The 115343-nt window shown below is 62.1% G+C and carries 101 protein-coding genes and 1 pseudogene (2 of these 102 running past the window's edge); 39 read left to right on the top strand and 63 right to left on the bottom strand.

The features are described from left to right. Positions 1–819 carry the 5' portion of a LutB/LldF family L-lactate oxidation iron-sulfur protein gene (locus GK109_RS00760; RefSeq protein WP_157238332.1) on the bottom strand. It extends 708 nt beyond the left edge of the window, so the window shows 819 of its 1527 coding nt (coding positions 1–819); the start codon lies at positions 817–819; its stop codon lies off the left edge, out of view. After that, positions 816–1619, bottom strand: coding sequence for a (Fe-S)-binding protein (locus tag GK109_RS00765; RefSeq protein ID WP_157238333.1), 804 nt, complete (start codon positions 1617–1619; stop codon positions 816–818). The genes GK109_RS00760 and GK109_RS00765 overlap by 4 nt, the downstream gene beginning before the upstream one ends. Positions 1620–1804: 185 nt before the next feature. Between GK109_RS00765 and GK109_RS00770 the strand changes: the two genes are divergently transcribed. Continuing rightward, positions 1805–3544 (top strand): L-lactate permease, encoded by a 1740-nt coding sequence (locus tag GK109_RS00770; RefSeq protein ID WP_254753039.1) that lies wholly within the window; start codon positions 1805–1807, stop codon positions 3542–3544. 74 nt (positions 3545–3618) lie between these two features. Then, complete coding sequence (locus tag GK109_RS00775) at positions 3619–4365, top strand: FadR/GntR family transcriptional regulator (protein WP_237429435.1); 747 nt, start codon at positions 3619–3621, stop codon at positions 4363–4365. 446 nt (positions 4366–4811) lie between these two features. Here the strand turns inward: GK109_RS00775 and GK109_RS00780 are convergent, their stop codons facing one another. The 5 genes from GK109_RS00780 to GK109_RS00800 form a co-directional block, all read right to left on the bottom strand. Further along, complete coding sequence (locus GK109_RS00780; protein WP_157238335.1) at positions 4812–4961, bottom strand: hypothetical protein; 150 nt, start codon at positions 4959–4961, stop codon at positions 4812–4814. A gap of 265 nt (positions 4962–5226) precedes the next feature. Further along, positions 5227–6426: a cytochrome P450 gene (locus tag GK109_RS00785; protein ID WP_157238336.1), complete on the bottom strand. Its 1200-nt coding sequence runs from the start codon at positions 6424–6426 to the stop codon at positions 5227–5229. 89 nt (positions 6427–6515) lie between these two features. After that, entirely contained in the window at positions 6516–7481 is a 966-nt protein-coding gene (locus GK109_RS00790; RefSeq protein WP_157238337.1) for a PDR/VanB family oxidoreductase, read from the bottom strand. Between the two features lie 164 nt (positions 7482–7645). Beyond that, positions 7646–8485, bottom strand: coding sequence for an IclR family transcriptional regulator (locus GK109_RS00795; RefSeq protein WP_157238338.1), 840 nt, complete (start codon positions 8483–8485; stop codon positions 7646–7648). A gap of 146 nt (positions 8486–8631) precedes the next feature. Then, positions 8632–9432 carry an SDR family oxidoreductase gene (locus GK109_RS00800; protein WP_157238339.1) on the bottom strand — a complete coding sequence of 267 codons (801 nt, stop codon included), beginning with the start codon at positions 9430–9432 and terminating at the stop codon, positions 8632–8634. A 158-nt stretch (positions 9433–9590) separates the two neighbouring features. Here GK109_RS00800 and GK109_RS00805 point away from each other — a divergent pair, with 158 nt between their 5' ends. From GK109_RS00805 to GK109_RS00830, 6 genes are all read left to right on the top strand, one after another. Further along, entirely contained in the window at positions 9591–10970 is a 1380-nt protein-coding gene (locus tag GK109_RS00805) for an aldehyde dehydrogenase family protein (RefSeq protein ID WP_157238340.1), read from the top strand. 27 nt (positions 10971–10997) lie between these two features. Continuing rightward, positions 10998–11924, top strand: coding sequence for an MBL fold metallo-hydrolase (locus tag GK109_RS00810; protein WP_323057335.1), 927 nt, complete (start codon positions 10998–11000; stop codon positions 11922–11924). Positions 11925–11994: 70 nt separating this feature from the next. After that, the gene (locus GK109_RS00815) at positions 11995–13260 is read left to right on the top strand and encodes a CynX/NimT family MFS transporter (protein ID WP_157238341.1); all 1266 of its coding nucleotides are present in this window, start codon (positions 11995–11997) and stop codon (positions 13258–13260) included. A gap of 76 nt (positions 13261–13336) precedes the next feature. Continuing rightward, the gene (locus GK109_RS00820; protein WP_323057337.1) at positions 13337–14776 is read left to right on the top strand and encodes an MFS transporter; all 1440 of its coding nucleotides are present in this window, start codon (positions 13337–13339) and stop codon (positions 14774–14776) included. 187 nt (positions 14777–14963) lie between these two features. Then, positions 14964–15356 carry a YidH family protein gene (locus tag GK109_RS00825; protein WP_157238342.1) on the top strand — a complete coding sequence of 131 codons (393 nt, stop codon included), beginning with the start codon at positions 14964–14966 and terminating at the stop codon, positions 15354–15356. Positions 15357–15422: 66 nt separating this feature from the next. Next, the gene (locus GK109_RS00830; protein ID WP_231754775.1) at positions 15423–15707 is read left to right on the top strand and encodes a DUF202 domain-containing protein; all 285 of its coding nucleotides are present in this window, start codon (positions 15423–15425) and stop codon (positions 15705–15707) included. Between the two features lie 362 nt (positions 15708–16069). On the opposite strand, the gene GK109_RS00835 is transcribed toward GK109_RS00830, so the two are convergent. The 4 genes and pseudogenes from GK109_RS00835 to GK109_RS00845 form a co-directional block, all read right to left on the bottom strand. Next, positions 16070–17509: an amylo-alpha-1,6-glucosidase gene (locus GK109_RS00835; protein ID WP_231755144.1), complete on the bottom strand. Its 1440-nt coding sequence runs from the start codon at positions 17507–17509 to the stop codon at positions 16070–16072. 174 nt (positions 17510–17683) lie between these two features. Continuing rightward, positions 17684–18220: pseudogene (locus GK109_RS21995) on the bottom strand (glycogen debranching N-terminal domain-containing protein); the annotation flags it as partial. A gap of 802 nt (positions 18221–19022) precedes the next feature. Then, on the bottom strand, positions 19023–19391 hold the full coding sequence (locus GK109_RS00840) for a type II toxin-antitoxin system death-on-curing family toxin (RefSeq protein ID WP_370460298.1): 369 nt from the start codon (positions 19389–19391) through the stop codon (positions 19023–19025). Then, positions 19388–19594 carry a ribbon-helix-helix protein, CopG family gene (locus tag GK109_RS00845; protein ID WP_224084428.1) on the bottom strand — a complete coding sequence of 69 codons (207 nt, stop codon included), beginning with the start codon at positions 19592–19594 and terminating at the stop codon, positions 19388–19390. The genes GK109_RS00840 and GK109_RS00845 overlap by 4 nt, the downstream gene beginning before the upstream one ends. A gap of 611 nt (positions 19595–20205) precedes the next feature. Here GK109_RS00845 and GK109_RS00850 point away from each other — a divergent pair. Further along, entirely contained in the window at positions 20206–21147 is a 942-nt protein-coding gene (locus GK109_RS00850) for a PLP-dependent cysteine synthase family protein (RefSeq protein ID WP_197432375.1), read from the top strand. 717 nt (positions 21148–21864) lie between these two features. Here GK109_RS00850 and GK109_RS00855 read toward each other — a convergent pair. After that, positions 21865–22806, bottom strand: a complete 942-nt coding sequence (locus GK109_RS00855) for a LysR family transcriptional regulator (RefSeq protein ID WP_157238344.1) — start codon at positions 22804–22806, stop codon at positions 21865–21867. A gap of 120 nt (positions 22807–22926) precedes the next feature. Here GK109_RS00855 and GK109_RS00860 point away from each other — a divergent pair, with 120 nt between their 5' ends. The 5 genes from GK109_RS00860 to GK109_RS00880 all read left to right on the top strand — a co-directional run bounded on the left by GK109_RS00860 (position 22927) and on the right by GK109_RS00880 (position 27056). Then, positions 22927–23919: a DUF1852 domain-containing protein gene (locus tag GK109_RS00860; protein ID WP_157238345.1), complete on the top strand. Its 993-nt coding sequence runs from the start codon at positions 22927–22929 to the stop codon at positions 23917–23919. A 20-nt stretch (positions 23920–23939) separates the two neighbouring features. Next, entirely contained in the window at positions 23940–24986 is a 1047-nt protein-coding gene (locus GK109_RS00865) for a methionine synthase (RefSeq protein WP_157238346.1), read from the top strand. Positions 24987–24988: 2 nt separating this feature from the next. After that, complete coding sequence (locus GK109_RS00870; protein ID WP_157238347.1) at positions 24989–25561, top strand: flavin reductase family protein; 573 nt, start codon at positions 24989–24991, stop codon at positions 25559–25561. Between the two features lie 215 nt (positions 25562–25776). Further along, positions 25777–26409 carry a YoaK family protein gene (locus tag GK109_RS00875; RefSeq protein WP_141000444.1) on the top strand — a complete coding sequence of 211 codons (633 nt, stop codon included), beginning with the start codon at positions 25777–25779 and terminating at the stop codon, positions 26407–26409. A gap of 299 nt (positions 26410–26708) precedes the next feature. Continuing rightward, the gene (locus tag GK109_RS00880; protein WP_141000445.1) at positions 26709–27056 is read left to right on the top strand and encodes a hypothetical protein; all 348 of its coding nucleotides are present in this window, start codon (positions 26709–26711) and stop codon (positions 27054–27056) included. Positions 27057–28099: 1043 nt separating this feature from the next. Here GK109_RS00880 and GK109_RS00885 read toward each other — a convergent pair. The 4 genes from GK109_RS00885 to GK109_RS00900 form a co-directional block, all read right to left on the bottom strand. Then, positions 28100–28330 carry a hypothetical protein gene (locus GK109_RS00885; protein WP_157238348.1) on the bottom strand — a complete coding sequence of 77 codons (231 nt, stop codon included), beginning with the start codon at positions 28328–28330 and terminating at the stop codon, positions 28100–28102. Positions 28331–28525: 195 nt separating this feature from the next. Continuing rightward, positions 28526–30175, bottom strand: a complete 1650-nt coding sequence (locus tag GK109_RS00890; RefSeq protein WP_157238349.1) for an amidohydrolase — start codon at positions 30173–30175, stop codon at positions 28526–28528. Between the two features lie 49 nt (positions 30176–30224). Continuing rightward, positions 30225–30866 carry a TetR/AcrR family transcriptional regulator gene (locus tag GK109_RS00895; RefSeq protein WP_157238350.1) on the bottom strand — a complete coding sequence of 214 codons (642 nt, stop codon included), beginning with the start codon at positions 30864–30866 and terminating at the stop codon, positions 30225–30227. Positions 30867–30889: 23 nt separating this feature from the next. Further along, the gene (locus tag GK109_RS00900) at positions 30890–32362 is read right to left on the bottom strand and encodes an APC family permease (protein WP_179015010.1); all 1473 of its coding nucleotides are present in this window, start codon (positions 32360–32362) and stop codon (positions 30890–30892) included. A gap of 195 nt (positions 32363–32557) precedes the next feature. On the opposite strand from GK109_RS00900, the gene GK109_RS00905 reads away from it, so the two are divergent. The 6 genes from GK109_RS00905 to GK109_RS00935 all read left to right on the top strand — a co-directional run bounded on the left by GK109_RS00905 (position 32558) and on the right by GK109_RS00935 (position 38541). Beyond that, entirely contained in the window at positions 32558–33922 is a 1365-nt protein-coding gene (locus GK109_RS00905; RefSeq protein WP_104997792.1) for an MFS transporter, read from the top strand. 78 nt (positions 33923–34000) lie between these two features. Continuing rightward, complete coding sequence (locus GK109_RS00910) at positions 34001–34660, top strand: GntR family transcriptional regulator (protein WP_157238352.1); 660 nt, start codon at positions 34001–34003, stop codon at positions 34658–34660. A gap of 40 nt (positions 34661–34700) precedes the next feature. Continuing rightward, a complete protein-coding gene (locus GK109_RS00915) occupies positions 34701–35495 on the top strand; it encodes a carbon-nitrogen family hydrolase (protein ID WP_157238353.1) in 795 nt (264 codons plus the stop codon). Positions 35496–35512: 17 nt separating this feature from the next. Further along, positions 35513–36196, top strand: a complete 684-nt coding sequence (locus GK109_RS00920) for a DUF2848 family protein (protein WP_104997789.1) — start codon at positions 35513–35515, stop codon at positions 36194–36196. Then, positions 36193–37659, top strand: a complete 1467-nt coding sequence (locus GK109_RS00925) for a 4-hydroxyphenylacetate 3-hydroxylase family protein (protein ID WP_157238354.1) — start codon at positions 36193–36195, stop codon at positions 37657–37659. Before GK109_RS00920 ends, GK109_RS00925 begins: the two co-directional genes overlap by 4 nt. Before the next feature lie 357 nt (positions 37660–38016). Next, positions 38017–38541, top strand: coding sequence for a flavin reductase family protein (locus GK109_RS00935; RefSeq protein ID WP_197432376.1), 525 nt, complete (start codon positions 38017–38019; stop codon positions 38539–38541). A 195-nt stretch (positions 38542–38736) separates the two neighbouring features. Here GK109_RS00935 and GK109_RS22000 read toward each other — a convergent pair whose 3' ends face one another. Then, the gene (locus GK109_RS22000; RefSeq protein ID WP_370460299.1) at positions 38737–39108 is read right to left on the bottom strand and encodes a GntR family transcriptional regulator; all 372 of its coding nucleotides are present in this window, start codon (positions 39106–39108) and stop codon (positions 38737–38739) included. After that, positions 39039–39437, bottom strand: a complete 399-nt coding sequence (locus tag GK109_RS22005) for a GntR family transcriptional regulator (RefSeq protein ID WP_370460760.1) — start codon at positions 39435–39437, stop codon at positions 39039–39041. Before GK109_RS22005 ends, GK109_RS22000 begins: the two co-directional genes overlap by 70 nt. 1399 nt (positions 39438–40836) lie before the next feature. Here GK109_RS22005 and GK109_RS00945 point away from each other — a divergent pair. Next, positions 40837–41865: a DUF4192 domain-containing protein gene (locus tag GK109_RS00945; RefSeq protein WP_231754778.1), complete on the top strand. Its 1029-nt coding sequence runs from the start codon at positions 40837–40839 to the stop codon at positions 41863–41865. Positions 41866–42285: 420 nt separating this feature from the next. Here GK109_RS00945 and GK109_RS00950 read toward each other — a convergent pair whose 3' ends face one another. The 14 genes from GK109_RS00950 to GK109_RS01015 form a co-directional block, all read right to left on the bottom strand. Continuing rightward, positions 42286–43779, bottom strand: coding sequence for a CoA-acylating methylmalonate-semialdehyde dehydrogenase (locus GK109_RS00950; protein ID WP_157238355.1), 1494 nt, complete (start codon positions 43777–43779; stop codon positions 42286–42288). Between the two features lie 2 nt (positions 43780–43781). Next, positions 43782–44807, bottom strand: coding sequence for a Gfo/Idh/MocA family protein (locus GK109_RS22280; RefSeq protein ID WP_197432604.1), 1026 nt, complete (start codon positions 44805–44807; stop codon positions 43782–43784). After that, complete coding sequence (locus tag GK109_RS00960; RefSeq protein ID WP_157238357.1) at positions 44804–45691, bottom strand: sugar phosphate isomerase/epimerase; 888 nt, start codon at positions 45689–45691, stop codon at positions 44804–44806. Before GK109_RS00960 ends, GK109_RS22280 begins: the two co-directional genes overlap by 4 nt. Further along, positions 45688–46473 carry an SDR family oxidoreductase gene (locus GK109_RS00965; RefSeq protein WP_157238358.1) on the bottom strand — a complete coding sequence of 262 codons (786 nt, stop codon included), beginning with the start codon at positions 46471–46473 and terminating at the stop codon, positions 45688–45690. Before GK109_RS00965 ends, GK109_RS00960 begins: the two co-directional genes overlap by 4 nt. 3 nt (positions 46474–46476) lie before the next feature. Then, positions 46477–47490 (bottom strand): inositol 2-dehydrogenase, encoded by a 1014-nt coding sequence (gene iolG / locus GK109_RS00970; RefSeq protein ID WP_157238359.1) that lies wholly within the window; start codon positions 47488–47490, stop codon positions 46477–46479. Between the two features lie 84 nt (positions 47491–47574). Then, positions 47575–48507, bottom strand: a complete 933-nt coding sequence (locus tag GK109_RS00975) for an NAD(P)-dependent oxidoreductase (protein ID WP_157238360.1) — start codon at positions 48505–48507, stop codon at positions 47575–47577. 76 nt (positions 48508–48583) lie between these two features. After that, on the bottom strand, positions 48584–49609 hold the full coding sequence (locus GK109_RS00980; RefSeq protein ID WP_157238361.1) for a LacI family DNA-binding transcriptional regulator: 1026 nt from the start codon (positions 49607–49609) through the stop codon (positions 48584–48586). A gap of 2 nt (positions 49610–49611) precedes the next feature. After that, positions 49612–50823 carry a Gfo/Idh/MocA family protein gene (locus tag GK109_RS00985; protein ID WP_370460300.1) on the bottom strand — a complete coding sequence of 404 codons (1212 nt, stop codon included), beginning with the start codon at positions 50821–50823 and terminating at the stop codon, positions 49612–49614. A 26-nt stretch (positions 50824–50849) separates the two neighbouring features. After that, the gene (locus tag GK109_RS00990) at positions 50850–51638 is read right to left on the bottom strand and encodes an HpcH/HpaI aldolase/citrate lyase family protein (protein ID WP_197432377.1); all 789 of its coding nucleotides are present in this window, start codon (positions 51636–51638) and stop codon (positions 50850–50852) included. Continuing rightward, positions 51635–53584 carry a 3D-(3,5/4)-trihydroxycyclohexane-1,2-dione acylhydrolase (decyclizing) gene (gene iolD / locus GK109_RS00995; RefSeq protein WP_157238362.1) on the bottom strand — a complete coding sequence of 650 codons (1950 nt, stop codon included), beginning with the start codon at positions 53582–53584 and terminating at the stop codon, positions 51635–51637. The genes GK109_RS00990 and iolD overlap by 4 nt, the downstream gene beginning before the upstream one ends. A 24-nt stretch (positions 53585–53608) precedes the next feature. After that, on the bottom strand, positions 53609–55039 hold the full coding sequence (locus GK109_RS01000; RefSeq protein ID WP_157238363.1) for an aldehyde dehydrogenase family protein: 1431 nt from the start codon (positions 55037–55039) through the stop codon (positions 53609–53611). Between the two features lie 31 nt (positions 55040–55070). Further along, positions 55071–55997, bottom strand: coding sequence for an ATP-binding cassette domain-containing protein (locus tag GK109_RS01005; protein ID WP_157238364.1), 927 nt, complete (start codon positions 55995–55997; stop codon positions 55071–55073). 14 nt (positions 55998–56011) lie between these two features. Further along, positions 56012–57061, bottom strand: coding sequence for an ABC transporter permease (locus tag GK109_RS01010; protein WP_157238365.1), 1050 nt, complete (start codon positions 57059–57061; stop codon positions 56012–56014). A 73-nt stretch (positions 57062–57134) separates the two neighbouring features. Next, positions 57135–58124, bottom strand: a complete 990-nt coding sequence (locus GK109_RS01015; protein WP_370460761.1) for a substrate-binding domain-containing protein — start codon at positions 58122–58124, stop codon at positions 57135–57137. A 258-nt stretch (positions 58125–58382) separates the two neighbouring features. Here GK109_RS01015 and GK109_RS01020 point away from each other — a divergent pair, with 258 nt between their 5' ends. Together GK109_RS01020 and GK109_RS01025 are read left to right on the top strand one after the other, a co-directional pair. Next, complete coding sequence (locus GK109_RS01020; RefSeq protein ID WP_157238366.1) at positions 58383–59246, top strand: sugar phosphate isomerase/epimerase; 864 nt, start codon at positions 58383–58385, stop codon at positions 59244–59246. 2111 nt (positions 59247–61357) lie between these two features. Further along, positions 61358–62392, top strand: coding sequence for a DUF4192 domain-containing protein (locus GK109_RS01025; protein WP_231754779.1), 1035 nt, complete (start codon positions 61358–61360; stop codon positions 62390–62392). 89 nt (positions 62393–62481) lie between these two features. On the opposite strand, the gene GK109_RS01030 is transcribed toward GK109_RS01025, so the two are convergent. The 3 genes from GK109_RS01030 to GK109_RS01040 form a co-directional block, all read right to left on the bottom strand. Further along, positions 62482–63945 (bottom strand): MFS transporter, encoded by a 1464-nt coding sequence (locus GK109_RS01030; RefSeq protein WP_354147579.1) that lies wholly within the window; start codon positions 63943–63945, stop codon positions 62482–62484. Continuing rightward, positions 63945–64157, bottom strand: a complete 213-nt coding sequence (locus tag GK109_RS01035) for a hypothetical protein (protein ID WP_104997716.1) — start codon at positions 64155–64157, stop codon at positions 63945–63947. Before GK109_RS01035 ends, GK109_RS01030 begins: the two co-directional genes overlap by 1 nt. A gap of 315 nt (positions 64158–64472) precedes the next feature. After that, a complete protein-coding gene (locus tag GK109_RS01040; protein ID WP_157238368.1) occupies positions 64473–65843 on the bottom strand; it encodes an MFS transporter in 1371 nt (456 codons plus the stop codon). A 247-nt stretch (positions 65844–66090) separates the two neighbouring features. Here GK109_RS01040 and GK109_RS22285 point away from each other — a divergent pair, with 247 nt between their 5' ends. Continuing rightward, complete coding sequence (locus GK109_RS22285) at positions 66091–66171, top strand: MerR family DNA-binding transcriptional regulator (protein ID WP_104999707.1); 81 nt, start codon at positions 66091–66093, stop codon at positions 66169–66171. A 173-nt stretch (positions 66172–66344) separates the two neighbouring features. On the opposite strand, the gene GK109_RS01050 is transcribed toward GK109_RS22285, so the two are convergent. Both GK109_RS01050 and GK109_RS01055 read right to left on the bottom strand, forming a co-directional pair. Continuing rightward, the gene (locus tag GK109_RS01050) at positions 66345–66899 is read right to left on the bottom strand and encodes a VOC family protein (RefSeq protein ID WP_157238369.1); all 555 of its coding nucleotides are present in this window, start codon (positions 66897–66899) and stop codon (positions 66345–66347) included. A 21-nt stretch (positions 66900–66920) separates the two neighbouring features. After that, positions 66921–67592, bottom strand: a complete 672-nt coding sequence (locus tag GK109_RS01055) for a GntR family transcriptional regulator (RefSeq protein ID WP_104187981.1) — start codon at positions 67590–67592, stop codon at positions 66921–66923. Between the two features lie 149 nt (positions 67593–67741). Between GK109_RS01055 and GK109_RS01060 the strand changes: the two genes are divergently transcribed. The 4 genes from GK109_RS01060 to GK109_RS01075 all read left to right on the top strand — a co-directional run bounded on the left by GK109_RS01060 (position 67742) and on the right by GK109_RS01075 (position 74627). Beyond that, complete coding sequence (locus tag GK109_RS01060; RefSeq protein ID WP_157238370.1) at positions 67742–69952, top strand: thiamine pyrophosphate-dependent enzyme; 2211 nt, start codon at positions 67742–67744, stop codon at positions 69950–69952. A gap of 26 nt (positions 69953–69978) precedes the next feature. Then, complete coding sequence (locus GK109_RS01065) at positions 69979–71292, top strand: dihydrolipoamide acetyltransferase family protein (protein ID WP_157238371.1); 1314 nt, start codon at positions 69979–69981, stop codon at positions 71290–71292. Between the two features lie 61 nt (positions 71293–71353). Further along, positions 71354–73039: a thiamine pyrophosphate-dependent enzyme gene (locus GK109_RS01070; RefSeq protein WP_157238372.1), complete on the top strand. Its 1686-nt coding sequence runs from the start codon at positions 71354–71356 to the stop codon at positions 73037–73039. An 85-nt stretch (positions 73040–73124) separates the two neighbouring features. After that, positions 73125–74627 (top strand): NAD-dependent succinate-semialdehyde dehydrogenase, encoded by a 1503-nt coding sequence (locus GK109_RS01075; protein ID WP_157238373.1) that lies wholly within the window; start codon positions 73125–73127, stop codon positions 74625–74627. A 123-nt stretch (positions 74628–74750) separates the two neighbouring features. Here GK109_RS01075 and GK109_RS01080 read toward each other — a convergent pair whose 3' ends face one another. The 3 genes from GK109_RS01080 to GK109_RS01090 all read right to left on the bottom strand — a co-directional run bounded on the left by GK109_RS01080 (position 74751) and on the right by GK109_RS01090 (position 77625). Next, a complete protein-coding gene (locus tag GK109_RS01080; protein WP_157238374.1) occupies positions 74751–76043 on the bottom strand; it encodes an IS256 family transposase in 1293 nt (430 codons plus the stop codon). Between the two features lie 83 nt (positions 76044–76126). Then, positions 76127–76666, bottom strand: coding sequence for a nuclear transport factor 2 family protein (locus tag GK109_RS01085; RefSeq protein ID WP_104997708.1), 540 nt, complete (start codon positions 76664–76666; stop codon positions 76127–76129). Positions 76667–76908: 242 nt separating this feature from the next. Then, positions 76909–77625: an NADPH-dependent F420 reductase gene (locus tag GK109_RS01090; protein ID WP_157238375.1), complete on the bottom strand. Its 717-nt coding sequence runs from the start codon at positions 77623–77625 to the stop codon at positions 76909–76911. 152 nt (positions 77626–77777) lie between these two features. Here GK109_RS01090 and GK109_RS01095 point away from each other — a divergent pair, with 152 nt between their 5' ends. Next, positions 77778–78128 carry a helix-turn-helix transcriptional regulator gene (locus tag GK109_RS01095; protein WP_104997706.1) on the top strand — a complete coding sequence of 117 codons (351 nt, stop codon included), beginning with the start codon at positions 77778–77780 and terminating at the stop codon, positions 78126–78128. Here GK109_RS01095 and GK109_RS01100 read toward each other — a convergent pair. The 7 genes from GK109_RS01100 to GK109_RS01130 all read right to left on the bottom strand — a co-directional run bounded on the left by GK109_RS01100 (position 78116) and on the right by GK109_RS01130 (position 86080). Beyond that, positions 78116–78583, bottom strand: a complete 468-nt coding sequence (locus GK109_RS01100) for an NUDIX domain-containing protein (RefSeq protein ID WP_158677221.1) — start codon at positions 78581–78583, stop codon at positions 78116–78118. The genes GK109_RS01095 and GK109_RS01100 overlap by 13 nt on opposite strands. A gap of 110 nt (positions 78584–78693) precedes the next feature. Further along, complete coding sequence (locus GK109_RS01105; RefSeq protein ID WP_104997704.1) at positions 78694–79233, bottom strand: flavin reductase family protein; 540 nt, start codon at positions 79231–79233, stop codon at positions 78694–78696. A gap of 75 nt (positions 79234–79308) precedes the next feature. After that, complete coding sequence (locus GK109_RS01110; RefSeq protein ID WP_104997703.1) at positions 79309–80058, bottom strand: SDR family NAD(P)-dependent oxidoreductase; 750 nt, start codon at positions 80056–80058, stop codon at positions 79309–79311. Between the two features lie 286 nt (positions 80059–80344). Then, the gene (locus tag GK109_RS01115; RefSeq protein WP_157238376.1) at positions 80345–82045 is read right to left on the bottom strand and encodes an NAD(P)/FAD-dependent oxidoreductase; all 1701 of its coding nucleotides are present in this window, start codon (positions 82043–82045) and stop codon (positions 80345–80347) included. Positions 82046–82292: 247 nt separating this feature from the next. Beyond that, complete coding sequence (locus GK109_RS01120) at positions 82293–83441, bottom strand: MaoC family dehydratase N-terminal domain-containing protein (RefSeq protein WP_104997701.1); 1149 nt, start codon at positions 83439–83441, stop codon at positions 82293–82295. After that, positions 83438–85564, bottom strand: coding sequence for an acetate--CoA ligase family protein (locus tag GK109_RS01125; RefSeq protein WP_157238377.1), 2127 nt, complete (start codon positions 85562–85564; stop codon positions 83438–83440). The genes GK109_RS01120 and GK109_RS01125 overlap by 4 nt, the downstream gene beginning before the upstream one ends. Next, on the bottom strand, positions 85565–86080 hold the full coding sequence (locus GK109_RS01130) for a VOC family protein (RefSeq protein ID WP_197432378.1): 516 nt from the start codon (positions 86078–86080) through the stop codon (positions 85565–85567). It lies immediately after the preceding gene. Between the two features lie 200 nt (positions 86081–86280). On the opposite strand from GK109_RS01130, the gene GK109_RS01135 reads away from it, so the two are divergent. After that, positions 86281–87102, top strand: a complete 822-nt coding sequence (locus tag GK109_RS01135) for an IclR family transcriptional regulator (RefSeq protein ID WP_157238379.1) — start codon at positions 86281–86283, stop codon at positions 87100–87102. Here GK109_RS01135 and GK109_RS01140 read toward each other — a convergent pair. The 3 genes from GK109_RS01140 to GK109_RS01150 all read right to left on the bottom strand — a co-directional run bounded on the left by GK109_RS01140 (position 87088) and on the right by GK109_RS01150 (position 91026). After that, the gene (locus tag GK109_RS01140; protein WP_157238380.1) at positions 87088–88692 is read right to left on the bottom strand and encodes a CocE/NonD family hydrolase; all 1605 of its coding nucleotides are present in this window, start codon (positions 88690–88692) and stop codon (positions 87088–87090) included. The genes GK109_RS01135 and GK109_RS01140 overlap by 15 nt on opposite strands. Continuing rightward, positions 88689–89945 (bottom strand): Xaa-Pro peptidase family protein, encoded by a 1257-nt coding sequence (locus GK109_RS01145; RefSeq protein ID WP_157238381.1) that lies wholly within the window; start codon positions 89943–89945, stop codon positions 88689–88691. Before GK109_RS01145 ends, GK109_RS01140 begins: the two co-directional genes overlap by 4 nt. Positions 89946–90189: 244 nt before the next feature. Continuing rightward, a complete protein-coding gene (locus tag GK109_RS01150) occupies positions 90190–91026 on the bottom strand; it encodes a crotonase/enoyl-CoA hydratase family protein (RefSeq protein WP_157238382.1) in 837 nt (278 codons plus the stop codon). Positions 91027–91199: 173 nt separating this feature from the next. On the opposite strand from GK109_RS01150, the gene GK109_RS01155 reads away from it, so the two are divergent. After that, positions 91200–92075, top strand: a complete 876-nt coding sequence (locus GK109_RS01155; protein ID WP_104187860.1) for an oxaloacetate decarboxylase — start codon at positions 91200–91202, stop codon at positions 92073–92075. Between the two features lie 168 nt (positions 92076–92243). Here GK109_RS01155 and GK109_RS01160 read toward each other — a convergent pair whose 3' ends face one another. The 12 genes from GK109_RS01160 to GK109_RS01215 all read right to left on the bottom strand — a co-directional run bounded on the left by GK109_RS01160 (position 92244) and on the right by GK109_RS01215 (position 103546). Next, complete coding sequence (locus GK109_RS01160; protein ID WP_104997694.1) at positions 92244–93059, bottom strand: enoyl-CoA hydratase/isomerase family protein; 816 nt, start codon at positions 93057–93059, stop codon at positions 92244–92246. Between the two features lie 208 nt (positions 93060–93267). Beyond that, the gene (locus GK109_RS01165) at positions 93268–94890 is read right to left on the bottom strand and encodes an FAD-dependent monooxygenase (RefSeq protein WP_157238383.1); all 1623 of its coding nucleotides are present in this window, start codon (positions 94888–94890) and stop codon (positions 93268–93270) included. Further along, positions 94887–95807: an SDR family NAD(P)-dependent oxidoreductase gene (locus tag GK109_RS01170; RefSeq protein ID WP_158677219.1), complete on the bottom strand. Its 921-nt coding sequence runs from the start codon at positions 95805–95807 to the stop codon at positions 94887–94889. The genes GK109_RS01165 and GK109_RS01170 overlap by 4 nt, the downstream gene beginning before the upstream one ends. Then, complete coding sequence (locus GK109_RS01175) at positions 95800–96429, bottom strand: nuclear transport factor 2 family protein (RefSeq protein ID WP_157238385.1); 630 nt, start codon at positions 96427–96429, stop codon at positions 95800–95802. Before GK109_RS01175 ends, GK109_RS01170 begins: the two co-directional genes overlap by 8 nt. Before the next feature lie 3 nt (positions 96430–96432). Further along, entirely contained in the window at positions 96433–97623 is a 1191-nt protein-coding gene (locus GK109_RS01180) for an acetyl-CoA C-acetyltransferase (protein ID WP_370460303.1), read from the bottom strand. Positions 97624–97665: 42 nt separating this feature from the next. After that, positions 97666–98409 carry an NADPH-dependent F420 reductase gene (locus tag GK109_RS01185; RefSeq protein ID WP_157238386.1) on the bottom strand — a complete coding sequence of 248 codons (744 nt, stop codon included), beginning with the start codon at positions 98407–98409 and terminating at the stop codon, positions 97666–97668. A 76-nt stretch (positions 98410–98485) separates the two neighbouring features. Then, positions 98486–99409: an SDR family NAD(P)-dependent oxidoreductase gene (locus tag GK109_RS01190; RefSeq protein ID WP_158677217.1), complete on the bottom strand. Its 924-nt coding sequence runs from the start codon at positions 99407–99409 to the stop codon at positions 98486–98488. Between the two features lie 42 nt (positions 99410–99451). Continuing rightward, positions 99452–100210 carry an SDR family NAD(P)-dependent oxidoreductase gene (locus GK109_RS01195; RefSeq protein ID WP_197432379.1) on the bottom strand — a complete coding sequence of 253 codons (759 nt, stop codon included), beginning with the start codon at positions 100208–100210 and terminating at the stop codon, positions 99452–99454. A gap of 17 nt (positions 100211–100227) precedes the next feature. Then, positions 100228–101178 carry an oxaloacetate decarboxylase gene (locus GK109_RS01200; protein ID WP_157238387.1) on the bottom strand — a complete coding sequence of 317 codons (951 nt, stop codon included), beginning with the start codon at positions 101176–101178 and terminating at the stop codon, positions 100228–100230. Further along, complete coding sequence (locus tag GK109_RS01205; protein ID WP_157238388.1) at positions 101175–101696, bottom strand: cupin domain-containing protein; 522 nt, start codon at positions 101694–101696, stop codon at positions 101175–101177. The genes GK109_RS01200 and GK109_RS01205 overlap by 4 nt, the downstream gene beginning before the upstream one ends. Positions 101697–101732: 36 nt before the next feature. Further along, positions 101733–102935, bottom strand: a complete 1203-nt coding sequence (locus GK109_RS01210) for an LLM class flavin-dependent oxidoreductase (protein WP_104997684.1) — start codon at positions 102933–102935, stop codon at positions 101733–101735. Between the two features lie 74 nt (positions 102936–103009). Next, positions 103010–103546 (bottom strand): flavin reductase family protein, encoded by a 537-nt coding sequence (locus tag GK109_RS01215; RefSeq protein WP_234005555.1) that lies wholly within the window; start codon positions 103544–103546, stop codon positions 103010–103012. Between the two features lie 261 nt (positions 103547–103807). On the opposite strand from GK109_RS01215, the gene GK109_RS01220 reads away from it, so the two are divergent. Continuing rightward, a complete protein-coding gene (locus GK109_RS01220; protein WP_157238389.1) occupies positions 103808–104854 on the top strand; it encodes an AraC family transcriptional regulator in 1047 nt (348 codons plus the stop codon). Here the strand turns inward: GK109_RS01220 and GK109_RS01225 are convergent. Beyond that, positions 104851–106644 (bottom strand): glycoside hydrolase family 15 protein, encoded by a 1794-nt coding sequence (locus GK109_RS01225; protein ID WP_104997682.1) that lies wholly within the window; start codon positions 106642–106644, stop codon positions 104851–104853. The two genes, GK109_RS01220 and GK109_RS01225, sit on opposite strands and share 4 nt — an antisense overlap. A gap of 546 nt (positions 106645–107190) precedes the next feature. Between GK109_RS01225 and GK109_RS01230 the strand changes: the two genes are divergently transcribed. From GK109_RS01230 to GK109_RS01260, 7 genes are all read left to right on the top strand, one after another. Next, a complete protein-coding gene (locus tag GK109_RS01230; RefSeq protein WP_157238390.1) occupies positions 107191–108237 on the top strand; it encodes an AraC family transcriptional regulator in 1047 nt (348 codons plus the stop codon). A gap of 267 nt (positions 108238–108504) precedes the next feature. Beyond that, positions 108505–109956 (top strand): MFS transporter, encoded by a 1452-nt coding sequence (locus GK109_RS01235; protein WP_158677216.1) that lies wholly within the window; start codon positions 108505–108507, stop codon positions 109954–109956. A 228-nt stretch (positions 109957–110184) separates the two neighbouring features. Then, a complete protein-coding gene (locus GK109_RS22010) occupies positions 110185–110325 on the top strand; it encodes a hypothetical protein (RefSeq protein WP_231754780.1) in 141 nt (46 codons plus the stop codon). Between the two features lie 316 nt (positions 110326–110641). Beyond that, positions 110642–111727: a sugar ABC transporter substrate-binding protein gene (locus tag GK109_RS01245; protein ID WP_104997678.1), complete on the top strand. Its 1086-nt coding sequence runs from the start codon at positions 110642–110644 to the stop codon at positions 111725–111727. 126 nt (positions 111728–111853) lie between these two features. After that, the gene (locus GK109_RS01250) at positions 111854–112951 is read left to right on the top strand and encodes a sugar ABC transporter substrate-binding protein (protein ID WP_104997677.1); all 1098 of its coding nucleotides are present in this window, start codon (positions 111854–111856) and stop codon (positions 112949–112951) included. 81 nt (positions 112952–113032) lie between these two features. Continuing rightward, positions 113033–114601 (top strand): sugar ABC transporter ATP-binding protein, encoded by a 1569-nt coding sequence (locus GK109_RS01255; RefSeq protein WP_157238391.1) that lies wholly within the window; start codon positions 113033–113035, stop codon positions 114599–114601. Then, positions 114598–115343 carry the 5' portion of an ABC transporter permease gene (locus GK109_RS01260; RefSeq protein WP_157238392.1) on the top strand. 271 nt of this gene lie beyond the right edge of the window, so only the first 746 of its 1017 coding nucleotides appear in the window; the start codon lies at positions 114598–114600; its stop codon lies beyond the right edge, outside the window. Before GK109_RS01255 ends, GK109_RS01260 begins: the two co-directional genes overlap by 4 nt.

A 115343-nucleotide genomic window follows, 5' to 3' on the forward strand; every position in this document is an offset into this window, starting at 1 on the left:
CTGCATGAACACTTCAAGGTCCTGCCAGGTGGGGAGAAGCTTCTCCACGCCCATCACCGTAATCAGTGTCTCGGGCAGTGTCAGACACATCCGGCCGTTACCTTCAGATTCAACAACAGCGAGGGTGCCCGAATCTGCCAGTGCGAAGTTGGCCCCGGAAACGGCGACCTTGGCGGTAAGGAACTTCCGGCGCAGGTGCGCCCTGGCGGCACCGGCGAGGCGGGCCGGTTCGTTGGTCAGATCAGGGTCCACGCCCTCCATTTCGCGCAGGAAAATGTCCCGGACCTGGCTGCGGTTCTTATGGATCGCCGGGACCAGAATGTGGCTGGGCTTGTCATGGTCCAGCTGGACGATCAGCTCGGCGAGGTCGGTCTCGAACGCTGCGATGCCCTGCTCTTCGAGGTACTCGTTCAGGCCGATTTCCTGCGTGGCCATGGACTTGATCTTGACCACTTCAGTTTCACCGGTCTCCCGGATCAGCCCGGCCACGATCTCGTTGGCCTCCGTGGCGTCGCGGGCCCAGTGAATGACGCCGCCGCGGGCCGTGAAGGTCTTCTCGAACTGTTCCAAGAGCTCGGGCAGCCGTGCCATCACAGATTCCTTGATCGCGGAACCGGCATCGCGCAGCTGTTCCCAGTCCGGCAGTTCGGAGACCACAGCGATCCGCTTGTCACGGATGGTGTGGGTGGCGTGGCCGAGGTTGGCCCGGAGCTGGGCGTTCCCGAGTTCGCGGTGGGCGGCCTTCGGGAAGGACTCGGAGGCGTGCAGGTTGCCCGTGCCATAGACAGGTATGGAGGGCATGCCGAGGTAAGTGCTCATCGCGTGGCCTTTCCGGTGGAGATGCGCACTTCGCCGGTGACGGACGCGGGCTCCTCGAGGGTGCTGGCAAGGATTTCGGCCAGGTGCAGGGTGGTGATGTCGCTGCCCTGGCGGGAGAGGCCGCCGCCGATGTGCATGAGGCAGGACGCGTCCCCTCCGGCGCACAGGCTTGCCCCTGTTGCCGTGATATTCGCCGTCTTGTCCTCAAGCATGGCGGAGGAGACGTCGGCGTTCTTCATCGAGAACGTGCCGCCGAAGCCACAGCACTGGTCAGCTTCCGGCAGTTCGGCCATGTCGATCCCTGCGACACTGCCCAGCAACCGCGCCTGCCGGTCCCCGAGCCGGAGCAGGCGCATGCCATGGCAGCTCGGGTGGTAGGTGACGCGGTGCGGGAAGTAGGAACCGAGCTGCGCGCCAGCATCGGTCACGCCGAGAACGTCCACGAGCAGTTCGGAGAGCTCATAGGTTTTGGCACCGACTGCGGTGGCACGTGTTTCCAGATCCTTGTCGCCGCACGAGCGGGCGACCATGGGGTGCTGGTGCTTCACGGAGGCGACGCAGGAACCGGACGGTGCGACGGCGACGTCGTAGTCCTCGGTGTCGAAGGCGGCGACGTGGTTGGCGATCACGGGGACAGCTTCCTTGAGGTAGCCGCTGTTGACGTGCATCTGCCCGCAGCAGGCCTGGCCGGACGGGAACACAACTTCGTGTCCCAGCCGTTCCAGGATTTTCACGGTGGCACGCGCTGTGGCGGGGTACATCGCATCCACGATGCACGTAGCGAACAAAGCGATTCGCATGGCAGCCTTTCGGGCTAAGGGGTTTGTGGTCTGACCATAGTAGATCACGTGACCGACGCCACTGGCAACCGGCGAATCCAAGTGAAGCCGCTCACACTTTCAGGAAAATTTACGCTACACTCTGATGGTCCGACCACAGAGGTCTGACCATATCCCCTGTCACCCCCTCAATGTGGAGGAACTCCGTGGACCAGTTCACACCCAGCACCGACCCGGTGCTCAACAGCGTCATGTGGTCGGCCATCGTCGCCCTGCTGCCGCTACTGACGTTCTTCATCCTGCTCGCCGTCGTCAAGACCAGAGCCCATGTCGCCGGGGCCTTCGCCCTGCTGATGGCCCTGCTCGTTGGCATCGTGGCATTCCAGATGCCAGCCGGCCTTGCACTGCTCTCCGCGACCCAGGGCGGCGTCTTCGGCGCCTTCCCTGTCCTGTGGATCGTCATCATGGCCGTCTGGCTCTACCAGGTCACTGTCCTCAGCGGACGCTTCGAGGACCTCCGCCGCGTCTTCGACGTGATCGGTAAAGGCGACGTCCGGCTCCAGGCTGTCCTGATCGCCTTCTGCTTCGGCGGCCTGCTCGAAGCCCTCGCCGGATTCGGCGCACCTGTCGCGATCACCGCCACCATGCTCCTCGCCCTCGGACTGCCGCCGCTGCGCGCCGCGGCAGCCGTCCTGGTCGCCAACACCGCCCCGGTCGCTTTCGGCGCCATGGCCATCCCCATCACCACCGCCGCGGGACTCACCGGACTCCACGCCACGGACATCGCCTCGATCGTCGGGCGCCAGGCACCGCTGCTGGCCACCATCGTGCCGCTGATCCTGCTCTTCATCCTCGATGGCCGCAAGGGCCTGAAAGACTGCTGGCCCGCCGCACTCGCCGTCGGCTTCGCCTTCGCCATCGCGCAGTTCCTGTGCTCGAACTACTTCTCCTACGAACTCACCGACATCGTCGCATCCCTCGCCGGCCTCGGCGCTGCCGTACTGTTCTTCCGCGTCTGGACCCCGAAGGGCAGCTCCGAAGCACGCGACCGCCTCGGTGTGGCCGCCGCAGCCGTTGAAAAGGAATCCGCCATCACAGGCGGCGGCTCACACCGGGCCACCACCCTCACCAGCACCCCCGACACCGCAGCGGACCGCCTGACCCCGATGCGGACCTGGCTCGCCCTGTTCCCCTACTTCCTGGTCATCGTCGTCTTCGGCATCGCCAAACTCTGGAAACTCGGTGTAAACGTCCCCGCGTTCCTGGCCTCCACCGACATCAAGATCCCGTGGCCGATCCTGCACGACGCACTCGTTGACGCAGCAGGCAAGCCCGTCTCCTCCACCATCTACTCCTTCCAATGGCTCTCCACCCCCGGCACCCTTCTCCTGCTCACCGGCCTGATCGTCGCCGCCGTGTACTCCAAGTACAACGAAAACGGCCGCTACAACATCACCGTCGGCAACGCCGTGAAAGAAATCTGGAACACCATCTACCGGATGCGCTGGGCAGGCCTGACCATCATCACCGTCCTGGCACTGGCCTACGTCATGAACTTCTCCGGACAGACCATTTCCATCGGCACCTGGCTGGCCGGCACCGGAACCTTCTTCGCCTTCCTCTCACCCGTCCTCGGCTGGATCGGCACGGCCGTCACCGGCTCCGACACCTCCGCGAATGCCCTGTTCGCCAAGCTGCAGCAGACCGCCGGCATGAAAGCAGGAATCGATCCGAACCTTCTCGTGGCCGGCAATACCTCCGGTGGTGTTGTGGGCAAGCTGATCAGCCCACAGAACCTCGCCATCGCGGCGTCCGCGGTCAACCTTGAAGGCAAGGAATCGGTGATCCTGCGTAAAGTAGTCGGGTGGAGCGTGGCGCTGCTGCTGGTGCTGTGCACCCTCTCCTACCTCCAGTCCACTCCCATCCTCGGCTGGATGCTGCCTTAGCGTCCAGCCTACTCAAGACGCAGTGTGCGGGCCGCCCCCTGGCCCGCACACTGCCCGCCCGTAAGGAACCGCCCGTGATCACCGCCGAAGCAGGAGCAACACCCCGCCGTCGTACCCATGACGCGCTCCTGAAGGACATCGAGGCGGACCTCCGCTCGGGCAAAATCAAAGTCGGGGACCGGCTCCCGGGAGAACGCACCCTCGCCGAAAGCTACGGGATTTCCAGGGCGTCGGTGCGGGAGGCCATCCGGGTACTGGACGCCATGGGAATACTGCGCAGCTCGGTCGGATCCGGACCCTCCTCCGGGGCAATCGTCGTCTCCGACCCCTCCGCGGGCCTGTCATCGGCCCTACGACTGCACGTCGCCAGCAGCACACTGCCGGTCGAAGACATTGTCGAGACCCGCATCCTGCTCGAAACCTGGACCGCCCGGGCCGGCGCGAACCGTACAGGAGGCGACGAGGACCTAGAACAGGCAGCCCAGCTCCTGCAAGCCATGGACAATCCCGGCATCAGTCGTGAAACGTTCCATGAACTGGACGCCAGGTTCCATGTCGCCCTGAGCTCCCTGGCAGGGAACGCTGTGGTCGCAACCATGATGGAATCACTCAGCGGCGCCATTGTTGGCTACGTTAAAGGCGCAATGGACGCCATGGACGCCTGGCCCGACGTAATCTCCACACTTCGAAACCAGCATCACGGCATCTTCGACGCCGTCCAGTCACACGAAGGAGAGCTCGCAGCCCGACTCCTGCAAGAGCACATCGAGTGGTTCCATCAGAAGGCACAGGAAGCGACCGCCGCCGAAATCGGGAGCTGAACTAGTGTGACGATTCATGCAGGCGCTTTCGCACGTCCGCCACACTGACCGACCCTTACAGCGGGGTGGGAGCTAAGTCATGAAAATCAATGAACTAGCGCCATCACCAAACGACGTCATTGAAGCTGCGCGCTCAAGCCCTCCTCATGTGAACCTCTAACCGCCCAACCACGCCGTGAAGAAAAACGGCCATTTCTGGACAAAAGCCACACTACGAACAGCACAAGACCTCTGGAACTGATGGAAGTAGCTACAACAGCACCGACGTGCCCAACGTGGCTCACACCAGCACCAGCTCCTGACCAGCCCATACGATCCACAAGGGGAGATAATTGCAGTGGCACCTTCGTCTGCAATGCCACACACATCACCGTTGAAACGAATCTTCGGTGAGATGCTCTTCCGAGACGATTGCGCGCAGGGACAATCTCGATCCCTGACGCAGGTCAGCCCGCAGCGTCCTCCTCGTACCAGCCGATCCAAGCGGACGAGGTCAATGCCCTTGTGGGTTCCGTCATCTCCGCCTCCCACAACGCCAGGTCCTGGATGCGGGACAGCTGGAACATCAGTCCCAGGTAGCGAACCAGGCAATTCATGGTCTTCCTTTCAGTCCGACTCACAAGCCGTTCCGTCTCCGCCCCATCCACATGGCGCGGAGTCGACGGCGGCAGGAGGGTCGATATGGGCGACACGGCCTCGCGTATCTTTTCCCCGGAATCTTGGCGATTGACGCAGGTGCCAGCACTGCGGCTGAGTCGACTTCAAGGCGGCCCTGTTGTTAGCCGGACTGATGCTGAACTTCAATCCCTGATGGCAAACGACGCCAGAAAGAGCAGGCCCATGTTTGCACCGAATCGAAGCCTAAGCCGCCGTGATCCGCACCGGCAGGGACTCGAACCCTCGGAGAACGTTGTGCAGGATCGGCACGGGCGCGCCGTCCGGTTCGATTGCTGCTACCCGTTGGAGCAGCTGCTGGAGCACTATTTCCATTTCGAGTCGGGCGATCGGCTGCCCCACGCACTGGTGAAGGCCCATGCCGAAGGCAACGTGGCCGGAGGCATTGCGGTCGAGGTCGAACTCGTCGGCATTGTCCCCCCATTTGCGTGGGTCCCGGTTCGCGGCGCCCAGGAAGACCAGCACTTTCGCTCCGGCCGGGAGATGCACGCCTCCCAGGACGGTGTCCACAGCGACGGTTCGGTGGAACTTTTGGAACGGAGATTCCAGACGCAAAGCTTCATCGACGGCGAATTTCGCGATTTTGGGGTTTTCCCGCAGCCGGGCCCACGCCTCAGGGTAACGGGCCAGCACCGACAGTGTATTGCCTATGCCGAAGATGGTGGTGTCCACGCCGGCGGACAGCAGTGCTCGGACCAGCAGCGTGGCCTGCTGCTCGGTGATCAGGCCGTCCTCCACGCGCTTCCAGATCTGGGCACCAAAGCCGATGTCGTCGAGGTTTTCGCGCTGGCAGTTCCGCATTACCGCGGCAGCGTGCTCATCGCCCTGGGCGAAAGCCTGCTTGAAGATGTAATTTTCCGGACCGAAAGCGTTGAACACCATGTTGCCGTACGGCAGTAGATGTTCACGTCCGACGTCGGGAATCCCCACAGCGTCCGGAAAGACACGCAGGGGGTACTTCTCGGCGAGGTCGGTGATGGCGTCAAAGCGCTCGCTGCGGGCCAACTGCTCCGTCAGCTCAACGGCCGGTGGCGTAAACGGTTCCCTGAGGGCACGGACTGTGGAGGGGTTGATGACACCGGTCAGGGCGCGGCGCATCACCGTGTGGATGGGCGGATCTGATTCGAGGATGCTGGGCGGGCGCCAACCCGAGTCTTTCCGGATGTCCCGCGGACCCAGGCCACCGGAAGATATGTAGGTTTCGAAGTCTGTGAGGACCTCGTATACCTCCTGGTAGCCGGCCACAGCGTAGCTGCCGGTGCTCTCCAGATAGGAGACGGCGCCAGCATCGCGAAGCCGCCCCAGGAACGGGTACGGATCAAGGAGATTTGCGGTCTCGAAGGGGTCCTCGCCCAATACATTGGCTTCATGGGTGGTTACGGTCATTGGAATCACTCCTGGTGACGAAACTTGGCTGGGATGGTCCAGTCAGCGACTGGACCACAGGTGGGCTACCGCGAAAAGGCAGAGCTTTTCTACAAATCCAGAACGAGGCGCGGACAGCCGGCGGCAGCGCGCGAGACGCAGACCAGCATGACCTCACCGGCTTCGCGGTCCTCTTCCGAAAGCACAGCGTCGCGGTGCTCGGGCTCACCGGAAATGATCTGGGTTTCGCAGGTGCCGCACAACCCGCCGCGGCAGGAGGACAGGACGCGCACGCCCACCTCTTCAACGGACTCGAGGATAGTTTTGTCGTTCGGCACTGTCACGGTTGTTCCGGTCCTGGCCAGTTCCACCTCGAACGGCGCGTTGGCCGCCGCAGCACCAAGCGTGGAGGCGACGAAACGTTCGGTGTGCAGTGCACCCGGAGGCCAGCCCATGCAGCGCTCTTCCACCGCGCCGAGCAGTCCCCCGGGACCGCACGCGTACACCAGCATGTGAGCCCGGGGCATGCCGAGTATCTGGTCGAGGTCCAGGCGGCCAACCTCGTCCTCGGCGACGATACGGATACGGTCAGTGCCGTACCGGTCCTCCAACTGCTGCGCGAACGCCATCGTGTTCCGGCTTCGGCCACCATAGATCAGCGTCCATTCCTTGCCGACAGTCTCGGCTGCCTCCAGCATCGGGATCAGGGGCGTAATACCGATGCCGCCTGCGAGGAAAAGGTAGCGCCGCGATTCGCGCATGGGGAAGTTGTTGCGCGGCTCAGAGATGGTGATCGGGGTACCGGGGAGCAGGGCATGCACCGCTTTTGACCCGCCGCGGGATTCAGGCACGTGCAGCACGCCGATCCGCAGATGGTCCAGCTCCTGCGGTGAGGAACACAGGGAGTACTGACGCACCAAACCGTCGCCCACATGGACGTCAATGTGCGCGCCGGGCTGCCAGGGCTGGAACGGCTGGCCGTCCTCGCGCCGCAGCACCAGGGAAACCACCTGGTCCGCCACAATGTCCACCTGGTCGACAACAGCGTCGATGGTGGCTCCTGCAGATGCAGTCATCAGTCTTCACTTCCTTTGGAACGGCTCGCCTGGCAAAGCAGGTTTAGGCCGGATCTCCGGCCGGACTATGCGCTTACTTGAGGTTAGGTGTTCCACGACACATGCCGCCGGAAGCTTTCCATCCAACGGAAAGGGTGTCTGCTGGAAGCTGTCGCAAGCCCGAGCTACTTCGGGAGATGCTCCACGCCGAGCCGCCGGGCAATGCCCCGCGCCGCGATGTTGAGCACGGGAACCACGCTTCCCACCGGAGCGGACCGGCCCCGGGTCACGATGCCCAAGGCGGCCACCACCTGCTTGTTGGGCAGGAACACCGGGACGGCCAGGCCGTAGTTGTCCGGCCCGGCTTCTTCGGCAGTGGTGGCGTAGCCGTTGGCCCGGACACGTTCGATTTCGGTCGCCAGCGCTGCGGGCTTGGTAATGGTGCGGGGCGCGTGCGGCTCCAGGTGCTGGACGGCCGTTGAAAACAGGTCCTCGGGCCCGTAGGCCAGCATGATCTTTCCGGCGGCACTGGCATGCAGTGGCAGGCGCGCGCCCACCCGCCGGAAGGGCTGGCCGGCGCCAGTGCCGGACATCCGCTCCACCAGCAGAACCTCGTGCCCTTCCAGGATGAACAGGTTCACCACGTTGTGGGTGACGAAGAGGACGTCCTGCATGAACGGGGCAGCCACCTCCGCGATGTTCTGCTGTGCGGGGGCCAGCAGGCCAAGCCGCCAGATCCGTTGCCCCACCCGGTACTCGCCGTTCAGCTTCTCCAGGCCGCCCCAGGCAACCAAATCACCGGCAAGGCGGTGCGCGGTGGCCACCGGCAGCCCTGCCCGCCGGGCCATTGCGCTCAGGCTTTGAACCGAGTGTTCGGTGTCGAAGGTGCCCAACAAGGCCAGGGCCCGTGAGGTGACACTGGCTGCCTGATGGGCGGCAGCATCGCCGTCGTCAGCTGGACGTCTGTGGGCCGCCGTAGTACCCGGGCGGCGTGTGGACCGGCCGGCCGGGGCAGGGTTTGCCATGAGTCACCCTTCTGAGTACTGGCGAGCTCGGCGCCGTATTGGGTGCGACGCCGCACCTGCCATTTTAAGGCCCGACGCCGGCGCCCCCTAGCGCGAACGGTGAGACACCGTCGTCGTGATCTAATGCATGCTCCGGTAGAGGGAACTCAGCCGGGCACAGAGGCGAGGCCGGAGCCGCGGTACGCACCCAGGCCGCCGTCCACGCGGATGTCGGAGCCGTTCACCCATCCCGACTCCGGACGGAGCAGGAAGTCGATAACCGGCGCAATGTCCCCCGGGTCACCGAAACGGCCCAGCAGGGCGCCGGCACCTTCCACCTTGTCGCGGCCGTGGTCTTTCTTGAAGTCCTCCAGGATGGGGGTGGCCACGGGTCCCGGACTGACGCTGTTGACGCGGATGCGCTGCGGGAGCAGTTCAGCTGCGAGGTGCTCGGTGAGCACCCGCACGCACTGCTTGGAGAAGAGATAGGACTCGCCTGTGATCTCGTCATCGTCCGCAACCGCTTCCAGGGCGGCGGCCTGATCGTCCGCGAGCGCGAAATCGGAACATTTCGCCTTCACGTCCCGCCAGTTCACGGCAACGCTGGAGGCAAGGTTCACGACGGCGGCACCCTCGCCAAGCAGCGGGGCAAGCGCACGGACCAGCCCGCGGACGCCGAAGACGTTGACCGAGAGCACAGTGCGCCACGGGGCGGTGCCCGGGACTCCGGCAATGTTTGCCAGGCCCGCGATGCCGTTGGGAGCGGCAGCCGTGACAGCTGCGGCGGCCGCCTCGATGCCGGCCTGGCTCGACAGGTCCGCCTGCACGAATGTGCCGCTGAATTCGGTGGGAGCGTTGCGGTCAATGCCGATCAGCGGGACACCTCGCTTGCTGAGGATCTGTGCTGTCCGGGCGCCGATGCCGGACGAAACCCCCGTAAGGACGATGGGCAGCTGCTCTTGGAACATGGAGACTCCTCGTTAGTGCGTGACGTGATTCACTCCATAGTGACAACGGGAACCACTCCATTCTCGCAGCCTTTCCGTTGGACGGAAAGGTCCGGGCAGAGTGTGATCGGTGCCATGAGACTGGGATGAGAAATCCCATTCCGCCGAAAGGACAGGCCATGACGGCAGCCCACTATCAGGTTTTGGACCCTGCCACGCTTGAGCTCGTGGGGCACGCTCCGGAAAACACCGACCAGGATGTCGAGCAGGCGGTTGCCGCCGCCCGCCGGGCCGCGCCCCGCTGGGCTGCCGACCGCGAAGCCCGCCGTGCTGCCCTTCGCACAGGCGCTGCCCTGATCCGCCGCGATCTGGATTCGCTGGCCACCCTGCTCTCCCGGGAGCAGGGCAAGCCCAAGGCGGACGCTGAGGGTGAATTCTCCGTGGCTGCTGGCCTTTTCGAATATTATGCGGATCTCAAATGGGACGAAGCCCAGCAGCTTGAACCGCGCGCCGACCGCAGCCTGGAGGTCCAGTACCGGCCGGTGGGGGTTGTTGGCACCATCACACCGTGGAACTTCCCCATCTCCCTGCTCAGTGTGAAACTCGCCCCCGCCCTGGTAGCCGGCTGCACCGTTATCGCCAAGCCCTCCCCCTCCACTCCCCTGTCCACCATTGCGCTGGTGGACCTGCTCAATGAGGTCCTCCCCGCAGGGGTGCTGCAAGTCCGGACGAGTTCGCGGCGGACCGTTAATGTTGCACTGAGCACTTCTCCGGGCATCCGCAAGATTTCCTTCACCGGCTCCACGGATGTGGGCATCTCCATCGCCCAGCAGGCCGCCTCCACGGTCAAGCGCGTCACCATGGAGCTCGGCGGAAACGATCCTGCCATCGTGCTGGATGATGCTGATATCGCTGTCACTGCCCGCGGAATCGTCGCCAGCGCCTTCCGCAACGCCGGCCAGGTCTGCATGGCGGTCAAGCGTGTCTATGTTCCCCGCAGCCGCAGCGCGGAACTGGCCGAGGCCGTCGCCGCCGAGGCTTCCCGTCACGTACTGGGCCACGGCATCGCGGACGGCACCACCCTGGGACCGATGCACAACGAGTCACAGCTCAAACTCGTTCGCGCCCTGGTGGACTCCGCAGTTGGTGCCGGCGCCCGTGTCATCACCGGCGGCAGCGCCGGCTGCGACCTGCCCGGCTACTTCCTCTCCCCCACGGTGGTCATTGATGCCGAGCCGGGCATGGATCTGGTGGAAAAGGAACAGTTCGGTGCGGCCCTGCCGATCGTGGCCTACGACAACCTCGAAGAGACCATTTCCGGCCTGAACGCCGGGGAATTCGGCCTGGGCGCTTCCGTCTGGAGCCCCGACCAGGATCGTGCCTATGCAACCGCCTCGCGGATTGAGGCCGGAACCGTGTGGGTCAACCAGCACACCCTGGTGGAACCGGACGCCCCGTTCGGCGGCTGGAAGGCGTCCGGCGTCGGCCGTGAACGTGGCCGCTGGGGCCTGGAGGAATACCTGGAAACCCGCGTCATCAATGCCCGCCCCCACTCCTGACCCCGCAACACTGCAGAAGGACTTCCCGTGAGCGTCGAACTGATCACTCTTGGCACCGCCGCCGGACCGGCCATCCGCGGGCCGGAAAACGGTATCTCCAGCGCACTGGTAGTGGGCGATGCCTTCTACATGGTGGACTTCGGTCTGGGCTGCTCCCGCGCAGCCCACGAGGCGGGACTCCGGGGCAAGGATTTCGTGGCAGGTTTTGTCACCCACCTGCACTCCGACCATGTGGTGGAACTGCCCGGTTTTCTGCTGTGGAACTGGGGCAATCCGGTGGAGGGCTTCACCGGACCCGTCTCCATTGTGGGTCCGGGCAAGGATGCCACCCGCACCGGCGGTGCAGGGCTTTCCGGGACGGGTGAGCTGGTGTCCCACTCTTTGAAGGCCTTCTCCTATGACATCGACATCCGGGTCCACGACGAGGCCCGCCCGGACCTGACGTCTCTGGTGCGCACCGTGGATCTGGCCACCCCCGCGCACAGGTCACCTGAAGCGGACCGCCCCTTTGACGTCTACGAGGATGACAGGGTCAAAGTCACCGGCATCCTGGTGGAGCACCCTCCCGTGCGACCTGCGCTGGCCTTCCGCTTCGAAACCGACGCCGGCTCCGTGGTGTTCTCCGGCGACACAGCAGAATGCGAGGCCATGGTGGTGCTCGCCAAGGACGCGGACGTCCTGGTGCATGAAGCGGTAAATCTTGGCTTCTATGCGGACAAAGGCTTTTCGCCGGAATTCCTCAACCACCAGCAGATCGCACACACCCCGCCGGAAGGGGCAGGCCGGATAGCGTCCGCCGCAGGGGTGGGCCGCCTTGTCCTGTCCCACCTGGCGGGCCGCGCGGAGCCGCAATGGTGGCGCAGCCGCGCCGCCTCAGCATTTGACGGCCCCGTGGACGTCGCCGTCAGCGGCCAGCGATTTCCCATCGGCACCCCGGTGCTGGCGCCGGCCTGAGGAGGGCGAACAAGGACTCCCGCCCTGTCACCTGCCGCAAGGACAACTCTTGAGACTGCCGCCGCCCGCAATGACACCAGATAACAAAAGGACGACGGCGGGCAGCGCCTGGCTTGCCGTCCTCGCGGCGGGCATCGCTGCTGCCATGCATATCTGGAAGCTCCCTGCCGCCTTGGTCGGCATCCAAGCCGATCTAGGTACAACGCTGATCCAGGCCGGCCTGCTGCTTGGCATCATCCAGCTTGCCAGCGTCGTCGGAGGGCTGGCAACGGCCGTTTGTGGTGAACTGGTAGGACTGCGCAGGCTTCTGCTTACCGGGTTGGCCCTGCTCAGTGTCGCCTCTGTGCTCGGAGCGCTTGCCCCCACCACCGAGCTGTTGATGGCATCGCGGACCGTGGAAGGCGTGGGATTCCTGCTGGCCGTCGTCGTCGCCCCTGCACTTATCCGCAAGGTGACTCCGCCCAAGCAGTTGAACGTTGCGCTGGCAAGCTGGGGCGCATTTCAAGGTGTGGCAACGCTGATAGGCCTGTCCGCTGGGGCCCTCTTCCTGCAGGCCGCGGGCTGGCGCGAGTGGTGGCTGGTAATGGCCGTCCTCACGCTTTTGCCGGTGCCTCTGCTGCTGCGCCGGGTACCAAGGGATATGCCCCCTGCCGTCCCCGGACTGCAGTCCGCGCTCCGCAAGGTGGGGCGAACAGTGGTCACTCGCCAACCATGGATCACTGGGGTGGTATTCGCCTGCTATACCGCGCAGTGGATTGCTGTGCTCGGTTTCCTGCCGTCAATTTACCGGTCAGCCGGATTGGAAGGCCCGTTGCCTGGCATCCTCAGCGCTATTGTGGGCGGGGTCAACGCGGTCGGCGCACTCAGCGCAGGACCTCTAATCCAGCGCGGCCTCTCCGAGCGGACAATCATGTTCTGGACCTTCCTGGCTATGTCTGCAGCGTCCGTTGCGACGTTCGCCGTGGGCTGGGAGACCGTCGGAAATGGCGTCCTTTTCCAGTTCGCGTTCATCGCTGTGTTCTCCGCTGTCGGCGGCCTCATCCCTGCCGCGGTGACCAGGTACTCTGTCCGCATTGCCCCCGCAGACGGTTCTGTCACCGCCGTACTGGGCCTGACGCAGCAGATCTTCAACGTGGGAAACTTCTTGGGCCCCATGCTGTTTGCTCTGCTCGCCATCAGCACCGGCGGCTGGGGCACCACGTGGTGGCTGACCTGCGCTCTGAGCACTGCGGGAATGGCCTTGTTGGCGTTCATGGGAAAAGGTGATGCCAACATTCACGGAGTCGCGCGGCGTTCCGGAAAGCCGCTTTCCACCCAACGGAAAGCTGAACTGTAAGGCGGATCACACAAGCTTAGAGTCAAGGAAATGCCGCTCCAACGGCAAGATCTCCCCTTCAACGATTGGGCATACCGTGTCTGAAACTCCCCACACCATAACGCCGGGCTCCGCAACGTCGCGCGATCCCCGCACCTGGTCCCGGGCCAAGCGCAACCGCTACGGCTGGTTCATGACCTTCAGCCTCCTCTTCCTCATGATGCTCAGCTGGGCTGACAAGGCGGTGCTCGGCATTGCCGCCGTGCCGCTGATGAAAGAGCTGGGCATCACGCCCGAACAGTTCGGCCTGGTGGGCAGCGCCATGTTCCTGACCTTCGGCGTGGCCCAGCTCGTGGCGGCTCCCATCGCCAACAGGGTCTCCAGCAAGTGGATCCTGCTGGTCCTGTGCCTGCTGTGGTCTGTGGCACAGGTCCCCATCCTTCTGTTCGCGTCGCTGCCCGCGCTCTGGGCAAGTCGCCTGCTGCTTGGAGCCGGCGAGGGCCCGCTCGCACCGGTTCTGATGCATGGCATCTACAAGTGGTTCCCCGAGAAGAAGGGTGCCACCCCGGCGGCCCTGGCATCATCCGGCGTGACCTTGGGCATTGTGGCATTTGCCCCCGTCCTGGCCTGGGTCATCGGGCAATTCGGCTGGCAGACCGCGTTCGCGGTACTGGCAATCGTAGGGCTGATCTGGTCTGTTTTTTGGGTCATTGTCGGCAAGGAAGGCCCGTACACCAGCCGGAAGGCCGAGCAGGAGATCGACGGTATCGCTCCGAAGGAAGCTCCTGTCGTGGCAGAGGCCAAGGTCCGGTACTGGCGCACCATTCTTTCCCCCAGCTGGATCTTCGCGGTCCTTGCCTCGTTCTTTGGCTACTGGACGTTTACCCTGGCCATGTCCTGGGGACCGGCCTACTTCCAGAATGTCTTGGGCTTCAGCGGACAGCAGTCCGGCGCCATGATCGCCCTCCCCGCGGCCTGGGGAACCATTGCCACGGTAGGGTTGAGCGCGCTGACCCAGCGCCTGCACCTGAAGGGAATCCCTACCAGGAAGGCACGCGGCTGGGTACTCGGCGGCGCCGGAACCTTCGCCGGAGCCTGCCTGGTCGCAGCCACCATGACCGCCTCCCCCGTGCTGTCCATCGTCCTCATGGTCTTCGGCTTCGGCACCGCCCCGGCACTCTTCGCCATCACCTACCTCGTGGTCGCAGAGCTAACGACCATCGGCCAACGCGGCGCCAACCTTTCAATCGCCAATGCAGTCCTCACCACCGGCGGTGTGTTCGCACCGGCAGTGTCGGGTTTTCTGATCGGCGGCGCGGCCACCCCCGCTGAAGGCTACCGTGCAGCTTTCGCCCTGGCCGGGGGTCTCTTGCTGACATTCGGCGTCCTTGCCCTAATCTTCGTCAACCAACAGCGCGACCGCCGCCGGCTCGGCCTTGATACAACTGCCGTCCCCGCGGCCGCTTCACTGCCCACTGGTTCCGCCACCCCCGTCGGCGCGGAGCCTGGCTCCTTGGAAGCGGGCACCCGGGCATAAGTCCGAGGGCAGGTAAGCGGAAGAGAGGCCAACAGCCCCTCTTCCGCTTACCTGCCCTCCTGACGCCGGCATGGATTTGGAGACCGGGCGGTGACCGCACGCCTCGGAAACATGAACCGGTCACCGGCACTGAGGCCTCCGCATCAACGCCCACTGAAGAACACACGATGGACCCGGAAGGACAATCATGGAGGACCTAAAGGCCGGCGGCGGACGATCTGGCTTCTCGGAACGAGTCCTGCGCGGCGGCACCGAACCTGACCCCAGGTTCACGCTCGCAAATGAACGCACGTTTCTGGCCTGGATCCGAACGTCGTTGGCATTGCTTGCCGGAGGTGTAGCTATCGAAGCCTTCACGGCCGACCTTTTCAACGACGGACTGCGTCAATCGGTCGCCGTTTTACTCCTCGTGCTCGCACTCCTGATTGGCGGCGGGTCGTTCTTCCGCTGGCTCAACGTTGAACGCTCCATGCGCCGACAGGATCCGCTCCCGCTGCCCTGGACCGCCCCGATCCTGGCGATCGGCGGTGCCCTAGTCGCCGCGACGATGATGGTCTTCGTCCTCGCGCGCCCCTTCTGACCCGTGACCTCGATGCGTCAAACACCAACCCATGGTGACCCAGGGCTGCAGCCGGAACGCACGGACATGGCATGGGGGCGCACCACCCTGTCCATGGTGGTTGCGGCCGCCGTTTTCCTTCGCTGGATGCCGCACCACGGCTGGTTTGCCGGCACCCTTGTCGCGGCAACACTCATCACAGCACTCGCCATCCACAGCTCCCGCAAGCGACGCTTCCATCGCGCAATCAGCGGCATCAACCAGGAAGCCATTACTCCCGACCTGGTTTCAGCCGCCGCCGTCGCGGCCAACGTCGTCGTCCTTGCCGGACTGGGACTCTACACCGTCCTGCTCGTTCCATCGGAGCAGTGACATCAGTGAAACTTGGCAACGCATGGCTTGGGCACGTGTCGAGCGGGCACCGTTGAGAATACGAGTCCAGCAGGGCTGGTGGAAAGCAGCCGCAGTAGCTTCAGAGAACCAGGGGCGGCCAAAACAGAACTGCTCCCCGCCAGCACCGGTCGCTTCGCCGCAAACTCCGGGGATCAGAACAGCTCAGCACGGTTGTAGCTGTGCCTTGTTCCGGTTGTATATTCCCCTCATTTCAGAAACGCTCCGGACGTAGCCCTCCGCATCGTCCGCGTATGTTTCAACTGAATCATCCGATCGGAGGCCACCGGTCCTCGCAGGTATCCTTCCCAGGCAAGGCACCGGCGCTAATTGCTCATGTGCAGTCACTTCATCCGGGTCAGGTTCAGGATTTCGCGAAGAGCAGGCCGGGCTTCAAGCCGCAGTTTTATGGAATCCGGAAGGCCATCGACCCTGATGGTGTCCTGGGTGATATCAATGGCCAGCCTGTGGCCTGCCAGCGGCACGTTATCAACCCTGAACTGGCCAAAGCCCTGTGGCAGTTCCGGTGCCAGCCACAGCTCATGCCATGGAAGGACCGGGTCGAACCGCATCAGCATACGAATCAGGTGGATCGGTGCCGCCGCGGCCCACGCCTGGGGTGAACAGGCTGCGGGATACGGTACCGGGCTTGGGAATCGCGTCCTGTCCAGTCCACAGAACAGTTCCGGAAGTCTGCCGCCAAAGTGTTCGGCTGCTTCGAAGAGTCCGTAGGCGATTCGCTGGGCCTCTTCGATAAAGCCGTATCGCATCAGCCCATGCGCTGCGAGAGTGCTGTCATGCGGCCAGACGGAGCCGTTGTGATAACTCAGCGGATTGTAGGCGCCCATGTTACTTGCCAGAGTGCGGATGCCCCAGCCGGAAAACATTTCCGGGGACATCAGCCGTTCGGCTACCTGTTTTGCCTTGTCTGTGTCAACGATTCCCATCCACAGGCAATGACCCATGTTGGAGGCAAGTGCATCTACAGGTTCCTTGTCACCGTCCAAGGCGATGGCAAAGTATCCCCGGTCCGGCAGCCAGAACCGCTCATTGAACGCCTCCTTCAGGCGGACGGCCTTGGCGCTGCAGAGATCAGCGGTTTCAGTGTCGCCTTCGTCGAGTGCCATGAGGGCGCGCCCCACATAGGCGCCATAGGTGTAGGCCTGTACCTCGCACAGCGCAATGGGCCCTCGGGCGAGGGAACCATCAGCGAAATTGATGCCGTCCCACGAATCCTTCCAGCCCTGGTTTATCAGCCCGTGTTCAGTCTGACGCTGGTATTCGACAAAGCCATCTCCGTCACGGTCTCCGTAATTCTCAATCCAGGCCAGAGCACGGTCCGCGGCCGGCAGCAACGCGTGAACAGCTTCCGGTTCCAGACCCCACCGTCCCAGTTCGCTGAGGATCCCTACGAACAGCGGGGTTGCATCAGCGGTTCCGTAGTAGATACTGCTGCCACCGAGGACGGACTCTGTGGTGTTACCTAGACGCACCTCGTGGAGTATTCGGCCGGGCTCCTCTTCCGTGGCGGGGTTCACTTCCTTGCCTTGGTGGTCGGCCAGTGTCTGAAGGGTGCCAAGTGCCAGGGAGGGGTCGAGTAGGAGGGACATGAGGGATGAGAGCAGGCTGTCCCGTCCGAACAGGGCCATGAACCACGGAGCTCCGGCCGCGGCCACGATGCGGTCGGGATGGTTTGGGTCAAAGATCCGGAGTGAACCGAGATCTTCCTGGCTTCGAAGGATTGTAGTTTGGACGGACGCGTCGCCGAGATTGGGTATAGGCATTGACATCCGCCAGGAGGAGAGGCGTTTCCGGGCCATGGCGGAAACCTCAGTCGTGCCGTATGAGGCAGTCGAAATCACTTCCTGCCCGTCAAGATAGGGCGTGGCTGTAAACCTTTGAGTCCATTTTCCGTGTGCAGGAATTGTTGGAGTGAAGACAAGCCGATGCGCCTCGACGGCCGCCCCTGGTGCACGGATGACCAGCCCATAGCGCCGACCGGCCCCGACACATTCGAGAATGAGGCTATCGCCCTCAATGAGAACCTGCTGCTTCCCCGGACTGGCTGGCGTCCCATCCTTGACCTCGAAGAGATCGGCGAAGTCCGCTCTAACGGTCAGGGCAAGCTTGAACGTGTTCGGCACGGCCAGATGATTCTCAATGGTGATGGTTTCGGTCAGGCCGGCCCCAATAACCCTTTCCCGTTCAATCAGCGACGGCACGTCAGCGCTGCCGGCGTGGCCGCCTACCCTGCCGATGAACAGGGCCCGAAAGGGTTCCAATGCGGTCGCCGCGAGAGCTTCGACCGGAGCGTCATCAACGCTGACGTTCCATTCAGCTATGTACCGGGTATCGTGGAAAAACGCGCCGTGGGGACTGCCCGGGTGCATGTCACCATTGGACGATGTCAAACAAAACGAGGAGCCATCAAGGACTGTGACAGCTCCGGCGCCTGCCGGACCTGCACCGTTGTCGGCGTTCCAACCCGACATCATGCGCCTCCTAGAACATCCATCGAAAGCGCCCAAACATTTACTGTGGACGAGTTCAGTCGGACCCCGTAGTCAGCACTATGATCCCTTGTGTCGGGGGAATCAAGAGTCTGCGTTGACTCATGAAAGACGCCCGCGTAGAGGGTATCGAAGAATCATTTGAGAATGCCCGCTGGGCGGCATGTCCGCTTGGGTGGTATCTTCCGCTTCGGCTCTGTGAGCCATGGAGCTTTCAATGAGTGAACGCAGGGCTGTCACAAGGTCATCGCCTGAGCCACTCCCCTGCTTGCGCCGACATCATGCCATATCTCCACGTCGCCATAACTTGATGGAATCTTCATTATCGGCCTTCCAGGCGGAACGCTGTTCGCTGTCCCCAAAGGCGGCGTGAGTTCGTGCGACGACCCTGCGTTGCCGACCGTGTAGCTGGAGGTGACTAAATCGCCAGGACGTCCTTTCACCTAGCGTACGCATCTTACGGACCTGGAAATAAGATTGTTCCTGCAGGGCTATGAAGCGGACCTGAATCGGGGCCACAAGCCACGTTGCCATCACGTAGAGTCGGGCTGCGTATACGCCTGAAACTGCCAATATGGCAAGTTTTGTACACGCTCAATAGGGTAAATAGCCTCTGACCTGCGAAAACACTGTGCCCGAGGTGGGACTCGAACTACATTCCAGGCCTTGCAAACACGGGGAACCCGCGAGAACATGCGGAATTCGGAGCAGTCCGACCGACCTGCAACCCAGTCCGAAGCCCAAAGTGTGGACAATGTCCATACCCCCTTTCGGGGGCGCTGGAGGACTACCGGGGCACCAGATGCCTGGAAATCTCGGCGGCAGCATTCGGCAGGTCGATAGTGCCCGCGGCGACTCCGACGACGAGGTCGAAGCCTTCATCCGTGGTGAAGTCATGCCGGTAACCGTTGATCCACAGCAGCAGCACCATGAGCGTCCAAGCCGTCCGCTTGTTGCCGTCAATGAGTGGATGGAACCGGGCGACCGACTCCAACAAGGCTGCCGCCTTCACCGCGAGCTCCGGATAGGCTTCCGCGCCCAGGACAGTCGTAGCCGGCCTGACCAATGCTGAGGCCAACAACCCGACATCACGGATATGGAAGCCATACCGATCAACTACCTGAAGTGCATCCTCAATGTCCAGGTACGCTGTCACGCGTCTTCAAGGCGCTTTAGCAGATCAGCGTCATGACTCGTGACAAAATCAAGACCTGCGCTGATTTCACGTCGGCGCGCGTGGCGCTGCAGAACCAACTCTGCCCCCTGCAACAGAAGCGCGGACTTGGACGTATGTTCCTCAGCAGCCAACTTCTCCAGCCGCCGATCGAGGTCTTCAGGGACACGGAGATTCATAGCCATGCCTTCATGGTACCAAACCGGTACCCGCCCTTCACTGGGCTGCACGCCTCGCTAATTGGACCAGACTCACCCGAGCAGGATCGCGGTGTCTTGGAAAGCTCTGTTCTTTTCAAGCTGTCCGTCCAGCATCACACGCCCGCTGTCGAGGGTTTCAAGGCCGGCGACGGCCGTAAGGAATCTCAATAGGGATTGTCAAGGACAATCATCGTTTCCAGCAGTGCTGCGCGGCACCCAAGGTGCCCCTAAAGCTATCCGTGGCTGGGGTCAATTCGGATTATCCATGGCTGAGTCTTTTGGGAGCCGTTTGGAGAGCTCCCTCGGCAGCGGTAGCGGTGGATAACTCATGAGGATTTGTCCCCGGCTGTGAGTAGCGGAGGCATTCCGAAGAGCATTGGCAATACAGGATGAATCCGGCAGCGCTAGGGGTGTAAGTCTGATCTCGATGGGGTGTTTCCATAGATCTCTTCGCCGGGTCGCTGCGGTTGAAAATGCGCTCGCTCTCATCGTTCAGAGCGCATGGTCGCGGTGCCTTCCGTGTTCTGTTGTAGTGGGCTTACCAGGGTGCCACGATATCTTCTATCAGCCGCCACACGAGCAGAGGGTCTTCGGAGATGAACGATTCAATGGGTGCGTTCGCGGGAATTGGGAACACGCCCCTCGTGGAGCTGCGGAGGGTGGCGCCGGCCAACGGTGCCCGGATTTTCGTCAAGTTGGAGTGGGCCAACCCGACAGGGAGTATGAAAGACCGGATGGCACGCACGGCGGTCGAAGGCGCCGTGCGCGACGGTCGCCTTATCCCGGGAGGAACTGTCGTCGAATACACCGCTGGCACGACCGGCATTTCGCTTGCGTTTGCTTGCGCTGTGCTTGGTTTCGGCCTCCACGTCGTCTTCTCCGACGCGTTCAGTGACGAAAAACGCCGGACGATGCTTGCCTTTGGCGCCACCGTCGAGGATGTTCCAAGTGACAATGGCGCAATCACCGAAACGCTGATCAAGCGGATGATCGCCCGGGCCGCTGAAGTATCGAAACAACCGGGCATGTGGTGGTGTGACCAGTTGAATAACCATGACGCGGTCACCGGGTATCTGCCCCTGGGGGAGGAAATCTGGACACAGACAAAAGGCCGGATCGACGCGTTCGTGCACACGGTCGGAACCGCTCACTCCATTCACGGGGTCACGCGCTCGCTCCGCGCGCACAATCCAGACATCAGCGTCTTTGCAGTCGAACCGGCCGAATCCGCTGTCCTGTCCGGTCAACCGACCGGCCCCAACCGGATCGAAGGCATCGGTATCGGTTTTGTTCCCCCGCTATGGGAACCGAATGCCGTCGACGGCATCCTCACCGTATCCGCCGACGAGGCAATGGATATGGCGCGGCGCCTGGCCCGGCAAGAGGGGCTCTTTGCCGGCACTTCCTCAGGGGCGAATGTTGTCGCCGCTCTTCGGACCGCGGAACGAATGGGCCCCGGATCAACAATCGTCACCATCCTCTGCGACTCCGGACTCCGTTACCTCTCCACCGAGCTCTACCGATCTGGAACAATCTAGCCCCCAAACCAGCCGGGCGCCCGCAATTCCAACGGCCAGGAAGCTTGGCGGAGGGATCGTTGCCTGCTCGGCAGGCGCAGGCCTATACTCCGGTCAGGCCGGCAGCTTACCGGTTCGGACGATGACTAAGGAGATCACGGTGGCGCCTAGATTCGGAGTGCTTGCATGGGATCGAAGCCATAGAACGAACGGAACAACACCCACCGGTCGTTCTCCCAGCCCTGCCGGCCCTGCCCGAACACCACGGCGGTGACCGCGCTGGTGAGATTGTCGTAGCGGATGTGTTTGGTACGTCCCAGTCAGTCTTTTAGTGTTTGCGCAGTTGAACAAACGCAGTCATAACTCGGCCGATACATCTCATCAGAGCGTGATAACTGCCACCGTAGTTTTGTGAGGCCTGCGGGGGAAGGTTCAGCGAAGCCGCAAACTGATCAACTTTGGTGACCAGAGAATCGCGCCAACATCAGTTTGCGGCTCAACGGCCTCCACAGGTGGCGGCCAGTACGGCACCGCGGCCTTACAAGCCCTGCGTGATGTCCCCGGGCTGGATCGTCACCACCTGGAACAGGCCGGTTTCCTAGCTGACGTCCGCCCCGGCCATGCCAACGACGGCGACGGCGACGGCGACGGCGACGGGCATGTGCGATACCAGCAACCCGCCCGGCTGCAACAAACACGTCCAATCACCGAAGGGGTAGACCGCCCGCTCAACTGCAGTCAGCCGAGTAGCGCTACGCCGAATTCAGCGACGACGGCCCGCAATTCACTGAGGTAGCGCTGCGCTTGGTCGGTGAGCGGAATCGCGGCGTGGCCGATCCAGCCGATTTCGATGCGTTCGTCAACGTCGAGCGGGATGGCGACGATCTCCGGGTCGAGCTGCCCACTGATGATTCCCGTCGAAATCGTGTAGCCGTGGAGCCCGATCATGAGGTTGAAGATCGTCGCACGGTCAGAGACCCGGATCTCCTGCTTACTGGACAAGGTGGAGAGGATCTCCTCGGCGAAGTAAAAAGAGTTGTTCGCACCTTGATCGAAGGTCAGCCGCGGCAAGCCGGCAAGATCTTCTAGAGTCGCTCGCTCTTTTGAGGCGAGCGGGTTGTTCCGTGAAATGAAGATGTGCGGATCGGCGAGGAACAGCGGAGAGAACGCGAGCCCGGATTCGCGGAGCAGCTTGTCGATGATCTTCCGGTTGAAATCGTTCCGGTAGAGGATGCCTATCTCGCTGCGGAGCGTCTGGACATCCTCGATGATGTCCCAGGTGCGGGACTCACGCAGCGAGAACTCGTATTCGGCCACCTCAGTGGCCTTGACCATCCGGACGAAGGCGTCCACCGCGAACGAGTAGTGCTGCGTTGACACCCCAAGCAGACGTCGCCGCGGTGGCCTACCAAGGTAACGCTGCTCGAGGAGAGCGAACTGCTCGACGACCTGCCTCGCATAGCCGAGGAACTCTGCCCCGTCGGCTGTGAGGGTGACGCCGCGGGCGGAGCGAACCAGGAGCGCACGGCCCACCCGGGCCTCAAGGTCCTTCATCGCTGCGGACATTGTGGGCTGCGCTACGTAAAGAAGGTCGGCAGCCGCTGAGATTGACCCCTCAGCTGCAACTTCTATGAAGTAGCGCAGCTGCTGCAGGGTCAATCCGCTGGAAAGCTGTGGCATAGGAAAATTCTATATGAATGCATAATGACCACTAGTTACTTGATACCCCTCGGAAGGTTGCAGCATGGATACATCCCCTTCGGAAAGGCCGTCTCCGGCCCATCAACGGATTGGCAGCACATGGCAGACGACTTCACCTTCAGCATTACCATGACCCGCTTCGACGAGGACTACTCCCCGTCGGAAGGCTCCCGGATCACGACGAATTTCGCCAACCTGGCACGGGGCGAGCACCGCCAGGAGAACCTCCGCAACGCCTTGACCATGATACGGCGCCGTTTCAACGATCTCGCAGACTGGGACAACCCGGACCGGGACCGCTACGCGCTCGAGCTTGAGATCGTTTCCGTGCAGATACAGTTCACCGCGGACGGAACGGATCAGCAGTTCCCGCTGTTCGAGGTTCTCGATATCCAGATCGTCGACCTGCTGAACGGGATCCGCCACCAAGGAATCGTCGGCAACAACTTCTCCTCCTACGTCCGAGACTTCGACTTCAGCGTCGTACTGCCGGCGGCAGCCGGGTACTCAGGCAAGCCCACGGTGCCCGACGACTTCGGCGATCTTCACGGCAAGCTGTTCCAGCACTTCCTCGATTCCCCGGTAGGCCGGGAACGCTTCCCGCAGCCGCCAGTGGTCTGCATCAGCGTCTCCACAAGCAAGACGTACCGGCGAACCGGGAACCGTCACCCGGTCCTGGGCGTCGAGTACCAGCAGGACGAGTTCTCGCTGACGGACGCGTACTTCGCAAAGATGGGACTGCGGGTGCGCTACTTCATGCCACGCGGCAGCGTTGCGCCGCTCGCCTTCTATTTCCGGGGCGACCTGCTCAATGACTACTCCAACCTGCAGCTCATCGGCACCATCAGCACCATGGAGACGTTCCAGAAGATCTACCGCCCGGAGATCTACAACGCGAACTCCGCCGCCGCCGCCGTCTACCAGCCGAGCCTGGGCGAGCAGGACTACTCGCGGACCCAGATCGCTTACGACCGCGTCGAGCGCGGTCAGCTCGCGATCACGCAGGCGAAGTACACGGAGGAGCACTTCATCACGCCCCACAAGGATCTGTTGGACCAGTGGACCGCCAACTACCCTGCCCTCGTCAACTGACCCACGGAGAATCGTTAATCATGAACACACTTTTGCCCACCACCGTTGTCGGTAGCCTGCCGAAACCATCGTGGCTCGCACAGCCGGAGACTCTTTGGTCCCCGTGGAAGCTGGAGGGAGATGCGCTGCTCGAGGGCAAACAGGATGCGCTGCGCATCGCCATCCACGAGCAGAGCCTGCGCGGCATCGACATCGTCAGCGACGGCGAGCAAACCCGCCAGCACTTCGTCACGACCTTCATCGAGAATCTCAGCGGGGTCGACTTTGAACAACGCAAGACCGTGCGCATCCGCGACCGCTACGACGCGAGCGTACCGACCGTCGTCGGACCAGTGAGCCGTGAGCGGCCGGTATTCATCGACGACGCAAAATTCCTTCGCGCAACCACTGACCGGCCGATCAAATGGACTCTTCCCGGTCCAATGACGATGGTGGACACGCTCTACGATGACCACTACAAGAGCCGCGAGAAGCTGGCCTGGGAGTTCGCCACGATCCTGAACCAGGAGGCGAAAGAACTCGAGGCGGCCGGCGTTGACATCATCCAGTTCGACGAGCCCGCGTTCAATGTCTTCCTCGATGAGGTCAAGGATTGGGGAGTGGCTGCGCTTGAGAGAGCCGCAGAAGGACTGCGCGCTGAGACCGCCGTGCATATCTGCTACGGCTATGGGATCAAGGCGAACAATGACTGGAAGGCGACGCTCGGCTCACAGTGGCGGCAGTACGAGGAAACGTTCCCGCTGCTGCAAAGCTCCAGCATCGACATCATCTCGCTGGAATCCCAGAACTCCCAAGTGCCCATGGACCTCATCGAGCTCCTCCGCGGCAAGAAAGTCATGCTCGGGGCAATCGACGTCGCAAGCGAGACCATCGAGACCCCGGAGGAGGTCGCCAACACCCTCCGCATGGCCCTCCAGTTCGTCGATGCGGACAAGCTCATCCCCAGCTCCAACTGTGGCATGGCACCGTTCCCCCGGGACGTCGCACTGGCCAAGCTGAGTGCTCTCAGCGCAGGGACGAACATCATTCGCGAGGAACTCGCCCGCTCCGCCCCCAGCGTGTCCTAGCGATGTTTCACGCCTACCCCGCAGAGACTTGGCTCGACGCTCCCGAGCAAAGCTTCCCGTCCTCCCTCTCGGCTGACGAATTCAAGGCACTGTTCCGTGGGCACCCGGGAGGTGTCGCCGTCATCACGGCCGATGCCGGCGAAGGACCGGTGGCACTGACGGTATCGTCGGTCGTGTCAGTGAGTGCGGAACCTCCATTGCTGATTTTCTCGGTCTCGGCACTGTCCTCTGCGTCCGAAGTGCTTTCGCGCGCCGATACCGTCGTCGTGCACCTGCTGGACGCGCACGACGTCGACTTGGCGAAGTTTGGAGCGACCCCCGGCGCCGACCGGTTTGACCAGACGCACCGCTGGTCGCCCCTTGCAACCGGCGAAGCGGTGTATGAGGATGTCCGCGCCTGGGTGCGCTGCGCCGTCATCAATCGCATGGAGGTGGGGACCTCCACAATCATCGCCGTTCACGCCCTGGAGTCCCGCGTGATGCGTGACGTCCAAGCGGGCGAACCCGGCGACGCTCTGGTCTACCACAACCGCTCATGGCACCGTCTGGGCGAGCATTCCAAGCTTGAAGGCTGAGCGCCCTAGCCGCCGGCGCAGATCCCCGGAGCGACGGCATCGCCGTAGTTGCCAGCCGGTCCGCCTAAAACCACCCATAAGCATGTCGGGGGGGTCATAGAGACCATCCCTCACGATGAAAGATCCCTTAAACCATGACATCAGCCGTAGCCAGCCCAGGTACCAAAACCGCCTCTACCCTGCAAGAAAATGCGTCTCCGGAAAAGTTCCGACTGATGCTCATGATGGCCCTCACGCTCGTTACAGGTGTCGTTGACGCGGTCGGCTACCTTGCCCTTGACCGCGTCTTCACCGGAAACATGACCGGCAACGTGGTGATTCTTGCGATGGCGTTGGCCGGGGCGGCGTACCTGCCAGCTTTGGGCCCACTGGTAGCACTTGGTGCCTTTCTCCTTGGCTCGGCGGTTGCCGGATTTACGCTCCAGTCAAGCCCGAAAGGCTGGAACCGCCGGGTGACGCTCCTTCTCACAGCGGGTTGTATCGCGTTGACGGGAACCGCCGCCGTCTCCCTCATCGTGGAAGACGTCGGCCGGCAGTCCATTGGTGTCATTGTTGCCGCCGTTATCGCCATGCACATGGGCTCCCAGGCCCTGATTGCGCGGCATTTGGGCGTACGAGACATGACCACCGTGGTCATTACTTCCACCATGACTTCCCTCGCCGGGGAGTCACTTGTGGGCAAGCAACGGCCCCGGTTATTCAACCGACGGCTGGGCGCTGTCCTCGCTATGTTCGCCGGGGCCGCCATCGGAGCGATCCTGCTCCAGACACATTTCAGCGTCCCGATCGGCCTCGGCATCGCCATCACCGCCGCGGTGACCGTCCTGGGAAGTCGCCGCTGGCATTGATGCGGTACATCCCGCCAGCTACACCGCACCAGATCGCGGACGATCGGGGAATCGATCACAGCTTCCCCGACATGTATCCAGGCGGCCTGGCGCCGAACGCTCGTTGTCAAAAGCGCTGTTCCTCGGTCAGGTCCCCTTCTGATACGACGCATCCAAAGCGGCCTCGTGGACCGGAGCAAAACCGGACTCAACACCGAAGCCGGGCGGTCTTGGGTGCTGGCGAATCTACATCAATTCCGGTGAACTCATGCCTTAGTCCCTGCTGCCGCCGGAACGTGAGCTGTGCCTGGAATTCGGCATTGGCCGCTAACACCGGGGAACCGAAAAATGGGCTGCTGCGCTTTGAATTCGTTCGACTCTCTCAAGCTACCCACGTCACCAGTAGCACGATTACGGGCTACCTCGCCGTCGATGAATTGACAGGGGAAACCTCGCTTCTTCAACAGGCCGTCGACCGCTTTCCAGTGGTGAACCTGCTGGACCTTGGCATGGCGACAGCCATGGCCTGCTGGATCATTGAAAGCCTCCGAGAGGAACCTAACCGTCTCTTCGAGGTTCAACGTATCGCAGACGAGGCCAATATCCCCTCGACACTTGCCGAGGACTATGAGACTGCCAGGAAAACGAAGCCTAAACCAAAACCATAACTGCCGAATGGTGTTGGCACTTTGCCTTGGGGCGAGGACGGCACGGCAGAACTGTCATGCAAAACGCGACCGGTTGGACACCCGCTTATACGACTCATGCAGAGTCACGTCAAGGTTTGTCAACACTCGAAAGCTAAAAAGCCACTGACCTGCGGAAACACCGTGCCCGAGGTGGGACTCGAACCGGACTCCAGCCCTTGCAAACACTGGGAACCCGCGAAAACATACGAAATCCCGCCCAATCCGACGTCCTTAAGTCCCGATCCGAAGCGCAATGTGTGGACGCTGTCCACACTCGTTTTTTGGGGGTGCCAGGCCCGCTTGGTCATTCGTCAGCCCAGCAATCGGAAGTCAAAGGCCATTTGGCACCGGCCCCTGAGGTTGCTAATGCGGCAAAGGGATAACCTTGCGGCCGAAGGCCGGGCCATACATGGCTCGCTGCTTGATACCGGAAGCTTCCAGCCAGACGACCTCCCCGGAAGGGGTCGCTGATTCCACGTAGCCGACCCGCAGCACTTTGCCTCGATGCTGGATTTCGACCTTTTTGCCGAGGAGCGAAGAACCTCCGGAAAAGTGCTCATTGGCGTGCTGGCTTGGACGAGTCGCATTTCTTTTTCCTTGGTAGTCGCCTTGGAGGTAACGAAGTGAACCCGGGTCTCACCCCGGCTAACGCTTATAAAGTGCGCCTGCTTTTACGGCAATGAAACCCAGCCGCAGAGGGCCTACCGCACACGGGCGCATTTCGGTCTAACGAATTCGAAAGTGCTCAATCTGTTTCGGGGCCTTCACAGTAGTGGCATGCGTCTTCACAGTCCGTGGTTGCAATGAGTGCTGCGGTGGCACTGCTGTTTCCTGCGTCTAGGTGTTCCATTGACATTCTTTCCGTCAGGTTCGGACCGAGGCTGGGGCCGGCAACCAGCCGCCCACTTCCGCCTGGGCAGAGTGTTCTTCTTCCCCGCGGTACATCAGCCAGGGATCCGCCACGAATGCTTCGGAGCTTCCCGGCCCTTTGGACGATGCCAGCAGAGCGGGCGCGTTGTCGGTTAGCATGTGACGCGCCACGCCTGCCGCCTGACCAGGTGTCCAGCCGGAACGTCCGGAGACACGGAAACAGTGAAAGACCAGTAGTCGTGCTGGGTTACAAGCACGCCGCCTCTGCGGCTGCGGCATGCGGACGAAGCAAGTGCAACCGCTGCATCGAGCTCTGCCTGGATCACGAGGGCATCGTCGCCGTCGACTTCAAGCGTGGTTTCGGACCGCTGAAACATGGCCATGAAAATCACCTCTATGTGAATTACTGGGGCTGCGTCTTAGGCACTTTTGCGGTGCTCGAAGTCACACCCTAATTGTAGGCAACTTGTATACGACTTGTCTATATGGCGCAGGCCTGAGTTGCCCTATTTGTGTTGGCCGGCTTGTTTCGCGGATCGACTCCTCAGCCAGCCTGACGTTGAAGGCAAGGCCCGGGGTTAGGTCAGCGTTGGGGCGTCTATTCGTGCCGTTTTGTCTGCAACCACGTCGCCGTCGACCATCGTGAGGATGACCGGGGCCGCTGCAAATTCATCAGGAGTGGCATTTAGTGGATTCTGGGCGAAAACCGTCAGGTCAGCCCTGCCTCCCGGGCGCAGGATGCCGCCTTCTTCTCCCACGGATTGCCAGTACTGGCTGGTGTACCCTTCCAGTGCGGCGCGGGCGGACAACGCCTGTTGGGGCTGTACCGGAGTGATGTCGGGCCTGCCTGCCGGTCTGCGGGTTTGTGCTGCAGCGATGACGCCGCGCGGGTCGAAGGGGGCAATAGGCCAGTCGGACCCGAGAGCGACGACGGCTCCGGCCTCGCGCAGATCACGTGTGCGCCAGGCGTGGTTGGCGCGTTCGGTCCCCAGGCGGCGTGACCAGTTGTCGGTGTGGTCGGCGCGGCTGTACAAGGTGCAGTGTGTCGGCTGCAGACTTGTTGTGGCGCCGGACTCGACGACCTGGTTCAGCACCTCGTCGGGAATGGATTCGATGTGTTCAATCCGGTGGATTGTCCCGTTCGGGGGAAGTGAGGCGACGGTCCGGGCGACGTGGGAGACGGCCCTGTCTCCGATGGCGTGGGTGGCGGTTGGAACGCTGTTGTCGTGAAAGAATCTCATGGCAGCCGAGAGCCCTTCAGGCTCGGGCCACAGCGGGTCCACTGATTCGCCGTGCGTATCAGGGGCCAAAAGCCATGCGGTTCCGTTGTCGATGGTGCCGTCCATCATGAGTTTTATTCCGCGGACGTGCCAGCGGCGCCCATGGCGGCCCTGCATGGCCAGGAGTCTGTCCAGATCCTCCTGCGATACGCCGGGCATGACCCACGGGGAAATGCGTAGACGAATGGACAGGTCGCCCCGTTCCTCGAGAGCTTCCAAGACCTCCAGGGAGTCGGCCTGGCCGAAGTCAAGCATCTGGCCGCCCACCAGCCCGGCTTCGGCCATCGAGCGCAGCAGCCGGTCGAGTTCGTTTACTCTTTCGTCGAATGACAGTGGCGGGAGCTTGGGTTGCACCAGTTCCATGGCGGCCATCTCGTACAGCATACCGTTGGGTTTACCGTCGGCGGTCGTGCCAACGAATCCTGAGCTGTCCAGCTTTTCCCGGCCTGTTACCCCTGCGAGGCTGAGGCCGGCGTCGGAGACCAGGGCGGCGTGGCCGTCAAAAAGGGTGATGTAGACGAGTTCTCCATCCAGGATGCCTTCGAAGATGTCGTTGCTGAACTCCGCTTCGCCGAAGATCACCGGGTCAAGGCCCCAGGCGAAGAGCCAGTCCCTGCCGATCCGGTGGGGTGTTTGGGCGGCATATTCGGCAAGTGCCAGCCGTACCTCGCTGAACTCTGTTATGCCGTTCAGGTCCAGGCCGCGGGCGATGCTGATTCCAAGTATCGGGTGGATGTGCGCGTCAATCAGCCCGGGGGTCACCGTGGCGTCCCCAACGTCAATGACGCGGGCAGCGCCTGGGGTCCATTGTTCTGCTTCCTCCGTTGGGCCTATGGCGACGATGTGGCCGTCGTTGATGGCGATGAAGCCGGCAGTTTCTTCAAGGTGTTCACCGTGAAGGATGCTGGAGGAAAGGATGAGGATGTCGGTGGTTGCGGGCGTGCTCAAGCTGTACTCCTGTAATGTTGCGGAACCACGGCCGGCACCCGGGACTATGTCAGGTGCCGCCGCTGATGGCTGCCTTAAGACCTACCGACAACACGTCGGCCAAGAAGGCGAAGCGGTCCATGTGGCTGGTTGTCACAGCCTGCTGGGCCGCGGAGAGGTGGGGGAAGTCCGCCCGGTGGGGCTCGGGAATATCCCAGGCGGATTCCATTGTGATGGCGTCGAGGCTGGCGCCAATGGCGGCGCTGTCGAGGGTTTCCAGGGTCGGAATGATGAGATGATCCGGTACTCCGACGCGCAGGAAGGCTTCTGCGAACTTGTCGTATAGGGCCAACGCTGCCGGATGCGAGACCGGTTGGGCGAGCAGCAGCGGCAGGAGGGCCGGCGCGAGGCTGTAGGCGGTTCGGAGCGCATGGAAGATCTGGCGAATAAGGACTTCGAGGTTTGCAGCAGTCAGGTCGGGAACATGGACCCGATCGGCCAGGGACCCGCGGGCGAGTTCGATGATGTCGTCCCGGCCTGTGACGTGCTTGTAGAAGGACGACTGTCGTACGCCGAGGCGCTCGGCGAGGCGTGGAATCGACAGTCCTGATTCCTCCTCGAACATCGCCAGCGCTTCCCGGCCGATTTGTTTGCGGGAGAGCCGCGGGGTTCGCGGCCGGCCAATCCGGCTGGTCTTTTCGGGCGTCTGCATCTTCCAAGGCTAATCTCAAAGTGTTAGACCGCATGGCCGATGCGTTGGTACGCAGCGGGGTTCACCCGTCGCAGGATCACGGCAAGGAGGGCGCCCGCGCCGAAGACCACCGGTGCGATGAGCAAGAGGGCGGTGTTGACGGGGTCATTGTCGGGCAGTCCAGTGAGCAGCCCGACGTTGTCCACCATCAGGTACGTCACAACGCACATAATCAAGGTCGAGGCGACAGCCGAGGGTATTACATACCACTTGAGCCGGTGCTCCCTGTGCCGGACGAAAAAGACCACGACGCCGACTCCCGTGAAGGCCTGCAGCAGCAGAATGCCGATCACGCCCGGACTGTTTGCCCAGATAAGGAACTGCGTGAAGGGGTCCAGTTGCAGCAAGGCGGCGCCAACGACCAAGGCCACGGAAAGCAGGGTTTGTTCTATGCCCGCCACTGACGGCGTGCCGTGCCGGGGGCTGATCCGGCCGGAATGCTTCGGAAAGATGCCTTCGCGGCTCAGCGAGAGCGTGTAGCGGTTGATGGTGTTGTGGAAGGCGAGCTGGGAGGCAAAGATGCTGGTAACGATGAGCACGCTCATCAGGTTCACGCACCAATCCCCGGCGAAGGTTCCGGCCATGATGTATGCGGTATCTCCCGTGTCCAGGTGTCCGGCAGCGAATGCCTGCACCACTACGGGGCCGAAGGCCTGAACAATAACCCAGACTGCAAAGGCGTAGAAGGCGCCAATGAAGGCGATGGAGATGTAGGTCGCCCGGGGAACGCTCTTGTCCGGGTCCCGTGCTTCCTCACGGTAAAGTGCTCCGGATTCAAATCCCATGAATGCCGAGAAGCCCAGGGCGATCACAGCAGCAAACTGCGGGGTGAAGATCGCGTCAGGGCTAAAGGAATCAAATCCGATCCCCTCGGCACCGCCCTGGAGGAGCACTGCTGCTGCCACGACGGCGACGATTGCCGTTTCCAAGGTGAGAAGGACGGCCAACACCTTGGCGCCGACGTCGATCCCCCGCCAGCCCAGGTACCAAACTGCACCGATCGCCACCAGTGCGTAAAGCCACCAGGGCAGTTCCACCTCTGTCAACGACCTGACAGCGAGGTCGGCCTGGATGCCAAGGAGGCCGTACAGACCTATCTGAATGCCGTTGTAGCTCATCCATGCGGTAAGCCCGGAACCGAGCCCAACAACCCGGCCAAGAGACTTGGCGACGTAGCCGTAAAAGCCGCTGTAGGACTGGATGTGGCGGGTAAGGGCCATGAAACCGACGGCGAAAAGAGCAAGACCCAGGGCGCCGGCAATGTAAATGACCGGGGCACCAACGCCGCCCACGGCCAGGGCCAGCGGCGCGATCCCGACAACGATGGTCAACGGGGCGGCGGCTGAGACCAGCATAAAGACGATGTCCCGGGTGCCGATGGCATCCTTTTTCAGCTCGGTCCTAGGATCGGCCCCTGCGGGCGGCACCATCGCCGCCGCTTCATTAGTGAAAGTCATTCGCTTATTATTGACGTGGATCGCAGGTTGCGTCAAGGGTCGTATTTTTTTAGTGGACAAGTTGTATACGAGTGATCTACAGTCGAGGCAGGGCATCGACGTGAATTAGATCACCGAGCCGGCGCCATCCCGGCGCCTTCCTTCTTCGCAACGGTGCGCAGAAGGCACCGTCCCTAAACCCCAACAAGGATTTTCATGAGCAATGTGTCCCACAAGGAGCGGGGCGTGCGTAAGCACACCTCCCTTCCCGCAGTTGCTGCATCCAGCCTCGCCGGCACCGCCGTCGAATGGTATGACTTCTTCCTGTACGGCACGGCAGCAGCCCTCGTCTTCAACAAACTGTTCTTCCCCAGTGCAGACCCCATGGTCGGCACCATGCTGGCCCTGGGAACCTTCGCCGCGGGATTCGTCGCCCGTCCGCTGGGCGCGATTGTTCTTGGCCATCTCGGCGACAAACACGGCCGTAAGTCAACGCTTGTGGCTAGCCTGCTCCTGATGGGCGTGGCTACCGCCCTCATCGCTTTGATCCCCCCTTACGCGTCAATCGGAATCATCGCCCCGCTGATCCTGTTGTTCCTACGGCTGGTCCAGGGCTTTGCCCTCGGCGGCGAATGGGGTGGGGCCGTCCTGCTGGTCTCCGAATACAGCGACAACAGCACCAAGCGGGCATTCTGGGCCTCGTGGCCGAACGTTGGTCCGCCCCTGGGCAACCTCATGGCCGCCGGTGTCCTTGCCGTGCTGTCCGCTGTGATGCCCCAGGACCAATTCCTTGCCTGGGGTTGGCGGATCGCCTTCGGCCTTTCCGCGTTGCTGGTCATTATCGGTTTGGTCCTGCGTCTCTACGTGCAGGAAACACCGCTGTTCCTGGCCTCACAGGCCAAGGCCGATGCCGAGCATGCCAAGCAGGCAAAGCTGCCCCTGGCCGAACTGTTCCGAGGCAACTGGAAAGAAATCCTGATCGCAGCAGGCAGCCGGATGGGCGAGAACGCCGGCTTCTACATCTACTCCCTGTTCCTCATCACCTACGTCACCGAGATCCTGAAGATGGATCGCCAGACTGGCCTGAACGCCGTCATGGTCGGCCAGGGCGTAGCTGTCGTTGCCATCCCCGTACTGGCGATCTTTGCCGACCGGATTGGCCGCAAACCGATGATGATCGGAGCCTCCGTCGCCACGGTGGTGTGGGGGTTTGCCTTCTTCGCCCTCCTGGACACCCGGCAACCGGGCATGATCATCCTCGCCGCTGTTGGCGGCCTGCTGATTTTCGCCGCCTACAGCTCCGTGATCGGCGCGTTCTTCTCCGAACTGTTTCCCACCAAGGTGCGCTACAGCGGAACATCGGTGGCCTACAACGTCGCGTCCCTGATCGCCGGCTCACTTTCCCCCATCATCGCCCTGGCCCTGTACCAGGCTTTCGGTTCGGGCCAGGCCATTGCCCTCTACCTCGTCCTCATGGGCGTCATCTCCATCGTCGCCGTGTCCTTCGCAAAGGAAACAAAGGACATGAAGCTCAGCGACCTCGACGAGAAGCCCACGCCCGTAGCGGCGCAGCAGCTCTGACGTGACCGCTGTCCGTGGCAGCGGGAACACGGCCGCCACGGACAGCGCACACCTCACCCGGAAGGACAGAACGGACCCATGACTATTTTCGAGAACCCCGCGCCGACGGCACCGGAAACGGCCTATCTGTGGCTGCGCCGGGAGATCTCACTGCTGCCATGGGACCAAGAAGCCTTCCTCACCGAAAACGCGATTGCCGAGGCCGCCGGAGTGTCCCGCACCCCTGTCCGGGACGCGCTCCTCCGTCTTGAGACCGCAGGTCTGGTCCGGCGGGTCCCACACAAGGGCGCCTACGTGCCCGCGCTGACGGCACAGGACATCGAGAACATGATGGAAGTCCGGCGGGTCATCGAAGAGTGGGCCGTTAGGAAAGTCAGCTCTACCGGCCGCCTGGGGAGCGAACTTGACCGGCTCCTCCAGGACCAACAGGACAGCCTCACCGACCCGGTCGCGTTCATCGACTTCGACATCAGCTTCCACAAGCACATCGTGCATGCCGCAGCCAACCGGGCATTGGAAGAGGTCTACGACTCCCAGCGCATCAAACAGCAACGCATGGGCGTCAAGGCCGTCCAGGACAGCCAATTTCGCGGTGACCACGTCGTGGACGAACACCGGGCAATCGTCGAAGCAATCCGGCAAAGGGATGCACCAACGGCGGCCGCTGCCGTCCTGAACCATCTCGAATCAACACTCACCGTCCTCAAAGCCATCCCTGCCCACTCAAACCGCGGCTAAGACCGACGGGGTTGCCGCCCCCACTTATGAAGGAGCACCAATGGACATCGCCCTCGTCCAGTTGTCCAGCCCGGACGATGAGAGCCAGACCCAACGCATCGAACGCACCGAGAAGCTTTTGCGGGAGCAGGAGGGCGCAGACCTCATCGTCCTGCCCGAACTGTGGAGCGCAGGCTACTTCCATTTCGGCCAGTACCCCGAACTGTCCGAAACGCTGAACGGACCAACGGTTCGCATGTGCGCGTCCGTGGCGAAGAACCTCGGAACCTATGTACATGTCGGCAGCATCGTCGAACGCGTCGCCGGAGGGGCCCTGCGCAACACTTCTGTCCTGGTGGACCCCCGGGGAAATATCGCCCACCAATACTCGAAGCTGCACGTCTTTGGGTACAAATCCCTTGAAGCCGACCTGCTTACCCGGGGTGACTCCCTTCAGGTGGCAGACACCCCTTACGGGAAAATGGCAGGCACCACCTGCTATGACCTCCGCTTCCCCGGCCTGTGGTCCGAACTCAGCGTGCGTGGAGCGGAAATCGTCGTGGTTCCCGCTGCCTGGCCCGCCGCCCGCCGGGAGCATTGGCGGCTGCTCACCTCCGCACGCGCGGTCGAGCACCAGGTCTACGTCCTCGCCTGCAACGCCGCCGGTAGGCAGGAAGGCGTCGAACTCGGCGGCACCAGCCGCATCGTCGACCCGGGTGGCCGCCTCCTCGCCGAAGCAGGAGACGGTGAGGAAGTCCTCCGCACCACCATCGACCCGGACCTGGTGCACACTACACGCCGCGAATTCCCGGTGATCGCTGACCGACTCACCGACTACTCAGCCCTGACCCGATGACCACGAAAGCAGACCCTATGAAAACCAGTACCGAAACGCTTACCTTTGCCGTTGCCGGCACAGATACAACGATCGAACTCACCGATTATTATGCTGTTGTGGCCGGATACACAGGCCGCGACGCCGCCGCAGTCCAGCACCACATCGATGAACTCGCCGCCATCGGTGTCGCACCGCCGCCATCCGTGCCGATGTTCTACCGGGTGGACAGCGAATCCGTCACCTCGTCCCCCGAACTCGGCGTCACCGGAGAACAGACCTCCGGTGAAATCGAACCTCTCTACATCAGGCACGATGGCCGCTACTACTTCGGCATCGCTTCAGACCACACCGACCGCCACTTGGAAACAGTGGACATCGGCGATTCAAAACGGGCCTGCCCCAAACCGGTAGCCGGCACCGTCATTCCTGTCCCCGACCTGCATGCCCTGTCACTGGACGACTGCCGGGCACGCAGCTGGGTTGACGGCCGGCTCTACCAGGACGGAACCCTCGACGGCTTGCGGACACCGGGCAACGTCGTCGAACTGCTCCTTGAGCGCAACCCCATCGGGGACCGCGACTTCGTCTGCCTCGGCGGGACCCTGCCCGTCATCGGCGGCGACTTCATCTACGGCCGCGAGTGGAAGATCGAACTCACCTTCCCGGACGGCACCACCATCGACCACACCTACATCATCACGAAAGGACACCAGTCATGAGGACCGGAGACGAATACATTAAGACGCTCAACGACGGACGCACCGTCCTGATCGACGGGGAAGCCGTTGAGAACGTCGCCGAACACCCTGCCTTCCGCAACGTCATTGGCACCATCGCCGAACTCTTCGACATCGCCGCGGAGCCGGCGAACGGGATGCAGTACCACAGCGAAGAAATCGACGGCCCCGCGAACCGCGTCTTCAGCATTCCCCGCACCCCGGAGGAGCTGAAGCTGCGCCGCCAGGCGGTCGAACGCTGGGCCAAGCACACCCACGGATGGGTCGGACGCAGCCCCGACCACGTCGGCACCTTCTTCGCCGCCTTCGGCGCCCACCCTGAAGTCTTTGAAGACACCGAACACGACTACGCAGGAAACATCACCCGCTACTACAAGCGCATTCTCGCCGAGAACCTGTACGTTTCCTACGCCATCATCCCCCCGCAGGTCTCCCGCGCCACAACAGCATCCGGATGGGAAGGCGACTTCCTACAGGTCGGCGTCGTCAAGGAAACCGACGAGGGCCTGATCGTCCGCGGCTCACAAATGCTCGCCACCGGCGGCGCCATCGCTGACGAAGTTTTCGTCACCTGCATCAAACCCCTCGGCCCGGACGACGTTGACTTCGCCATCAGCTTCGCGCTGCCCGCGGCCACCGAGGGCCTCAAGTTCCTCTGCCGCCGTCCCTTCGCACCGGCCGCGACCAGCGAATTCGACTACCCGCTGACCAGCCACTACGACGAGCCGGACGCCCTCGTGGTCTTCGAAGACGTCCTCGTCCCCTGGGACCGGGTCTTCATCAACCGCAACATCGACACCCTGCGCCGGCAGTTCTTCGAAACCGGCGCACACGCCCTAGGCAACTGGCAGGCACAGACCCGCTTCACCACAAAACTGCAGTTCATCGCCGCCGTCGCACGCAAGGTCACCCAGGTGAACGGCACCGACAAGATTCCCGGCGTTCAGGAAAAGCTCGGCGAACTCGCAGCCGTCGTCTCATCCGTGGAGTCCGCACTGATCGCTGCCGAATACACCGCCGAAGCAGACTCTTCCGGCATGCTGGTACCCGGCAAACGCTCTCTCTACGGCGCCATGGGCCTTCAGTCAGAGACCTACCCCCGCGTCATCGCGATCCTGCGGGACCTCGTGGGCGGCGGCGTCCTGCAGCTGCCCTCAGGCGTCGTGGACATGAAGAGCCCAGTCACCGCACCGGACATCGAACGCTACATCGCCTCCCCTGGCGTGCCCAGCGAAGAGCGTATCAAACTCTTCCGCCTCGCCTGGGACATCATCGGCTCGGAATTCGCCGGCCGACACCAGCAGTACGAGCTCTTCTACGCCGGCGCACCGTTCGTCGTCAAGGGCGTCTACACCTACCGCAACTATGGCTACGAAGCGCAGGTCGCCGAACTCAACGAGTTCCTGGCAGGCTACGGCGTTGACGGCCGCAAGGAGGAAAACTAGCCATGCCAAAACCTGAAGTTGAATTCACGCCCACCTCGTCCGTCGAATTCACCCCCTGCAACCCACCCATTGAAGGGCTCTCCGAAGCCATCCTGGCCAGGAACACCGAAAACGACAGTGTTACCCGGATCCTCAAATTCGAGCCCGGAACAGACACCTCCCCCAACGGTGTGCTGACCCACGACTTCTGGGAAGAGGTCTTCATCTTCGAGGGCTCCTTTGTTGACCAGCGCCTTGGGAAAACCTTCAAGGCAGGTGACTGGGCAACCCGTCCCCGGGAATGGAACACGGTCCCTGGATCTCGGAGAACGGCGCGAAAATGTTTGAGGTGCGCTACTACCAGAACGGAAACAACTGATGGGCGCTCCAACAGCCTTCGCAGTCCCCGACGGGCTGGCAATGCGCCGCACCATGGGCAGGTTCCTCACAGGTGTCGCCGTGGTCATCACGGAGAACGCCGGTGAACAGTACGGCATGACCATCAACTCGTTGACGTCCATCAGCCTGGACCCACCCATCCTGATGATCTCCCTGAACTTCAACACCCGCACCGGAGACGCCCTCCTCGCAAGCGGAAAGTTCGCGATCTCCATCCTCGGAGCCAAACAGGAAGCCGTGGCCCGGCAATTCGCCCAACGCGGCGGAGCCCGCTTCGACGCCGGCGACTTCGACACCACCGGAGGCGGCCTGTCCGTAGTCAGAGGCGCCCTGTCCCAAGCAGAGTGCACCGTGGTCCACCAGTACGACATAGGCGACCATCAGGTGTTCTTCGGACAGGTCACATCATGCCGTGATCGGGATGGCGACGGCCTGGCCTTCAACGCAGGAAAATTCGGCTCCTTCCACGACTTCAACCACGACGCCATGCCCTGGACGTTCTAACCTGGCATCCCTCGCAACCCAAAAGCCTCCCCTGACCCACCAAGGGCAGGGGAGGCCTTTTGCACCTAACCTCTGGGCGAACTTGGCACCAGCCGGGAACGCGCCGGACCAAACGTGACGCGTACTCCGGGCACGATGATCGCCGATTGTGATCGCCATTTAGCCGTGCAGCCCGATCCGCTCCCCTATGAAGAGTTAGTAGCCAACAATGGCTGCTCGAGTCGACTTCAAATGGGAATCAATCGCCTGATGCGTCGACTCAATGTTGCGTGCCCGAAGGGCATCAACGATCGACTGATGTTCGCCCAGCACCTGATCTGCCCGGCCGCGTCCCTTTGTGACGGCCAGTACCCCTATCCGAAGCTGGCGTTGCCGAAGGGAAGAATAGAAATCTGCGAGGATCGGATTACCTGCTGCCCTCACCATTAGGGTGTGGAACTCTGTATCAAGCTCAATGAAACGGGCAGGATCACCCTGAGCCTCCCGTTGCTGATCAATCAGGCCCTGCAACGCATCGATCTGACCTTCGACCATGTCGTCCAAGCCCGACACGGCCCACTTCTCCACGACCGAACGTGCCTGCAGGATCGCTCGGACGTCTGCGTCAGATATCGGGGGACGTAGGCTCCCTTATGAGGCACCCTCTTGATAAATCCCTCTGCCTCAAGCCGAAGGAGCGCTTCACGGACTGGAGTGCGCGATGTTCCCGTTTCTTTAGTTAAGACAGCTTCATTGAGGAACGTCTCCGCATCCCGCGGCAGCGATGCTATGTAGCTTCTTAACCAGTTATAGGCAGTCTCTGGCGCCGACTGGCTGGAGGGAGTCAACTGGGACACATCACGCCTTTCCTTGCAGATAGCCAGTATACGAGTTGTCTTCGACCTACAGCTTCTCACCCGTCCGTGGCGTTCTTTGCGCCTAGCTTCGACAGCTTCCGGCGCTAGGTACGTCAGGCTGAGATGCCGGGCCCTGGAGCAAACCTTGCTCAAGTACGCCCGATGACTTTGAAGTACAACTCAGCCTGAGTCGATCCCTTTGCTGGGAACGTGTTGCACCTATGAACTTCCAGGACCGGCCAGTGGCCTCAGCCAACTGCTGCGTGCAACCCTTTGCCTTCCGCCGCTCTCCAAACGGAGGGCCGAGCGATCCAGCTGGCATGTCCATGTACAGCTTTACGACACTGTACGGTTACATCTGCTCCTCGACTCAGCTCAGCGCGGAGGACCGCAAAATCTGGGAGCAGCTGCTCGAACACGGTTCCGGCAATTGCAGAAAAGCAAATATAGGTATGGACACTGTCCACACCCACTTTGGCAGGACAAACACCGGCGCCGGGCTCTCGCAAGGCGTCCCAATACAGCTTTTATATCTCGCGGGCAGCAATCCCGCAGTCATGTAGTCACCGCTCCCCCGGCACATGAATAGGTGTAGGCCACCCCGGGCCCACCGAACAGTACCGGAACGAGGAAGCACGCAACCCCACGACAGCAGGCGGAAGGCCCACCAGCCATGGACTTGAGCCCGCCACCCCACACACCTGAATAGGCTCCGCGGCAGCCAGGCCACAGCCCGCGCATCTAGCGTCAGAGGGACGCCACCACAAGCCATGTCAACACGTTAAAGCAAAAACCCCTCTGACGAGGGGTAATGCGTGCCCGAGGTGGGACTCGAACTACATTCCCGCCCTTGAAAACACTGGGAACCCGCGAGAACATGCGGAATCCGAAGCAGTACGAGGACAGTATTACCCGATCCGAGACCAAAAGTGTGGACAATGTACACACCCCGATTTCGCCCCCAGCGAAGCGTTCAACCTACGACCGCATCCCCCAACGAAGGGATGCGGTTCTTCTTTGTCCTGACAGATTTAGCTCCGCCGTTCAACAGACTTTTACGATCCCAAATGCTGCACCATCTCAACCTTTGTGGCCGTCCGCATTCCGGGCCACAATCGCTGCGAGTGTTCTGAACGGCCCTATGTTCGGAGGTCATGCCGCTCAATGCCTGAGCGTCGATGGACAGGCAGAAGTGTTAAAGCTGCTTGTCATTCTGATATGTCCCATGATCGCTGGGCGGGTCCTCCGCGCAACCAGGGCGCTACCGCGCCGACCCCGGAACCGAAAACTTCCCAAAGTGGACTGGATGGCTCCGGGACGAAGTTTTCGTCCCCGGCGCCGGTCCCCCAAGTTGCACTCCGGCCCCTCAACCCAGCGGATGGTCCCCTACCAGAACGACCCCCACCACCAACAACCGCAGAAAACGCAGCAACACAAGCGTGAAGGGAAAACCGGGATCATGGAAAAGCTCACGATCACAACACCATCAGATGTCCTCAGCTTCATCGGGCACACCCTGGGCTTCTGGCCCCAGGAAAGCCTGGTCTGCATCACGTTGAATGAGAACAGCATCGGCGCGACCCTGCGCATCGACTTGCCCCGACAGACTGGTCAGGAACTCCCCTACGCCCGCACCGTCGCCCACTACCTCACCAGCGACACCACCGCCACAGCCATCCTCTTCGCCGTCTACACCAGCGAAACCGCTCACCCCGGAGATGCCAGGCCGCATGCCGGCACCATCGCGGCTCTGACCGGTGTGCTCGCGGAACAGGGCATCACCATCCGGGACGGACTGTTCGTCGGAGACGAGACCTTCTCCCCCTACGACGGCGAACCCGGCACCAGCCTTGCCCTGCCCGTCAGCTCCACCCTGACCAGCGCCATCAACGCTGAATTCATTTACCGCGGCAGCTTTGTTGAACCCAGCGACCGCATCACCCTCCCAACCACCGGTCAGGAAGCCGCCAAAGCGACCGCCGTCGAACACCATATGGAAACCATCAGAACCCAACCGACAGACACTGCACTAGAGCAAGGCCGGGAACTCTGGTCAAACATGCTCGACTCCAAGACCTTTCCCAGTGACGATGACTGCCACGCCCTCGTCGCGAACCTGCAGTTCCCAACCATCCGCGACCGGCTCATCGCAGACATCCCCGGCATGGACGAACCGATGCAGCAGATCCTCTTCGCCCAAACCGACGAGGCGCCGAAATGGTCACGCATCGAGTGGGCCCAACAACTCCTCCTGCACGCCTACACCTGCACCAGTCCCGAACATGCAGCACCGGTCCTCACGGCCATCGGCTATATCAACTGGTGGGAAGGCAGAGGCAGCAAAGCACACCAATTCCTCCAACTCGCCCTCGATACCGACCCCGCCTACCGCCTCGCCCGACTCAGCGACCAAATGATCGGCGCAGGCGTCGTCGCCGGCAGGAACATGAACAAAAACACCGCCTACAAAGCCATGCCCTTCGACTAGCCACGGAACATTAGAGACTCAATAGCTCTGACCGCGGGTGCCTTGGACTAGGTTCCGCGAGAGGTTTGCCGCGACGCGTCAACTCGAAAGGACCACCCGATTGTCCAACAGGCTGTTGGACAATTGCGGTTGAGGAGCACCGGCTTCGTGTGGTGAGACTGCAGGACGATACGCCTTCGCTGTCGCCGCTCGGTCACGCTACCTGGGCCCTCCTGGTGTCGCCAGCAACTCCACCTGCTGAGCACAGCTTGACGGAAGGCCGGTTATCGGCGTCCGAAGACCCAGGACGGCCGTGCGCCAAGCTGCAGCTACGAAACTGCCAATAAGGTGGGTCTTAGCGGTCAAACAGGACCGGCTGCGCGAATCTCTCCGCGCAGCCGGTCTTGGGACGTGTCCCGGTGACGGATTACCGGAACATGTTCAGTTGGACGGGAAGTTGTACGACGCGCCGGAGGCGTGGCTTGCTTCGGGCCAGCGCGAGGTTACGACCTTGCCCCGGGTGTAGAAGGAGACGCCTTCGGGACCGTAGATATGCTTGTCGCCGAAGAGCGAGGCCTTCCAGCCGCCGAAGGAGTAGTAGGCAACTGGTACCGGCAGCGGCACGTTGATGCCGATCATGCCGACATCAACGGAACGCTGGAACTTCCGGGCCGCCGCGCCGGAGGAGGTGAAGATCGCGGTGCCGTTGCCGTAGGGGTTGGAGTTGATGAGCCTGATGCCCTCCTCCAGGTCCTGCACACGGACGATGACAAGGACCGGTCCGAAGATTTCCTCGGTGTAGGCGCTCATCTCGGTCTTCACGTGGTCGATGACGGTGGGACCAACCCAGAAGCCTTCCTCATGGCCGGGGACCACCAGGTCGCGGCCGTCCACCACCATCGCCGCTCCGGCCGCTTCCGCTTCGTTGATGGTCTTCACAATGAACTTCTTGGAGTCGGCGCTGATGACCGGGCCCATATCGGCATCCGGCTCCGTTCCGTTCTTGACCCGAACGGCCACGGCGCGCTCCTCGACCTTCTTCACCAGCAGGTCGGCGGCGTCACCGACGGCGACCGCGACCGAGATGGCCATGCAACGCTGGCCCGCGGAGCCAAAGGCGGCGGCGGCCAGGTGGTCAGCAGCGTTTTCGAGGTCGGCGTCGGGCAGAACGATCGCGTGGTTCTTGGCCCCGCCCAAGGCCTGGACGCGCTTGCCGTGCGCGGTTGCAACTTCATTGATGTGCTTGGCCACGGGGGTTGAGCCCACGAAGGAGATGCCGTCCACGTCCGGGTGGGTGAGGAGGCCGGAGACCACTTCGCGGTCGCCGTGCAGGACCTGGAATACGCCGTCGGGCAGTCCGGCCTGCTTGAAGAGGTCCGCCAGCAACATGGCTGCGGACGGGACCCGGTGGGAAGGCTTGAGGATGAAGGCGTTGCCGGTGGCGATAGCCATCGGGGCCATCCACAGCGGCACCATCACGGGGAAGTTGAACGGGGTGATGCCGGCGACGACGCCGATCGGCTCGCGGAAGGAGAACACGTCAATGCCGGTGGAGACCTGGTCTGAGTACTCGCCCTTGAGCAGTTGCGGGATGCCGCACGCAAACTCAATGACTTCCAGGCCGCGGCCGATCTCGCCCTTTGCGTCCGACAGGACCTTGCCGTGCTCGGCGGTGATAAGCGCCGCGAGCTCGTCCACGTGGGACGCCACGAGTTCACGGAACTTGAAGAGGACGGCGGTGCGCTTGGCCAGGGAGATGTCGCCCCAGGTGACGGCGGCGGCTTTGGCTGCGGCGACGGTCGCGTCGAGGTCCGCCCTGGTGGCCAGCCGCAGCTCTGCGGTGACGGCGCCGGTGGCCGGGTTGTAGACGGGCTTGGTATCGGTTCCGGATCCTGCAGCCTCGGAGCCGCTGATGAAGTGGTTGATAACGGTCATTGTTATTGCTCCTGTAGTAAGTGGTGTTCCACGGCGTGCACCGGTTCGACGGTGCGTGGGAGTCCTGCCGCGAGGGATTCATGAAGGGCGAGGCGGACGGCCAGGTTTTGCTCAGTCAGTTCCCGGTGGACAACCTCTTGCCCGGCGCTGCGGGCCCAGACGCTGAACCGTTCAATTTCGAGCCTGAACGGGTCCTCGATGACATCGAAGACCTCGGTGCTGCCGTCCCTAAGCGAAACGGTCACGCGTGCTGCCTCCCCTGGAAGGGGGTCAAAGGCATTGTCGAGCGTGATCTGTCCCTTGCTGCCGATGATCTGGAACGTGTTCACGCGGGGTCCTTCGAAGCCGCAGTCCAGGGTTCCCAAGACGCCGTCGTAATCCAGGATCGCGGCGACAGTGGTCTCAACGGGGTCCGCCGGGCTGGTCCCTTTGGCGTATACGCTGACAGGCGCCCGTCCCATCACCATGTTCATGATGTCGACCGCGTAGCATCCCACATCATTAACGGCACCTCCCTCAAGGCCTGTCTGCAGACGGACCTCGCCCGGCCTGCGGTCCATCACAAAGTGGAAGCGCGCGTGCATCGAGACAATCTGGCCGATGCGGCCGGCGTCGATGAACTCACGGACTTTCTGGTGCTGAGGATGGAAACGGTACATAAACGCTTCCATCAGGCTTACCCCGTTGCGCTGGCAGGCCTCGACGACGCGTGCATAGTCCTCAAGGCTTCCCACCAATGGCTTTTCGCACAGGATGTCCTTGCCGGCCTCGGCCGCGGCGATGATCCATTCAGCGTGCAGGCCGTTGGGAAACGGAAGGTAGACGGCCTCGATGGCCGGATCGGCCAGCAGTTCTTCATGTGAGGAATAGGCGGCCGGGATGGCGAAGCGGGCGGCGACTTCGGCGGCGCGCCCGTTGGGGCTGCTGATCGCCGAGGCGGTCGCGTTGCGGGCTTTGTTCATGGCCGGCAGGAACCTGTCCTGGGCGATGCGGGCGGTAGTGAGAACGCCCCAGCGCACCGCGCTCACTTGGCTAGCCCGGCTTCCAGGTCGCGGAGGAAGGCCACTGACTGCCGGACATCCCGTACCGGTCCGTCGCCTGCCGGTGCGGACTCCAGGATGGTGTCCTGTTCCATGGTGAACCATCCGCCGTAACCTGCCTCGAGCAGGTGCAGGACGATGCCGGCAATTCCGGCGTCGCCCTGGCCCAGCGGTACGTACATTCCCGCTTTGACGCCGTCGGTGTAGGAGATTTCACCGTTCTGGACCCGTTCGGCGACGGCCTTGCGTACGTCTTTCAGGTGGGTGTGGCCGATGCGGGAGGCGTAGTCGCGGGCGAGCTGCCCTGGGTCGGTGCCGCCGATGAGGAGGTGGCCGGTGTCCAGGCAAAGGTTCGCGCCGGTGTCGTTCAGCACGCGGTTGACGTCCGACGTCGTCTCGATCATGGTGCCCACGTGCGGGTGCACCACTGCCTGGATGCCCTGGTCGGCGGCGGCCTTGACGATGGTATCCAGGTTCCGGCCGAACAGGTGCCAGCCCTCGGCGTCGAGCTCGTGGCGCTGGTCATATCCGGCGACGCCGGTTTCGGCGGCCAGCACCATGACGCTGGCCCCTGCCGCCTGGTAGGCGTCCAGCTCCGCAGAGACCGCCTCGAGCGGGTCCTTGGCGGGATCATGCAGGATGACCGGAAAGAATCCGCCGATGGCCTGGAGGTTGTGCCGCTGCAGAACCTCGGCGCGCGCCGCGGCTTCCTCAGGCAGGAAGCCTGCCGGTCCGAATTCGGTTGCGGTGATGCCCAGCGCGGTCATCTCGGACAGGACGCGGTCTGCCTCCATTTGGTGCCCCCATCCGGGGACTTCGCACACGCCCCAGGAGATGGGGGCGGCGGCGAGGCGGCTGGTGATGGTGTTCAATCTGATCCTCCAAGTACGTTCTGGTCCCAGTCAATGACCGAGCCGGTGACCACTCCGCTCCTGTTGGAGAGGAGAAAGACTACAAATTCGGCAATCTCGTCCACTTGACCGAGCTTGCCCATCGGCACAGAGGCATTGGCCTTTTCCAGCCAGTCATCCCCTGCGCCGTGAAATTTCCGCTGGGTCTCGGCTTCGCCTTCCGTGGCCGTCCAGCCGATGTCCAGGCCGTTGATCCTGATCTTGTCCCAGCGGTGTGCGTGTGCAGCGTTCCGGGTAACACCGGCAAGCCCGGCCTTTGCCGCGACATAAGGGGCCAGGTAGGGCTGGCCGCCGAGCTCGGCGATGGAGATGACGTTCACGATGCTGCCGGGGGCTCCCCGTTCACGGAGGTGCTTGATCGTTTCGGCCATGATGAAGAACGGCGACTTCAGGTTCACCGCGATATGCGCATCGAACAGTTCAGGTGTTGTATCCAGCATGGTTCCGCGGGTTGTCAGGCCGGCAGCGTTGACAGCGCAGTCCAGCCGCCCGAACTCGGAGATGGTTTCCAGGACCGAGTTCCGGGCCTGGTCCACATCTGCGAGGTCGGTTTTGATGAAGCGTGCCTTGACGCCGGACTCCTCCAGTTCGGCCGCGAGCCTTTCGCCCGAGCCGGCGTTGCGGCCGGTGACCGCCACTCCGGCGGCGCCTTCGGCTGCTGCCCGGCGGGCAATGCCGGCGCCCAGGCCCTGGGTGCCGCCGCTGACGAGGACCACCTTGCCTGCGAGAAGCGGGCTGTTCATTTCTTACTCCTTTCCGATGGTGACAACGCGGCCGGACCGGGCGGATTCATCGGCGGCGTTGGCAAGGACGAGGGCCATCACGCCGTCGTCGAAACCGGGACTGCAACTCGTTCCGCCGCGGATGGCCTTGACGAAACTGTCCAGCTCATTGCGGTAGGCCTGGCCGTAGCGTTCCAGGAAGAACGGCAGGTAGGGGTCGGACTCTTCGGTCCCCGCGGCGCTGTACTTGCGTACGGTGGTGGGGGCCAAGTTTCCGGCGGTCAGCAGGCCCTCGCTGCCGAAAGCTTCCAGCCGCTGGTCGTGGCCGTAGGCACTGTGGCGGGAATTGATGATGGTGATGAGCTCGCCGCCGCGGCCGCGCAGGTTGATGACCACCGAGTCGAAGTCGCCGGCCTCTTCGATGTAGTCGCAGAACAGGTTGGATCCGGTGGCAGAGACCTCAACGATGTCCGGGACGAAGAACCGTGCCATGTCCAGGTCGTGGATGCTCTGGTCCCGGAAGATTCCGCCGGAGGTCTCGATGTACGCCTTGGGGGCGGGGGCGGGGTCGCGGCTGATGATTGTCAGCTGCTCGAGGCGGCCGATCTCCCCGGCCTCCACTCGGGAGCGGAGGGAGGCGAAGTTGGGGTCGAAGCGGCGGTTGAACCCAAGCATCAGTGGGCTGCTGGTGCCGCGGATTTGGTCCCGGCACACGCGGACCCGGTCAATGTCGAGGTCAATGGGCTTTTCGCAGAGGGCGGCGATGCCGGCGGCTGCTGCCCGGGAGATCAGGTCCACGTGGGTGGGCGTCGGCGAACCGATGATGATGGCGTCCAGGTCAGCGTTTGCGAAAACCTCATCAGCGGTTTCGACGGCGAGGGCCCCGGTGGCGGCGGCGAGGTCCTGCGCACCCTTGATAAACGGGTCAGCGATCCAGGCCAGTTCCAGGTCCGGGTGGTCGGCGATGTTCCGGGCGTGGACCTGGCCGATGCGGCCGGATCCGAAGAGTGCAACCTTGAGTGGTCGGTCACTGGACATGGGTGGGGGTCCTTTCCTGATTCCCGCTGGCGGATGGTTCGCCTGCGGTTGATGGAGCTTGGTTGAGTTTGGTGAGGCTGTTGGTCACGGGGTTGTCACGGCAGCCGGGGAGCGTCCGGCCAGGACGTCGACGGCACCCTTGGCGGCGTCCCGGACTGTGTGGGCCATTCCCTGGCGGGTGAATCCCATGAGGTGGGGCGTCAGGACGACGTTCGCGTGGTCAAAGACGGCGTGGTGGGCCGGCGGTTCGGGGTCAAAGACGTCCAGTCCGAGGCCGCCCAGCTGCCCTGAGAGAAGAGCCTCGTGGGCGGCTTCCAGGTCCACGAGGCCGCCCCTGCTGCAATTGACGAGGATGGCCCCGGCCGGCAGCAGTGCGAGGCGTTCGGCATTGATGAGGTTGTGGTTTTCCGGGGTCAAGGGCACGTGCAGGGTGACGAAATCGCTGCGACGCAGCAGTTCCTCGACAGTTGCACAGCGGATGCCGGCGGGGACGTCTGCGAACGGATCAAAGGCCAGGACCTTGAGGTCAAAGGCCTCGGCGATCCGGGCCACGCGGCGCCCGATGCGCCCGTAGCCGATGATGCCCAGGGTGAAGCCCTCCAGGTCCCCGACGGCCACCTTGGACCGTTCCTCCCAACGGCCGTCCCGCACCAGGGACGACAGTGTCGACAGCTTCTTGACCAAGGCCAGCAAGTGTGAGAACACGCCTTCGGCGACGGAGGCGGTGTTGCTCCCGGGCGTGATGACCACGGGGATACCACGGCGGTTCGCCTCCGCGACATCCACGAGGTCAGTGCCGACGCCGGTCCTGGCGATGACCTTCAGGGCCGGCATGCGGTCCAGGAGTTCGCGGTCCACACGGTAGGCGGCTCGGACAATGGCGGCATCGGCCCGGGCGAGGTCTGCCTCGGTGGGGTTGTGGATGAGTCGCTGGTGCGGAGCCAGCTCCGGTTCCACCAGGCCAGCCTCGACGCTGCCAAGGGCTACGAGTATTTGGGGTGTGCTGAATGTTGCCATCGTCATCCTTGAAGATGTGGGGGTGCACTCCCGGGAGGGCCTGGAAAGCCCGCGGGGTGACAGGTTGGGTGGAAGGTTAGAGGCCGAGCAGGCTGGACTTGCGTATGACCAGCTGAGGGACGATCGGCTGGTGGACGAAGCCGCCATGGAAGTCACGGTCCTGGATGCGTTGCAGGAGCGTTTTGGCTCCTGCAACGCCGATGCCGGAACTGTCCGGGTCGACGGTGGTCAGTCCCAGGCGGGGCATGGCACCCAGCGCGATGTTGTCGTAGCCGGTGATGGCCACTTCGACGCCGCGTTCATCGGCAGCAGTCATGGCGCCAAAGGCGGCGAGGTCGTTGATGCACGCCAGCGCTGTGGGGCGCTGGTGCCTGGACCGCGAGGAGCCCAGGGCCCGCTGGGCGGCGACGTAGCCGGATTCCTGGAAGAAGTCGGCGTCGACGACGTGGATGTGGCGGGCCAGGCCGTGCTCTTCCATGGCGGCGGAATATCCATCCACGCGTGCCCTGCCTACCGAGCCGCCCAGGCCGCCGAGGTGCGCGATGTTCTCGTGTCCCTGGGCGATCAGGTGTTCAACGACCATGCTCATGCCGAGGGTGTCGTCGCTGCGGACCACATCGGCGGTGTCGATGTAGTCCGGTCCGCCGCCGGCAAAGACCACAGCCCCTCCGGAAACTGCCCGGTTGAACGGTGCCTTGTCGGGCACCGTCCCGACCACCAGCAGGCCCGCCACGCGCAAATCCCTGAAGGCCTGGAGGATGGACTGGTCCACTCCCCTGCCGCTGGCCGTCACCGCGCTGAAGAGGACGGTGTGTCCGGCTTCTTCGAGCACCGTACGGGCGGCGTCGGCCACGTCGAACGCCCACGGATTGTGCATGTCACTGACCAGGACGCCGATGGTTCCGTTGTCCCGGGTAGCCAGGGAGCGGGCTGCGAGGTTCAGCTCATAGCCCATCTCCTCGACAACTTCGAGCACCCGCTTGCGGCGTTCATCGCTGACGCGCGGTGAGTCGCGCAGGACGAGCGAAACCAAGGACTTGGAAACGCCGGCGCGTTCAGCGACGTCCTTGATCGTTGGCCGACGGGCGGATGCAGTGCTCATCGCTACACCCGTGCTGCCGTGGTGCCGTGGATTTCCTCGATCTTCTGCCACTGGCCGGACTGCGAAGATGCTTCCGCGGCACTGACGATCGCGGCGGCGGAGGCGGCATCGTGGATGTTGGAGTTTTCCTGCGCTCCACCGGCGACGGCGACGAGGAACTTCTTCGCCTCGATCACCTTGAGGTCGTCAAAGCCCATGCTGTTCCCGGGGCCGGGCTGGAAGTGGGCGTAGTCGCCGTGCCGCGGGCTGGCATTGACGGTGGTGTAGCCCTGCTCCTCGTTGTTCCGTCCCAAGCAGACCTTCAGTTCGTTCATGCGCTCAAAGTCCCACTTGAAGGAGCCCTCAGTGCCGTAGACCTCAATCTGGTAACCGCACTCGGGGCCCACGGCAACGCGGGACGACTCGATGGTGCCAACCGCTCCGGCGCCGACAGCGGACGGGCCGAAGCGGACCAGCGCTGCAGCGTAGTCCTCATTCTCGACCTCCCCCATTTCACCGTTCTCGATCACTGCGAAGTGCGTGCCGGATCCCATGGCCAGTTTCGGCCGCTGGGTGTACACCGTGCTGGTCAGCGCGGTTACCTCGGCGATGGGTCCGACTACATACTGGCACAGGTCCGTTGCATGGCTGAAGAGGTCCGCCAGGACACCGGTGCCTGCGAGCTTCCGGTCAAAGCGCCAGGAAAGGGCACCGTTGGGCTCGGACGCGTAGCCGGAGAAGAAGACGGCGCGGACGTTGGTGATCCTGCCAAGGCGGCCATCGGCAATCAGCTTCCGCGCGTGCTCCACCGCCGGAGCATGGCGGTAGTTATAGCCGATGGACGTGACGACGCCGGCCTCCACTGCGGCTTCCTGCACAGCGGCGGTTTCCTGGTAGCCGCGCCCGACAGGCTTTTCGATCCAGAAGTGCTTGCCGGCCTTGGCGGCGGCGATGCCGATCTCGGCGTGGAGAAAGTTCGGCGCACAGATGGAGACGACGTCCACGTCAGGGTGGTTCAGGACATCGTGGTAGTCGGTGGTGCCTTCAGCGAAGCCCAGGACATTGCGGGCATACTCGACGCGGCCGAGTGCCGTGTCGGCGGCAATGACGAGCTTTGTCCTCAGGCCAAGGTCCGGGTACGCGTAGGGGACGGTCTGGTAGGCCCTGGAGTGGAGCTTTCCCATCCATCCGACGCTGATGAGACCGACACCGATAGTGCGAGATTCTGCGTTCACGTTCTTGTCTTTTCCTTGTTTTCTGGTCAATTACGGGCGGTATCGAAGGCATCGCGGAAGGCCGCGGCCATGATGGTGGAGTCTGAACCGATGGCTACGAACCGGAAGCCCTGGCGGACGTACTTGGCAGCTCCCGTGCCGTCCACGGCGAGTATCCCGGCTGCCTTGTTGTGAAGCTGCGCCGCGGCCACAACGCGCTGCAGCGCTTCCTGAAAGACATTGCTGTCAAGCTGGAGCGGAACCCCGAGTGCATAAGAAAGGTCCAGGGGTCCGACGAAGACGACGTCGACGCCGTCCTGCGCAGCGATGTCCTCCACAGACTCCAACGCCTCAAGGGTTTCGATCTGGATGACTCCCAGGGTTTCCTGGCCCGGTTCGATGAGCGTCCGGCGGTCCATGCCCCAGCGGCAGGAGCGGTTATAGGTGGCCACGCCGCGGTCCCCGCGCGGCGGATACAGCATGTGCTTCACCGATTCCGCGGCCTGGTCGACGGTGTTCAACCGCGGAACCATGATCCCGGCAGCTCCCTGGTCCAGGACCCGGCCGATGCGGATACGGTCGCCTGATTCGACCCGGACGACGGTCGGGACGCCGTAACTGCCGGCGGCAACAACGCCGTCCCGGACCGCGTCCTCGCCTCCGGAGCCGTGTTCGAGGTCGATCAGGATCCAGTCGGCTCCGGCAGCCGCGCAGACTTCGGCCGCCGTCGCAGATGACAATCCGACGAAGGTACCGATCGTGACTTCGCCCCCGGCAAGCCGCCGGCGCAGCTGTCCTGCGTTCAGTGGTCCTGAGGCCATTGGTTCGTGGCTCATCCAAACCACCGCTGCTTGCCGCGTGCCTTCTCGTAATCGGTGCGGAGGGTGCGGACCCATTCCTGCTCGGAGACTTCCGCCGGGGCAACGTCCCACCAGACGTCGCCGCCGGGCAGGTCCACGTGCGGCACCGTGGGGACCACAATGACTACAGGGCCTTGGGTGTCCCGGGTTGAGGACAGGGCCTCCCGGACCTCGGCCGCCGAGGTGGCGCGGATGGCACGGGCGCCGAGGCCTTCAGCGATCTGCCGCAGGTCGACCTTGAGATAATCCCCGTCGAGCCTGGCCTTGGGGGCGTCGGCGGCTGCGACGCTGCCTCCGGTGGTGCGGTAGCGGAACTCGTTGCCGAATTCCTTGCCGGTCCGGTTCATCTGCAGGCGGTGGATGACCTGGTAGCCGTGGTTCTCGGAGACGATGATGGTGACGTTGAGCCCTTCCTGTGCGGCGGTGAGGATCTCGGTGGGTGCCATCAGGAACGTGCCGTCACCGATGAAGGTGACCACGCGGTTGTCGTTGTTGCCTTGGGCCAGGCGGACACCCATGCCCGCGGCGATCTCGTAGCCCATGCAGGAAAACCCGAACTCCAGGTGGCAGTGCCGGTTGCCGGTGGCGTCCCAGACTTTCTGCAGGTCCCCGGGGGCCCCGCCGGCGGCGGCAATAACCGTGTCGCCGGAACGGGCATGCTCCTGCATGATTCCAATCAGCTGCGGCTGGGTGAGGACGGCTTCGGTGACGGGCGCGTCGGGGTGGTCTTCAGGGTTGTAGGCGGTGTCGGCGTCGAGCCACGTGGTCCGGATGGGGGCCCAGCCGGCCTTCTCTGCCTGGACCGTGTCCTGCCAGGCTTCGCTGGTGCTGTGGCCCTCCAGTGCCTGGGCGAGGGCTTCGAGTCCGAGCCGGGCGTCGGCGAGGATCCCGGTGGCGCCCTGCTTGCGGGTGTCGGCGTCCACAATGTTCAAGGAGGCGAAGCGGACGTCCGGGTTTTCGAAGATGGACTGTGAACCGGTGGCGAAGTCAGTGAGTCGGGTGCCGACGTTCAGGACCAGGTCAGCCTGCTTGACGAGTGTGTTGGAGGCGAAGTTGCCTTCCAGGCCCACGCCCCCCACCTGCCACCATTCATCCTTGGTCACGGCACCCTTGCCGCCGAAGGTTTCCACCACGGGAATTCCGACCTGGCCTGCCAGCGCTTCAAGTGCGGCGTGGGCATCCGAGTAGTGGATGCCGCCGCCGGCGATGATCACCGGACGCCTAGCCGAGCGGATGAGCCGGGCGACGTCGTTGATCTCTTCCGGGTCCGGCAGGGGCCGGCGGATCTTCCAGTCGCGTGGTTCGAAGAATTCGGCCGGGAAGTCGTATGCGTGGGACTGCACGTCCTGGGGCAGCGAAATGACCACGGCGCCGGTATCGGTGGGGCTGGTCAGCACGCGCATGGCCTGCGGCAGGGCGGTCAGGAGCTGCTCCGGGCGGGTGATCCGGTCGAAGAAGCGCGAGACAGGCCGGAACGCGTCGTTGACCGTTGCATCAGCCTCGATCGGGTGCTCAAGCTGCTGCAGGACCGGGCCCTGATGCCGCGTTGCATACGTATCGCCGGGAAGGAGGAGCAGCGGAAGCCTGTTCACCGTCGCCAGTCCGGCGGCGGTGACGAGGTTGAGGGCACCCGGGCCAATGGATGCGGTCACCGCGAGGACGGCCTGGCGCCGGCTCGCCTTGGCAAACGCCGTCGAAATGTGGGCCATGTACTGCTCGTGGCGGCCCTGGATGAACGGCATGTCATCAGCGAGTTCGTCGAAGGCCTGGCCGAGGCCGGCGACGTTGCCGTGCCCGAAGATCCCCAGGGCGGCCGGAACCAGGCGGCGCCTGACGCCGTCCGCAACGGAGTGCTGGACCGACAGGTATTTGATGACGGCCTGGGCTGTGGTGAGCCTGATGGTCTGTGTGTTAGTGGTCATTGCCTTATTCCAGTCGGTGGTGGGTTACCAGGGGCGTCCGTGCAGGACGACCGTTTTTTCTTCGGTCATCTCATTCACTGCGGAGCGGACGCCTTCCTTGCCGATGCCGCTGCCCTTGAGTCCGCCGTAGGGCATGAGGTCGGCCCGCCACAGGGGCGTCCAGTTGATGTGGATATTTCCTGCGTCGATCTGCCGCATGGCCCGGATGCTGCCGGCGACATCGCTGGTGAAGATCCCGGCGCCGAGCCCGTAGTCGTTGTCATTGGCCATTGCTATTGCCGTTTCGATATCCGGTGCGGAGGAAACGGCGACGGCGGGCCCGAAAAGTTCGTTGCGGCTCAGCGGGGAGCGAGGGTCGACGCCGGAAACAACGGCCGGGGTGACCACGGCGCCGTCACGGTCCCCGCCGGTAAGCACTGTGGCGCCGGAGTTCCGGGCGTCTCCGATCGAGGTGTGGACGCGGATTGCTTCCTCTTCGGAGATCAGTGACCCGAGCCGGGTGTCGGCTTCCTTCGGGTTGCCAACAGCGATGGCCTCGACCTTGGGCACGAGTGCATCGAGGAAGTCGGCTTCGACACGGCGGTCCACAATGACCCGCTGCACCGAGATGCAAACCTGGCCGGCGTTGATGAAACCGCCCGCGGCCACGGCGCTGGATGCAAGTTCAAGGTCGGCGTCCGGAAGGATGATCACAGGACAGGAGGCGCCGAGCTCCAGGGACAATTTCTTGACCCCGGCGATGGAGCTGATCCGGGTGCCTGTGGCGGTGGATCCGGTGAAGGAGACTTTCCGCACCCGCGGGTCGGTGACCAGCACATCACCCAGCGTGCTGCCTGGCCCGGTCAGCACGGACAGCGCCTCCGGTGGCAGGCCGGCGTCGACGAAGCACTCGGCCAGCTTCAGCGCCGTCAGCGGCGTGGCCCGGGCGGGTTTGAGGACAACGGCGTTGCCTGCTGCCAGCGCGGGGGCGATCTTATGCAGGACCAGCAGGGCGGGGTAGTTGAACGGTGTGATGGCAACAACGATGCCCACGGGCTGCCGCAGGGTAAACCCGACCTTATCCAGCCCGGTGCCTGCGTTGGCATCCAGCGGAAGAGTGGAACCGTACAGCTGGCTGCCCTCATAGGCAGCAAGCCGGATTATGTTTCCCGACCTGCCGGCCTCCCCCCGTGCTTCCGTGATCGGCTTCCCGGTTTCCGCACTGATCGCCTGTGCAATGTCCTCCGCACGCTCATCCGCCAGGGCAGCAGCCCGCAGGAGGATGTCCACCCGCACGTGTGCCGGCGTGGACCGCTGCAAGCTGGCACCGATCTCAGCCCGGTCGAGGGCGGCCTGCGCGTCTTTGACCGTGGCGACGGGGACTGTGTCAATGATCCGGCCGTCGAAAGGCGACCGCACGTCCTCGGTCCTGCCGTCGGCGGCACCGCGCCAGGTTCCGGCGATTAGCATCTGCATGATTGCTCCATCTGATTGAAAACGGTGGCGCTCAGTGGCGCCGGGTGGTGCCTTCGTGGGCTGCGTCAGTGACGTCGGCGACTTCGGCCTGGACTTCCTTGACGATGTCGCCGTGGCCGCCGAGCTGCTCGAGCTCGTGCGCGAGTTCAGCGAGTTCGGCGCCGCCGGCCATTTGGGCGGTGAGCTCGTCCAGGGTGATGTCCTTTTTGTCGTAGTAGCCGATGGATTTGCCCCGCTTGAGCAGGAGGAACCGGTCCCCGACAGGGAAGGCGTGGTGCGGGTTGTGGGTGATGAAGATGACCCCGAGGCCCCGGTCCCTCGCCTGGAGGATGTAGCGCAAAACTACGCCCGACTGCTTGACGCCCAGGGCCGCCGTCGGCTCGTCCAGGATCAGGACCTTGGCTCCGAAGTACACTGCCCGGGCAATGGCCACACACTGGCGCTCGCCGCCCGAAAGCTGGCCGATGGGCTGCTCCACATCGCGCAGGTCGATGCCCATGTCGGCGAGCTCTTTCTTGGTGATGTCCTTCATCTTCTGGACGTCGAGGCTCTTGAACGGGCCGAACCCGGTGGTGAGCTCCGAGCCGAGGAAGAAGTTCCGCCAGATGGGCATCAGGGAAACCACCGCGAGGTCCTGGTAGACCGTCGCGATGCCGACATCGAGGGCGTCGCGGGGGGAAGTGAACTTCCGCTCCTCCCCCATGATGTTCAGTGTCCCGGCGTCATGCTGGTGCAGGCCCGCGATGATCTTGATCAGCGTGGACTTACCGGCGCCGTTGTCTCCCAAAACGCACGTAACGCGGCCGTTGTCCACGGCCATAGTGACGTCCTTGAGCGCCACGATGTTGCCGTAGTGCTTACCGACATTGTCAAGGGAGAGCAGGTGAACCGGGGTGTGCGTCAGCGGATCCTTTTCGTTCTTGAGCAGGGTCTGCTGGTCAATTTGCTTGGCGTTCATTTTTCTCCGCCCCTTTACTTGAGCTCGGCGCGGCGTTTGACGATGAGGTTGACGATGGTGGCCAGCAGAAGCATCAGGCCCAGGAAGAACTTGAACCAGTCCGGGTTCCACTGCGCGTAGACAATGCCTTTGTTGGCCATGCCAAAGATGAAGGCACCGATCGCACCTCCCACCGCCGAACCATAGCCGCCGGTCAACAGGCAGCCGCCGATGACAGCGGCGATGATGTAGAGGAACTCGTTGCCCACACCCTCGCCCGACTGCACGGCGTCGAAGGCGAACAGGTTGTGCATGCCCAGGATCCAACCGCAGAAGCCAACGCCCATAAACAGGCCGATCTTTGTGGCTTTGACAGGAACACCCACAGCACGTGCCGCGTTCTCCTCCCCGCCGACGGCGAAGATCCAGTTGCCCACTTTGGTGCGCAGCAATACCCAGGATGCGACAGCCACCAGGGCGATCCAGATAAAGACGGTGTTCTTCACGTCCACACCACCGATGTTCACGGAGGAGGAGAAGACGGCCCGCGCGGACTTGTAACCGTCCATGGCGGAGATGGAAGGGGATGAGACCCCGCCGCCGATCAGACGGGTCAGGCCCAGGTTCAGGCCTGTGAGCATCAGGAAGGTCGCCAGCGTGACGATAAAGCTGGGCAGCTTGGTCTTCATCAGGATCCAGCCGTTGATAAAACCAATGGCAAGTGACATGACCAATGCCAGCGCTACGCCCACCCAGACGTTCACGCTAAAGAACCAGCTGAACATCGACGCGGTCAGCGCCGAGCTGATCACGGCCACGCCGGTGGAAAGGTCAAACTCGCCGCCGATCATCAGCAGCGACACCCCCACAGCCATGATCCCGATCGTGGAACTGCCATACAGCACGGTGGCAAAAGCGTTCGGCTGGGTAAAAGTAGTAGATACGAGTGAGAAGAAGACGAACAGGACAACGGCACCCACCAGGGCGCCAACTTCCGGCCGTCCCAGCAGGTTTTGCAGAGGACTCCGGCGCCCTATCCGCTCATCCGTGGCCAGCGGTGCCGGCTTTGCTAACGTCTGTGTCATACAAAACTCCTTGTTGTTCTGGCTGCGGGAGAACCAGGACCGGTCTTCCCGCAGCCAGGTATTCCTGTGGGGCCTAGCGGATGCCGGCCTGCGCGAATTTCGAGACGTCCGCGGCGTTGGTCTTGTCCACAATGGCGGGACCGGTGTAGACCTGCTGCCCTCCGCCGACCGTGAAACCGCCGACCTTTTGCGCCCAGATGGCGTCGACAGTGCCGTAGCCCTGAAGGTAGGGCTGCTGGTCCACTGTGAAGTCCACGCTTCCATCCACGACCGCCGCGGCCAGATCGGCGTTCAGGTCAAAGGATGCAACCTTGACCTTGCTCCCCGTCTCCTTGACGGATTTCACAATGGTCAAAGTGAAAGGCGCACCGAGGCCGATAATGGCGTCGGCATCCGGAGTCGACTGCAGCTTGGCCGTGACCGTCGAGGACACGGACGTCATGTCCGCACCGTTGACGTATACGATTTCCGACCCGGGGACGTTCTCCTTGACTCCGGCGCAACGGTTCTCCAACCCCACGTGGCCTTGCTCCTGAATCACACAGATTGGGTGCTTGATGCCCTCGGAGGCCAGGCGTTTGCCCACCGTAACGCCGGCAAGTTTGTCGCTCTGCCCGAAGTGGGCCATGACTCCCAGTGCTTTGTACTGGTCCTCGCCTGCGTTGAAACTCACTACAGGAATCCCGGCAGCCAGAGCCTTCTGAACGACATCCTTCAATGCATCCGGCTTCGCCAGCGTCACCGCAATGCCGTCCACCTTCTGGTCGATCGCCTGCTGCACAAGCTGCGCCTGGCGGCCGGCATCGCCATCACCGCTGTAAAGCAGCTCGACGTTGTCTTTCTTCGCGGCGGTTTCGGCGCCCTTGCGCACGATGTCCCAGAACGTGTCCCCGGCTGCGGCATGAGTGATCATCGCGATCTTGATTCGGGCCGTGTCAGCAACCTGCCCGGCTTCTCCGGATGTTCCTGTCTCGGTCTTGCCGCCGCTTGAGCATGCCGACAGCGCCAGAAGCGGAACGACAGCCAGAGCCATAACGCCCCGGTGCCAAGTGAGTTTTGCCACGTGAAATCTCCTTTGATTCGCGCCATTTGTCGCCCCTCGTAAATGCTCCTGGCCCACAATGGCGTGGGCCGAAGTGTCGAGGTCGGCGTTGTTGATCGTTTGTGATCCACATCGCTTTGTGGAACGGTCCAACACTAGATCGCGGGGATCACAGAAGTCAATAGACCGTTCCAATGATCTGTGGTTTGATACTTTCACGCGCTTCATTGCATCCCTTATGGCACCCGGCGCGGCACTCATCTGCTTCGAAGGAGAACAATGACAACGACCACCTCCCCGGAACTCGTCGCATCGTGTTGGACCAGCGCCGGCAATGTGGCGCCGCTGGCACAACCCGAAACCAGCCCCGTGCCACTTGCGGACCGCGTCGAAGCCATCGCTGCCACCGGATGGTCAGGCTTTGGGCTCGCACATGATGATCTCGCCGCCGCACGCGCCACCATTGGCTTTCCGGCCTTGCGGGGGCTTATCGACGACGCCGGCCTGCGCTACATCGAAGTTGAACTCCTCACCGACTGGTGGGACGAGAGTCTCGCAACGGACTGGCGGCCCAAATTCGAGCTCCTCCTTGAAGCTGCCGAAACGCTCGGTGCACGGTTCATCAAAGTAGGAACTTCCCTGGGCCAGCCCCTTGAGGACCTCGACTTCCTGATTGAACCCCTCCGGCAGCTAACCACCGAGGCCACACTGCGGGGTACGCGGATTGCCCTTGAACCGATGCCGTTTTCGATGGTCGGAAGCGTCCCCGCCGCCGCCGACCTCATGCGCAAGGTGGACATGCCCGATTGTGGGCTGGTGGTTGACTACTGGCACGTCTTCCGAGCAGGAACAACGCTGGAAGAACTGTCTGCGCGCCTTACCGCAGACCAGATTTTCGGCGTCGAACTCAACGACGCGGCGAGGGAGATCCGGGGCACTCTCTTCGAGGACACCCGGGACAACCGCCGCCTGTGCGGGCACGGTGACCAGGATGTCACCGGGTTCATCCGCTCCTTGAAGAACCTCGGCTTCAATGGTCCCTGGGGCGTCGAAATCCTGTCCAGCGAACACCGCGCACTTCCCGTCAAGGAAGCTCTGCAGATGGCCCATGCCACAGCATCGGCCTGCTTTCCAACGGACTAGTCACTTCCAAAAATCCCGGCTGAAAGGCTGAAAGGATGGCTGGTACAAGGAAAACTTATGCCTGCCACGGGGTCGGTCGACCGCTTAGGTCTAGCAAATGCCCCTCCCCCGCGCACGAAGCCGGCATGCGCCGGAACGGCACGGCGTCAACCCTCCACTTCGAAAGGACGAAGGAAACTGTGGATCTGAGACGCATCACAGATTGGACGCAACTCACCGGGGCCAGTATCGAGATTCGCCAGCAAGGCAGTCCTATCTGTAGCGGACACGTTGATGCTGTCACTGACGACGGAACCATTCTCTGGCTGCGACCGATAGCGCAGAACCGGAGGCTGTTTGAGAAAGCCGAGTCTTATGAGGCATGGGCAGCAGAGGACCGCGCGGGCTTCCACTACGAAGTCACGAAGCGCCTCAGCCACGGCAGCTAGCTGATCCTGGCGCGATCTCCCCCGCTGCTGCGAATCGGAAAAAGCGTTCAAAGGCCATCTCGACAGCCAGCGCAGCGACGCACTGGATGCGAACAAACCCTGAACGGAAGCACCAGCAGTGATAACTCACGCAACTTGCTCCGCTCAGCTATCTACGGGCGAGTATCGGTCGGCAGCAGAAATGGCCAGCCGAGGCTGCATCATGCCCGATTGAAATACACCCCAACCTGACGTCAGGAAGGTGCTGAATAAGAGCTTCTAACACCTCTGAGATCGAAACCTGACACTCCTTACTCGGCTCAATGTGCAGCGACACATGACTTTCGTTGGCCCGGTCACTCCACGATACATACCGCCCCTTGACGTATCCGAGTCGACCAGATTGGCCAAACTGCAGGGCAAATTATCCCAGGCGACTGGCGCGCCCACGCCCCAGCCACTGCCGTCGGCCCAAGCACTCAGGTGCGTCAACGGTCGGTCCGCTCCCTACGCTTTTGAACAACCAGATCCAGCTTCGCGGTTTGTCATTCTGAACTCCACAGACGCCGGGCAACTCCTCTGTGCTATCAGGCCGTGCGCTCCGTCGGCAATCCGAATTTGGCGCAGCGCTCTTCAGCCGCCTTGAACAACCTTAAAAAGCAGACATAAGTGTGGACACTGTCCACACCCCCTTTGACAGGACAAAGCGAGCACCCCGAAGCTTCCGTGCCGCAAAAGAAGGTGCTTTCCAAGGAGCTTTCGCACCAACAACAGCGAAGTCATGTTGTGACCGCGGCCCCGGCCCATGAACAGGTGTTGGCCACCCCCGACCAACCCGACAGAATCGGAACGAGGAACCGCACAAACCAAGCCCACAGCAGGCGGAAGGCCCACCAGCCAGGGCCTTGAACCCGCCACCCCACACACCTGAATAGGCTCCGCGGCAGCCAGGCCAAAGACCGCGAACCATCCGTCAGAGCGACGCGACCACAAGCTTTGTACACACGTCAAAGCAAAATCGCCTCTGACGAGGGAAAACGTCGTGCCCGAGGTGGGACTCGAACTACCTTCCAGCCCTTGCAAACACTGGGAGCCCGCGAAAACATGCGGAATTCGAAGCAGTCCGAGGACAGTATCACCCGATCCGAGGCCAAGACTGTGGACAATGTCCACACCCCATTTCGCGCCCGCCGAAGCGTTCAGCCGAAGACCGCAGCCCGCAACCCTCAACCCGCAACGACGGGATGCGGTTCTTCTTTGTCATGAGAGATTCGCCTCGCACCTCAACAGACCTCAGCGCTACAAGAATCCGATAACGACCCACCTTTGTGGAGGCTCCGCATGCCCAGCCACAGTCACGGCGAGGGTTCTGAACCGTCCATATCTTGGTAGGTCATGCCGCTTGGTTACTCGGCATCGATAGACAGGCAGAAGTTCAATCGCTGCTTGTCATTCTGATATGTCCAATGATCGCTGGGCGGGTCCTCCGCGCAACCAGGGCGCTACCGCGCCGACCCCGAACCGAAAACTTCGTCATCGAACCGGTGGAGCGTTGGCTCCAGCTGAAGTTTTCGGCCCCGGCGCCGGTCCCCCAAGTTGCACTTCGGCCCCTCAGCCCAGCGGGTGGTCCCCTACCAGAACGACGCCCACAACCAACAACCGCAAAAGCACAGCAACACAAGGGTGAAGGGAAACAAAGGGATCATGGAAAAGCTAACGATCACAACACCATCAGATGTGCTCAGTTTCATCGGGCACACCTTGGGCTTCTGGCCACAGGAAAGCTTGGTCTGCATCACCTTGAACGAGAACAGCATCGGTGCGACACTGCGCATCGACCTCCCCCGAGAGACTGGTCAGGAAATCCCTTACGCACGCACCGTCGCTCATTACCTGACCAGCGACACCACCGCCACGTCCATCCTCTTTGCCGTCTACACCAGCGAAACCGCCCAGCACGGACAGGCCAAACCCCACGCCGGCACCATCGCCGCTCTCACCGGGGTCCTCGCCGAACAGGGCATCACCATCCGGGACGGACTCTTCGTCGGCGACGAAACCTTTTCCCCCTACGACGGCGAACCCGGCACCAGCCTCGCCCTGCCCGTCAACTCCACCCAGACCAGCGCGATCAACGCCGAATTCATCTATCGCGGCAGCTTCGTCGAACCTACCGACCGCGTCACCCTGCCAACCACCAGCCAGGCAGCAGCCAAAGCGATCGCCGTCGAACACCACATGGACACTATCGCATCCCAACCCACCGACACCGCGCTCCAACAGGGCCGGCAACTCTGGGCAGACATGCTCGACTCCAAGACCTTCCCGAGCGACGACGACTGCCACGCCCTGGTCGCGAACCTGCAGTTCCCGGCGATCCGCGACCGGCTAATCGCAGACATTCCAGGAGTGGACGAGCCAATGCAGCGGATCTTGTTCGCCCAAACCGACCAGGCCCCGAAGTGGTCACGCATCGAATGGGCACAACAACTGCTCTTGCACGCCTACACCCGAACCAGTGCAGAACACGCAGCCCCGGTCCTCACGACCATTGGCTACATCAACTGGTGGGAAGGCAGAGGCAGCAAAGCCCACCAATTCCTCCAACTCGCACTCGACACCGACCCCGCCTACCGCCTCGCCCGCCTCAGCGACCAAATGATCGGCTCCGGCATCGTCGCCGGCTGGAACATGAACAAAGACACCGCCTACAAAACACTGCCCTTCGAACTGCCATAACGCAGGATTGTTGTAGGAGTTGAGTAGAAGGCCGGAACATCGGCGGCGGTCCAATTCGGCAAGTTCACAGATCTATAGCGCCAAGGATTCTAACCATGTGCGGAGGCCGCACCGGCCTCGGTAGGTGCCTCGAGGCCGGTGCTCTTGGTGCCGCCGACCGCGGGCATAGCGATAACGGCGACAACGGTGAGTATGGCACTGACCAGCACGGCCACGAAGACTGCAGTAGTCGCAGACACAATTGTCTGGGGGTCAGAATCACCGCCGGGGACGCCGGCATATATCGAGTTAGCTACTGCCCCGAAAACGGCGACGCCGATGGAGCTTCCAATCGAACGGGAGAAGAGATTAGTACCCGTGACTACGCCGCGCTCATTCCATTCGACACTTGACTGGGCGGCAATGAGGATCGGGGTGGCTACCAGCCCCAGTCCCAGTCCGACGACGAAACAACACGCCGCCACAACCGGAACGTTGGGGGAAGTGGCCGTGAGTGTTAGGACCGATGTACCGATGACAGCGACCATGACACCGATCAGTGCCGTCTTCCGGTATCCGATGCGAAAATAGAACCGGCCAGCCTGTGAAGCACTGATCGGCCAGCCGATAGTCAGTGCTGCCAGGGCGAGCCCGGCCAGAACCGGGGAGGTCGAGAGGGATCCTAAGAGGAACGTGGGCACGTAGGCAGTAAGGCCGAACATGATTGCACCAATACCGAAAGAGATCATCGACGTCGTGGCCAGCAGACGCCTGGACACTACCCACGGCGGTAGCACCGGCTCGGCTGCCCTCCTCTCGACGAGAACGAACACCGCGAACAGGAGCGCCCCGACTCCAAACACGGAGATGCTGGTGACGGAGTTCCACGCCCATGCCAGGCCGCCCTCGAGAGCCCCGAGGATCAGCAGGCTAAGGGAAAGAGTTAGCAGTATTGCCCCCAAATAGTCCACATGGTGTTTGCCGCGCTCGATGCGTTCGTGGAACGCTCGGATCAGCATCCACCCAGCCAGGAGGCAGAGTGGGATGTTCAGCAGGAAGATCCCGCGCCAGATGCCTAGCGACGCGAACAAGCCGCCTAAGGTTGGGCCCGCGACTGACGAAAGTGCCCAAACGCTGGCAAGGTAGCCTTGCACCTTAGCCCGTTCAGTCGGCGTGTAGATATCGCCGACGATGGTCATTGCCATCGGCAGGACTGCTCCCGCGCCCAGGCCCTGCAACACGCGGAACGCAATGAGGGCGGGCATGCTCCACGCAACTCCGCAGAGGATCGAACCGAGCAGGAAAAGACCGATACCGCAGAGGATGATCGGCTTGCGGCCGACAACGTCAGACAGCTTGGCGTAGACGGGCACGCAGACAGCCTGTGCCAACAAATAGGCCGAGAAAAGCCAGGGAAAGGAAGTGAAGCCGCCCACGTCATGCACGATTGAAGGTATGGCCGTCGCAACAATCGTCGAATCAATCGCCACCAAGCCAGACGCAACCATCAGGGCAATAAGGACGGGGCCCCGCCGGGACCGAAACCCGACTCCGTCGGCAGTCGCTGTCGTCACTACCAGCTCATTTTCTCCATGGTTGTGCCGTACGGTACTTTTTCACTCAGGCTGACGGTAAAGGTCTCAGGGCTGCTACGCGTCACCAGCATGCCCTGCTTCCGCAGTTTCGCATTCTTAAGCAGTTTGCCCACCGCAGTATCGAGGCGGTGCTCCAATTCTGCGCGTCGCTGGATCGTGAAAGTGATGGAATTATCCGAACTGTAATTCATTGCCGTCGAAAGACCTTCCGAAAGTGATGTTGCTCTTCAAACCGAGCATGGCGGGTTATGGCAGAGCGGACGAAAGTGGAGCACTGGATCATGGTCAATCCCACAACAAAGCCCGGCTTTAGTGGCAGTGCGATGGTTGTCCCGCTTAAGCCTCATTCTCATATAAGGCTAAAAGCGACCCGCACGGGCCGCTCATAGCCATCCACGCCAACAACGCCCGAATATGCGCCATTTTGTGGCCACCGATCCGCTCCTGGTCCAGGCTCTGCCCGCTCCCAGCGGGAGAGGGCAGAGCCGGTGACAGTTGACTGACGGTTATTGTGTGAGGTCTCGTCCCTTGGTTTCCGTTAGGAAGAACACACAGGCGGCGGTGATGAGCCCGGCAATCACGAGATAGAGCGCGACCGAAAAGGAAGTCCGTGTTGCTGCGTAGAGGGCCGTTGCGATCAGGGGCGAGAATCCACCGCCCAGGGTCTGGCCGAGCTGGTAGCCCATCGATGCGCCGCTGTAACGAAATTTGGTGGCAAAGAGCTCACTGATCAGCGAGGCAAGCGGGCCGTAAATCATTCCGCATAGGATAAGTGCAACTGCCATCGCCAGCGTGATGAGTATGGAGTTCCTTGTGTCGATCAGCGAGAACATCGGAAATGACCAGACGGCAAAAGCAATTCCACCTGTGAGTATGACCGGCCGTCGACCTACCCGGTCAGAGATAGCTGAGCTCACCCAGTCGCTGAGGCCGTAGAAGACGAAAGCGATGGTTAGCGCAATGAGACCCACACCCGCGTCAAGCTTGAGGTTGTTGGTGATGTAGCTCAATAACCAGGTCACTACGCCATAGGTGAGCGTGCCGAATCCGAAACTGATTCCCGCCGCGAGGAGAAGCTCCTTTGGGTTGGCCTTTATCACTTCGAGGATGGGCTTACGGGTGATCTTTCCCTGCGTCTCGGCGTTCTTGTATACCGGGGTCTCTTTGAGCCGAAGCCGAATGATGAGGCCAGTCACGACGAGGATGATCGACGCAAGGAAAGGGACGCGCCAGCCCCACGCTTCGAACGTCTCCGCTGGCATGAAACTCAGAGCGAAGAGCACCCCTGTTGAAAGCAGCCCGCCTACCGCTGACGATGCCGGGATGAATCCGGTATAAAAGCCCCGCTTTTCCCGGGGAGCCGTCTCGCTGACCATCAGAATGGCGCCACCGTATTCTCCGCCAAACGAGAAGCCCTGCACGAACCGCAGGGTGACGAGAAATAACGGTGCCCAGATCCCAACAACAGCATAGGTCGGAAGAAGTCCCATGGCGGTCGTTGAAATCCCGGCGATGAGCAGCATGGCAACCAGGACGCCCTTACGACCGCGGAGGTCACCGACATGCCCCGCCACCAGGCTACCGAGCGGGCGGGCAATGAAACCGACGGAATAGGTCCCGAACGCGGCAAGCAGGGCGACAGTCGGATCGAAGGTCGGAAAAAACAGCTTGCCGAAGACCAGGGCGGCAACCGATCCGTAAAGCACAAAGTCGTATTGCTCGATGATGTTGCCGACGACGCTGCCGGCGACAGTGCGGTGCAGCAGCTTCTTCTGGTCTGGCCCGAACTCCTTGGATTCTGCGGGTTGGACGATGGGCACGTCCTGTTCCGCCTTTAATCCAGTAGTCAGCAGGGCCTGCGACTTCGTTGTCCGCATGTGTTCTCCTGGGTGTTTTCCGCCGGCACCAAAGGCGACCGGGTTACAGGTGGATCCCGCCAGACGCTCTTCTTCGTGCGGCCGGGTCGGTACGTCGAAGCTAGTTCGATTCAGACCGTGCGTCAAGAGAAACTTTCGTATATCCTATCTAACTTTCATAATGCGATACTTCTGACCTTGTGGCCCTTTAAGCAATGCCACTAGTGATAGTGCCGGCGCAGTTCCCCAGCGAAGGAATGCCAGGCGTATCGGAGGACTGGCAAAGCGGTCAGGTGTTCCGGCACGCACGCTGCTGTACTACGAAGAGCAGGGCTTGGTGGCTGCATGAGCGCGCGCGGATGTCCCAGAAATCGATCTTCTGATCCACAACCGCGATGCGCTCACTCGCTACATTGAAGCCCTCGACACCGCAGCTGGCCGCTCGCAGAAACTCTGCGCGGGTTAGGACCAGCTGATCTGCGGCACGGGCTCAGCCCGGGATTGCAGTAGCGCCAGGTCTCCCTAGGGCATCCAGAGCCGCAGTGGGGATTGTGATTCGTACGCTTTTCCCTGCGGAAAGGACACGAGTTCGAATTGCATTCCCCACGGCGCCAGGAAGTAGACCCAACGCTGGCCCTTGCTGGCTCCTGAACTTGAAGTCGGTTCCCCGAGCACCTGGATCCCCTGGTTTCTGAGATAGTCGACAGCCACGTCGAGGTCCTCGACATAGAAGGCGAGGTGATGACCGCCAATGTCACTGTTGCGGGGCTGTTCCCGCCGTTGATCCGGGGTGGAGTAGTTGAAGACCTCAAAATTTGCCCCGTTGAAGCAGCGGTAGAAGCGTATCTCCGCCAGTGTCGCCTCCGGGTGGACGTTGAGCTTTGTCCGCATCAACTCGGGGTCTTGCGGGTACGGCCCCAGCGAGTAGACATGCTGGCACCCTATGACGTTGACGAAGAATTCGTGAGCTTGCTCCATGTCGGGCACTGTAAACCCGATGTGGTCCGTTCCACGGATACCCGGCAGTCCGCGCCGTTCCTTGAGGGCAATGTCTTGCTGTTCGGCGTCCTGGTTCATGTGGTTCTCCAACAACTATTTCTAGCGATCGAATATTTCAGGGTGATCAAGCAGGGCCATGCGGGTTTTGCGGACATGCATGGCCAGCAATTCCTCCGCAGAGCGGGAGTCACGACGGCGGATGGCCGCCACAAGGAGCCTGTGCTCCAAATGCGTGTCGTCCAGTCCCTCGGGACCGATCAGCTGCACGTACGCGCGCCGGTAATGCTGGGTGGTGTTCCAGAGCCGCTCGACCATCTCCAGCAAGGTCGGCATGCCCGCATCCTGAAAGCTCAACAGGTGGAATTCACGGTCCAGTTCGACGAAGTCCTCCACCACCTGGCAGTTCTCCATCTCGCTGGCCAACTGGGTGAGCCGATCCAAGGTTTCAATGCTGACGCTGTCGATGGCCTGGCCCAGCGCGAGCGGTTCAAGCCGTTCTCTGATCAGATACGTCTCCTGGCACTCAGCGAGGTTCATGGAACTGACCCAGGCTCCAGATGAGGCGACCAGTGTTACGAGTCCGTGCGATTCAAGAATTCGCAAGGCTTCACGGATCGGCAGCCTGCTGACGCCGAACTCTTCTGCGATCTGCTCCTGCCGGATCCTCGTGCCAGGCGCGAGGTCCCCGTCGAGGATCCTCTGACTTAGTTCGTCTGCGATGCGCTGGCTTGCAGCACCCGACTTCTTCAACAGAACAGCTTGGGTGGACATACCTACAGCATACGGGCTGAGGCTGAATGGATCCATTCATGGATGTCTGGCGCACAAATAGTAGCTTTGCTCCTTGCATTGGATCCATTCGCCCACCTATGGTTGGACGAACGCGAAAACGATGCACGTACGCCCCATGGGAGCCAAAGATGTCAACCACTACGCCCTTGACTTACTCGACAGAGTGCACAGAGTTACGCACCACCCGCGATGACTGGGACGCAGCAGCTCCCGAGTTGCTCGAATCCATGCTGGTTCAGATGCACACCATCCGCATTTTTGAGGAAGTTGTCCTGCAGCTGGCGGCAGAGGGCTTGGTGCACGGCCCCGCCCACTCCAGCATCGGCCAGGAGGGCGCAGCGGTGGGATCCATTCTGGCGCTGCGGGGAGCCGACGGCGTGAACGGCACCCACCGCGGCCATCACCAGTTCCTGGCAAAGGGTCTTGCCTATCTGTCCCCGAACGGTATGTCGATCATCGACGGGATAAAGAACGACCAGGTCACGGAGTTCATCCGACGGACGATGTCCGAGATTTTGGGTCTCAAGGCTGGCTTCAGCGGTGGGCGGGGCGGGTCGATGCACCTGCAGTGGCTTGAGGCCGGAGCGCTGGGCACCAACGCTATCGTGGGTGGCGGAGTGCCGCTTGCCGCTGGCAATGCTTGGGCACAGCGCCATGACACAGAAATCCAGGACGACGGCGGGCAGGCAGATGGGATGGGGGTCACCGTAACCTATTTCGGTGACGGCGCCTCGAACATCGGGTCAACGCTTGAGACCATGAACCTGGCCGCTGCCTGGCGCCTGCCGCTGTGCTTCTACATCGAAAACAATCTCTACGCTGTCTCGACCCACGTTTCCGACGTAACAGGGGAACCTCGGCTGGCAGCTCGTGGCCCCGGCTTCGGAATCAGGTCCTGGCGCGTAGACGGCATGGATCCCCTCGCGGTCTACCTTGCCCAGAAGGCAGCCGTGGATTACATGCGCGCCGGTAAGGGAGCAACTCTTATAGAGGCGGAAACCTACCGCTATTTCCACCAGAACGGCCCCTTCCCCGGCAGCGCCTTCGGCTACCGGACCAAGGAGGAGGAGAAGCAGTGGCGTGACCGCGACCCCTTGGCCAAACTGGCCGCAGAGATGACCCGTCGCGGACTCCTCACGGACGAACAATTGAGTGACCTCACCTCGCACATCACCGAGCAAATCACCCGGATTGTGGACGACATCACGGAGAAGGACCCGGAAAGCACGAAAGGCGCCCGCCGGATCCGCCCCACTCTTTGGCCGGATCCGGCAGGGGTGGATACCGACATCAGGAGCGATCCGGCCCTGACAACCATCGAAGAGCAGACAGAAGCCGGCACGGTGGAGCGCCGCTTCGTGGACGCCATTGCAGATGTCCTCGGCCGCCGGATGGACGTGGACCCGGGGGTGCTGGTCCTCGGTGAGGACGTGCACCGGCTCAAAGGCGGCACCAACGGGGCTACCCGCGGCCTGAAAGATGCTTATCCCGATCGGGTCCTGGGCACACCAATCAGCGAGAACGCGTTCGCCGGCCTGGCAGGCGGCCTGTCCATGACCGGGCGCTATAAGCCGATCGTGGAGTTCATGTATTCGGACTTCCTATGGGTAGCCGCTGACCAGATTTTCAACCAGATTGGCAAGGCCCGGCACATGTTCGGCGGCCAGTCCTCCATGCCTGTGGTGCTTCGCTCCAAGGTGGCAATGGGAGCCGGCTATGGCTCCCAGCATTCCATGGACCCGGCAGGCATCTTTGCCAACAACCCGGGCTGGCGCATCGTAGCGCCGTCAACACCGCACGACTATATCGGGCTGATGAATACAGCTTTGGAACTCCAGGACCCGGTGCTCGTTCTTGAACACGTCGACCTCTACGGGACCAAGGGAAGCATTCCCGAAGGGAATCTTGATTACGAGTTGCCTGTCGGCAAAGCTGCCATGCGGCGGGCAGGCGAAGGCGTCACCGTACTGAGTTACCTGAACATGGTGGACGTTTCCCTGCAGGCGGCTGAGCAACGCCCGGATCTGGACCCGGAAGTTATCGATCTGCGCTGGCTTGACCGGGCGTCCCTGGACTGGGACACCATCGGCGCCTCAATCCAGAAAACCAACAACGTGCTGATCGTCGAACAGGGTGCCCGCGGCACCTCATATGGCGGCTGGCTCTCGGACGAGATCCAGCGCAGATTCTTCGACTACCTCGACCAGCCCATCCAACGGGTTACGGGGAAGGAAGCCGCGCCGAGCATCTCGAAGGTCCTTGAGGCTGCCGCCAACGCCGATCTCGACGACGTCCTTGCCGGCTTCGACGAAGTAGCCCGCAACCTCGGCCGTTCCTGAACCCGATCCATCGAAGGACATTCATCATGGCAACCATCATCACCATGCCGGCCGTCGTCGCAGACGCCACCGAGGCAGCACTCCAGGACTGGCTCGTGACAATAGGCGATACCATTACCGCCGGACAGCCCATCGCCGAAATTGAGACTGAAAAAGCCACTGTTGAACTACAGGCTGAATTTCCGGGCACCATCGGAAGGCTGTTGATACAGCCGGGAACTTCCGTGGGCGTCGGTGAGCCCATTGCGGTGCTCGTGGAAGCGGGGGAAGACGAAGCGTCCATAGACAAGCAGATCGCCTCGGCCGGCGGCGCCTCACATAGCCTTGCCGAGCATCCCGTGCCCGAGGACACTGAAGCACCAACAACCCGGCGGGATACGCGGCCTGCGGCTCCGGACGCGAGCCAGGAACCGTCCCGCAATGCTCAAGGAGGGGACACGCGCATCTTCGGGTCACCCCTGGCCCGAAAGCGCGCAAAAGAAATGGGCGTCGACCTTTCAGCCTTGGCGGGCTCCGGACCCAACGGCAGGATCCTGCGCGGCGATGTTGAAGCTGCCGGAAGGCAGCAGGCAGCCACCCCCGAGTCAACTCCAAAGCCGGAAGAAACTGTCGTGCTGTCCTCAGCGGAAGCGCAGCAGGCGCCGGGGGTGCAAAACTTCCAGGACGAACCCCTCTCGGGCATGCGCAAAGCCATCGCACGGCGGCTGACCGAGTCGAAGACTACCGTTCCCCATTTCTACGTCTCCATCGACGTCGAAATGGACGCACTCCTGGCTCTACGCAAGCAAATTAACCAGGACACGTCCGCTCAGGGACAGAAAACAACCGTCAACGATCTTGTCCTGAAAGCCCTGGGAGGTGCCCTTGTGGACGTGCCAGCTGCGAACGCGTCATGGCAAGGAGACGCCATCCGTCGCTATTCCACAGTGGATGTCTCCGTAGCCATCGCAACCGCAGACGGACTGCTGACACCGGTGGTCCGCGGCTTGGAAAGCCTTTCCCTCAGCTCTATAGGCAGAACCATGGGCGACTACAAAGAACGCGCGGGCGCCGGCCGGATCCGGCAACAGGAACTCGAGGGCGGATCCTTCAGCCTGACCAACCTGGGGATGTACGGGACGCGGGAGTTCTCCGCAATTCTCAACCCGCCCCAAGCCGGAATCCTGGCCGTGGGGGCGGCCGAGCAACGCCCGGTGGTGCGCGACGGCCAGCTGGCAGTTGCCACAGTTATGAGTTGCACCCTCTCCGCGGACCACCGGGTTATCGACGGTGCGGTGGCAGCCCAATTACTGTCCGCCTTCAAGACGCGCATTGAGAGCCCGCTCAGCATCCTCCTGTAATCGCATCCCCCACTGAATCCTGTTGCGCAAAGACGCGGCATCCAGCGAAAAGGTTTTATCCATGACTCAATTAACTGCCCAGCAAGGCGAGTTGCCAGGGGACCTGCTGCAGGCATCCCGTAAGTCCGCCGGGCACGTTATTGTTGATACGCTCGCCTCCCACGGCATCAAACGGGCCCATGTGGTGCCAGGTGAGAGCTTCCTGGACGTTCTTGACGGACTCCACGACTCGTCCATTGAAACCATCGTGTGCCGTCATGAAGGTGGCGCCACCTACATGGCCGAGGCTGACGGCAAGATGAACCAGCTGCCGGGAATCGCGATGGTTACCCGTGGTCCCGGCGCCGCCAATGCCCATGTTGGCCTGCACACCGCGTGGCAGGACTCCACCCCCATGGTGCTGTTTGTGGGTCTGATCCCCTTCGCCCACCGGGATCGTGAGGCCTTCCAGGAGTTCGACATCAAAGCCTGGTTCGATACCGGCGCCAAGCGCGTGATGGTCCTCGACCATGCCGAACGCGCTTCGGAAATCGTCGCCGAAGCCCTCTTCGCAGCCATAAGCGGACGGCCAGGCCCCGTCGTCGTTGGCCTGCCCGAAGACGTTATCCGCCAGCAGATCCCCGCCGAACTCCATCCACCCATCCCGGTCGCCACCGGTGGAATGACCACTGTGGACGCGGCCGCGCTGGCCGATGCCCTGGCCGCATCGAGCAAGCCATTGTTCGTCACCGGGGGAAATGACTGGACCCAGGAAGGCGCCGACCAGCTCACGCACTGGCTGGAAAGGCACCACATCCCGGCCGCCGCCGAATGGCGCACCGAAGGCACCATCCCCTTTGATTCGCCCTCCTACGTCGGCCCAATCGGCTACGGCCGGCCCCGCCCTACCTATGACCTGTTGGAAGAAACCGACCTGCTGATCTTTGTGGGCACCGTGCCGGGGGATGTTATTACCGACGGATTCCTCTGCCGCCAGGACTGGACCAAAAAGAACTTCCTCGTCACCATCGACCCCTCCCTCCGCGGCCGCTCCGGGCCCGTCTCCTACCAGATCCTGGCCAAACCGGACGTCTTTATCCGCGATTTGGCCAAAATCGAACTTCCAGTCAAAGACGAATGGGTGAACTGGACATCGAAAATGCGCGCCGAACAGGAAGCCTTCGCCGCTCTCCCCCCGGCGACGCCGTCGGCCGGTGCGGCACGGATGGACACCCTGATGGCCAACCTCGTCCCAACCCTCCCGCATGACGCCATGGTCACCCTCGGCGCCGGCGAACACACCAACTGGGCGCACCGCTACTTCCCCACCCAGCGCTACGCTTCCATGATCAGCGCCCGCAACGGGTCCATGGGCTACTCCATACCGTCCGCTATCGCCGCATCACTGGAATACCCCGGCAGGCGCGTAGTGACGATCGCCGGAGACGGCGAATTCCTCATGAATGGGCAGGAGCTGGCCACCGCGGCCCAGTATGGCGCCACTCCTCTGGTCATCGTGATGGACAACCAGGAGTACGGGACCATCCGCACGCATCAAGAGCGGCATTACCCCGAACGTGTTTCGGGCACCCAATTGAAAAACCCGGAGTTCGCGCTCATGGCACAGGCCTTTGGGGGTTTCGGGATCAAGGTGGAACGCGACGCCGATATTCCTGCCGCCATCGCAGCAGCGCTCCACGCGATCGATGAAGACCAAACGTTTGCACTCATCCACCTGGTGGTTGAGCAGAGGGTCAAAGCCTACTAACCCTCCCCACCAGTCTCGGCCCTGTCGAAACCGGCCAACGGCGGTTGAGCCTGCCGAAACCTACAACTGTTAAGGACTTCCCTTTATGACTGTTTCCACAATGTTCCCTGCCATTTCTCCCGAGCGGGAGGCTAGCCTGCTCGCTTCCGTTCCGACCGGCCTGCTGATCAACGGCGAGTGGCGGGACGCGTCCGACGGCGGCACGTTTGACGTGCACGACCCCGCCACCGGTGAGGTACTCGCCATCCTCGCTTCCGCCACAAGCGATGACGCGATTGCAGCGTTGGATGCCGCGGATGCCGTCCAGGCTTCGTGGGCGCGGACCGCACCCCGGGTGCGGTCGGAGATCCTGCGCCGGGCTTTTGACCTGGTTACCGAACGGGCCGAGGACTTTGCCCTGCTGATGACCCTGGAAATGGGCAAGCCCCTGGCCGAAGCCCGCGGCGAAGTCACCTACGGGGCAGAGTTCCTGCGCTGGTTCTCCGAGGAAACCGTCCGCGACTACGGCCGCTACCTCACCACCCCCGAGGGCAAAAACAAGATCCTGGTCCAGCACAAACCGGTGGGTCCATGCCTGCTCATCACCCCCTGGAATTTCCCGCTCGCGATGGCCACCCGCAAAGTCGCTCCCGCCGTCGCGGCGGGCTGCACCATGGTCCTCAAACCCGCCAAACTCACCCCGCTGACGGCGCAGTACTTCGCGCAGACCATGCTCGACGCCGGCCTGCCCGCCGGCGTCCTCAACGTCGTCGCCTCCTCCTCCGCGTCGGGAATTTCCGGGCCGCTGCTGAAGGACTCCCGCCTCCGGAAGGTGAGCTTCACCGGCTCCACCCCGGTCGGCAAGCGGCTGATGGCCGACGCCGCCCAGAACGTGCTCCGCACCTCGATGGAACTCGGCGGGAACGCCCCCTTCATCGTCTTCGAGGACGCGGACCTCGACAAAGCCGTCGAAGGGGCGATGGCGGCGAAGATGCGGAACATGGGTGAAGCCTGCACCGCCGCCAACCGTTTCCTAGTCCACGAATCCGTCGCAACCGAATTCACGGCCAAGTTCGCCGCGGCGATGGGCGCGCTGGCCACCGGCCGCGGCACCGACCCCGCCACCCAGGTGGGCCCGCTGATCGACGCCGGCGCCAGGGACGACGTGCACGCACTGGTGAGTGCCGCCGTCGACGCCGGAGCAACAGCCGTCACCGGCGGCGCACCCGTGGATGGTCCCGGCTACTTCTACCAGCCCACTGTCCTCGGAGGCGTGCCCAACGATGCTGCGATCCTGGGCCAGGAAATCTTCGGACCCGTCGCCCCCGTCACCACCTTCACAACGGAAGAGGACGCCGTCCGGCTGGCCAACGCCAGCGAATACGGCCTCGCCTCCTACCTGTACAGCCGCGACTTCAACCGTCTCCTGCGTGTGGCAGAACAGATTGAATTCGGCATGGTTGGGTTTAACGCCGGCGTCATCTCCAACGCCGCGGCACCCTTCGGCGGCGTCAAGCAATCCGGCCTCGGCCGCGAAGGCGGATCAGAGGGCATCGCCGAATACACCACCACCCAATACATCGGCATCGCCGACCCCTACGCCAACTAAAACCGCAAACGCCAAAGCGCCTGCCGGCCCAGTAGAGGACCGGCAGGCGCTTTTAGGTGGTTCATGGAAAGCCAGCTGAGCAGGTGGGGACTATCTCATTTACGGTGTATCCGGCGGTTTGTTTTAGAAGTTTTCAGCGGCGGGGAATCGGTCGCTGAAAGTGATAGCGAAGGCGTTCAAAGCGGGCTTCCAGCGCATTGTCCATCGGGTCCTGCCGGCACCGGTCGGATCGAGGGATCTGGTGACCAGATACAGGCATTTTAGCGCAGCCTGCTCGGTCGGGAAATGACCGCGGGCCTTGACGGCGCGCCGGTACCTGGCGTTCAGTGATTCGATCGCGTTGGTCGAGCAGATCACGCGCCGGATTTCCACGTCGTAGTCCAGGAATGGGATGAACTCCTCCCAGGCGTTTTCCCACAGGCGCACGATCGCCCCGTATTTCTTGCCCCAGCGCTCCGTGAGTTCCTCGAACGCCGCCCGGGCGGCTGCGGCGTTGACGGCCGTGTAGATCGTCTTCACGTCGCGTTTGAGTGCGTCCCAGTCCTGCCTTGAGGCCAGACGGAAGGTGTTCCGGATCAGGTGGATAATGCACGTCTGCACCGTCGTCAGCGGCCAGACGTTGGTGACGACCTCCGGCAGGCCTTTGAGCCCGTCGCAGACGAGGAAGAAGGTGTCCTTCACACCGCGGTTCTTGATGTCGGTGAGCACGCTCATCCAGAACTTGGCGCCTTCCCCGCCGGTCCCGGCCCAGAGCCCCAGGATGTCCTTCTCACCCGCGAGCGTGACCCCGATGGCTGCGTAGACGGGCCGGTTGGCGACCTGCCCGTCCCTGGCCTTGACGACAATAGCGTCGATGAAGATCGCGGCGTAGACCTCGTCCAGCGGCCGGTTCTGCCACGCTGCCATCTCCTCAAGCACCCGGTCGGTAATCCGCGAGACCGTCTCCTTGGACACCGAAGCGCCGTAGATCTCGGCGAAATGAGCGCTGATCTCCCCGGTCGTCAGGCCCTTGGCATAGAGCGAGAGAACCATCTCATCGACCCCGGACAAACGCCGCTGGCGCTTGGCGACAATCTTCGGTTCGAAAGTCCCGTCCCGGTCCCGCGGAACGTCGATCTGCACCGGGCCTGTCGTCTCCGTCAGCACCGTCTTGGGGCGCGTCCCGTTACGCGAGTTGGCAGTCTCCTTGGCCGCCGTGTCATGCCTTTCATAGCCCAGATGCTCGGTCAGTTCCTCGTCCAGCGCGGTCTCGATGACTGTCTTGGTCAGCTGCTTGAGCAGACCGTCCGGTCCGGTCAGGGACAGGCCCTGTTCCTTGGCCATCCTCACTAACTCGCGTGCGGCCTCAGCCTCGGACTTCTCTGTCAGATTTTCAACGGTTTTCGTACTCGGCACAGCCTCAAGTGTTGCGGCCATATCGGGCTCCTCCCCGCCAGGCTTACCGCCCGGCGTGTCGAGCCAGATACACCGTTATTTCCACAGTCCCAGCAGGTGCAGGGCTACCGCGAGAATTCGGTCGGCGGGCTGTCGACCCAGTCCTTGTAGATCGGGTCCTCGGGATGCCAGGCTCCCCAGTGCGAGACGCGGGGGACGCCCACGATGTCCCAGTCCGAGTTGACGGGCCGGACGTCGATCCAGTCCCAGATGCAGGTGCGGTGAAGGATTTTCCACACGCCGTCGCGCTTTTCGCACAAGTCGCGGTAGCGGCCGGCCTGGAACATTGTCACCTCGGGGTCCTTGAACGGGACCACGCAGATGAACGTGCTTTCGCGCTTGGCCCGGTTGCCGTCGATCTCGGACAGGACGTTGGAGATGTGGTGGCTGCAGCTGTGGATCTTGTCGTGCCAGGTCATGGCTGCATCAGCCCACTCCTGGCCGTTTCCGACATAGCCGCCGTGATTATCGAATGAATCAGGCCAATATGTGGATTTCATCAGCTCGCGGTCGTGCCGGTCGGCGCCCCTCGCATACAACATGAGGTTGTCATGGAGGGCTTGTTTGTCATACAACTCAGTCAGTTGAGCATCTGTGAGGGACATGTATCCAGACTTTCTATTCCAAACGCCAGGCAGCTTCTTTGCGGCCCTCGTGAGAAACTACGCTAAAAGCAGGCGTTGCTGGACGGATAGCATCTTGGGCGCCATGCAGTTGGGAAACTGCGTCAGGCGCGCCCGCTACCGGGACGGCCTCCGTCGGCACCGTGTAAGAACCCGCATGCGCCGCTGACCTTAGTGCCGCCGTCAAAGGCGTGCCACTCAGGCCAGCAGGCGTGGAATGGTTCCTAGAAGGTGCGCGCGGCAACCCGAACCGGTTCGGCGCGCTTCAGTGCGTCACGCAGCCGTTCAGCGGGCACCGGCGCGGCGGGAGCTTCGAGCATGCGGTCGTCCGGGGTTGCGGGGTCCGCCAGGTAAAGCACGGTGTAGGCACGGGCTTCCGGCTCGAAACGCCAGCTCTCAGCCAACGGACCGGCGTCCACTGCATCGAAGCCCAGTTGCTCGATAAGGCTCATGACCTTGGTCTTGGCGGAAGCGTCATCGCCAGCCACGGGCAGGGCGGTACGATCGGGGGCGCCAGAGGGGCGCGCCAGCTGGGGGATGTGGTGCGCGAGGATGTTGTTAAAGGCCTTCGTCAGGCCGGCTCCTTGAAAGTGCCGTAGCACGAGCTCGCTAGTAGTCACCCTTTCCTCGTCGAGCTCTGCAACCCTTCCGTCCCGGAACGGGTAGTAGTTTGTGGTGTCGAGCACCGCCTTGCCTTCAAGCAGGGACGCAGGAATAGCAGTGTGCGCGGTCAGCGGCACGGACAACACAACTATGTCTCCGGCCGCCGCCGACTGCTCGATGGTGCCTGCGGAAGCCAGGGGACCCAACTCTGAGACAAGGCTGGCAAGAGTCTCCGGGCCGCGGGAATTGGACAGCACTACGGGGATGCCGGCACTTACGGCGAGACGAGCGATGGCAGCACCGATGTTCCCGGTGCCAATGATTCCAAGGGTGGGCATTTTTTGTTTCCTCAGTCGAGAGTCGTGGATGGGGCGGGAACCTGAAAGCTACGGCCCGTTGATGGCACGCACTGGTGGGTGGGCCTGGCGTTAAACGTATCCTATGTTCGCGTCAGCGTAAACATAGGCGGTTTTGGCGATAGACTGGGCACATGGCCAGCCGAACTTCCACCCCCCTCACGCACCCTGACGTAAGTGAACTGGACCTGTTCCGCCTGATGGCTGCCGTGACTGACCCGGTGCGGCTGGGGATCGTCATCAAGCTGGCTGGCAGCAACGAGGACATCCCGTGCACCGACTTTGCCCTGCCAGTGACAAAGTCTGCCGGGACCCGCCACTTTCGGGTGTTGCGTGAGGCTGGCGTGATCCATCAGCATGACGTAGGTGTCCGCCGCATGAGCCGGCTGCGCAGCGATGACCTGGAAGTGCGCTTCCCCGGCCTGCTGAAACTGATCCTCCAGGAGGCTGCCCACTTCAACCACGGGGATCGTCAGGCCTCCTGACCTGGAGCGGCACGCAGGATCCATCCCGGGGATGCCCCGGGTTCAGGTGCCGGAACGGTACGCGGGACATGACCGGTCGCATCGAGTACGTTGTCCAGCCAGTCCACGCGGTTAGTGAAACGCTTGGCCTTGTGCGGAGCGGTCCACCGGTAGGCGTCGTTTTCCCAATTGATCTTCAGCCGCCGTCGGGACGTCAAGGCAGTGAAGGTATGGATGAGCCACGGATTGCCCAAGCCGTCAGCCACCACCAAGTCCGGTCCCGGCAGGAGTCCCAGGAGGTCTTTGGTTTGCAGACCGGCTTCTTCAAACAACTCTTCAAGGGTCTGCTGTTCAGGCGTGGCCCCGGCTTCCATAAATCCGGTAATGCAGTGCCAAAGGCCTCTGTCGTGGCCAAGATTTCCGCTTCTTCTGAACAGTGCAATCTTGTCCCGCCACTGGATGACGGCCGCTATCACGGTCCGGTCCGCTGGGATGTCATGCGCAGCGCGCGAGGGAAACCTCCCGCCGGACGCCGCATCAACGACGCTCATATTGTCATTCCAACGCACAGCAACCGCTCTGTCTGCTACACGACGTCGATCGACTGAGCGTTGACGAGCTCGCGGAACTTGGCGCCGTGCCAAATGAGCGGCTCGTTTTCGCCCACTCCGAGCTTCTTCACCTCAAGCAGCGCCATCCAGTGATCGCCGGCCTCTGAAACTTCGTGGACCGAGCACTCGAGCCACAACGCCGCATCTTCTATGAACACTGCCCCGTCCTCACCGACGTCGATAGCCACCTGCTCAAAACGTGCAGCACGGTCCTTGCCTGCGAGCTTGCGGGTCAGATGTCCCTGCCCCTTGCCAAAGATCGAAACCCCAAGTGAAGCCGCATCCTTGATCTGCTCCCATGTCTCCGACGACTTCTGCACAGCTACCGCGACGAGGCACGGTTCGAGCGACACGCCAACCATGAACGATGACGCGACGAGTGCATGCTTCTCGTCGCCGGATTCGACCGCGAGCACCGCCACTCCTGACGGAAACTGTGCGAACGTGCTTCTCACCAGCAAAGGGTCGTTGCCGAATGCGCTGACCTTCGGCCGGGTCATAAATTTTTGGGTCATGGGTTTTCTTCCTCTCGGTGCCCGTGTGGGAACTATCGCTCTTTGACCATTCCCGGGCCGAATACGTCTGGGCAGTTACGCGGCCGTCTGGCCGCCATCGATAGGCAGTGCGACGCCGGTGATGTACGAAGACTGCTCACTGGCGAGGAACAGGACGGCATTGGCTACTTCTTCTGCGGTTCCGACGCGACGTGCCGGAACCATATTGATGAGATAGTCGGCGGCGGCAGGGTTTTCCGCCAGAGCTTCTTCCATCATTGGAGTCCTTATGGGGCCAGGGCAGATGGAGTTTGCGCGGATATTCCGCTCCGCGTATTCGAGGGCGATGGTGCGGGTCAGCCCGAGGAGGCCGGTCTTGGCTGCGCTGTAACCGCCGTAGAGAGGCGTCCCCATCAAGGCTGCAGCCGAGGCCACGTTGACGATCGATCCCCCGCCCTGCTCGAGCATGGCGGGAATTGCATACTTCATTGTGAGGAAAGCGCCCCGGAGATTTACGTTAATCATCTTGTCGAAGTCCGACTCCAGCGCCTCATGGTGCTGCACCATGGGAGCATTTGCCCCTGCAATATTGCAAAGAATGTCGAGGCCACCGAACTCGCTAATTGCCAGATCAACCATTGCTTTCGCGTCTCCAGCTTTTGAAATGTCAGCTTGGATCGGCACCGTTCGGTCTCCGAGCTCCACAGCCGTTTTCTCCTGGGCCCCCGAGAAGTCCGCCAAGACGATGTTTGCGCCCTGCTGATGAAAAAGGCGGGCAGTTGCCAAACCCATGCCTGAGCCGGCACCGGTGATTATTGCGGTCTTGCCTTCGAGTACGTTGCTCATTGCTATTCCTTCACGTCCGGGGAAGCTCACGGGATCTCCTTTGATCTCAGTGCGTAGCCTTCTTGCTGACTTCGCCCACAATCAACGCTAAGTGCGGGTAGGGCTGCACCGGGATGGCCATCGGCGCCAACAAGGAATGAAACCGCGCCAAAAGTGTGTCCTCTCGCGGGGCCGGCAAAAGCCCTTGCGCCGCATGTCGGCAACCAGAGGGCGGGAATAAGAAGGCTCCCCGCAAGCCTGAACTGGATGACCAGTCCGGCTTCCGGGGAGCCCGATGGCTGTCTATCTACTTTGCCGTGAGGACCGCGTCAAGGCTTCGGTTTTCGTTCGTGCTTTGTCCTGAATTACCAGGTGCAAAAGCCTTTGTGAACACAAAGCCGCGGTAGTCGTCGGCGACAACTTCTTGAACCTTTTTGACGTACTTGTCGAAGCCACCCGCATACGGAATGAAATAGCGCGAGCCGTCGTACTTGTTGACATGGACCATGTAGTTGTCCACGGCACGGCGCAAGAGCGGCGCCGCAATCTCATTGCAGTGATCGCCCCACTCCCGCTCTGCCTCAAGGCTGGCCTCGATGCGGACTGCGCCCTTCTTTTCGGCCTGCGCAATGATGTCGGCCACCAAATCAACGTGTTGGTTGTTCCCCACGAAGAAGTTTGCGAGCACACTCGGGCTTTGCGCACCGGTAAGCATAAACAGGTTCGGGAATCCATGCGTCATCACCCCCAGATGGGTCTGCGGCTTATGCTTCCACCGGTCGCTCGGCTGCTGGCCGTGCTCGTTGCGGACGTTGGCCTGGTCGAGGGCGCCCGTAAAGGCCTCGAAGCCGAGGGCAAAGACGATCAGGTCAACCTCGTACTCATTGTTCCGGGTCTTAATCCCCGTCTTGGTGATGCGCTCGATCGGATCACTTCTCAAGTCCACGAGACTGACATTGCTTTGATTGAAGATCGGGTAATACCCGGTATCAATGCAGAGCCGACGGATGCCAATCGGGTAGGAGGTAGGCATGAGCTTCTCGGCGGTCTCGGGATCGTCGATCATGTCGCGGATCTTGCCGCGGACGAACTCTGCGACGACGTTGTTGACATCGATGTTCGTCCCCTGATCGGAGAAAGTTCCGAGCAGGGTCTGGCCCCCGAAGGCCCATCTGGACTCGAGAATCTGCTGCTGCTGTTCTTCCGAGAAGTCGGAAGCCTTGCCCGCAAAGCCCTGCATAACATAACCGACCGGGGAGTTATATGACTCGTCACGCAGTTGCAGAACCTTCTTGTTGAGGCGGGCCTTCTTCCTCCTGTCCGCCGGTCCATTGTGTGCGGGGATCGAGTAGTTCGGGGTCCGCTGCAGGACGTAGAGTTGCGCGGCTGTTTTGGCCATTTCCGTAGCAGCCTGCACACCCGAAGACCCCGTTCCAATGAGGGCCACGCGCTTGCCGGCAATCTCAACGGGGGTTTGAGGCCAATGTGCGGTTTGATACCACTCCCCCTCGAAATCGTCGAGTCCCGGGAAGTCCGGCTTCCGCGGCTTGGAGAGCTGTCCTGTCGCCATCACCAGATAGCGAGCCCAAACCGTTCGGCCGGTATTGGTCTTGATGAGGTACTTGTTCTCCTGGGGCTGCCAATCGGCGGACGTCACCCAGGTGCTTAGTGAGAGGTTGCGGCGCACATCGAGGCGGTCCGCCACGTAGTTCAAGTACCGCAGGATTTCGGGTTGTGCGGCATATCGCTCGCTCCAGTCCCATCCCGCGTACAACTCGGGATCAAACATGAAGGCGTAGCTGTGGCTCTCCAAGTCCACGCGGGCGCCCGGGTAGGCGTTGTGATACCAGACGCCCCCGACGCCGTCTGCTCCTTCGAAGCCGTGAACGTCGTGTCCCAGGTCGGCGAACCGGTGGAGGGCGTAGATGCCCCCCATGCCCGCGCCGATGACGACGACGGAATATTCCTCAGTCTCACCCGCGGGGTTCTGGAGGTGGTTGTTTGACATGGCTTCGCTCCCTGGACGCGCGTCTTCACTGGTCACTGGGCGTCACCACTCGTTGGATGGAACAACCCATCCTGGTTCTGTACTTTTGAAAAGCCCACCGGATCTCCTTTGATGTCAGTGCGTCGGCTACTTCGCCGATCTTTGTTCACAAATAACGCTAAGAGCCGCCGGGTCCTGACCGGCATGGCAATGGACGCCAATAAGGCGGGAAAATGCGTCAGCTATTCACGCTTCGACCGGACGTGGGTCAACTGCTCCGGGTCTCGGCCAGCGAGACGACCGCCACGGCACTCGTGGTCTCCACACCCAGTTGATTGATGGCCTTCATCGTGACCTCAGCGCACGCTCCGTGGGCCTCGTCCCGGAACACGCGGGTGACCTCGCCTCCGATCCACTGGGTGTCACCGAAGACACCGGGCTGTTTGATGCGCACCGAAAGCGATACGAGATCCGCGTCGTCCCCCATCCAGTTGGTCACGCAGTGTGCCATCCACGAGACGCGCTGATTGCCGTTGTCGTACGCTCCCGGCATGCCGATGGCGTGCGCCATGGCGGCGTCCTGGTGCCCCAGGCTTGGGAAGGGCTCGGAGAGGAAGTGCTCGGGACCGAGGTTCGTCGGCGCGCTTGGGTCCCCGTTCCTCACCCGCTCCTGTTGGCGCACGCGGGTCTCGACCCCGCGGTAGCCGGCGGTACCGATCGCTCCGGCATAGTACGCGGTCATGGTGATGAGGTCGAGTGGACCCTTGACGACCTGCGGTACAACATCGCCGACGGACACCGTCTCCGCGAAGCGCGTGCGCTGGCCGCGGATCTCCTCAGCCAGGATCGCGGCCCGGATCTGTTCCTTTTCCTCGTCCGTGTAGACATGGGGGTCGCGCGGTTCGTGCATGCGCTGGCCCTCGGAACTTCGAGCCACGCATACGATCGTATTGCGGACGATCCCGACAAGTTCCTCACCGACGAAGTAATCGGTGCGCCCCACCTGCTCCACCAGGCGACCGGAGCGGCGGCCCACGCGTTCACGGACGTTTTCGACGAAGGCGCGGGCGCGGACCCGCTCGCCCAGGCGTATCGGCCGGCGGAAGTCGAGGTCGGCATCAAGGTGGATAGCCTGGATGCCCTCCGACATCCCCATCGCGACTTCGGCGTCACACACGGAGTAGAGGAATGTGGGGGGTGCGATCCGGGTGCCGTGACGCGTTGTCTGCGCGTACGAATCCGACAGCCACAGCGGGTTCTCGTCACCGATCCCCCATGCGTAGTGGCGGATTGAGTCGGTGCTGGCCTCCTCGTTCCATTGCACAACGACGGCTGACTCACCGATGAAGCTCTTCATGTAGGCCACGTCTTCATCGGTGATCTGCTTTGCCGGCACGCCGGTAGTGGCGCTGGTCATGGTGTTGGTCCTGCCGAGGTGGTGTGGACCGACACAACGGCGTCGACGACAGTGACGGTTGCTGTTGCCGGGTCCGCGAGGATCGGATTGAACTCAAATTCGTGGATGTTCCCCTGCTGTTCCGCCCAGGCAAGAATGTCCATCACAGTAGTAGTGAGCGCGTCAAGGGTCTTCCCGCCGGCCTCCCCGCGCAGGCTGGTGGCCACCACTCGCGCGTCAGAGATGGCTTGGCGGACCTCGGGCCGGGACACCGGCAGCGGAAGGATACTGATATCGTCAATCGCCTCAGTCATACCGCCTCCCGCGCCGATGACGAGGACTGGACCGAACTCGGGATCGCGCCGGAGCCCTACGAGGACTTCGGTCTTCCCTGGCGCCATTGCCTGGACGGAGATCGTCGCGGCCTCCCCCTGGATGGATGTGAGATGGGAGGCTGCCGCGCGGGCGCTGTCGGAGTCATTGACGCCGATGAAGACGCCTCCGGCGTCGGCCTTGTGAAGGATCTCTGCATCATCGATTTTGATCGCTACAGGGAAGCCGATTTCCTCGGCAGCCCGGACGACGCCGTCGACATCACGGACGGCGCGGCTTGCCGGTACAGGAACACCGGACTTAGCCAGGGATCCGGCCACTTCGTGCCAGGTCAGGTTGCACATCCCGCCCGTTGTCACCGCCTTCAGTGCCGCCCCCACTAGTTCGCCGCGGTTGGCACGGGTGCTTTGGACCTGCGACCAGGAGGATGCGGCCGCGATGGCATCCAGTGCCCGTCCGGCTGTGGGTAGGGACAGGACTCCTGCATTGCGCAGGATGCCGGCCTGGGCCGCGGTGACCCGGTCGTCCTCGGACAGCGGGACTACCATGACACGAACTTCCGCCGGGATGGTCATCGCGGCGATGCCGGCCGCCAGCTCATCGAAGTCGTGCGCGAGCCGGGTCGCCGTCACAATAACCCATCCGCCCGACGTCGTGGTGAGAACCCGCTCAACGATGCGCAGGTAGTCGGCGGTTGTTGACTGGACTCCAACGTCGATGGGATTGCCGAGGTGATTGCTGCCCACCGCGTCACCGATCGAGCGTAGCGCTTCCGGTTCAAGATCACGGAACGTCAGGTTGCGGTCATCGGCCAGATCGTTCCACAGTCCCACCTGGGCGCCGGAGGTGGTGACGACGGTCAGCTCCTGGTCGCGGCCGGAGAGACGCCCGTGGAAAACATCGAAGGTCTCGGTCAGATCGAGGAGTTGTTCAGGTGATGTGCACACCATTCCGAAACGGTGGCGGAGGACGCTCAAAGCAACGCGGCCGCTGCCAGCAAGTTTGCCAGTATGCGACTGGGCGCTCATCGCGCCGCGGGTGGACCGCCCCAGCTTCAGGACGATCACAGGGATGCCGCGGTCCCCCGCGGCGGTTGCAGCGGCCTCGAGGTCATCATTTGCGCTGAAGCTCTCGACGATGCAAGTGAGCACATGCGTGTCCGGATCAGCGCCCAGCCACTGCGCCCAGTCGGTAAAGCCCGTCGAAATCTCGTTTCCGGAGCTGGCCCAGGCGCTCAACCCGCTGGCACCGCGTGCGGCGAGGGACTGCATGAGCGCGTTCCCCAGTCCGCCGCTCTGGCTGAACAGCGCCACGTGACCGGCCGGAATTGCGCCACGTTGCAGGACGGATGAGAAGGTTGCGGTCAGCGACCTGCCGACGTGCATGAAGCCAATGCAGTTAGGGCCGATAAGGCGGGTGGTGCCCTTGGCCAATTCCGTACGCAGCTGCTCATCGCGGTCCTGCCGACCGGTTTCACCGAAGCCCGCGGCGAAGGCGACCGCGAAGGGTACGCCGAGCGCGACGCACTCGCGCAGATCCTCGATAACCCTGTCCGCGGGTCCCACGAGGACGGCGACGTCGGGCACCTCGGGGAGGTCAGAGAGCGTCTCCACCGTGGGCACACCGAGCACTTCCTCATGCACACTGCTGACCGCGTAGTACCGCCCCTCGAATCCGAGGCGGGCGAGGTAATCGAGTGTCCGCCCCGAGGTTTTCCACGGGTCCCGGGAGGGACCAACCACAGCCACACTCTCTGCCTTCAACGGGTTATCGATTCGCACGGGGCTCAAAACAGCTTTGCTTTCCAACATTTACATTCCTCCTGTACGTCGCACGGTCCCGGGCCTGCGGGTGGCCGGGATCTCTATTGCCTCGACCACCACACCGAGATCACGGTCAGTGTCAAAGTAGGCGAATCCGCCGTCGCCGCCCTGCCCATAACCGCGCGCAGTTTGCGTAACGCGGTATCCGGACCCTTCCATCAGCGTGATCGCCGCGTCCAGGTTGTCCACGAATACGCCGAGGTGATGGAGGCCGGTGCGGCCCTGCTCGGTGAACTCGTGGTAAATGCTCGGGCCGGCCAATGGTTGGATGAGTTCGATCTGGGGATTGGAACCGCCCATGGCAAGGCGCATCGCGAAAGCGCCTTCCTCGGCGCCAAAGCGCGACCAGGGCATGAACTCCTGATCGTAGTGGTAACAATTCCACTCTTCGATGCCGAAGGCGCGTCCGTACAGGTCGATGGCCTCGTCGAGGTCCTGCACGAGGATCCCCACCTGCCCGATGCTGCCGATCGGGACAGGACCTGCGGACTGAACCTCCGGCACGCCTCCAAGGTCCTTGCCCCTACTGAGCGTGGCACCATTGCCATCCCCACTAAACTCTCTTGATGTGATAGTTGTATTCATAATGCAATAACTACGCTACCCTTCTGCTTGCTGTCAACGGATAAAATGCTGCCCCTGCATCCAGAGGCCCTTCTCGTGGCGCTGTAGCCCTTCTTTCGCCATGTGCGTATGATTTCCGCATGGCAAGTACAACTAAGACAGCCGACAAACAGGCCACTGAAGCCGAAGCTCCGAAGGATTTGGTCCAGTCCGTTGCCCGTGCGCTCAACATCGTTGATGTCGTCGCGGCGTCGAAGGAGCCGATGCGGGCTCAATCCATCGCGAGCGCGGTAAACCTGCACATTGCAACGACGTCGCATTTGCTGGCGACGCTTGTCCATGCCGGCTACTTGGAACGCAACGAGCGCACCTACAAACTCGCTGCCGGGAAGATCCTGGATCTGAGTTCGCGCGTGGAAGAAGACTGGCGTCCCTCGCCCCTGGCACTGAGTCTGTTGAAAATGGTGGTTGAGGCTACCGGCGAAAGCGCCTACTTGTCCGCCTGGCAAGGTGGCACTGTCACTGTGGTCGCCGTAGAGGAAGGCAGCCACGCTGTCAGAGTGGCAGACCTCCGGGTCGGTGTTTCCGGCGACATTCATGCACGCGCCTCCGGAAAGGCGCTCCTCGCCTACGGTCCGGAATCACAACTGGAACGGGTCCGGTCCGCAGACGGTGAACTCAAACGGCGAACCGAGCACACGATCACCACCCTTCCTGAATTCCTGGCCGATCTCGAGTTGACGCGATCACGTGGTTACGCACTGGACCACCAGGAATACGTCCTGGGTGTCTGCGGCATGGCGGTTCCAATCTTCGAAGGATCGCAGCGCCCCCGCACCGCCTTGTCCATAACGGTCCCGCTTCATCGCTTTACCAACGAGGAGCACTTCCAGCGCTGCCTCGATGCCCTGATGGAAGCCCGCCGCCTGGACGATGAAGAAGGCGACTCAACCCAGCCGTAGTACGTCAAGTTCCAGTACCGGCCCCTCTCCACTAACGTTCAAGGATGTCCTGGGTCCGTCCTCCAACCGGGGGAAATCTGACGTGGCGACGTAGGCGCACAAGCGCATGCCTTTCGCCACCCGGACCGCAGTGTGACCGAGATCCACGGTGATTGGCTCTGGGTTTCCAGCGTCCGGGGTGCTGTACGACGACCCCTCGCAGAGGAGTTCAGAGGCTCCAGTACCGTCAAGCGTTGCCAGCTTGACGACGACCGGCGCGGGGTCAGCAGTGTTCACCTCGAGTCGGCATGCGACACTGCCCAGGATTTCGATGTCGTCAGCCACGGGGTCCGAGACGAAGGCATGCACGTCATTGCGCGCATGCAATGCCTCCACCGGCCGCGGACCTGAGTTCGCACCCACTTTGTAGCCGGGGAAAAATGTCCGCCCGCCGATCGTCGGGACGGGGGAATCCAATAACGACGCCGTCCGAGCCTCCATACTGGCCGTGGGATGGTCTATGTTGCTAGGGCGCAGTCGAAGATGCACCCGATCGGCGCCCTCGGGCGGCCAGCTTGAGAAGCATCGCCATTCATCAGCTCCCATGGCGAAAACGGTCACAGGATGGTTGGAGCGGTTGCGGCCATCACGCACTTCCTCCAGCCAATCGAGTTGGAGCGACGTCGGGTCGAGGCTATCGAACGAGGATGCCGGACCGAACGAGCGGGCCGGAAACCATCCGCCCATGAGCCCATGCGCCCACGGCCCAACCAACAGGCGGTCGTGGGGATTTTGCGTGCCGGCGGTCTCCCGGCGGACAAAACTGGCAACCGTTCCCCGAAGAAAGATGTCGAACCAGCCTCCGATGACGAAAGCCGGCACTTCAACGCGCCCAGCCAGCTCTGGATCCACCAGAGAACGGCTTCGATCCCGCCAGTCCTGCAGATAGGGCGCGAATTCCCCAGCTTCCTCTATCAGCTGGCGGAAGGTGCGGATGCGCCCTTCTGCGACGTTCCGCTCCAGTGCTGCGATCCGCGGTCGGCTTTTCTCATCCAATCCGCTGCTTGCGAGGAGAATTGATACCCAGTGTGCAAGAAATCCCAACACGACGTTGTTGTCCTCGTAAAGCCAGCCGGAATGGACGTCGTCGGCGGTAACAGCGGGAATGATGCCGATGAGGCCTTCCGGGCTCCTGGCTGCCACCAACCATTGGCTGAGGCCAACGTATGAGCCGCCCACCATGCCCACATTGCCGTCCGACCACGGCTGTTCGCGTACCCATCGGATAGTGTCCACGCCATCATCGGCTTCATTCACAAAGGGCACGAACTGGCCTTCGCTTCGGAACCGGCCCCGTACGTCCTGAACCACCACCACCCATCCGCATTCGACCGCGCGCAGGACGTTAATCCACGTGTTGGCGTGCGCAGGGTCATCCTTGCAGTAGGGCGTCCTTATCAGCACTGTGGAGCGGGGATCGCCGTCACTTGGCCGATACACATCTCCTGAGAGGGTAACGCCGTCGCGCATTGCGATAGGGACGTGCTTTTCAACTATCAGGTTCATGGCAACCTTTGCTGTGTCGCTTTCGCAGTCAGTTGGGATGGTCACCCGGCGGTTTGGACCATATCGAGGCGCGGGTAGTGGTCAAGCAGTTCCGCACCACTGGCCGTGACCACAACGAGGTTCTCAAGACGTACACCTCCGACCCGGTGCTCCCCTTCGATACCTTCAATGGCAATGACCATGCCCTCCTTGATCTCCTCAGGATGGGCAAGGGACCACGAGCGGGTAATAGTCGGCGGGTTGTAGTGGATTGCCCGCGACCCTGCGTTAACCAGACCGATCCCATGCCCGAGTTCGATGCTGAAGCATTCCGCCTCGGACGGAAAGCCCAAATCTTCCGCGGGTGCAAGTACGGCCGCCACGTCAGCTGTGCTGGCGCCTGGTTTCATGAGCGACATCGCCAGATCCAGACGGTCCGTCAGCTTTGTGTAGGATGAGCGTTCAGCTGAGGTTGGAGCGCGGCCGACGACGTACTGGCGGTAGAGACACGCCGTGTACCCCATGTAGGAAGTTCCGCAGGTGAGCAGGTAGGCGAGATCGCCATGCTCAACGATGCGGTCTCCGCCGCTGATCCCCCGGGGGAATGACAGTGGTCCGGAGAGCAGACGGGCAGCTCCCACTTCCGCGCCGGCATCTTCGATGGCGCGACGGGCCATCAAAGCAATCTGGGCCTGCTTGGTTCCGGGCCGCAGTGCGGCCCGCGTCGCCTCGAACCCTGCAGTGCTCAAGCTCGCGGCCATCGAGATACAGGAGATTTCATCAGCGGTCTTGATCGTTGAGCATTCGAGCAGCAGCGGGAGCCCCGGGATCGTCTCGATTCCCACATCGGCCAGAGCATTCATGCCCGGCTCATCGATCTCACTGACGGCCAGCCGCTCACCCGTGAGAGAACGTGCCGCGAGTTCATCGCGAATCTGGGCCGCGAAAACAGCCGACAGTTCGGCGATGGCAGAACTGGGGGCCACACCGCCAAGCCAGGAGATGGCCGGCCGCCAGTGCTTGATCCAGGGCGCCTGGTCGGGCATTTGCTGGAGGGATCCCGCCGGCGCGAACACGATTGGTTCGTCATCTGCGAAGAACAGTGCGTAGCCAACCTGCAGCGAGAATTCTCCCCACCAAAAACCCGTCAGGTAACGCACATTGTCCGCGCCCGTGAGCAACAGCGCCGGTATACCCTTCGAACGCATCAGTGCCCGCATACGGTCAGCGCGCTCACGGCGCATCCGCTCGAGATCAACACCTACGTGCAGTTCTGTACGTGCCGGTCCGAAGTGCAATTTCTGGTGGTTTTCGGGCATCGTTGCCTTGGCCTTTCAAGTTTGTACTGATCGGTGGTCCGCGGCTATCGGGACGTCGCCCGCTGCGACGCGGTCGGGTCTTCCGGGAACCACGGCCATCCCAAAAAATTCGGAAGCCTCACCGGATGTTTGTTGATGTCAGTGATCATCCGACGTTTGTTCTCAACTAACGCTAAGAGCCAGTGGACCTTGAGCGACACGGCATAGGACGCCAATGACGTAGGAAGCCATGCCAGAATCCCGATTACGGTACTTCAGTGGCATGTGTTGCCTGTGCAGCGAGGACCCAGGCAGGGTCGCGCCGTTCCACGAAAGCCAGCGCACCCTCACGTGCTTCCGGTCCGCTTCGTAACGGTGCAACGATTTCTTCCTGGGCAGCGAAACGCGCCTCCGCCGCCGCATACCGCGACTCCGAGATAATGCGCTTGGCGGTCTTCACTGCAACGGGTCCGTTAAGCTGGATTTTCCCGGCGAGTTCGAGCGCGGTATCGAGCGCTTTGCCCGGGCCCGTCAGCCTGTTGATGAGGCCGAGCTCGGCGAGGCGTGCCGCAGTGATTGGCTCCCCCAGCAGCGCCAGCTCCATTGCGATGTGATAGGGCATACGGTCCGGCAAGCGGAGCAGCCCACCGCCGGCTGCGATGAGTCCCCGTTTTACCTCGGGCAGGGCAAACGACGCCGTTGAGCTGGCGACGATCAAATCGCATGCAAGGGCAAGCTCGAAGCCGCCTGCGTAGGCGTAGCCTTCGACGGCGGCAATGACAGGTTTCACCGGCGTCCGGCGGGTGATGCCAGCGAACCCGCGTCCCTCGATGACCGGGACGTCCCCTGCTGCAACCGATACGAGGTCAGCGCCCGCGGAGAAATACCCACCGGCGCCGGTGAGGATGGCGACACTTGCAGAATCATCGGCATCAAACTCATCGAACGCAGCCGCAAGCGCCAGGGCAGTGGGCCGGTCAATCGCATTCCGCTTGTGCGGACGGGTAATCGTTATGACGCGAACTCCTCCGGAGTTGCTGACGTGAACGCTCGGTTCATTGACGTTCTTGCTTACTGCCTCTTGAGGCTCGGTCTGTTGCATGGTCATCCTTTGGATCGTTTGATGAGGAGAGAGCAACACGGTGCTGACTCCTTTGTCGGCATTTTTCAAATAGTGAATGTAGTTAGCGTGATACGATAGTAGCACTGCTACGTTCAGCGAAAACTCTTTCCCGTCGTAGCCATAAACTCCGACGAAAAGAAGGGAAAAAGCCCATGAAACCTGCACAAAGACTCCGGGAACTGCTTGCGGACTCCAAAATGATCATCGCGCCGGGAGCCTACGATGCACTCTCGGCGAAGATGATTGAGCAAGCCGGCTTCGACGTCGTGCTCATCGCCGGCGGCACCTACTCCAACTTCCACTACGGGGTGCCGGATAACGGCTTTATTTCCCAGGGCGAACTCATCGAGGCCGGCAGACGCATCACGGCAATCACCGATCTGCCACTCATTCTCGACTTCGATGATGCAGGAGGATCACCTCTCCAAGCATTCCGCGGCGTCCAGCTTGCCGAGCAAGCCGGCGTCGCAGCCCTGCTCGTCGAAGACATGGTGCCCGCAACGAAGCACTTTTGGACACCCAAAGACGGCGGAGAGCGCTGGAAGCCGCAACTCAAACTTCGCAGCGTCGAGGAGATGAGCAACATCATCCGTGCCTGCGTGGAAGCCCGGACGTCACCGGACACGGTGATCGTTGCGCGCTCGGATGCCAGCCGCTTTGGCTTCGACAATCTCGCTGAGCGCATGGCTGCTTATTCTGCCGCCGGCGCGGACATGCTCTATCCGTGCGGCTACCCCCTTCTCGACTTGCCCAAACTCTCGGCAGTCGTCCCTGGCAAGTACGTCATGGTGACCGTGAAGAATCCAACCCTAGAGGAGCGCCAGGAACTCGAAGACGCCGGCGTGAAGATGCTGCTGGTCATCAACACCGTGAACGGGGCCGTGGCAGGCTTCCGCGAGAACCTGTCCCTCCTGGCGCGTGGTGAGTTGCTCGAGGGTGAAGCAGAAGGCGGCGCCTACCTGCCCATCATGGAAGCAATCGATGCGGCAGAGTGGGCCCGCCGTGCCCGCCACTTCGGTTATTCCTGACAGATCTTTCAGACGCAACCGTTCCTGGCCGGGCTTTGGTTCCTGCCAGGAACGGTTTCGTTGTTTACAGCGATTCGCGTGGCGAACATCCCACGCCCTTGGTCAGCGCAGCTAAACAAGAGCAGAAAGCGCCGACGACATCTCAAGTCGTCGGCGCTTCCGTTTGCGTCAGGCGGGAGTCTTGACGCCCGCGGCGAGTTCCGGTCCGGTGAGCGGAGTCGGATTCCAGCCTTCGCCCATGGCAACAAGACCTTCGGTCATCATTCCGTGGCTGACCGCGTCATTCATGGTCTTCTTGAGCTCGTTCACCATCAGCATCCGGGTGGAACGCAGCGTCAGCGTAGGCTTCGCAGCCAGCATCCGTGCGAGTTCGTATGCCCTCGCAACTACCTGATCCTTGGGCACCACTTCGTTCACGGCACCCCATTCGTAGGCCTGCTGCGCAGTGATCTCCTGTCCGGTGAGGTGGAAGTACCGACCGCGGTTCAAACCAATAACCAGCGGCCAGATAATCTGCATCCCGTCGCCGGGAATGTTTCCCTGGGAGAAGTGTGCATGATCGGCGAATACGGCATCCTCGGAAGCGATGACGATGTCGCAGAGCAGCGCCTGCTCGTTGTGATACCTTGCGGGACCGTTCACTGCGGCGATCATCGGGACTTCGATGTCGAGGTGGCCCAGCACAAGGCGCTTGGCGTCGTGATGGAGGCCGAGCCAGATTTCGGGCGTGACCCAGTTCTTGTTTTCAATTGGGGCTTCCTTGTCGATGAAGGTGTCGCCCGCCCCGGTGATGATGACAACGCGGTTGCCCCGGTCCCTGCTGATGTCATCCCAAAGCGATGAAACATTGTCATGGACTCCTACACCCCAGACCACGTCGCTGCCATCCGTGTGGAACGTGACAAGCAGAATGCCGTCTTCATCTCGTTCCAGTTTGATGTGCTGGTACTTGTCCTTGTAGTCATCAAACGTTATCCACGCCATCGTGAATCTCCTTATTTCTGTGATTGGGCGATGAGTTGCGGCTACATCACGACTTGTCCGGCCACTGACCGTACTCTCGTAATATGAACCATATATACAAATAGCGCGAGTTCTCAATAGTAGAGATGGAAAAACTGCGCCAGGAATAGCGGTGTGTTCGTGCGGTGGCCTCAACCTCCCGGCGGCGGCAGGTCGAGCTCTCCCGGGATCATGCAGCGGTCGTCCGGCCAGCGTATGCAAGCAGTGCACGCTCGGCAGCGCCGGGGTCGCTGCCGTCCAAGCGGGCAAGTACGTGACCGTCGGGCCGTACAAGGATGGCTTCGTCCCCGTTAACGCGGTAAGCGGCCGCCCACTCAGCCTCGGCAGCAACGAAGTCCCCCAAGTGCCCGAAGGTCACCGAGCTGTAGGGAATGCCGTGGATCTCTGCCCGCCGCGCCGCCTCCCGTGCAGGCTCCGAATTGGGGCGCGCAAGAATGGTTAGTTCACGTCCGAACAGGTCAAGCGTGGAGACAGTGGCCTCGGCGTTAAGCCAGACATGCGGTGCGCGTTCACCCACGGCAGCAGTGGGGGTGAACGTTCCCACGGGCCAGCCGGCATCGGGTGACGTGGCTCCGGCAACCGCTCCCCGGTCATAGCGGAATCCGATGTCCAGGCCGGGGTGTACGAAGTTTTCCGGCCGGAAGGAGCGCGGGCCTTCATCGGCGTTGCCAACAATGGAGCGGAAGTTGCGAACAGCTTCGGCCATGTTGAACACTGCGACTGGCCGCCGCTCCACTTCGTAGGTCTCCAGGAGGGCGGGATCCGCCCAGCCCTTGAGGACGGCTGCCAGCTTCCATGCGATGTTGTGGACGTCCTGGATGCCGGTGTTCTGGTTGAACCCGCCGTAAGGAGGCATGACGTGCACCGCGTCTCCGGCGAGCAGGATCCGGCCGGACTGGTAGCGGTCGGCCACCCAGGCGCCCACGGTCCAGGTCCGGGCGTCCATCAATTCCACCGACTCATCGGGATCCCCGATCGCGTCGCGTATTTGCGTCGTCCAGTCGATGTCTTCGAAGGGCATCCTGTCCATGACCAGTGGGCGGCCCAGCATCGCCACGCGGTCGGTCGCGTCCACGGGAGCGATCACCACAGCCCCGATCGTGTCCGGATTATCGAGATAGATGAAGCTGGACGGGTCGCCCGTGCGTCGCTGGATGACAGGCGACCGGAACAGCACACTCACCGCTGTCTGCAGGTCCTGATCCCCGGTGCTCCCGATCCCCAAGGCGGTGCGCACCTGGCTGGCGGCGCCGTCGGCTGCGATCACATACTTTGCGGCGACGACTTCGGGGCCCTTGTCACTGGTGATGGACACGAGAACCTCTGCCCCTGTGTCGTTCACCGTCGACACAGTCTTGCCGAACTGGAGGGTGACGCTGTCCTCGGCCTGCGCCGCGTCAACGAGGATCGGCTCAAGCGCGTCCTGGGAGCACAGAACTACGTCCAGCGTCTCCGGACCGAGGCTGGTGTCCGCGGGTCCACTCGCATGCGCGTTGCTGGTGACGACTGAGCGCCACGGTGATACGGCATCGCTTCCGAGCAGGCGGCGTGGTCCACCGGGAAGCGCCGCTGCCCGCACTTCTTCGGTGAGGCCTAGCTCGCGAAATACCTCCATGGTGCGGCAACTGACCGCCCGGGACCTGGGGTGGCGCGACCGCTCGGTCCGTCGCTCGACCACGAGCGTGTCGACGCCGAACCGTCCCAGAAGGATCGCCGCCGAAAGCCCGACCGGACCGGCTCCAATAATCACGACGTCGACGCTGCGCTTCGCGGGTTCGTTCCGCTGGTTCACTGGCTGACTCCTGCAAACTCCGTCAGTTCGGGCTCTGTGCTGCGGGAGTCCATGTACGTCAGTTGGCCGCACGGCTGCATCCTGGAGCGCAGCACATCATCGAACGCCGCGCTGACATCAAGGGGCGTCCATGTCTCGCGGGTGAGGGCGGAGTCGACGATGGCGGGGTGCGACAGCAGCATCAGGTCATGCCCGTTCGCAAAGCGGACTACCTGGCCGTTTACTCCCTTGCTGAGATCGGACAGGAGATAGAGAACCACTGGAGCGTTCGTGGAAGGCGGCGGCGCAACAGGGTTTCCGCCAAAGAATTTCGTGTACGCCTCGGTTCCTGCCGTCATCATCGGTGTGTCGGCGTGGGGCGCCATGGCGTTGACCCGGATTTCTCCACCTTCGGCGCCGAACTCGGTGGCCCAAGCGAAGGTCAAGGAGGCGATCGCCGCCTTGGCTGCGGCATAGGCGCTCATCATCCGAAGACCCACAACCGCGCCCGAGGTCACGTTGACAATCGACCCCTTTCCCTCCATGGCTGCGAGACCGTGGACTGACATGAAGTAAGTACCGCAGACGTTGATGTCGACGTGGCGGCGAATGTGCTCGTGGGTCTCCTGCCCGGCAGTCACGGTCTCCAGGTAGCCGGCGTTGTTGACCAGGCCGTCCAGCTTCCCGAAGCGCTCCACCGCAGCAGCGACCAGCCGCTGGCAACTGTCCCAATCGGTGACGTCCGCCGCGACGGCTAATGCTTCGCCGCCCTCGCGGTTGATTGACTCCGCCACGGCCTCGGCGCTTGCGGCATTGATGTCGGAGACAACCACTCGGGCGCCTTCCGCTGCGGCTGCGCGTGCATACGCCTCGCCGAGTCCGCGGCCGGCGCCGGTAATGAGGACGTGCTTTCCAGCGAGGATTTGATCGCTAGTCATTAAGATGCTCCTTTGCATTCGTAGTCTGGACCGGGGCTGCTTTTCCCCAATCCGTGGCATAGGTCGGGTCGTGCGGATAGCGGTCGCCGAAGTTGGACGTGGGCGGAATGCCGAACAGCTCGGCGACGTCCGCTTCCGGAGCGAGTCTTTGCGCCCCGTCCCACACGCAAGTCCTCGCGAGCACCTTCCACTCCCCCTGGCGCCGCTCGCACAGATCCCGGTAACGGCCCAAAAGAAGGTCGGTAGGGCCGCCGTCGGCCGGCATGGCCAGGTAGATAAACGCCGTTTCACGCCTGGCCTGGTTGCCGTTCAATTCAATGAGTATGTTGGTTACGTAGTGACTGGCCTTGTGGGCGGACTCCCGCCGCATGGAATACGCCCAGTCGCAGAAATCATGGGACAGGCCCACGAACATGCCATGATCTTCAGTCGCTTCAGGCCAGTAGGTGGACTTCACCAGGTCAAGGTCCTTGCGGTCCATGCCCCGGCAATAGCGGATCATGTTCTCGTTCAACTCCTGCTTGGCAACAAGGACCCGAAGTTGCTGCAGTTCGGCGGCCCAGTCCGCCGTGTTGCCGTTTTTCGACGCAGCCTCCTTCATGAGCTCAAATACTTCAGTCATCTATCAGCTCAGGGACAGGAGCAGTGCCTCGCCCTGCCCGCCTCCACCACAGAGGGCCACCACGGCCTTGCCCCTTCCGCGGCGTTGGAGTTCGTACACGGCCGAGACGACGACTCGTGCCCCCGAGGCGCCGATGGGGTGTCCGAGAGCAATGGCACCGCCGTTGACGTTGACCCTGTCCATCCCAATTCCGAGCTGCGCCGCCGAGTGGAGCGCCACGGAAGCGAACGCTTCGTTGATCTCCACGAAGTCCAGCTCCCCCGCAGTCCAACCTGCGGCTCCAAGCGCCTTCGCTATGGCCTGGGCTGGTTTGTCCGGCAGTGATGTGTCGGGGCCGGCGATCTGACCGTGGGCCCCTAGTACCGCCACGACCTCTAAACCGTGGGCTTCCGCATAGCCGCGCGTGGTCAGGACGACGGCGGCAGCGCCATCCGTGAGCGGTGAGGCGTTGCCGGCCGTGACGGTACCCGCGGGGGAGAACGCCGGGCGAAGTTTGCTGAGGGACTCCTCATTGCTGTCCGGCCGGACGCCCTCGTCGCTGCCTGCCAGTTCAGGCCCTCCCCGGCGACGCGGCACTTTGACCGGAACTATTTCCTTATCGAAGTACCCTGAACCTTGGGCCGCTGCTGCCCGCCGGTGGGAGTCTGCAGCGGCCTTGTCCTGCTCGGCCCGCCCGATGCCGAGCAAGTCATTGGCACGATCAGTGTTGAGGCCCATTGACTCTTGGTCGAAGGCATCGGTGAGTCCGTCGCGGGCAAGGGCGTCTGTCAGCACTGCATCCCCGTAGAGATGCCCTGCCCGGGAACCGCGAAGCAGGTGCGGGGCATTACTCATCGATTCCTGTCCCCCTGCGATGACCACTTCCGCTTCTCCAAGCTGGAGCAGCCGGCTGGCTTCGATGATCGCGCTCAGCCCGGACAGGCACACCTTATTCACGGTGACGGCGTGGGCACTCAGCGGTATCCCCCCGGCTACCGCTGCCTGCCGTGCAGGGTTCTGGCCGGCCCCTGCCTGGATCACATGGCCCATGACAACGGCGTCAACAGCATCAGCACTAATGCCTGCCCTGTCCAAAGCGGCAGCGATTGCAACCCCGCCGAGCTCGACGGCGGAAACCGTGGCGAGCTGGCCCATCATCCGGCCCTGGGGAGTCCGGGCAGCCCCGACGATGACTACATCTTCTTTGAGGTTCACTACTGCTCCTTGGCCTGCGGCCGACGGTGATTTGTCACGAGTTCAGCTGTAGATGGCCCGATGCAGTCGGACAAGGTAGTCCGCAGTGACTTTCGAATAGTCCGGGAACCGTTCCATGATGGCTGCAAGCGCGATGTCCCGTCGCTGCGGCAGCCGGGCCTTCTCAGCGGCAGCAAGGGCCTCCCGTAGCGTCTCGCGCGTGAAGTCGGTGCAGTAGCTGGGCGCTCCGGGCTGCTGGCGCCAGGAGTCCGCCAGGGATCCGGCGTCGACCGCGTCAAACCCGGTCTCCTCGACGAGGGCCATTGCTACCGCCTTGTCGCGATCGCCATCCGCGGCCACAGGGATGGCAATCCGTTCGGGATCCCCATCTTTTCTTCCATAGGCCTCGAATGACTCGGCCGTGATGGCGTTCCAGGCCTTCGCAACCGGGCGCCCGAGCTGCTCGGTAATCCAGACGCTTTCGACCTGCCCGTCTTCCAAGGCTTCCACCCGCCCATCACGCAGGGGGTAGTAGTTGGACGTGTCGATGATGACGGCGTTGGCCGGGAGGTCGGTGATAAGGGTTCTAACCTCGGGCATCCGGCTGAGCGGCATGGACGTGATGAGGACATCGACGTCGGTGACAGCGCTGCTTGCTTCTACTGGTCGTGCCCCCGATGCCACAATGTCGGAACTGATGGTTTCGGGGCCACGGGAATTCGCAACCTTAACATCGTGGCCGGCTCCACTCAATTTGCGGGCGAGTGTCGCGCCTATCGAACCTGCTCCTAGAATGCCGATCTTCATGAGAATCCTTGTTTTGAGTTGAGAGCCAGTGTTGGCCGTGATCTTGCCGGTAAGAGACGGTTATGCAGCGACGCGGTCACCTCGAGACGTCTGCCGCGTTGGCGGGGAGGACCTCGTCCAGCTCCGGCGCCAAGTACACCATCTGGTCGCGGAACGACTCGCTCGCGTTGCGGAATGCCCGCAGCTCGCCGTCCTTCATGAGCACCTCTCCGCTGTCGGCCCAGCTCTCCGGCGTGGGCGCTTCGACCTTCATTCGCGGCATGCCGGCAATCGCGACGCGACCGGCAGCAACTCCGGCGATCTCAAACGTTTCGCCGAAAACTGCCGTGTCCTGGTGCGCCAACCACGTTACGAAGGCAGACACCGAGCTTGCCGGAACGGTCGTGCGCATCGCGTCCTTAATGACGGGGTTAGGGAAGGCGTCCTCCGTCATCGGCGTCAAGGCAACCGGCATCAGCGTGGTGACTTGAACTCCCACCTCGCGGGCCTCGGCCGCGAGGGTGATGCCGAGACCCCAGATGGCGGCCTTGGCGGCGTTGTAGGCCGAGTCCGTGGGCACGCCCATGACCCCGTTTGACGAGATGTTGATAAGCCGCCCAGTGCCTGAGGCGATGAGGTGCGGCATGGCAGCACGTGAGACTCCGACGACGCCCTTGACGGCCACGTCGAAGATGCGCCACCACGTGTCGGCTTCCATCTCCCAGAAGCGGCCGAACGCATTAATCCCGGCGTTGTTCACGACGATGTCGAGCTGCCCAAAGGAGTCGAGTGCGGTCTGGACGATCTCAGGCGCCTCGGTGACGACGTTATGACTGTCCACCACTGCGGTGCCGCCTGCGTTGGTTATTTCGGCCACAGCTTCGGCTGCGTTCGCCGCGTTGACGTCATTGACGACGACCCGCGCCCCGCGGGAGGCGAGCATCTTTGCGTGCTCGCGGCCCATTCCCTGTCCTGCGCCCGTGACGATTGCCACCCGGCCGTTGAAATCAAGATTAGTCATTTTCAGTTGCTCCATATTTTTTGAACCGGATGGCAGTGCCACTTACTTGCCGGCCAGCCAGCCGCCGTCGACCGCCAGGGAGATTCCGGTAACCATGCGGGCTTGGTCAGAGCAGAGCCACACAACGGCATCTGCCTGATCCTCGGGTTCGGCCAGGTCGCGCATCGGGATCGCCGACAGAATCCTTTCCCGGAATTCGGGCGGGTTCTGCTCGAAAGCGTTCTTCATCATGGGACTCGTCGTCGATCCGGGTGTGAGGGCGTTGATGCGAATGCCCAGGGGGCCGTAGTCCATGGCCGCGTTCCTCGTGATCCCGACAACGCCAAACTTCGAGGCGGTGTACGGGGCGTTGTTGGCGATTCCTACGAGGCCCGCAGCAGAAGCAGTGTTGACGATCGCACCGCCTCCGGTCTTCAGCATCGCGTTGACTTCGTGCTTAAGGCAGTAGAAGGTGCTGTACAGGTTCACCTTCATGACCCGGTCCCAGGTCGCGCTGTCGGTCTCCCCAATAGGTGCGAAGACCCCGTTCATCCCGGCATTGTTGAAAGCGAAGTCCAGCTGCCCGAAGTTCGACACCGTCGCATCGACAAGGCCCTTGACCTGCTCCTCGTCGCTGACATCACACTGGAAGAAGACAGCCTTCCCACCAGCTGCTGCGATGATCTCCACCGTTTCGCGCCCGGCTGCCTCATCAATATCGGACACCACTACGCGCGCGCCGTTCTTTGCGAACGCCAGGGCACTAGCCCGGCCAATGCCCGAGCCCGCGCCGGTGACGAGTCCGGCTTTGTCTTTCATCATCAGTTTCTCCTCATTCATTAGTAGCTCTCTCCAACGTGGACGTTGTTGTCATAGTTGCGGCGCGAGTCCTGGGGGAGGAACCTGTCCTCGGTTTCACGCACGTAGTCGGTCAAGGGACGACCGAACATTGCGCCCCAGCCGATACTGTCGGGGCCATCGTTCAAGTGGTCGATGTACTCGCCGATGGGCGTAGCCTCGCCTGATTTCTTGACCTGCATCAGCAAGCGCCAAACCTCTTTGACCCCGGGAAGCACGAAGGCCACGGGCTGTATCGCCTGGCCAATCTTTGTCATCTCGGCGACGGTCTTACGTCCGATCAGCGGAACCCCGACGGCGTAGGCTGGCCCGGGCGTCTCCTTCAGCGCGAGTTCGGCCTGCTCCCAGGTATGGAATCCCTCGTAGAAGATGACGTCCGCGCCGGTCTCGGCTTTGTAGAGCTGGGCGCGGCGGATCGCCTCACCCACGCCACCGCCGGCGGCTCCGTAGCCGTCTGTACGGGCAACGATGACGAAATCGCTGTCCAATTTGTCGCGGGCATCCACGGCTGCGTTGAGTCGTCCGATAGCCTCGGCGTCCGACACCAGTTCGATCCCGGCGACACCGCCTGATTTCTTGGGCTCCCGCTGATCCTCAATGTGGATTCCGGCGACGCCCGCGTCAATGAACTCGGACACCGTGCGCTGAACGTTGATCGGCGCACCAAAGCCGGTATCGGCGTCGCAATAAATGGGAATGTCAGCGGCGCGGGCAGTGCGCTTTGCGTGCTCAACCACCTCGGTGAGGGTGAGCCATCCCGTGTCGGAGACTCCCTGCCACCAGGCAGACATACCGCCGGAGAGCTGGAAGGCATCGAAGCCGGCGTGCTGCGCCATCTGTGCGTGGAGCGGCAAGGCGCCGAACGGCACCAGTGCCGTTTCGGGACTGTCGAAGACTGCACGCAGCGCCTTGCCGGGTGAGGTCAGGCTCATGATGCGGCCTCAGGGGTGTTGAAACCGACCGTGACCACGACGTAGACGCAGTCCTCGTCGTAGGGGTTCTTCCAAGCATGGGGTACGCCGGCCATGACGAGCAGGTCTCCCGGAACGAGCGTGCGCTTCTTACCGCCGGGGAGTACAAGGTCCACCTTGCCTGAGATAACCACCTCGTAATCGATGGTGTCGCTCGCGTGCATTCCGGCGTCGCCGTCGTCGTCGGTGGCGCTCATGCTTTCGTCGAGCGTCGCCGCGTCCACTTCGCCTGACGAGTGCGCGGGGAAGCTGCTGATACCGAAGGTGGATCCATTGCGTCCCGCTAGGGCGACCTTGCTTGGCGGGGCACCGAAGTTCGTTTTGCTGTGGCCTCCGTCCACGGCCCAGTAGAAAGCGCCCGCTGCCACGCCGGGGAAGTCGAATTCGGCGGCCGGGCCAACTTCGAGGAAGTCTGCTTCGCCGGATTCGTTCGGTCCCGCGACGACGAGTTGGAATTTCTTGGGATCAGGAAAAGTCATCTGTGTTCACTCCTTTCTGGATGGACGCTTTGGTCGTCAGGCGCGCAGGCCCGCCTCGCGCATCAGCGGGAAGACCTGCTCGTTCAGCCGGTCGAGGCCCTCGTCATAGTCGACGAGGCCGGTGCAGATGCCGGTGATGCCCGAGGCCTGCAACTTCTGCAGCTCCTCGACCACCATCTCGGGGGTGCCCGTGATCGGCATGAGCGCCGCGCGGCCAAAGGCCCTCACGGACTCGTCACGCTTGTAGTCCTCGGACTGCTTGTACTCATCCCAGTTGAAGCTCTGGGTGCCGCTGCGGATGATTTCGCGGTAGCGAAGCGCGCTCTCCCAGTCGGTGCTCTCTGTCACGTAGTCGGCGTAGGCGCGTGCTTCCTTCTCGGTGTCCTTGACGATGATGTGCGCGCCCGCCCACAGGCCGAGGTCCTCGCGACCGGCCGCGTCGGCTTTCTGCCGGATTTTCGGCGTGAGCTCGCCGCTGTGCTCGACGCTTGCCACCGATGCGAACAAGACGTTTGCGTGCTTGAACGCGAACTCCTGACCTGCGGGGCTCGAACCGGCGCTCATCACCATCGGGCGGGGGGACTGCACGGGCTTCGGGTGCGCCTGCGCGCCCTTCAGGTTAAAGAACTTGCCGTCGAAGTCGAACTCCTGCTCCTCATTGGCCCACAGACGCTCGGCGATCTCAATCCACTCGTCGGCGAGTTCGTAACGAACGTCGTGCTCGGGGAGCTCCACGCCGAAGATATCGTATTCAGGCTTGAAGTAGCCCGCTGTGACGTTGAGCCCCATGCGGCCGCCGCTGATGTGGTCAATGGTGGTCACCATTTTCGCGCCCATCACGGGGTTGATGAACTGCACGTTGCAGGTGGCGATGATCTGGATGTTCTGGGTCACCGCGGCCAGTCCCGCGGCCCAGGTGAACGTCTCGAACTGACGGCCCCAAGGCCGGTCGGGACCGGCGAGCCCCTGCCAGCGCGCGATGGGGATGAACCCGTCCACGCCGTACCGGTCCGCTTTCTGCGCGAGATGCTGCACTTCGCCCCAGTTGCCAAGCTTGATGCTGTTGTCGGCGAAGTTCAGGCCGCCCTGCCCCGTGGACACGTTCGCGCCGAAGATCGCCACCTTGAAAGCGTTGTCGCCTCCGACCATTGGGCCGTTATCACGCTCGACTGTATAGTCCGCAACGAAGTCGCGATCAACGGAAGGGCCGGTGGAAGTTTCGTTGGATGCGATGCTCATAATCGCCGTCCTTTCGGTAAGATGAAATTGGATGTGGAACAGGTTGGATTTGTTATGACCGGCGGGGTCACGGTTCAGATCTGGGATGCATCCCCAAGGGCGTGCCAGCGCCGGTTGTGGTAGACCAGCGGGTCTGCAGGCGCCGTGTCTGCTGACAGCGCCGGTGACGCCTGGAGCGCCTCGACGGCCACGATGGACGACCCACCGGCGGCCATCGAGTTGATGATCCTGCCCCGGATCCAAGCCTGGGCCCCCACAAAGTAGGGCTCGCCGGTCTCCAGTCGCGACCAGAGAGAGGTGTCAGCAAAGCGGTCAATCCCGCTGGTGGCGCAGAGTTTGGCGATGTCCACTTGGTCAGCGCCCAGTAAATGGACGATGACGGTGTCTGCGCCGAGGATAGTCGGAGTGCTGGACGAAAATTCCGACACTGAGAATGCGAGAATCGCAGGTTCGGCACTGGCCGAAATGACAGACGTTGCAGTCAGGCCGACCGGCCCGTTCCCCGCATCAGCCGTGATAACAGCGACACCGCCGGGATGGTTGCGGAATGCCGCCTTGAATTCGTCGGCAGTTATTGCCGGTTCAAGGCTTTGGGTGATGGATAAGCTCACCGGATCTCCTTTGATATCAGTGCGCCGGCTTCACTGCCGGCCCTTGCCCAGGGCTTCAACGTTAGGTGCGCAGGTGAGGTAAGCGGCATGGCAAGACATGCCAAACAGATGGGAAACTGCGTCATGCTCGGGCAACTTGTGAATACATGGCGTGGGATGCAAAGCTGGTGACGTGCTTCACATGCTGGGCCGCTGATACTCGTCGCACTGAGGCCCTGAATTGCTGGAGCGCCTCTTCCTCAACGGTGAAAGGAGGCAGCAGTGAAACTAAGCTCTTATCAGAATCTGCGACTACCCAACTTCAGCGTTCACGGACTATGCGCGGTGTTGAAGGACGCGGACCTTGATTGGCAAACTGCGCTCACAAACGCGGAAATCGACCCCGACGCGATCGACCGCCCGGGAGGCACTATTCCTGCGAAGAAGGAGTTGGCCTTCCAACTGCAGTTCGTGGCTCTCACAAAAGATCGTGTCGACCTCTGGGTGAAGGCCGCACAGGCTTACACATTAGGATCCTTCGGCATACGCGGATTGGCCCTCGCTACCGCGCCGACCATTGGAGCCTGGGTAGAAGCCGGCAGCTCAACAGACTATGCCCCCGGCCTGATGGAAATCACGCCTCTCCGGACGTTGGATGGCACTGTGACCGGTATGGAGTACACCTATCCCGATACCCCTGCAGAGCTCATCCCGTTCAGCGTCTACCGCGATTTCTGCGTTGTTGCCCGAACTTTCACATGGATGTACGGCGGCCCTTTCCCCTTCACCCGGATCGATTTCCCTCTGGCAGAAGCCTCCCCTGAGATTTTTCCCTTCGTCCCGTGCGTCATCGACTGCGGATCGGATGCACTGCGGCTCTGGTGGGCTCCGGAAACGTCGGTACAGGAGCTCCCCTTCGGTAACGCCTTTCAACACGAAGCATGGCTCAAAGCGGATCACCAGATTCTTGACAATCTAAGGGCAACCGGCGACTGGCCCGACACTGTCATGAAGACCATAAAAGCCGCGCCAGAGCTCAACCGCAAACTGGCAAATGTGGCTGCAACACTGCGGGTCTCGCCCCGTACCCTGCAACGCAAGCTCGAACTCACCGGAGACGACTTCGCCCAGCTCCGGGACAAAGCCCTGCGTGACCTCGCCGGCGATCTGCTCTCGAAAACGGATCACTCTGTCGCACGGATATCACGCACTCTGGGTTACACGGACCCAACGAGCTTCACCATCGCCTTCAAACGGTGGAATGGGATGCCGCCGACGGCCTACAGGGAAGCGTCCCGATACAAGAACAGCGGAAGGTCCAAGGCTTAGACGCCCGCGCTGCGCATGGCGTCTGCGGCCCGTATCAGGGCTAGGTGGGAGAAGGCTTGTGGAAAGTTTCCCGCCATCCGTTTTTCGTTCATGGCGTATTCTTCGCTGAGCAGGCCGAGGTCATTGGAAAGTCCCACCAGGTCGCCCATCAGGTGCTTGGCGTCTGCCAGTCGGCCCGAGCGTGCGTACTGTTCCACCAGCCAGAAGGAGCAGGCAAGGAATGGATGTTCCCCCGGCGCCAATCCGTCGACGCCGGTCTCGGTGCGGTAGCGCATCATCAGGCCCCCTGCGGTAAGTAGGTCCTTCTCCAACTGGGCGACTGTTCCCAGCATCCGCTCATCGTCGTAGCCGAGGAATCCGACCTGCGGCAAGACCAGCAGGGCCGCGTCCGTCTCCTCGCCCCCGTATGTCTGGGTAAAGGAATTAAGGTTGCGGTTGAATCCGAGGTCCGCTATTTCTGCCGCCAGTCGATCCCGATGCCGCTCCCAGTGCCCCAGCGGTCCAGGCAGTCCATGGTCCCGGACAGCCCGTACTCCGCTGTCATAGGCTGCCCACATCATGACGCGGGAGTGCGTGAAGTACTGCGGAGCGCCCCGCATTTCCCACAGCCCCAGGTCTTTGTCTTCGAAGTGTTTGTCCACTGATCCAAGGAGGGCGCGCTGCAGGGCCCAGGAGAAATGGTCCTCCTTACCTCCGGCAAGGCGAAGCCTCTCCAGTACCACCATCACCTCCCCCACAACATCGGCCTGATGCTGGAAGACGGCTGCGTTGCCGATTCGAACGGGTCGGGCGTCCTGATAGCCAGGCAGGTGGGGGAGTTCCTTTTCCGTCAGGTCGCGTTCGCCCCCTACGCCGTACATTATTTGCAGTTCCTCTGGATCGCCCGCGAGCGCCCGCAGGAGCCAGTTGCGCCACTTCAGGGCTTCGGATTCGTAGCCGTGCGTTAACATGGCTTCGAGCGTCAAGGATGCATCGCGCAGCCAACAGTAGCGATAGTCCCAGTTGCGTGGTCCGCCAAACTCCTCAGGCAAGGAAGTGGTAGGAGCGGCGACAATGCCGCCCGTCTCGTAGTGGGTTAGAGCCCGTAAAACCAGAAGTGAACGCTTGACCACACTCTGATAGGGCCCGTCGTAGCGGCAATTGCCCGCCCACGTGGTCCAGTAGTGGATGGCGTCGTCCAGGGCTGCGTCAATATTGATGGCCGGCGGCACGTCGCGGTAGGAAGGGAACCATGTTAGGTGGAAGTCCACGTTCAGTCCCTGCTGGACCGTGAACTCCCCCGCATGCCGGTGGTCTTCTGCTTGCGGAAGGGGGGTGCCCCGCAAAGACAGAGCGTCCGGACCGGACATGGCGAGAAGTATTTCGGCGCCGGGGGCCGCGCTGTCGCGGATCCTGCTCACCCAAGGCAGTACGGTGGCGTACTGGGGCCGAATCCTTATCTCTTGACGCATTTGAACTGTCCCGCTGAGTCCGGTTACCCGCCGGACGAGTGATGGCTGGGCGTCACCCACAGGCATGAAGTCCGTCACCAAGACCTTTCCGGAATTGGTCTGCCACGTTGTTTGGAGTACGAAGGTCGAGTCCACATAGTGACGGTCCACGACAGCGGCCTCCGGCGGACTCGGGGCTAGCAGCCACCGGCCATGGTCTTCGTGCCCGAGCAGGGAGGCAAAGACAGAGGGCGAGTCGAAACGCGGGAAGCAGAGCCAGTCCACACTGCCCTGCCGGGAAACAAGGGGTCCGGTGTGGAGATCCGAAAGCAGCGCATAATCCTCAATCTGGGCAGCCATGCTTCACTCAACCACAAGATGAAAGATCCCCATAGGCCTTGCGGCTCCGGGCAGGAACGCAGGGTTGCTTACCGTGCTTGGGCATTGCGTTGGCCTGGTGTACAGACAAAGAACTGAGGCTGTGCGACCGGTGCAAACGGAACGATGAGCCACTGGTTTCCGTAGAGCTCCACATAGGAGTCTGAAGGGCAGAGTGTGAAGGCTTCTTCGCGCGTCATCTCGTTTCCTCTCCTTCGTTGCTTTGTTTCGGCTCCCTTGCGAGGCCTTGCTTAGCTTCAACGTTAGGAGCCCGCAGCGTTGGACCGGCAGGACCAGCGACGCCAAGTAGATGGGAAACCGCGCCAAACGCGCTCTTTGGCGTGTTGTAAGCCCCCGAAGGTGCAAAGCTACTGACGTGACTTCACGAGCCTTCTGATACTCGGATTTGCCGATGCGCTTTCGAGCAGGAGCCCGTCCCTCCACAAAGAAGAGGAGAGAGATGCTTCCCCCATCCCGTCCTGGACTTGCTAAGTCGCCCCGGTATGCCTGGGGCAGAAGGTGGCGACGGTGAAAGGGGGAACATACCAGAACCTTCGGGTACCAAATTTTAGCGTGCACATACTGCGTGGACTGCTTGAGGATGCGGACCTGGATTGGCAGAGCGCGCTCGCGCATGCGGAAATTGACCCCGATGCGGTGAACCGTCCGGGAGGGACAATTCCTGCGAGGAAGGAATTGGCCTTCCAGCTTCAGTTCGTTGGTCTAACAGAAGATCGTGTGGATCTCTGGGTGCGCGCAGCGCGCGCTTACTCACTGGGCGCCTTCGGGGTGAGAGGATTGGCCCTTGCTACTGCGCCGACCATCGAGGCGTGGGTAGACGTTGCGAGTACCACTGACTATGGCCCTGCGCTGTTCGAACTGGCGTCACTGAGGACACCGGATGGCGCAGTAACCGGGATGGAGTTCACCTACCCCGATGCCCCGGAAGAGCTGATCCCGTTCAGCGTTTACCGCGACCTTTGTTTCATTGCCCGGAATTTCACCTGGCTCTATGGCAGCCCTTTCCCTTTCACCCAGATTGAATTCCCTCTCGCGGAAGCCTCCCCCGAACTTGCGGCTAACGTTCCCTGCGTGATCGACTGTGGCGCCGAAACGCTGCGGCTATGGTGGGACCCAGCAACGTCAGCACAGGAGCTTCCTTTCGGTAACGCCTTTCAGCACGCGGCGTGGATCAAGGCGGATACCCAGATCGTCGACACTCTCAGGGCGACCGGAGACTGGGCCGACACTGTCGCAAAGACCATAAAGGCGGCCCCTGAGCTTAACCGCAAACTGGCAAACGTGGCCGCAACACTTCGAGTTTCTCCTCGCACCCTGCAGCGCAAGCTTGAACTCACCGGGGACGACTTCGCCCAGCTCCGGGACAAGACCCTGAGCGACCTTGCCGCCGATTTGCTCTCGAATACGGATCTTTCGGTAGCGCGCATATCCCGCAGGCTTGGCTATACAGAGCCTGCGAGCTTCACCATCGCCTTTAAACGGTGGAAGGGCATGCCGCCCACGGCCTACCGGGAAGCTTCCCACTACAAAACCAACGTCACATCCGGGGCCTAAGCCTGCCCGCATTGTCCTGATAAACGCAAACGTACCTTGGCGTACTTTCCCATGCGGACGGCGTTCATTGCCATGCCGGGCCGGGGTCCCTCCAACTTAACGTTGAAGCCTGCACTGGCCCGGCAAAGAAGCCGGATTCTTCCGCAGAGCACAACGCATGGCGTCGACGTCGTCGGCAGATCGAACCAATGATCCAGTCATATGCGCTGCTCTTCGCGTCAGGAACGATCCCAGCAGCTGCTGGATATAAACAAAAGGTGGTCAAAGATGACACAAACAATAGCGGTCGAGCCCCGCACCGGCCGAAGCACACCGATCATTGCCCTACTCCTGCTGAGCGGCATAACGCTTGACATCCAGTACGGAATCCTCGCCCCGCTCATCGGGGTGATCGCGACTGAATCAGGCCTGACGGGCTCGGAAATCGGGTGGGTCCTTAACGCGCTGATGATGGGCAGCGTGATTTCCGTCAGCCTGACCGCCCGGATGGGTGATATTTTCGGGCATCGCAAGGTTCTCATCGCACTGATCGTCTTGGCACTGGTGGGATGCGCCCTCGGTGCAACCGCCGACGGTTTCTGGCCTCTGGTCGCGGGCCGGTTCCTCATGGGCCTCGCGGTCACGATTCCACTGAGCTGGGGACTTCTGCGTCCACGTGCTACCGCCCGACAAATCCGGCTGGTCTCGCTGGTGCTCTCGACAGTGATGGCAGTCCTTGTGCCGCTCGCACTTATTGCCGGCGGACTCATCGTTGGACTGGGTTTGCCGTGGGAGACCGTCTTCTGGGTGACCTTTGCTTTGTACGGCGTGATGCTGATCCTGGCTCTGAAGTCACCTGAGACACCTGCCGCCGCCCGTGCTGTGGTCCAGTTGGACTGGTTTGGCGCGCTGGGGCTCGGCGTGTGGGTCACGGCGCTCCTCGTTGGCATTGCTGAAGGGCCCGGCCAGGGCTGGACCTCACCGCTGGTGCTCGGAGCATTCCTCGTCAGTGCCGTGACACTGGCTGCTTGGATCATTCAGCAGCGACGCACCCAGGAACCCCTGGTGTCATTCCGCAACATGGATATCCGGCAGACTCTCATTGGCTACTCCGGAATCCTCCTGATCAGCCTGGTTGGCCAGGGCATCTTCATCGTGCTGCCGGCATGGCTGCAGACCCCGGCTTCGTCCGGGTACGGCCATGGCCTCTCTGCCCTGGACTCCTCATACGTACTCCTCGCGATGATTCCCGGGGCGGCATTGGGATACCTGTGGACCCGATGGGGCCTTCGGCGCCTGGGACCGAAGACCGTCCTGGTTGTTTCCGGATCTGCTGCGGTCCTCGTCTTCCTCGGACTCGCCCTGGCCCACGGCCACGTCTGGCTGTCCTGGTTGTGGGTGTTCCTGTACGCGCTCACGATCCTCAGCTGCCTGACTACGGGATACACCCTCGTTGCAGCCGCTGGCCGCCAGGACAACATGGCAGTGACCGTTGGCATGCAAAACATCATCCAGTTCGTCGGAGCGATGATCGCCGTCGCAATCATCTTGAATGTGCTGGTCCCCGGCGCCGACGGATTCATTCCGGAGGCAACCTTTGCCGGTATCTACATCGCATCGGCCGTGATTATCGCTGTCTTCGTGATCGTCTGGGCGGTGCTGGCACCGAAGCGCATCACCGATCTGCATGCAGTCGACACGGAGACAGATCCCACGAAGGTCCATGTTGCCAGCCACTAAGAGGACCTAAAGCTGATCCTGGAGGCCTCCTCCGGGCGGCGAGCCATTCTCGCCGAAGGCCGGTGAGCAAGTCGCGGACTCAAAACAGCGGGTTGCTCACCGGCCCCACAAGCCGAAAACCACTATTCAACGGACACAACTATGACATTCCACAAGCAAGATGAGTGGCTTCCCCTTATTGGAGAATCCGTACAAATAAGACAGTATGGCCGGTTTGTCCGGACAGGGATGGTTGACGCCGTCACGGCCGACGACAGGATCCTTTGGCTGGGGGCGGATGGTGTGAACCAGCGTCAATTGATCAGCAAAGTCGAGGGATTCGAGGTCTGGATGACCTACAACTGGGAGACCGCCAACGGCGGAAGGTGACGTTCTACCCGGTTAGCCTGCCTGGGGTCCACCAGCAAGGAGCAAGCCCACGAGCACGCATGACCGGCGATTATTGACGATGACTAGGTGAATCGTTCCATATCGCGCATTACGATAGTGATTCACAAATAGCGCAAGTTTTCTCTTGACGGGTGAGCTATGACACAAGTACCGTCGGCATAGCACCCACCAAGATCGCCGAGCAAAGAAGCTGGCGGGCCACCCCGTATTCCGGTCGTCAACGGCGCCAGCCGGATAAACGGGAGGCCAGGGGACGCACGCTTCACAGCATGCGAAAGAAACGCGAGGAGCAAAGATGCGAACAACGAAGTCGCGAATTATGTTGGCTGCTGGATCCACGGCGGTGCTGCTGGCTCTGGCTGGTTGCGCTGAAAGCGCAAGCAGCCAAGGCCCCGCTGCCACTGTTGCGATCGATGTCGGCAACGACATGACGGTCAATCTGAAGGCCAGCCCCAACCTCAAGGTCGCCGTATTCATCCCGGGCGTAGCAAATGCGTACGGGCAGGCGCAGGAGCTCGCCGCGAAGGAGACGGCCAAGGAGCTCGGCATGGAGATGACCTTGTTCGACGGGAGTTACGACCCGAGTCAACAGCTAAACCAGATGCAGACGGCGCTGGCATCCGGGGATTACGACGCCGCCGTGGTGCAGGCGCTCGACGGCACGGTGGTGTGCAAGACCATCACCGAGGATTACCCCAAGGCCAACATCCTGGTGGTGAACAACGTCACGCCGCTGTGCGAGTACGGCATTAATCAGACCGGAGCATCGGTTGAAGAGGTATGGGCGCCCGGCACCATGAACTTCGTCGGCAGCAACAACACCCGCGCCTACATCGATGGCTGGTTTGCCGCCGCGGCCGAGGCGAACCCCGGCAAGCAGAAGGTTGTTGCTGTCCTTGGTCCCGCTGTCGCCGCCCAAACGCGAGTCATTGAAGTTGCCCTCGCGAAATTCGCGAAGGACAACCCTGACTATACGGTCGACAAGCTCTACACCGACTACACCACGACAGGCACGTTCAACGAGACCCAGACTTACCTCCAGGGCCATCCGGACACCACCCTCATCCTGTCCATGTACACGCCGGACATCTCTCGGGGCATCGTCGAAGCCGTAGACGACGCGGGCCTTCTCGGCAAGATCCACATCGTAGACCAGGGTTTCGGCGGGTTTTCGATCGAACAGATCGAGGCGGGGAACATCCAGTTCTCAACCCTGTTCTTCCCATACAACGGGATAAAGGTATCTCTCGAGACCATCGCGGCGGCTCAACGCGGGGATGCCGGCCCTCGTTTTGTGGATGACTCGGTCATTGGCACGGCGAAGAGTCCTTTCACCATCACGAAGGACTCAATCTCCGAACTTCCCCCCGAACTGCGCTAGCCCCGGGTAGCTGCCACTCCCCTAAGCAGAGTCGGCGGACCACGCCACGATCGCGAAGCAAAGAAGCCCGCGGCATCACATATATCCCGGCCGCCTACGGCGCCGGAACAAGCAATCAGGAGAATTATGCGTACACCAAAGTCGCGGGCCATGCTGGCCGCGGGATCCACAGCGGTACTGCTCGCCTTGGCCGGTTGCGCGGGAAACAGCAGCGGCGACCCGGGCAATCAGGGTCCAGCCGGCACGGTCGCAATCGATGTCGGCAACGACACGAAAGTGAACCTGAAGACCGGCCAGGGCCTCAAGGTCGCTGTTTTTATCCCGGGAGTCGCCAATGAGTTCGGGTTGGAGCAGGAGCGGGCGGCGAAGGAAACTGCGAATGAACTTGGTATGGACATGACCTTATTTGACGCAGGATATGACCCGAACAAGCAGCTCAACCAAATGCAGACAGCGATGACGTCCGGAAACTTCGACGCCGCGGTAGTTATGGCCCTCGACGGCGTGATGTCCTGCAAGCTCCTCACCGAGGATTTCGCAAAGGCTAATATCCTCACGTCGATTTCAGGATCGCCCCTCTGCGACGACGGCACAGATCAGAGCGGTAAGTCAGTTGACGAGGTCTGGGTCCCGGGCACCTTGAACTTCGTGGGCAGCAACACCACCCGCGACTACGTCGACGGCTGGTTGGCGGCCGCAGCAAAGGCTAACCCGGGTAAGCAGAAGGTGGTGGCCGTACTTGGCCCGGCGGTCAACACTCAGACGCGCGTTACAGAAGCCGCAATGGCAAAGCTTGCGCAGGACAACACCGACTATTCAATTGACACGATCTACACCGACTGGACCACGACTGACGCGTACAACAAGACCCAGACATACCTGCAGGGCCATCCTGACACTACCCTCATCCTGTCTGCGTCCGCGCCCGACCTAACCCAAGGCGTCATCCAGGCCGCAAAAGACGCCGGTCTTTCCGAAAAGATCCATGTTGCGGACGTCGGTTTCGGCAAGTTCCAGATCGAACAATTAGAAGCCGGCAACGTCCAGCTCTCCACGATGCTCTTTCCTTATAACCAGATGAAGGCAAACCTCAGCTCCATCGCGGCCGCGCAACGAGGGGATGCCGGCCCCCGTTTTGTGGATGACTCGGTCATTGGCACTGCAAAGAATCCTTTTGTGGTCACGAAGGAAACGATCTCAGAACTGCCCGCCGAGCTGCGCTAACACCGCAGGTCGCCCAACCTTGGGCTGGGGCGACGTTCCCTCGAACGCCGCCCCAGCCCAGTACAGAAAGTAGACCCGGCAATGGAGCCTTCGCAATCGGACCCGGCTATCGCCGTCGCGCTTAAAGCGGTATCGAAGACCTACGGTGCCACCCGCGCATTGATCGACGTGGACGTTGAGATCCACGAAGGAACAGTACATGCACTGATCGGCGAGAACGGAGCGGGAAAGTCCACAGCCCTGGGTGCGATCGCCGGTCGCGTCGACTTTGACGGAGGTGTTGTCGAAGTCTTCGGTGAACCGCTTGAACCGGGAAACCTTCGCGCTGCACGCCGGAGCGGCGTCTCAGCCATCTATCAGGAACTGACGATCATCCCGCATCTGGATGCAGCAGCGAATGTATTTCTTGGGTCCGTCCTGTCCCGGTTAGGAGTTCTCTCCAGCCGCGAAATGCGTCGCCGCTACGTCCAGCTGTGTACCGAGCTGGACGTCAGGGTCATACCTGCGGGCGTTCCCGTAGGCACCCTCTCGGTCGCAGAGCAGCAGCTGCTCGAGATCATGCGGTCCCTGGTCATCGATCCGCGCGTCATCCTCTTTGATGAGCCGAGCGCCTCGCTCGCCGTCGAGGAGCGGGAGGCGCTCTACAAGGCGATCGAAGGGTTACGCAAGCGCGGTGTCACCATCGTGATCGTGAGCCACAACTTCGACGAGATCGAACGCCTTGCCGACTGGATAACGGTCTTCAGGAACGGCCGGGCCATCACCACGAGCAGGCGCGGGGAGAAATCCCGGGCTGAACTCGTGCGTGCGATGCTCGGTGACCAGCGGGGTGACCAGACGCTTAGCCGCGTGCTCCTGGACAAGCCGGTGGAAATACACGCCGGACCTATCGAGCCCGGCGTTGCCCCGATTCTTGAGGTGGTTGGGCTCACCGTTCCGGGAGCCATTGAAAATATCGACCTGGAAGTGAAGCCCGGGGAAATACTTGGCATCGCCGGTTTGGTAGGTTCTGGCCGCTCTACATTGCTGCGGGCGATCGCCGGTGCGGAACCCACCGCGCGGGGAACCATCCGCCTGGCGGGCGCAGAGCCTGCCTGGCCGCGGACTGTACGCGCCGCACGCAAACTCGGAATCGGGTTGATCCCTGAGGACCGCAAAGGAGAAGGGCTCGTCCTGCTCCGCAGCGCGGCGGACAACATCGCCCTCTCCAACCTTGGCTCCGCCTCAACCGGGGGCGTGATTGTCCGTAAGAAACTCCGTGCCATGGTCGCAGACGCAGCCTCCAGGCTGAACTTCCCCGTAGCCCGATTAGGTGAACGCAGCGACAGGTTCTCCGGCGGCAATCAGCAGAAGTTGCTGATGGCACGGTGGCTGTACGACCGACCCCGGGTGCTCCTCGCCGACGAGCCAACACGCGGCATCGACGTCGGCGCCAAGGGCGAACTCCTGGAAACGTTACGCCTGATGGCGGCCGAAGGCGTTGCCGTGATCATGGTCTCGTCCGAGCTTGAAGAAGTGTTGGCGGTGTCCGACCGGGTGCTCGTAATTGCCAAGGGCCACAGCATGGGGCTCCTTGAGCGGACCGGCGATCAGCAGATCGCCATGGAAGACGTACTGCAAGCAGCGTTTGGATTGAAGGAGCACGCATGAGCGCCACCATCGACCGGGACACCACCCCGGAAGGAACCGTTATTCCTGCTGTGACAGCAGGCAAAAGCCTCAACCTGCGAGAGAGAGCAGCAAGCCTCGGGATGGTCTGGGTGCTCATCATCCTCGTCATCACAGCGGTCATCCTCAATCCCCGGTTCCTCAACCCGGGAAACCTGGTCAACATCCTGACCCAGAACGCGCCCGTCGGCATTATCGCGGTAGGGATGACGTTCATCATCATCGCAGGAGGCTTTGACCTTTCGGTGGCCGCCGTCCTGGCTATCGGCGGGGTGTCCTACGCAACGCTGTCCCACATGATGCCTGCGGGGCCGGCCATACTCATCACGCTGGCGATCGGATTCCTCCTCGGCCTGATCAACGCCCTCCTCATCACCAAAGCGAAAGTGAACGCGTTTATCGCAACTCTCGCCACCGCGTCTTTGTTCAGCGGCCTGACCCTGCTGTACACAAACTCCAAACCGGTTTCCATGGCAACGGGCGGCTACGACTTCCTTTCCGACGAGGACTTCCTCGGAGCCCCGCTCTCCGTCTGGCTGCTAGCCGTCCTCGTTGCAGCAGGATGGTTCACACTTTCCAAAACCGTCTACGGCCGGGGAATCTACGCAATCGGCGGCAACAACGAAGCCGCACGGCTGGCCGGACTCCCCGTAACCTCACTGCGCGCAAGTACCTACGTGCTGACCGCCATGCTCGCCGCACTCGCCGGCATCGTCCTAGGATC

The organism is Pseudarthrobacter sp. GA104 (assembly GCF_009741265.1).
Taxonomy (GTDB): domain Bacteria; phylum Actinomycetota; class Actinomycetes; order Actinomycetales; family Micrococcaceae; genus Arthrobacter.

What these genes read in the sequence shown, in the direction of transcription:
- GK109_RS00765 (WP_157238333.1), bottom strand. Translation starts at nt 1,619, where the DNA reads ATGCGAATCGCTTTGTTCGCTACGTGCATCGTGGATGCGATGTACCCC.
- GK109_RS00780 (WP_157238335.1), bottom strand. Translation starts at nt 4,961, where the DNA reads ATGAATTGCCTGGTTCGCTACCTGGGACTGATGTTCCAGCTGTCCCGC.
- GK109_RS00785 (WP_157238336.1), bottom strand. Translation starts at nt 6,426, where the DNA reads ATGACCGTAACCACCCATGAAGCCAATGTATTGGGCGAGGACCCCTTC.
- GK109_RS00790 (WP_157238337.1), bottom strand. Translation starts at nt 7,481, where the DNA reads ATGACTGCATCTGCAGGAGCCACCATCGACGCTGTTGTCGACCAGGTG.
- GK109_RS00795 (WP_157238338.1), bottom strand. Translation starts at nt 8,485, where the DNA reads ATGGCAAACCCTGCCCCGGCCGGCCGGTCCACACGCCGCCCGGGTACT.
- GK109_RS00800 (WP_157238339.1), bottom strand. Translation starts at nt 9,432, where the DNA reads ATGTTCCAAGAGCAGCTGCCCATCGTCCTTACGGGGGTTTCGTCCGGC.
- GK109_RS00805 (WP_157238340.1), top strand. Translation starts at nt 9,591, where the DNA reads ATGACGGCAGCCCACTATCAGGTTTTGGACCCTGCCACGCTTGAGCTC.
- GK109_RS00815 (WP_157238341.1), top strand. Translation starts at nt 11,995, where the DNA reads ATGACACCAGATAACAAAAGGACGACGGCGGGCAGCGCCTGGCTTGCC.
- GK109_RS00825 (WP_157238342.1), top strand. Translation starts at nt 14,964, where the DNA reads ATGGAGGACCTAAAGGCCGGCGGCGGACGATCTGGCTTCTCGGAACGA.
- GK109_RS00830 (WP_231754775.1), top strand. Translation starts at nt 15,423, where the DNA reads ATGGCATGGGGGCGCACCACCCTGTCCATGGTGGTTGCGGCCGCCGTT.
- GK109_RS00835 (WP_231755144.1), bottom strand. Translation starts at nt 17,509, where the DNA reads ATGCCTATACCCAATCTCGGCGACGCGTCCGTCCAAACTACAATCCTT.
- GK109_RS00845 (WP_224084428.1), bottom strand. Translation starts at nt 19,594, where the DNA reads ATGGCTATGAATCTCCGTGTCCCTGAAGACCTCGATCGGCGGCTGGAG.
- GK109_RS00850 (WP_197432375.1), top strand. Translation starts at nt 20,206, where the DNA reads ATGAACGATTCAATGGGTGCGTTCGCGGGAATTGGGAACACGCCCCTC.
- GK109_RS00855 (WP_157238344.1), bottom strand. Translation starts at nt 22,806, where the DNA reads ATGCCACAGCTTTCCAGCGGATTGACCCTGCAGCAGCTGCGCTACTTC.
- GK109_RS00860 (WP_157238345.1), top strand. Translation starts at nt 22,927, where the DNA reads ATGGCAGACGACTTCACCTTCAGCATTACCATGACCCGCTTCGACGAG.
- GK109_RS00865 (WP_157238346.1), top strand. Translation starts at nt 23,940, where the DNA reads ATGAACACACTTTTGCCCACCACCGTTGTCGGTAGCCTGCCGAAACCA.
- GK109_RS00870 (WP_157238347.1), top strand. Translation starts at nt 24,989, where the DNA reads ATGTTTCACGCCTACCCCGCAGAGACTTGGCTCGACGCTCCCGAGCAA.
- GK109_RS00875 (WP_141000444.1), top strand. Translation starts at nt 25,777, where the DNA reads ATGCTCATGATGGCCCTCACGCTCGTTACAGGTGTCGTTGACGCGGTC.
- GK109_RS00885 (WP_157238348.1), bottom strand. Translation starts at nt 28,330, where the DNA reads ATGGCCATGTTTCAGCGGTCCGAAACCACGCTTGAAGTCGACGGCGAC.
- GK109_RS00895 (WP_157238350.1), bottom strand. Translation starts at nt 30,866, where the DNA reads ATGCAGACGCCCGAAAAGACCAGCCGGATTGGCCGGCCGCGAACCCCG.
- GK109_RS00900 (WP_179015010.1), bottom strand. Translation starts at nt 32,362, where the DNA reads ATGACTTTCACTAATGAAGCGGCGGCGATGGTGCCGCCCGCAGGGGCC.
- GK109_RS00905 (WP_104997792.1), top strand. Translation starts at nt 32,558, where the DNA reads ATGAGCAATGTGTCCCACAAGGAGCGGGGCGTGCGTAAGCACACCTCC.
- GK109_RS00910 (WP_157238352.1), top strand. Translation starts at nt 34,001, where the DNA reads ATGACTATTTTCGAGAACCCCGCGCCGACGGCACCGGAAACGGCCTAT.
- GK109_RS00915 (WP_157238353.1), top strand. Translation starts at nt 34,701, where the DNA reads ATGGACATCGCCCTCGTCCAGTTGTCCAGCCCGGACGATGAGAGCCAG.
- GK109_RS00920 (WP_104997789.1), top strand. Translation starts at nt 35,513, where the DNA reads ATGAAAACCAGTACCGAAACGCTTACCTTTGCCGTTGCCGGCACAGAT.
- GK109_RS00925 (WP_157238354.1), top strand. Translation starts at nt 36,193, where the DNA reads ATGAGGACCGGAGACGAATACATTAAGACGCTCAACGACGGACGCACC.
- GK109_RS00935 (WP_197432376.1), top strand. Translation starts at nt 38,017, where the DNA reads ATGGGCGCTCCAACAGCCTTCGCAGTCCCCGACGGGCTGGCAATGCGC.
- GK109_RS00945 (WP_231754778.1), top strand. Translation starts at nt 40,837, where the DNA reads ATGGAAAAGCTCACGATCACAACACCATCAGATGTCCTCAGCTTCATC.
- GK109_RS00950 (WP_157238355.1), bottom strand. Translation starts at nt 43,779, where the DNA reads ATGACCGTTATCAACCACTTCATCAGCGGCTCCGAGGCTGCAGGATCC.
- GK109_RS00965 (WP_157238358.1), bottom strand. Translation starts at nt 46,473, where the DNA reads ATGAACAGCCCGCTTCTCGCAGGCAAGGTGGTCCTCGTCAGCGGCGGC.
- iolG (WP_157238359.1), bottom strand. Translation starts at nt 47,490, where the DNA reads ATGTCCAGTGACCGACCACTCAAGGTTGCACTCTTCGGATCCGGCCGC.
- GK109_RS00975 (WP_157238360.1), bottom strand. Translation starts at nt 48,507, where the DNA reads ATGGCAACATTCAGCACACCCCAAATACTCGTAGCCCTTGGCAGCGTC.
- GK109_RS00980 (WP_157238361.1), bottom strand. Translation starts at nt 49,609, where the DNA reads ATGAGCACTGCATCCGCCCGTCGGCCAACGATCAAGGACGTCGCTGAA.
- GK109_RS00990 (WP_197432377.1), bottom strand. Translation starts at nt 51,638, where the DNA reads ATGAGCCACGAACCAATGGCCTCAGGACCACTGAACGCAGGACAGCTG.
- iolD (WP_157238362.1), bottom strand. Translation starts at nt 53,584, where the DNA reads ATGACCACTAACACACAGACCATCAGGCTCACCACAGCCCAGGCCGTC.
- GK109_RS01000 (WP_157238363.1), bottom strand. Translation starts at nt 55,039, where the DNA reads ATGCAGATGCTAATCGCCGGAACCTGGCGCGGTGCCGCCGACGGCAGG.
- GK109_RS01005 (WP_157238364.1), bottom strand. Translation starts at nt 55,997, where the DNA reads ATGAACGCCAAGCAAATTGACCAGCAGACCCTGCTCAAGAACGAAAAG.
- GK109_RS01010 (WP_157238365.1), bottom strand. Translation starts at nt 57,061, where the DNA reads ATGACACAGACGTTAGCAAAGCCGGCACCGCTGGCCACGGATGAGCGG.
- GK109_RS01020 (WP_157238366.1), top strand. Translation starts at nt 58,383, where the DNA reads ATGACAACGACCACCTCCCCGGAACTCGTCGCATCGTGTTGGACCAGC.
- GK109_RS01025 (WP_231754779.1), top strand. Translation starts at nt 61,358, where the DNA reads ATGGAAAAGCTAACGATCACAACACCATCAGATGTGCTCAGTTTCATC.
- GK109_RS01035 (WP_104997716.1), bottom strand. Translation starts at nt 64,157, where the DNA reads ATGAATTACAGTTCGGATAATTCCATCACTTTCACGATCCAGCGACGC.
- GK109_RS01040 (WP_157238368.1), bottom strand. Translation starts at nt 65,843, where the DNA reads ATGCGGACAACGAAGTCGCAGGCCCTGCTGACTACTGGATTAAAGGCG.
- GK109_RS01050 (WP_157238369.1), bottom strand. Translation starts at nt 66,899, where the DNA reads ATGAACCAGGACGCCGAACAGCAAGACATTGCCCTCAAGGAACGGCGC.
- GK109_RS01055 (WP_104187981.1), bottom strand. Translation starts at nt 67,592, where the DNA reads ATGTCCACCCAAGCTGTTCTGTTGAAGAAGTCGGGTGCTGCAAGCCAG.
- GK109_RS01060 (WP_157238370.1), top strand. Translation starts at nt 67,742, where the DNA reads ATGTCAACCACTACGCCCTTGACTTACTCGACAGAGTGCACAGAGTTA.
- GK109_RS01065 (WP_157238371.1), top strand. Translation starts at nt 69,979, where the DNA reads ATGGCAACCATCATCACCATGCCGGCCGTCGTCGCAGACGCCACCGAG.
- GK109_RS01070 (WP_157238372.1), top strand. Translation starts at nt 71,354, where the DNA reads ATGACTCAATTAACTGCCCAGCAAGGCGAGTTGCCAGGGGACCTGCTG.
- GK109_RS01075 (WP_157238373.1), top strand. Translation starts at nt 73,125, where the DNA reads ATGACTGTTTCCACAATGTTCCCTGCCATTTCTCCCGAGCGGGAGGCT.
- GK109_RS01080 (WP_157238374.1), bottom strand. Translation starts at nt 76,043, where the DNA reads ATGGCCGCAACACTTGAGGCTGTGCCGAGTACGAAAACCGTTGAAAAT.
- GK109_RS01085 (WP_104997708.1), bottom strand. Translation starts at nt 76,666, where the DNA reads ATGTCCCTCACAGATGCTCAACTGACTGAGTTGTATGACAAACAAGCC.
- GK109_RS01090 (WP_157238375.1), bottom strand. Translation starts at nt 77,625, where the DNA reads ATGCCCACCCTTGGAATCATTGGCACCGGGAACATCGGTGCTGCCATC.
- GK109_RS01095 (WP_104997706.1), top strand. Translation starts at nt 77,778, where the DNA reads ATGGCCAGCCGAACTTCCACCCCCCTCACGCACCCTGACGTAAGTGAA.
- GK109_RS01105 (WP_104997704.1), bottom strand. Translation starts at nt 79,233, where the DNA reads ATGACCCAAAAATTTATGACCCGGCCGAAGGTCAGCGCATTCGGCAAC.
- GK109_RS01110 (WP_104997703.1), bottom strand. Translation starts at nt 80,058, where the DNA reads ATGAGCAACGTACTCGAAGGCAAGACCGCAATAATCACCGGTGCCGGC.
- GK109_RS01115 (WP_157238376.1), bottom strand. Translation starts at nt 82,045, where the DNA reads ATGTCAAACAACCACCTCCAGAACCCCGCGGGTGAGACTGAGGAATAT.
- GK109_RS01120 (WP_104997701.1), bottom strand. Translation starts at nt 83,441, where the DNA reads ATGACCAGCGCCACTACCGGCGTGCCGGCAAAGCAGATCACCGATGAA.
- GK109_RS01125 (WP_157238377.1), bottom strand. Translation starts at nt 85,564, where the DNA reads ATGTTGGAAAGCAAAGCTGTTTTGAGCCCCGTGCGAATCGATAACCCG.
- GK109_RS01135 (WP_157238379.1), top strand. Translation starts at nt 86,281, where the DNA reads ATGGCAAGTACAACTAAGACAGCCGACAAACAGGCCACTGAAGCCGAA.
- GK109_RS01145 (WP_157238381.1), bottom strand. Translation starts at nt 89,945, where the DNA reads ATGCCCGAAAACCACCAGAAATTGCACTTCGGACCGGCACGTACAGAA.
- GK109_RS01150 (WP_157238382.1), bottom strand. Translation starts at nt 91,026, where the DNA reads ATGCAACAGACCGAGCCTCAAGAGGCAGTAAGCAAGAACGTCAATGAA.
- GK109_RS01155 (WP_104187860.1), top strand. Translation starts at nt 91,200, where the DNA reads ATGAAACCTGCACAAAGACTCCGGGAACTGCTTGCGGACTCCAAAATG.
- GK109_RS01160 (WP_104997694.1), bottom strand. Translation starts at nt 93,059, where the DNA reads ATGGCGTGGATAACGTTTGATGACTACAAGGACAAGTACCAGCACATC.
- GK109_RS01170 (WP_158677219.1), bottom strand. Translation starts at nt 95,807, where the DNA reads ATGACTAGCGATCAAATCCTCGCTGGAAAGCACGTCCTCATTACCGGC.
- GK109_RS01175 (WP_157238385.1), bottom strand. Translation starts at nt 96,429, where the DNA reads ATGACTGAAGTATTTGAGCTCATGAAGGAGGCTGCGTCGAAAAACGGC.
- GK109_RS01185 (WP_157238386.1), bottom strand. Translation starts at nt 98,409, where the DNA reads ATGAAGATCGGCATTCTAGGAGCAGGTTCGATAGGCGCGACACTCGCC.
- GK109_RS01190 (WP_158677217.1), bottom strand. Translation starts at nt 99,409, where the DNA reads ATGACTAATCTTGATTTCAACGGCCGGGTGGCAATCGTCACGGGCGCA.
- GK109_RS01195 (WP_197432379.1), bottom strand. Translation starts at nt 100,210, where the DNA reads ATGATGAAAGACAAAGCCGGACTCGTCACCGGCGCGGGCTCGGGCATT.
- GK109_RS01200 (WP_157238387.1), bottom strand. Translation starts at nt 101,178, where the DNA reads ATGAGCCTGACCTCACCCGGCAAGGCGCTGCGTGCAGTCTTCGACAGT.
- GK109_RS01205 (WP_157238388.1), bottom strand. Translation starts at nt 101,696, where the DNA reads ATGACTTTTCCTGATCCCAAGAAATTCCAACTCGTCGTCGCGGGACCG.
- GK109_RS01210 (WP_104997684.1), bottom strand. Translation starts at nt 102,935, where the DNA reads ATGAGCATCGCATCCAACGAAACTTCCACCGGCCCTTCCGTTGATCGC.
- GK109_RS01225 (WP_104997682.1), bottom strand. Translation starts at nt 106,644, where the DNA reads ATGGCTGCCCAGATTGAGGATTATGCGCTGCTTTCGGATCTCCACACC.
- GK109_RS01235 (WP_158677216.1), top strand. Translation starts at nt 108,505, where the DNA reads ATGACACAAACAATAGCGGTCGAGCCCCGCACCGGCCGAAGCACACCG.
- GK109_RS22010 (WP_231754780.1), top strand. Translation starts at nt 110,185, where the DNA reads ATGGTTGACGCCGTCACGGCCGACGACAGGATCCTTTGGCTGGGGGCG.
- GK109_RS01245 (WP_104997678.1), top strand. Translation starts at nt 110,642, where the DNA reads ATGCGAACAACGAAGTCGCGAATTATGTTGGCTGCTGGATCCACGGCG.
- GK109_RS01250 (WP_104997677.1), top strand. Translation starts at nt 111,854, where the DNA reads ATGCGTACACCAAAGTCGCGGGCCATGCTGGCCGCGGGATCCACAGCG.
- GK109_RS01255 (WP_157238391.1), top strand. Translation starts at nt 113,033, where the DNA reads ATGGAGCCTTCGCAATCGGACCCGGCTATCGCCGTCGCGCTTAAAGCG.